General features: G+C 67.7%; 99 protein-coding genes (1 of these 99 cut by a window edge). 62 read left to right on the forward strand and 37 right to left on the reverse strand.

Annotated elements, in window-relative coordinates; genetic code table 11:
* Positions 1 to 137: 137 nt before the first annotated feature.
* Both SB751_RS17730 and SB751_RS17735 read right to left on the reverse strand, forming a co-directional pair.
* Entirely contained in the window at positions 138 to 1,544 is a 1,407-nt protein-coding gene (locus tag SB751_RS17730; protein WP_410748256.1) for a dihydrolipoyl dehydrogenase, read from the reverse strand.
* Positions 1,545 to 1,721: 177 nt separating this feature from the next.
* Positions 1,722 to 2,453 (reverse strand): glutathione peroxidase, encoded by a 732-nt coding sequence (locus SB751_RS17735; protein ID WP_144196537.1) that lies wholly within the window; start codon positions 2,451 to 2,453, stop codon positions 1,722 to 1,724.
* A gap of 370 nt (positions 2,454 to 2,823) precedes the next feature.
* On the opposite strand from SB751_RS17735, the gene SB751_RS17740 reads away from it, so the two are divergent.
* Positions 2,824 to 3,285: a hypothetical protein gene (locus SB751_RS17740; RefSeq protein ID WP_250025475.1), complete on the forward strand. Its 462-nt coding sequence runs from the start codon at positions 2,824 to 2,826 to the stop codon at positions 3,283 to 3,285.
* Positions 3,251 to 3,436, forward strand: coding sequence for a hypothetical protein (locus tag SB751_RS17745; protein WP_144196535.1), 186 nt, complete (start codon positions 3,251 to 3,253; stop codon positions 3,434 to 3,436). The genes SB751_RS17740 and SB751_RS17745 overlap by 35 nt, the downstream gene beginning before the upstream one ends.
* Before the next feature lie 25 nt (positions 3,437 to 3,461).
* Here SB751_RS17745 and SB751_RS17750 read toward each other — a convergent pair whose 3' ends face one another.
* Positions 3,462 to 4,121 (reverse strand): response regulator transcription factor, encoded by a 660-nt coding sequence (locus SB751_RS17750; protein ID WP_144196534.1) that lies wholly within the window; start codon positions 4,119 to 4,121, stop codon positions 3,462 to 3,464.
* A gap of 368 nt (positions 4,122 to 4,489) precedes the next feature.
* On the opposite strand from SB751_RS17750, the gene SB751_RS17755 reads away from it, so the two are divergent.
* The 10 genes from SB751_RS17755 (at position 4,490) to SB751_RS17800 (ending at position 19,745) form a co-directional block, all read left to right on the forward strand.
* Positions 4,490 to 5,176, forward strand: coding sequence for a hydrolase (locus SB751_RS17755; RefSeq protein ID WP_144196533.1), 687 nt, complete (start codon positions 4,490 to 4,492; stop codon positions 5,174 to 5,176).
* A 251-nt stretch (positions 5,177 to 5,427) separates the two neighbouring features.
* Positions 5,428 to 6,249, forward strand: coding sequence for an alpha/beta fold hydrolase (locus SB751_RS17760; RefSeq protein ID WP_144196789.1), 822 nt, complete (start codon positions 5,428 to 5,430; stop codon positions 6,247 to 6,249).
* A gap of 13 nt (positions 6,250 to 6,262) precedes the next feature.
* The gene (locus tag SB751_RS17765) at positions 6,263 to 8,200 is read left to right on the forward strand and encodes an amidohydrolase (RefSeq protein ID WP_410748257.1); all 1,938 of its coding nucleotides are present in this window, start codon (positions 6,263 to 6,265) and stop codon (positions 8,198 to 8,200) included.
* 36 nt (positions 8,201 to 8,236) lie between these two features.
* Complete coding sequence (locus SB751_RS17770) at positions 8,237 to 8,662, forward strand: DoxX family protein (RefSeq protein ID WP_410748258.1); 426 nt, start codon at positions 8,237 to 8,239, stop codon at positions 8,660 to 8,662.
* A 4-nt stretch (positions 8,663 to 8,666) separates the two neighbouring features.
* Positions 8,667 to 10,295 (forward strand): MFS transporter, encoded by a 1,629-nt coding sequence (locus SB751_RS17775; RefSeq protein WP_410748259.1) that lies wholly within the window; start codon positions 8,667 to 8,669, stop codon positions 10,293 to 10,295.
* A 25-nt stretch (positions 10,296 to 10,320) separates the two neighbouring features.
* Positions 10,321 to 10,608: a XapX domain-containing protein gene (locus SB751_RS17780; RefSeq protein ID WP_092294822.1), complete on the forward strand. Its 288-nt coding sequence runs from the start codon at positions 10,321 to 10,323 to the stop codon at positions 10,606 to 10,608.
* A gap of 4 nt (positions 10,609 to 10,612) precedes the next feature.
* Positions 10,613 to 11,737 (forward strand): porin, encoded by a 1,125-nt coding sequence (locus SB751_RS17785; protein WP_410748260.1) that lies wholly within the window; start codon positions 10,613 to 10,615, stop codon positions 11,735 to 11,737.
* Between the two features lie 183 nt (positions 11,738 to 11,920).
* Complete coding sequence (locus SB751_RS17790) at positions 11,921 to 12,310, forward strand: response regulator transcription factor (RefSeq protein ID WP_244844554.1); 390 nt, start codon at positions 11,921 to 11,923, stop codon at positions 12,308 to 12,310.
* A 78-nt stretch (positions 12,311 to 12,388) separates the two neighbouring features.
* Complete coding sequence (locus SB751_RS17795) at positions 12,389 to 17,956, forward strand: AAA family ATPase (RefSeq protein ID WP_410748261.1); 5,568 nt, start codon at positions 12,389 to 12,391, stop codon at positions 17,954 to 17,956.
* A gap of 271 nt (positions 17,957 to 18,227) precedes the next feature.
* Positions 18,228 to 19,745, forward strand: a complete 1,518-nt coding sequence (locus tag SB751_RS17800) for an MFS transporter (RefSeq protein WP_410748262.1) — start codon at positions 18,228 to 18,230, stop codon at positions 19,743 to 19,745.
* Here SB751_RS17800 and SB751_RS17805 read toward each other — a convergent pair.
* Complete coding sequence (locus SB751_RS17805) at positions 19,737 to 20,312, reverse strand: HlyD family secretion protein (RefSeq protein ID WP_313818361.1); 576 nt, start codon at positions 20,310 to 20,312, stop codon at positions 19,737 to 19,739. The two genes, SB751_RS17800 and SB751_RS17805, sit on opposite strands and share 9 nt — an antisense overlap.
* Positions 20,313 to 20,527: 215 nt before the next feature.
* Here SB751_RS17805 and SB751_RS17810 point away from each other — a divergent pair, with 215 nt between their 5' ends.
* A complete protein-coding gene (locus SB751_RS17810) occupies positions 20,528 to 21,673 on the forward strand; it encodes a hypothetical protein (RefSeq protein ID WP_410748263.1) in 1,146 nt (381 codons plus the stop codon).
* A 99-nt stretch (positions 21,674 to 21,772) separates the two neighbouring features.
* The gene (locus tag SB751_RS17815; protein WP_410748264.1) at positions 21,773 to 23,530 is read left to right on the forward strand and encodes a dipeptidase; all 1,758 of its coding nucleotides are present in this window, start codon (positions 21,773 to 21,775) and stop codon (positions 23,528 to 23,530) included.
* Between the two features lie 65 nt (positions 23,531 to 23,595).
* Here the strand turns inward: SB751_RS17815 and SB751_RS17820 are convergent, their stop codons facing one another.
* From SB751_RS17820 to SB751_RS17840, 5 genes are all read right to left on the reverse strand, one after another.
* A complete protein-coding gene (locus tag SB751_RS17820) occupies positions 23,596 to 24,075 on the reverse strand; it encodes a DUF1348 family protein (RefSeq protein WP_144196522.1) in 480 nt (159 codons plus the stop codon).
* A gap of 111 nt (positions 24,076 to 24,186) precedes the next feature.
* Positions 24,187 to 25,041, reverse strand: coding sequence for a class I SAM-dependent methyltransferase (locus tag SB751_RS17825; protein ID WP_144196521.1), 855 nt, complete (start codon positions 25,039 to 25,041; stop codon positions 24,187 to 24,189).
* Between the two features lie 42 nt (positions 25,042 to 25,083).
* On the reverse strand, positions 25,084 to 26,160 hold the full coding sequence (locus SB751_RS17830; protein WP_144196520.1) for an alpha/beta fold hydrolase: 1,077 nt from the start codon (positions 26,158 to 26,160) through the stop codon (positions 25,084 to 25,086).
* A gap of 195 nt (positions 26,161 to 26,355) precedes the next feature.
* Entirely contained in the window at positions 26,356 to 26,655 is a 300-nt protein-coding gene (locus tag SB751_RS17835; protein WP_144196519.1) for a hypothetical protein, read from the reverse strand.
* A 355-nt stretch (positions 26,656 to 27,010) separates the two neighbouring features.
* A complete protein-coding gene (locus SB751_RS17840) occupies positions 27,011 to 28,792 on the reverse strand; it encodes an FAD-dependent oxidoreductase (protein ID WP_144196518.1) in 1,782 nt (593 codons plus the stop codon).
* A 304-nt stretch (positions 28,793 to 29,096) separates the two neighbouring features.
* Between SB751_RS17840 and SB751_RS17845 the strand changes: the two genes are divergently transcribed.
* The 10 genes from SB751_RS17845 to SB751_RS17890 all read left to right on the forward strand — a co-directional run bounded on the left by SB751_RS17845 (position 29,097) and on the right by SB751_RS17890 (position 38,670).
* Entirely contained in the window at positions 29,097 to 30,638 is a 1,542-nt protein-coding gene (locus tag SB751_RS17845) for an acetyl-CoA hydrolase/transferase family protein (RefSeq protein ID WP_144196517.1), read from the forward strand.
* 146 nt (positions 30,639 to 30,784) lie between these two features.
* Complete coding sequence (locus SB751_RS17850; RefSeq protein ID WP_144196516.1) at positions 30,785 to 31,357, forward strand: diguanylate cyclase; 573 nt, start codon at positions 30,785 to 30,787, stop codon at positions 31,355 to 31,357.
* 165 nt (positions 31,358 to 31,522) lie between these two features.
* A complete protein-coding gene (locus SB751_RS17855; protein WP_144196515.1) occupies positions 31,523 to 32,800 on the forward strand; it encodes an Nramp family divalent metal transporter in 1,278 nt (425 codons plus the stop codon).
* 138 nt (positions 32,801 to 32,938) lie between these two features.
* Positions 32,939 to 33,406: a carboxymuconolactone decarboxylase family protein gene (locus SB751_RS17860; protein WP_149138057.1), complete on the forward strand. Its 468-nt coding sequence runs from the start codon at positions 32,939 to 32,941 to the stop codon at positions 33,404 to 33,406.
* Positions 33,407 to 33,733: 327 nt separating this feature from the next.
* A complete protein-coding gene (locus SB751_RS17865; RefSeq protein ID WP_144196514.1) occupies positions 33,734 to 34,699 on the forward strand; it encodes a patatin-like phospholipase family protein in 966 nt (321 codons plus the stop codon).
* Positions 34,692 to 35,519, forward strand: coding sequence for an AraC family transcriptional regulator (locus tag SB751_RS17870; RefSeq protein ID WP_211942872.1), 828 nt, complete (start codon positions 34,692 to 34,694; stop codon positions 35,517 to 35,519). Before SB751_RS17865 ends, SB751_RS17870 begins: the two co-directional genes overlap by 8 nt.
* 75 nt (positions 35,520 to 35,594) lie before the next feature.
* Positions 35,595 to 36,005: a cupin domain-containing protein gene (locus SB751_RS17875; RefSeq protein ID WP_211942873.1), complete on the forward strand. Its 411-nt coding sequence runs from the start codon at positions 35,595 to 35,597 to the stop codon at positions 36,003 to 36,005.
* Between the two features lie 208 nt (positions 36,006 to 36,213).
* Entirely contained in the window at positions 36,214 to 36,621 is a 408-nt protein-coding gene (locus SB751_RS17880; RefSeq protein WP_244844555.1) for a hypothetical protein, read from the forward strand.
* Between the two features lie 177 nt (positions 36,622 to 36,798).
* Positions 36,799 to 38,046 carry a BON domain-containing protein gene (locus SB751_RS17885; RefSeq protein ID WP_410748265.1) on the forward strand — a complete coding sequence of 416 codons (1,248 nt, stop codon included), beginning with the start codon at positions 36,799 to 36,801 and terminating at the stop codon, positions 38,044 to 38,046.
* A 27-nt stretch (positions 38,047 to 38,073) separates the two neighbouring features.
* The gene (locus tag SB751_RS17890; RefSeq protein ID WP_144196510.1) at positions 38,074 to 38,670 is read left to right on the forward strand and encodes a M23 family metallopeptidase; all 597 of its coding nucleotides are present in this window, start codon (positions 38,074 to 38,076) and stop codon (positions 38,668 to 38,670) included.
* Between the two features lie 10 nt (positions 38,671 to 38,680).
* Here SB751_RS17890 and SB751_RS17895 read toward each other — a convergent pair whose 3' ends face one another.
* Both SB751_RS17895 and SB751_RS17900 read right to left on the reverse strand, forming a co-directional pair.
* Positions 38,681 to 40,591, reverse strand: coding sequence for a methyl-accepting chemotaxis protein (locus SB751_RS17895; RefSeq protein WP_211942886.1), 1,911 nt, complete (start codon positions 40,589 to 40,591; stop codon positions 38,681 to 38,683).
* Between the two features lie 184 nt (positions 40,592 to 40,775).
* Positions 40,776 to 41,540, reverse strand: a complete 765-nt coding sequence (locus tag SB751_RS17900) for an SDR family NAD(P)-dependent oxidoreductase (protein ID WP_144196509.1) — start codon at positions 41,538 to 41,540, stop codon at positions 40,776 to 40,778.
* 150 nt (positions 41,541 to 41,690) lie between these two features.
* Between SB751_RS17900 and SB751_RS17905 the strand changes: the two genes are divergently transcribed.
* Positions 41,691 to 42,320, forward strand: coding sequence for a TetR/AcrR family transcriptional regulator (locus tag SB751_RS17905; protein ID WP_250025484.1), 630 nt, complete (start codon positions 41,691 to 41,693; stop codon positions 42,318 to 42,320).
* A 75-nt stretch (positions 42,321 to 42,395) separates the two neighbouring features.
* Positions 42,396 to 43,700 (forward strand): MFS transporter, encoded by a 1,305-nt coding sequence (locus SB751_RS17910; protein ID WP_144196507.1) that lies wholly within the window; start codon positions 42,396 to 42,398, stop codon positions 43,698 to 43,700.
* Here the strand turns inward: SB751_RS17910 and SB751_RS17915 are convergent.
* Positions 43,669 to 44,604 carry a LysR family transcriptional regulator gene (locus SB751_RS17915; protein WP_211942877.1) on the reverse strand — a complete coding sequence of 312 codons (936 nt, stop codon included), beginning with the start codon at positions 44,602 to 44,604 and terminating at the stop codon, positions 43,669 to 43,671. The two genes, SB751_RS17910 and SB751_RS17915, sit on opposite strands and share 32 nt — an antisense overlap.
* 133 nt (positions 44,605 to 44,737) lie before the next feature.
* On the opposite strand from SB751_RS17915, the gene SB751_RS17920 reads away from it, so the two are divergent.
* The 4 genes from SB751_RS17920 to SB751_RS17935 all read left to right on the forward strand — a co-directional run bounded on the left by SB751_RS17920 (position 44,738) and on the right by SB751_RS17935 (position 47,680).
* Entirely contained in the window at positions 44,738 to 45,160 is a 423-nt protein-coding gene (locus SB751_RS17920; RefSeq protein WP_144196505.1) for a VOC family protein, read from the forward strand.
* Between the two features lie 93 nt (positions 45,161 to 45,253).
* Entirely contained in the window at positions 45,254 to 45,949 is a 696-nt protein-coding gene (locus tag SB751_RS17925; protein ID WP_144196504.1) for a fumarylacetoacetate hydrolase family protein, read from the forward strand.
* Between the two features lie 415 nt (positions 45,950 to 46,364).
* Positions 46,365 to 46,838 carry a copper resistance protein CopQ gene (locus SB751_RS17930; RefSeq protein WP_211942878.1) on the forward strand — a complete coding sequence of 158 codons (474 nt, stop codon included), beginning with the start codon at positions 46,365 to 46,367 and terminating at the stop codon, positions 46,836 to 46,838.
* A gap of 239 nt (positions 46,839 to 47,077) precedes the next feature.
* Positions 47,078 to 47,680, forward strand: a complete 603-nt coding sequence (locus tag SB751_RS17935; RefSeq protein ID WP_144196502.1) for a TetR/AcrR family transcriptional regulator — start codon at positions 47,078 to 47,080, stop codon at positions 47,678 to 47,680.
* Between the two features lie 16 nt (positions 47,681 to 47,696).
* Here the strand turns inward: SB751_RS17935 and xth are convergent, their stop codons facing one another.
* Complete coding sequence (gene xth / locus SB751_RS17940; protein ID WP_250025487.1) at positions 47,697 to 48,599, reverse strand: exodeoxyribonuclease III; 903 nt, start codon at positions 48,597 to 48,599, stop codon at positions 47,697 to 47,699.
* 576 nt (positions 48,600 to 49,175) lie between these two features.
* On the opposite strand from xth, the gene SB751_RS17945 reads away from it, so the two are divergent.
* From SB751_RS17945 to SB751_RS17955, 3 genes are all read left to right on the forward strand, one after another.
* Positions 49,176 to 50,579 carry a lactonase family protein gene (locus SB751_RS17945; RefSeq protein WP_149138070.1) on the forward strand — a complete coding sequence of 468 codons (1,404 nt, stop codon included), beginning with the start codon at positions 49,176 to 49,178 and terminating at the stop codon, positions 50,577 to 50,579.
* A gap of 258 nt (positions 50,580 to 50,837) precedes the next feature.
* Positions 50,838 to 53,243, forward strand: a complete 2,406-nt coding sequence (locus SB751_RS17950; protein ID WP_313818327.1) for an ATP-dependent DNA helicase — start codon at positions 50,838 to 50,840, stop codon at positions 53,241 to 53,243.
* A 74-nt stretch (positions 53,244 to 53,317) separates the two neighbouring features.
* On the forward strand, positions 53,318 to 53,659 hold the full coding sequence (locus SB751_RS17955; RefSeq protein ID WP_144196498.1) for a thioredoxin family protein: 342 nt from the start codon (positions 53,318 to 53,320) through the stop codon (positions 53,657 to 53,659).
* Positions 53,660 to 53,668: 9 nt separating this feature from the next.
* Here the strand turns inward: SB751_RS17955 and SB751_RS17960 are convergent, their stop codons facing one another.
* On the reverse strand, positions 53,669 to 54,142 hold the full coding sequence (locus tag SB751_RS17960; protein ID WP_144196497.1) for an Lrp/AsnC family transcriptional regulator: 474 nt from the start codon (positions 54,140 to 54,142) through the stop codon (positions 53,669 to 53,671).
* Positions 54,143 to 54,336: 194 nt separating this feature from the next.
* Between SB751_RS17960 and hppD the strand changes: the two genes are divergently transcribed.
* From hppD to SB751_RS17980, 4 genes are all read left to right on the forward strand, one after another.
* On the forward strand, positions 54,337 to 55,410 hold the full coding sequence (gene hppD, locus SB751_RS17965; protein WP_144196496.1) for a 4-hydroxyphenylpyruvate dioxygenase: 1,074 nt from the start codon (positions 54,337 to 54,339) through the stop codon (positions 55,408 to 55,410).
* Between the two features lie 170 nt (positions 55,411 to 55,580).
* On the forward strand, positions 55,581 to 56,969 hold the full coding sequence (locus tag SB751_RS17970; protein ID WP_211942880.1) for an amino acid permease: 1,389 nt from the start codon (positions 55,581 to 55,583) through the stop codon (positions 56,967 to 56,969).
* Positions 56,970 to 57,004: 35 nt separating this feature from the next.
* Positions 57,005 to 58,201: an amino acid aminotransferase gene (locus SB751_RS17975; RefSeq protein ID WP_211942881.1), complete on the forward strand. Its 1,197-nt coding sequence runs from the start codon at positions 57,005 to 57,007 to the stop codon at positions 58,199 to 58,201.
* A 148-nt stretch (positions 58,202 to 58,349) separates the two neighbouring features.
* Positions 58,350 to 59,063: a glutathione S-transferase N-terminal domain-containing protein gene (locus tag SB751_RS17980; protein WP_144196493.1), complete on the forward strand. Its 714-nt coding sequence runs from the start codon at positions 58,350 to 58,352 to the stop codon at positions 59,061 to 59,063.
* A gap of 21 nt (positions 59,064 to 59,084) precedes the next feature.
* Here the strand turns inward: SB751_RS17980 and SB751_RS17985 are convergent, their stop codons facing one another.
* Positions 59,085 to 59,909, reverse strand: a complete 825-nt coding sequence (locus SB751_RS17985; RefSeq protein WP_144196492.1) for an IclR family transcriptional regulator — start codon at positions 59,907 to 59,909, stop codon at positions 59,085 to 59,087.
* A gap of 103 nt (positions 59,910 to 60,012) precedes the next feature.
* Between SB751_RS17985 and SB751_RS17990 the strand changes: the two genes are divergently transcribed.
* The 4 genes from SB751_RS17990 (at position 60,013) to SB751_RS18005 (ending at position 64,607) form a co-directional block, all read left to right on the forward strand.
* Positions 60,013 to 61,014, forward strand: coding sequence for a Bug family tripartite tricarboxylate transporter substrate binding protein (locus tag SB751_RS17990; RefSeq protein ID WP_410748266.1), 1,002 nt, complete (start codon positions 60,013 to 60,015; stop codon positions 61,012 to 61,014).
* Between the two features lie 10 nt (positions 61,015 to 61,024).
* Complete coding sequence (locus tag SB751_RS17995; protein WP_250025491.1) at positions 61,025 to 63,409, forward strand: cytochrome P450/oxidoreductase; 2,385 nt, start codon at positions 61,025 to 61,027, stop codon at positions 63,407 to 63,409.
* A 125-nt stretch (positions 63,410 to 63,534) separates the two neighbouring features.
* On the forward strand, positions 63,535 to 63,666 hold the full coding sequence (locus tag SB751_RS18000) for a hypothetical protein (protein WP_280527754.1): 132 nt from the start codon (positions 63,535 to 63,537) through the stop codon (positions 63,664 to 63,666).
* Between the two features lie 98 nt (positions 63,667 to 63,764).
* Positions 63,765 to 64,607 carry a class II glutamine amidotransferase gene (locus tag SB751_RS18005; RefSeq protein WP_144196489.1) on the forward strand — a complete coding sequence of 281 codons (843 nt, stop codon included), beginning with the start codon at positions 63,765 to 63,767 and terminating at the stop codon, positions 64,605 to 64,607.
* Positions 64,608 to 64,649: 42 nt separating this feature from the next.
* Here the strand turns inward: SB751_RS18005 and SB751_RS18010 are convergent, their stop codons facing one another.
* The 4 genes from SB751_RS18010 to imuA form a co-directional block, all read right to left on the reverse strand.
* Positions 64,650 to 65,075, reverse strand: coding sequence for a phasin family protein (locus SB751_RS18010; protein ID WP_144196488.1), 426 nt, complete (start codon positions 65,073 to 65,075; stop codon positions 64,650 to 64,652).
* 134 nt (positions 65,076 to 65,209) lie between these two features.
* Positions 65,210 to 68,692, reverse strand: coding sequence for an error-prone DNA polymerase (locus SB751_RS18015; RefSeq protein ID WP_144196487.1), 3,483 nt, complete (start codon positions 68,690 to 68,692; stop codon positions 65,210 to 65,212).
* A 28-nt stretch (positions 68,693 to 68,720) separates the two neighbouring features.
* A complete protein-coding gene (locus SB751_RS18020) occupies positions 68,721 to 70,322 on the reverse strand; it encodes a Y-family DNA polymerase (RefSeq protein ID WP_410748267.1) in 1,602 nt (533 codons plus the stop codon).
* Positions 70,249 to 71,157 (reverse strand): translesion DNA synthesis-associated protein ImuA, encoded by a 909-nt coding sequence (gene imuA, locus SB751_RS18025; RefSeq protein WP_144196485.1) that lies wholly within the window; start codon positions 71,155 to 71,157, stop codon positions 70,249 to 70,251. Before imuA ends, SB751_RS18020 begins: the two co-directional genes overlap by 74 nt.
* Before the next feature lie 259 nt (positions 71,158 to 71,416).
* Between imuA and SB751_RS18030 the strand changes: the two genes are divergently transcribed.
* Positions 71,417 to 71,740 (forward strand): hypothetical protein, encoded by a 324-nt coding sequence (locus SB751_RS18030; RefSeq protein WP_144196484.1) that lies wholly within the window; start codon positions 71,417 to 71,419, stop codon positions 71,738 to 71,740.
* A 9-nt stretch (positions 71,741 to 71,749) separates the two neighbouring features.
* Here the strand turns inward: SB751_RS18030 and SB751_RS18035 are convergent, their stop codons facing one another.
* The 7 genes from SB751_RS18035 to SB751_RS18065 all read right to left on the reverse strand — a co-directional run bounded on the left by SB751_RS18035 (position 71,750) and on the right by SB751_RS18065 (position 80,502).
* Positions 71,750 to 72,823, reverse strand: a complete 1,074-nt coding sequence (locus SB751_RS18035) for a hypothetical protein (protein ID WP_144196483.1) — start codon at positions 72,821 to 72,823, stop codon at positions 71,750 to 71,752.
* A gap of 114 nt (positions 72,824 to 72,937) precedes the next feature.
* Positions 72,938 to 73,435, reverse strand: coding sequence for a DUF1579 domain-containing protein (locus tag SB751_RS18040; RefSeq protein ID WP_410748268.1), 498 nt, complete (start codon positions 73,433 to 73,435; stop codon positions 72,938 to 72,940).
* A gap of 168 nt (positions 73,436 to 73,603) precedes the next feature.
* Entirely contained in the window at positions 73,604 to 74,005 is a 402-nt protein-coding gene (locus SB751_RS18045; RefSeq protein WP_144196481.1) for a DUF2880 domain-containing protein, read from the reverse strand.
* Positions 74,006 to 74,113: 108 nt separating this feature from the next.
* Positions 74,114 to 77,230: an efflux RND transporter permease subunit gene (locus tag SB751_RS18050; RefSeq protein ID WP_144196480.1), complete on the reverse strand. Its 3,117-nt coding sequence runs from the start codon at positions 77,228 to 77,230 to the stop codon at positions 74,114 to 74,116.
* Between the two features lie 6 nt (positions 77,231 to 77,236).
* Positions 77,237 to 78,409 (reverse strand): efflux RND transporter periplasmic adaptor subunit, encoded by a 1,173-nt coding sequence (locus SB751_RS18055; protein ID WP_144196479.1) that lies wholly within the window; start codon positions 78,407 to 78,409, stop codon positions 77,237 to 77,239.
* Positions 78,410 to 78,411: 2 nt separating this feature from the next.
* Complete coding sequence (locus SB751_RS18060; protein ID WP_250025496.1) at positions 78,412 to 79,842, reverse strand: TolC family protein; 1,431 nt, start codon at positions 79,840 to 79,842, stop codon at positions 78,412 to 78,414.
* Between the two features lie 249 nt (positions 79,843 to 80,091).
* Positions 80,092 to 80,502, reverse strand: a complete 411-nt coding sequence (locus SB751_RS18065; RefSeq protein ID WP_144196477.1) for an auxiliary protein of the heavy metal cation-transporting efflux system HmyCBA — start codon at positions 80,500 to 80,502, stop codon at positions 80,092 to 80,094.
* 262 nt (positions 80,503 to 80,764) lie between these two features.
* Between SB751_RS18065 and SB751_RS18070 the strand changes: the two genes are divergently transcribed.
* On the forward strand, positions 80,765 to 81,112 hold the full coding sequence (locus tag SB751_RS18070) for a hypothetical protein (RefSeq protein ID WP_410748269.1): 348 nt from the start codon (positions 80,765 to 80,767) through the stop codon (positions 81,110 to 81,112).
* A 17-nt stretch (positions 81,113 to 81,129) separates the two neighbouring features.
* Here SB751_RS18070 and SB751_RS18075 read toward each other — a convergent pair whose 3' ends face one another.
* Positions 81,130 to 81,645 (reverse strand): metal-dependent hydrolase, encoded by a 516-nt coding sequence (locus tag SB751_RS18075; protein WP_144196476.1) that lies wholly within the window; start codon positions 81,643 to 81,645, stop codon positions 81,130 to 81,132.
* A gap of 109 nt (positions 81,646 to 81,754) precedes the next feature.
* Positions 81,755 to 83,704, reverse strand: coding sequence for a propionate catabolism operon regulatory protein PrpR (prpR, locus tag SB751_RS18080; RefSeq protein WP_144196475.1), 1,950 nt, complete (start codon positions 83,702 to 83,704; stop codon positions 81,755 to 81,757).
* A 219-nt stretch (positions 83,705 to 83,923) separates the two neighbouring features.
* Here prpR and SB751_RS18085 point away from each other — a divergent pair, with 219 nt between their 5' ends.
* From SB751_RS18085 to SB751_RS18105, 5 genes are all read left to right on the forward strand, one after another.
* Positions 83,924 to 85,123, forward strand: a complete 1,200-nt coding sequence (locus SB751_RS18085; RefSeq protein ID WP_144196474.1) for a CaiB/BaiF CoA transferase family protein — start codon at positions 83,924 to 83,926, stop codon at positions 85,121 to 85,123.
* Positions 85,120 to 86,064, forward strand: coding sequence for a hydroxymethylglutaryl-CoA lyase (locus SB751_RS18090; protein ID WP_144196473.1), 945 nt, complete (start codon positions 85,120 to 85,122; stop codon positions 86,062 to 86,064). Before SB751_RS18085 ends, SB751_RS18090 begins: the two co-directional genes overlap by 4 nt.
* Before the next feature lie 62 nt (positions 86,065 to 86,126).
* Positions 86,127 to 87,092 carry a Bug family tripartite tricarboxylate transporter substrate binding protein gene (locus SB751_RS18095; RefSeq protein ID WP_250025497.1) on the forward strand — a complete coding sequence of 322 codons (966 nt, stop codon included), beginning with the start codon at positions 86,127 to 86,129 and terminating at the stop codon, positions 87,090 to 87,092.
* A gap of 9 nt (positions 87,093 to 87,101) precedes the next feature.
* A complete protein-coding gene (locus SB751_RS18100; protein WP_211943160.1) occupies positions 87,102 to 87,896 on the forward strand; it encodes an SDR family oxidoreductase in 795 nt (264 codons plus the stop codon).
* Positions 87,897 to 88,019: 123 nt separating this feature from the next.
* Positions 88,020 to 89,009 (forward strand): Bug family tripartite tricarboxylate transporter substrate binding protein, encoded by a 990-nt coding sequence (locus tag SB751_RS18105; RefSeq protein WP_144196470.1) that lies wholly within the window; start codon positions 88,020 to 88,022, stop codon positions 89,007 to 89,009.
* Positions 89,010 to 89,021: 12 nt separating this feature from the next.
* Here the strand turns inward: SB751_RS18105 and SB751_RS18110 are convergent, their stop codons facing one another.
* Both SB751_RS18110 and SB751_RS18115 read right to left on the reverse strand, forming a co-directional pair.
* Positions 89,022 to 89,585, reverse strand: coding sequence for a J domain-containing protein (locus SB751_RS18110; protein WP_144196783.1), 564 nt, complete (start codon positions 89,583 to 89,585; stop codon positions 89,022 to 89,024).
* A 55-nt stretch (positions 89,586 to 89,640) separates the two neighbouring features.
* Positions 89,641 to 90,960: an NAD(P)/FAD-dependent oxidoreductase gene (locus tag SB751_RS18115; protein WP_144196469.1), complete on the reverse strand. Its 1,320-nt coding sequence runs from the start codon at positions 90,958 to 90,960 to the stop codon at positions 89,641 to 89,643.
* 309 nt (positions 90,961 to 91,269) lie between these two features.
* Between SB751_RS18115 and SB751_RS18120 the strand changes: the two genes are divergently transcribed.
* Both SB751_RS18120 and SB751_RS18125 read left to right on the forward strand, forming a co-directional pair.
* Entirely contained in the window at positions 91,270 to 91,800 is a 531-nt protein-coding gene (locus SB751_RS18120; RefSeq protein WP_250025498.1) for a GNAT family N-acetyltransferase, read from the forward strand.
* Positions 91,801 to 91,843: 43 nt separating this feature from the next.
* Positions 91,844 to 92,269, forward strand: a complete 426-nt coding sequence (locus tag SB751_RS18125; RefSeq protein WP_250025499.1) for an acyl carrier protein — start codon at positions 91,844 to 91,846, stop codon at positions 92,267 to 92,269.
* Between the two features lie 81 nt (positions 92,270 to 92,350).
* Here the strand turns inward: SB751_RS18125 and SB751_RS18130 are convergent, their stop codons facing one another.
* Positions 92,351 to 94,216, reverse strand: a complete 1,866-nt coding sequence (locus SB751_RS18130; protein WP_144196468.1) for a PhoX family protein — start codon at positions 94,214 to 94,216, stop codon at positions 92,351 to 92,353.
* Positions 94,217 to 94,581: 365 nt separating this feature from the next.
* On the opposite strand from SB751_RS18130, the gene SB751_RS18135 reads away from it, so the two are divergent.
* The 4 genes from SB751_RS18135 to SB751_RS18150 all read left to right on the forward strand — a co-directional run bounded on the left by SB751_RS18135 (position 94,582) and on the right by SB751_RS18150 (position 99,639).
* Entirely contained in the window at positions 94,582 to 96,570 is a 1,989-nt protein-coding gene (locus tag SB751_RS18135) for a PhoX family protein (protein ID WP_144196467.1), read from the forward strand.
* A 539-nt stretch (positions 96,571 to 97,109) separates the two neighbouring features.
* Positions 97,110 to 98,537, forward strand: a complete 1,428-nt coding sequence (locus SB751_RS18140; protein WP_144196466.1) for an OFA family MFS transporter — start codon at positions 97,110 to 97,112, stop codon at positions 98,535 to 98,537.
* 21 nt (positions 98,538 to 98,558) lie between these two features.
* A complete protein-coding gene (locus SB751_RS18145) occupies positions 98,559 to 98,690 on the forward strand; it encodes an oxalate:formate antiporter (protein ID WP_144196465.1) in 132 nt (43 codons plus the stop codon).
* 154 nt (positions 98,691 to 98,844) lie between these two features.
* On the forward strand, positions 98,845 to 99,639 hold the full coding sequence (locus tag SB751_RS18150) for an SDR family NAD(P)-dependent oxidoreductase (RefSeq protein WP_144196464.1): 795 nt from the start codon (positions 98,845 to 98,847) through the stop codon (positions 99,637 to 99,639).
* A 13-nt stretch (positions 99,640 to 99,652) separates the two neighbouring features.
* Here SB751_RS18150 and SB751_RS18155 read toward each other — a convergent pair whose 3' ends face one another.
* On the reverse strand, positions 99,653 to 100,543 hold the full coding sequence (locus SB751_RS18155) for a LysR substrate-binding domain-containing protein (RefSeq protein ID WP_211943161.1): 891 nt from the start codon (positions 100,541 to 100,543) through the stop codon (positions 99,653 to 99,655).
* A gap of 154 nt (positions 100,544 to 100,697) precedes the next feature.
* On the opposite strand from SB751_RS18155, the gene SB751_RS18160 reads away from it, so the two are divergent.
* Genes SB751_RS18160 through SB751_RS18170 form a run of 3 tightly spaced genes read left to right on the forward strand, consistent with a single transcriptional unit; the run spans position 100,698 to position 102,208 of the window.
* A complete protein-coding gene (locus SB751_RS18160) occupies positions 100,698 to 101,252 on the forward strand; it encodes a carboxymuconolactone decarboxylase family protein (RefSeq protein WP_144196462.1) in 555 nt (184 codons plus the stop codon).
* A 16-nt stretch (positions 101,253 to 101,268) separates the two neighbouring features.
* The gene (locus SB751_RS18165) at positions 101,269 to 101,595 is read left to right on the forward strand and encodes a tripartite tricarboxylate transporter substrate-binding protein (protein WP_144196461.1); all 327 of its coding nucleotides are present in this window, start codon (positions 101,269 to 101,271) and stop codon (positions 101,593 to 101,595) included.
* A gap of 1 nt (position 101,596) precedes the next feature.
* Positions 101,597 to 102,208: a glutathione S-transferase family protein gene (locus tag SB751_RS18170; protein WP_244844701.1), complete on the forward strand. Its 612-nt coding sequence runs from the start codon at positions 101,597 to 101,599 to the stop codon at positions 102,206 to 102,208.
* A gap of 5 nt (positions 102,209 to 102,213) precedes the next feature.
* Here SB751_RS18170 and SB751_RS18175 read toward each other — a convergent pair whose 3' ends face one another.
* From SB751_RS18175 to SB751_RS18195, 5 genes are read right to left on the reverse strand one after another with little or no spacing between them, the layout of a single operon-like run.
* Positions 102,214 to 103,191 carry an acyl-CoA dehydrogenase family protein gene (locus tag SB751_RS18175; RefSeq protein WP_144196460.1) on the reverse strand — a complete coding sequence of 326 codons (978 nt, stop codon included), beginning with the start codon at positions 103,189 to 103,191 and terminating at the stop codon, positions 102,214 to 102,216.
* A 12-nt stretch (positions 103,192 to 103,203) separates the two neighbouring features.
* Positions 103,204 to 104,364 (reverse strand): acyl-CoA dehydrogenase family protein, encoded by a 1,161-nt coding sequence (locus SB751_RS18180; RefSeq protein ID WP_410748270.1) that lies wholly within the window; start codon positions 104,362 to 104,364, stop codon positions 103,204 to 103,206.
* A 15-nt stretch (positions 104,365 to 104,379) separates the two neighbouring features.
* Positions 104,380 to 105,381, reverse strand: coding sequence for a tripartite tricarboxylate transporter substrate binding protein (locus tag SB751_RS18185; RefSeq protein WP_144196458.1), 1,002 nt, complete (start codon positions 105,379 to 105,381; stop codon positions 104,380 to 104,382).
* A gap of 41 nt (positions 105,382 to 105,422) precedes the next feature.
* Complete coding sequence (locus tag SB751_RS18190) at positions 105,423 to 105,884, reverse strand: MaoC family dehydratase (RefSeq protein WP_144196457.1); 462 nt, start codon at positions 105,882 to 105,884, stop codon at positions 105,423 to 105,425.
* Between the two features lie 36 nt (positions 105,885 to 105,920).
* Positions 105,921 to 107,120, reverse strand: a complete 1,200-nt coding sequence (locus SB751_RS18195) for a CaiB/BaiF CoA transferase family protein (protein ID WP_144196456.1) — start codon at positions 107,118 to 107,120, stop codon at positions 105,921 to 105,923.
* A gap of 105 nt (positions 107,121 to 107,225) precedes the next feature.
* Here SB751_RS18195 and SB751_RS18200 point away from each other — a divergent pair, with 105 nt between their 5' ends.
* The 5 genes from SB751_RS18200 to SB751_RS18220 all read left to right on the forward strand — a co-directional run.
* Positions 107,226 to 108,122, forward strand: a complete 897-nt coding sequence (locus SB751_RS18200; RefSeq protein WP_149138116.1) for a LysR family transcriptional regulator — start codon at positions 107,226 to 107,228, stop codon at positions 108,120 to 108,122.
* 151 nt (positions 108,123 to 108,273) lie between these two features.
* Positions 108,274 to 111,579 carry a carboxyl transferase domain-containing protein gene (locus SB751_RS18205; protein WP_410748271.1) on the forward strand — a complete coding sequence of 1,102 codons (3,306 nt, stop codon included), beginning with the start codon at positions 108,274 to 108,276 and terminating at the stop codon, positions 111,577 to 111,579.
* Positions 111,580 to 111,634: 55 nt separating this feature from the next.
* Positions 111,635 to 113,356, forward strand: coding sequence for an AMP-binding protein (locus SB751_RS18210; protein WP_410748272.1), 1,722 nt, complete (start codon positions 111,635 to 111,637; stop codon positions 113,354 to 113,356).
* A gap of 32 nt (positions 113,357 to 113,388) precedes the next feature.
* Complete coding sequence (locus tag SB751_RS18215) at positions 113,389 to 114,381, forward strand: Bug family tripartite tricarboxylate transporter substrate binding protein (RefSeq protein WP_144196452.1); 993 nt, start codon at positions 113,389 to 113,391, stop codon at positions 114,379 to 114,381.
* A 61-nt stretch (positions 114,382 to 114,442) separates the two neighbouring features.
* Positions 114,443 to 115,033 carry the 5' portion of a LysR family transcriptional regulator gene (locus tag SB751_RS18220; protein ID WP_410748273.1) on the forward strand. It continues 309 nt past the right edge of the window, so the window shows 591 of its 900 coding nt (coding positions 1–591); it begins with the start codon at positions 114,443 to 114,445; its stop codon lies beyond the right edge, outside the window.

The following is a 115,033-nucleotide window of genomic DNA, read 5'->3' on the forward strand; positions in this document are numbered from 1 at the left end:
TGAACGCCTCGTTGTACTTCGCCATGAAAAACACCCCAAAGGTTGAACGGGTGTCCAACTTTTGGGGTGCAGTTCACAGCGTCACCGCTGCCGGCCCTCCCAACCAGACCCTGGTCAGTCCTGCTGCTACTTATTCATCACTTTTTTGTCGCATCTGCCAGCTTGGCTTCCGCGTCGCGCAGCGCGGTGCGCAGGCCCTCTTCCACCACCGGGTGGTAGAACGGCATGGCCAGCATCTGGGCGATGGTCAGGCCTTGCTGGCAGGACCACGCCAACAGGTGGGCGATGTTCTCTGCACGCGGGCCCATCCACTCGGCACCAAGGAAGCGGCCCGTGGCGATGTCCGCATAGACGTGCATCAGGCCCTTGTTCTTCAGCATCACGCGGCTGCGGCCCTGATCCTCGAAGCTGACCTCGCCCGTGACGAAGCTGCCCGGCTCCAGGCTGGCGTAGCTGTTGCCGACGATGGCCAGTTGCGGATCGGAGAACACCACGGCCAGCATGGCGCGGCGTGCCAGCGGGCGCACGTCGGGCCAGCGCGCGGCGTTGTCGCCGGCGGCCTTGCCTTCGTCGGCGGCCTCGTGCAGTAGCGGGAGCACGTTGTTGGCATCGCCGGCGATGAACACCGGCGCGGTGCCGCACTGGAGCGTGAGCGGGTCGAAGACCGGCACGCCGCGTGCGTCGAGCGCCAGCCCGGCGTTCTCGATCGCCAGGTTATCGACATTCGGGCGGCGTCCCGTGGCCGCCAGCACGTAGGCGAAGCGCTCGGTCACGCGCTGGCCGTCGGCGTCCTCGAACGTGATCACCGCTTCGTCGCCCTCACGGCGCATGTCGGTCACGCGGGCGTCGGGCTGCAACGAGAATTCCTGGTTGAACGCCTGCGCGGCATAGGCGCGGATCGCCGGATCGGTGAACGGGCCGACCGCGCCGCCCACGCCAAACACGCGCACCCGCACGCCCAGCCGGGACAGCGCCTGGCCCAGTTCGAGCCCGATCACGCCGGGGCCGAACACCGCCACGCTGGCGGGCAGGTCGTCCCAGGCGAACACATCGTCATTGACGATCAGCCGGTTGCCAAACACGTGGAATGACGGCGGCACGGCCGGACGCGAGCCCGTGGCAATCACCACGCGGCTGGCGCGCACCGTGGTGTGGTCGTCGATCTCCAGCACGGTGTTGTCGATGAAGCGCGCATGGCCGATCAGGCGATGCGCTGTCGGAATGCTCTCCGTGCCGCGCACCACGAAGCCGACGAAGCGGTCGCGCTCGCTACGGACGCGGGCCATGACCTCGCGGCCATCGACGCGCACCGGGCCATCCACATGCACGCCGAACGCGCCGGTGTGGCGCGCCTCGTGGGCGGCCTCGGCGGCGGCGATCAGCAGCTTCGACGGCATGCATCCCACGCGGGCGCAGGTGGTGCCGTAGGCCCCGCCCTCGATGATCACGGCGCGCTTGCCGGCCGCGATGGCGGCACGGTAGGCGGCGAGGCCAGCGGTGCCTGCGCCAATCACGGCTACGTCGGTCTGGATGGTCGTCTTCATGATGCGATTCCTGGTAATGAGCGGTTTGCTGGCTTTTTCTCAATCAGCGGACGGCATGACACCGGCGCCAGGCTGGGCGCCCGATGTCATCGGATCCGACGACTGTCCTGCTTCGGGAAATGTCCCCCTGGACACCGGCGGGAAACCGGGCCAGGGGAGGACGCGGGAGGGATGCGCTTAGCGCGACAGGTACTGCTCGAGCGCTTCAGCGCCGCCGATCAGATTGCCGTTGATGAACACCTGCGGGGCCGTCATGCTGCCGGACACTGCGCCCAGCACCTTGCCACGCACCTTGTTTTCCAGCGGCACGTCGATGTACTCGAAACCGTTGTCCGACAGCAGTTGCTTGGCCTTGGCACAGTGCGAGCAGCCGATCTTCGAGAACACCACGACCTGGTCGGGGCTCTTCGCGTTCGGGGCGATGTGGTTCAGCATCGTGTCGGCGTCCGAGACCTTGAACGGGTCGCCCGGCTCTTCCGGCTCGATAAACATCTTGGTCACCACGCCGTCCTTGACCAGCATCGAATAGCGCCAGCTGCGCTTGCCAAAGCCCAGGTCGGCCTTGTCCACCAGCATGCCCATGCCGTCGGTGAATTCACCGTTGCCGTCGGGAATCATGGTGATGTTCTGGGACTCCTGGTCCTTCGACCACTCGTTCATCACGAAGGTATCGTTCACGGACACGCACAGGATGGCGTCCACGCCCTGCTTGGCGAACACCGGCGCCAGTTCGTTGTAGCGCGGCAGGTGGGTGGACGAGCAGGTCGGCGTGAAAGCGCCGGGCAGCGAGAAGACCACGACGGTCTTGCCGTCGAACAGTTCGGCCGTGGTCACGTTCTTCCATTCATTGTTCTCACGCACACGGAAGGTGACTTGGGGAACGCGTTGGCCTTCGCGGGATTGCAGCATCGGTAAGACTCCTCTGGGTTGGGTTGGGCGCCACGTGTTGTAGCGATGGGGTGGATTCTGAAGATTGAGATGTGATTTGTACAATTCATCGTTCCTACCTGCCCGATTGAAACAATCTATTATCATTCGGCGTTATCCGATTGCTTTTTCCTATCAGACGGCGTTCTGACCGCTGGCGCCGCCCGTGAAATGTTGTAAAGAAGCGGCCCGCCGTGCAGCACGGCGGTTAGCATCCGGGCTTGAAAAAGGCGGGGTATGCCGCCTTTTGTGATGCAATTTTCGTTGCCCGATGTACGACTACATTTGCCCCGGACTGGTCACGCGCGTGTTTCCCCCGCAGCCGCCGCAAGGCGGCCGCGGCGACATTCACGTGACGGAAACGATACGCGTGGAGGATGGCCTGGAGGTCATCGGCATCGGCTTTGCCGACCTGCGCTATGTGATGTTCTTCGCGGAGGTGCCCGAGGACATGGCCGACCCCGCAGCGGGCGAGGTGACCCGGTTCGTCACGGTGGTGCGCGTGGAGGCCGACCACGGCACGATGTTCCTGCCGGACTTCTGGCGCCTGCCCTGCCCGCACATGGTCTGGCAGTTCTCGGAGGCCCTGCTGTGGGCGATGCGCCACCATGTGGACGCCCACCCGGCGGTGCAGCAGTACGTCTGCGTGTCGCAGACCCGCAAGATGGATTTCCTGTGCGAGCGTGTGATCCGACAGTTCGCGCGCGCCGGCGGCAACGCGCGCTTCCGCTGCGTAACGCGGCCCGAACCAGGCAGGACAGGGGAGAAGGAAGGAATCTATGGCTTTGCACGTCACGAACCATGTTCGGCCTGAGGCGCTCGCGCAGCAGAAGCGCCTGATGTCGGGCATCCTGGCCCGGGTGGCCCAGGCCGCGGCGGCGTCCACGTTCACGGTGACCCCGCGCCCGCTGTTCCGGGCGGCCTTGCGCATGCAGCCACATCCGGCCACGCACGGACCGGGCTAGCCGCCCCCCTTTCAGAGGTTGCCTTTCAGAGGCGCTGCCTGCAGATGCCGAGCTGCTGCGCCATCAGGACGAGATCGGCGAACGTACGCGCACGCATCTTGCGCATGGCCTGCCCGCGATGAATCTTGACCGTTACCTCGCTGATGCCGATCTCGCTCGCAATCTGCTTGTTGAGCAGCCCGGACACGGCCAGCGTCATGACCTCGGTCTCGCGCGGCGTCAGCGCCTCGTAGTTGGCGCGCAACGCCTCCACCTGCCGCATCCCCAGGCGCCGAATCCGGTCTTTGTCGAGCGCGGCGGACACCGCGTCGAGCAGGTCCTGGTCGCGGATCGGCTTGGCCAGGAAGTCCTCGGCGCCGGCCTTCATCGCCGCCACGGTCATCGCAATGTCGCCGTAGCCGGTCATGAAGATGATGGGGATGTTGACGCCCATCTGGGCCAGCCGGGTCTGGAGGTCGAGCCCGCTCGGCCCGCGCAGCCGCACATCGAGCACCAGGCAGCTCGGCACGTCCGGCATGGCGTAGTCGAGCAGTTCGGCGGCCGAGGCGAACAGCGCCACCCGCATGCCCACCGAGCGGAACAGGTTGCCCAGGCCGCTGCGCAGCATCGCGTCATCGTCGACGATCAGCACCAGTGCGTCGTCGTGCGTGCTGTCGTCAGCGGGCTCCAGGCTCTTCGATGTCACGTCTTCTCTCCCTGTCCGCGGGGGTGGTCCCGGGTGTCTGTTGCGGATTATATCGAGGGCAACCATACGCCCCGGCGGCCGCAGCGGACGCGGCACCGCGCATTTCAACATAGTCCGTGGGCACATGCCATTCATACCATCGGGTTAGTTGGCCAGACGCGGCGCAGCCGCCACCATGTCATCCGAAAACACGACTGGCCGCGCGAGGCGGGCGCCATGCCGCCCCGCGCCGACAGCTAGCCACCCGATCGTGCGAGCAACTAATACGATCGAACAGTAGCCGCCGGCGGGGCGGGCGCTTAGCCTCTCGACGGGCTGCTACCCAAGTATGCCCCCATCACCCGCCAATGTTTTCCTGGAGCACCATCATGTCCAATCCGAAGCTCGAAGTCCTGACCCCGCAAAACAGCCAGCTCATCATCATCGACCACCAGCCGCAGATGGCCTTCGGCGTCCAGTCGATGGACCGCCAGGCGCTGAAGAACAACGTCGTGGGCCTGGCCAAGGCCGCCAGGATCTTCAATGTGCCGACCACCATCACCACGGTGGAAAGCGAGTCGTTCTCGGGCTTCACGTACCCGGAGGTGCTGGACGTGTTCCCGAACCAGAAGACGCTGGAGCGCACGTCGATGAACTCCTGGGACGACCAGAAGGTACGCGACGCCCTGGCCGCCAACGGCCGCAAGAAGGTGGTCGTGGCCGGCCTCTGGACCGAAGTCTGCAACACCACCTTCGCGCTGTGCGCCATGCTGGAAGGCGACTACGAGATCTACATGGTCGCCGATGCCTCGGGCGGCACCTCGAAGGAAGCCCATGACTACGCCATGCAGCGCATGGTGCAGGCCGGCGTGGTGCCGGTGACCTGGCAGCAGGTGCTGCTGGAGTGGCAGCGCGACTGGGCCCACCGTGACACCTATGACGCGGTGATGAAGCTGGTCAAGGAGCACTCGGGCGCCTACGGCATGGGTGTGGACTACGCCTACACCATGGTCCACAAGGCCGCCCAGCGCACCGCCACGCCGCACGAGTCCGTGGCGCCGGTGGCCGCACGCTGATGTCTGCCGCCCCGCTGCCGCCTGCGGGAGCGGGGCGATCACCCGCCGCACTCTTCACATTCCTCGCCAGACCGAACATGCAACCTCAAGAACAAATCGAAGCGCTCAACTCCTCGCGTCGCAAGCTGCTCGTCTCGGGCGCCGGCACCGTCGGCGTGGCCGCCGTCGCCGCGCTGTCCGCCACCACCCAGGCCAATGCCGCCGGCAAGCCGCAGGCCGGCGCTACCCATCACCCCGCAGGAGGCAACACCATGAGCACCATCACCACCAAGGACGGCACGCAGATTTTCTACAAGGACTGGGGCTCGGGCCGCCCGGTCGTGTTCTCGCACGGCTGGCCGCTCAACGCGGACGCCTGGGACGCGCAGATGCTGTTCCTGGTGCAGAAGGGCTTCCGCGTGATTGCCCATGACCGTCGCGGCCATGGCCGCTCGGGCCAGCCGGCGCAGGGCAACAACATGGACACCTACGCCGACGACCTCGCCGCGCTGCTCGACGCACTCGACATCAAGGGCGCCACGCTGGTCGGCCACTCCACCGGTGGCGGCGAAGTCACGCACTATATCGGCCGCCACGGCACCAGGCGCGTCGCCAAGGCCGTGCTGATCGGCGCCGTGCCGCCTATCATGGTCAAGACCGCCAACAACCCCAACGGCCTGCCGATGGAAGTCTTCGATGGCATCCGCAAGGGCGTGACCGACAACCGCTCCCAGTTCTACAAGGACCTGGCCGTGCCGTTCTTCGGCTTCAACCGTCCGGGCGCCAAGGTTTCGCAAGGCACCATCGACGCCTTCTGGGCGCAGGGCATGGCCGGCGGCATCCTGGGCCAGTACGCGTGCATCAAGGAATTCTCGGAAGTCGACTACACCAACGACCTGAAGAAGATCGACGTGCCGACACTCGTCATGCACGGCGACGACGACCAGATCGTGCCGATCGACAACGCCGGCAAGCTGTCCGCCAAGATCGTGAAGAACGCCACGCTGAAGGTCTACCCCGGCGCGCCGCACGGCATGTGCGTGACCCACGCCGACCAGATCAACGCCGATCTGCTCGCCTTCCTGAACACCTGATCCGAGCCGCACCATGTCAGTTACCCGCCGGCATTTCATTGCCTCGGCTGCCGCACTCGGTGCGGCGGCTTCTTCGGAGCTCTTCGCCATGACATCCGCCACGCCAGACCTCATCCTGGTCAACGGCAAGTTCGCCACGCTTGACCGCGCCAACCCCCAGGCCGATGCCGTCGCCATCCAGAATGGCCGCTTCGTCGGCGTGGGCGCGCGCCAGGACATCATGAAACTGGCCGGCACGCAGACGAAGATCGTCGACCTGAACGGCCGGCGGGCCATTCCCGGGCTGATCGACAGCCACATGCACATCATCCGGGGCGGCCTGAACTACAACATGGAACTGCGCTGGGACGGCGTGCGCTCGCTGGCGGACGCCATGCGCATGCTCAAGGACCAGGTGGCCCGCACGCCGGCTCCGCAATGGGTGCGCGTGGTGGGCGGCTTCACCGAGCACCAGTTCGTCGAAAAGCGCCTGCCCACCATCGAGGAACTGAACGCCGCGGCGCCGGACACTCCGGTCTTCATCCTCCACCTGTACGACCGCGCCATCCTCAACGGCGCGGCGCTGCGCGCGGTGGGCTACAACAAGGACACGCCGAATCCTCCGGGCGGCGAGATCATCCGCGACAAGGCCGGCAATCCTACCGGCCTGCTGCTGGCCAAGCCCAACGCCACCATCCTCTACGCCACGCTGGCCAAGGGCCCGAAGCTGCCGCCCGAGTACCAGAAGAACTCCACGCGCCATTTCATGCGCGAAGTGAACCGGCTTGGCGTGACCGGCGTGATCGATGCTGGCGGCGGCTACCAGAACTACCCCGATGACTACAACATCATCGAGGACCTGCACAAGGAAGGCCAGCTCACCGTGCGGCTGGCTTACAACCTGTTCACGCAGAAGCCCAAGGAAGAACTGAGCGACTTCAAGACCTGGACCTCGACCGTCAAGCCGGGCCAGGGCGATGACCTCTACCGCCACAACGGCGCCGGCGAGATGCTGGTCTACACTGCGGCAGACTTCGAGGACTTCCGCGTGGAACGGCCCGACATGCCCCCGTCGATGGAAGGCGACCTCGAGCCCGTGATCCGCCTGCTGGCCGAGAAGCGCTGGCCGTGGCGCCTGCACGCCACCTACAACGAGACCATCACGCGCGCGCTGGATGTCTACGAGAAGGTGGCCAAGGACATCCCGTTCGATGGCCTGAACTGGTTCTTCGACCACGCCGAGACCATCACCGACCGCAATATCGACCGCATCGCGGCATTGGGCGGCGGTATCGCCGTGCAGCACCGCATGGCCTACCAGGGCGAGTACTTCGTCGAGCGCTACGGCGCCAAGGCTGCCGAGGCCACGCCGCCGATCAAGCGGATGCTGGAGCGTGGCGTCAAGGTGGGCGCCGGCACCGATGCCACGCGCGTGGCCTCCTACAACCCATGGGTGTCGCTGTACTGGCTGACCACGGGCAAGACCGTGGGCGGCATGGCGATGTACCCGCAAGCCAACCTGCTCGACCGCGAAACCGCGCTGCGCCTCTGGACCGAGGCCAACACGTGGTTCTCGTCGGAAGTCGGCAAGAAGGGCCAGATCAAGGTGGGCCAGCTGGCCGACCTGGCCGTGCTGTCGCAGGATTACTTCAGTGTGCCGGGCGACGACATCCAGGACATCACCTCGGTGATGACGATCCTGGGCGGCAAGGTGGTCTACGGCGACAACGAGTTCAACAAGCTGTCGCCCGAGATTCCGCCGGCCATGCCGGACTGGTCGCCGGCCCGCCACGGCAGCCAGTACCAGCCCCGCCCGCAGGCCAAGGCCCTCGCGCTGGCCACCGCCTGCGGCTGCGCCAGTTCCTGCGGTGTGCACGGCCACGCGCACGCCAAGGCGTGGACGTCGAGCGTGCCGACCGCTGACGAAAGCTCGTTCTGGGGCGCGCTGGGCTGCTCGTGCTGGGCGTTCTGATGCCCCTGTTCCTTGATTGCTGACCGGAGACCGGCCATGGCTGATACCACTTCCTCGATGAGATCGGCCACGGCCGGCTCGGGCGTCCTGCCGCGCTGGGTGCGCTGGGTCGCCCTACTGCTGCTTTGCGGCGCCTATATTCAGGGCGGCCTCGTCAAGCTGTTCGACTTTCCCGGCGCGGTGGCCGAGATGGAGCACTTCGGCCTCACGCCGGCCGTGCCGATGGCCGTCGCCACGATCGTGCTGGAGCTGGGCGCTGCCGCGCTGATCCTGCTCGGCCGCTGGCGCTGGCTTGGCGCGCTGGCGCTGGCCGTGTTCACGATCGCCGCCACCTTCATGGCCAACCGTTTCTGGAGCGCGCCGCCCGAGGCCCGTTTCATGCTCGCCAACGCCTTCTTCGAGCATCTGGGCCTGGCCGGGGCCTTCGTGCTCGTGGCGTGGGAAGACCTCCGCAAGCACTGATTCCATGGCCGATTCCCACTCCTCCCCTGCCGCCGCCAGCCCAGCGGGCGGCACCTTCGCCCCGCTCGCCCAGAGCACGTTCGCCGTGCTTTGGGCGGCCACCATTCTCGGCAACATCGGCAGCTTCATGCGCGACGTGGCCAGCGCCTGGCTGGCCACGGACCTGTCTTCATCCCCCGCTGCCATCGCCACGATCCAGGCCGCCGCCACGCTGCCGGTGTTCCTGCTGGCCATTCCGGCCGGCGTGCTGTCCGATATCCTTGACCGGCGCCGCTTCCTGATCGTCATCCAGTTCGGCATGGCGATGGTCAGCGGCACGCTGATGCTGCTCGCCTGGAACCAGGCGCTGACCATCGAGATCCTGATCGCCATGGCCTTTGCCGGCGGCATCGGCGCGGCCATGATGGGGCCAACATGGCAGTCCATCGTGCCGGAACTGGTGCCGATGCAGGAGCTGAAGCGCGCCGTGGCGCTCAACGCGCTCGGCGTGAACATCGCGCGTGCCATCGGCCCCGCCGCCGGCGGCCTGCTGCTGGCCGCGTTCGGCGCGGCCACCACCTACGGGCTGGACCTGCTCAGCTACCTGTTCGTGATTGCCGCGCTGATCTGGTGGAAGCGCCCCGAGCGCCCCTCCGACCCACTGCGCGAGCATTTCTTCGGCGCCTTCCGCGCCGGCCTGCGCTTCACGCGCGCCCACAGCCAGCTGCACGTGGTGCTGGCGCGCGCCGCCGTCCACTTCGCGTTCGGCAGCAGCATCTGGGCGCTGTTGCCGTTGGTCGCCAAGCAACTGCTGCACGGGGGCGCCAGCCTCTACGGCGTGCTGCTGGGCGGCGTGGGCCTGGGCGCCATCCTTGGCGCGCTGATCATGCCCCGGCTGCAACGCCGGCTCGATGCCGATGGGATGGTGCTGCTCTCCGCGCTCGTCACGGCGGGGGTCATGGCGGTGCTGTCCTTCGCACCGCCGGTCTGGATCGCCCTGCCGCTGCTGTTGCTGCTCGGCGCGGCGTGGATCTCGGCGCTGACCACGCTCGGCGGCGTGGCGCAGGCGATTCTGCCGAACTGGGTGCGTGGGCGTGCGCTGGCGGTCTACCAGATGGTGTTCAACGGGGCGATGGCAGGCGGCAGCCTGCTGTGGGGCTTCGTGGCGCAGGAGACCGGCACGCCGCGCGCGCTGCTGATTGCGGCAGCCGGGCTGGTCGTGGCCGCACTGCTGCTGCACCGCCTGCGCCTGCCGCAGGGCGAGGAAGACCTCGTCCCGGCACGGCACTGGCCCCAGCCGGAGATGGCGGGCGAGGTCGCTCATGACCGTGGCCCGGTCATGATCCTGATCGAATACTGCGTCACCGCCGCGGACCGTGATGCCTTCCTGCGCGCCGTGCACAAGCTCTCCGACGAGCGCCTGCGGGACGGCGCGTTCAACTGGGGCGTGATGGAAGACCCGGCCGACCCCGAGCTGCTGACCGAATGGTTCCTGGTCGAATCCTGGGCGGAACACCTGCGCCAGCACGAGCGCGTGGCCCACGCCGATGCCGACCTCCAGCGCGATGTCACGCGCTACCACACCGGCGCCACGCCGCCACGCGTGCGCCACCTGCTGGGCGTTGGCCTGCCCCCGGGCAAGCCGGCTGCCTGACCCTCCCATTCATATCGCGACCATCATGAAGCTCTATCTCGTCTCCCTGGGCGCCGGCATTCTCGTCGGCATCATCTATGCACTGATGCAGGTGCGCTCCCCGGCGCCGCCCGTGGTGGCGCTGATCGGCCTGCTGGGCATGCTGATTGGCGAGCAGGTCGTGCCGCCGATCAAGCGCATGCTGGCCGGCGAGCCGGTCACCGCTGCGTGGTTCCACAGCGAATGCGTGCCGAAGATTACCGGCGCGCCGCCCAGCACGCTGACCGCCGCCAACAAGGCCGAGGCCGCCAACCCCAACGAGAGCCAGCGCTGACCCCATGCCGTACCGACGTCTTGTATCGCCGCGCGTCGCCGCGCTGGGGTTGGGGTTGGGGTTGGGACTGTGCCTGGCCGGCGGACCGGCCGCCGCGCAGAGTACCGTGACCATCTACGGCCGCCTCAACACGGCCATCGAATATAGCCGCGCCAGCACGGCCACCGACGGCACCGCCCTGGGCAGCGTGGTACGGCAGACCAACTACCGCTCCGTGTTCGGCCTGCGCGGCGAGGAAGGTCTCGGCGGCAGCCTCAAGGCGCTGTGGCAGATCGAGAGCAACCTGTCACTCGATACCGGCCAGGGCCAGATCGCCAGCCGCAACTCGCGTATCGGCCTCCAGGGCGACTACGGCCTGTTGTTCATGGGGCACTGGCAAACGCCCTATACCGAGTCGACGGCGGCCTACGACCCGTACTATCCGACCACCGCCGGCTACATGGCGCTGATCGGCAACGGCTCCACGTCCTCGTCGGACAACGTGCAGGACACCAGTTCATTCGATCGGCGCCAGAAGAACATCGTGCAATACCGCTCGCCGCAGTTCGGCGGCGTGAGCGTGTGGCTGGGCTGGGGGCTGCCGGAGGAGAAGACCACCGTGGCGCGCAATCCGGCGCTGTACTCGGCGGCGGCGGTCTACGAGCGCGGCCCGCTGAACGCCACCCTGGCCTACGAGGTGCACCAGCACTACCAGGCCGCCGGCCGCAACGACGACGCCATCAAGGTCGGCCTGGCCTACCAGCTCTTCGCCGGCACGCGCGTCTCCGCCATCTACGAGCACCTGCACTACCGCACGGATACCGGCGACCTCCAGCGCAACGGCTACTACGCCTCGCTGGTGCAGCAGCTCGGCCCCGGCAGCGTGCGGATCGGCTTCGCCTATGCCGCCAATGGCACGGGCGCGTCCACGGACACCATCGGTTTCTTCCGCAGCGGCTCTGGCACGGGCGCCACGCAGGTGACGGTGGGCTACGACTATCCGCTCTCCAAGCGCACGGCGCTGTTCGCGTGGTACAGCCGCATCAACAACCACCCCAACGCCGTCTACGACTTCGCCATCAACGAGCTTGGCGTCAGCGCGGGGGCCGATCCGCAGACCTTTGCCCTGGGCATGCGCCACTACTTCTGACCCGCCGCAAGCCATACCCAGGTGTAACCCCGCCGGCGCCATGCGGCGCGGCCGCCGTGTGGGACGGGCGCTGACAATACCACCGTATGATATGGGGCGCGCCCGCCTGGCAGTATGCTGTGCGCAAGCGATGGGAGCCCGAAGTGGCCCCGTCATCGCTCCGGACTACTCAAGGAATCCCGTGTGACTGCCACCCCGGTGATCGCCATCGTCGATGACGACGCGTCGGTCCGACACGCCCTGGGACGGCTCGTGCGCTCGTTCGACCTCGCCGTGGTGCTATACGCCAGCGGCGAGGAACTCCTGCAATCGGCCACCCTCGATACGGTTTCCTGCCTGGTAACCGACATACAGATGCCCGTGATGAACGGATTCGCGCTGTGCGAAGCCCTGCGCGCACGCGGCCTGCACATGCCCGTGATCTTCATGACCGCGTTCGCGCAGCCCGGTCACGAAGCCCGCGCCATGGCCGCCGGCGCAGCATGTTTCCTGCGCAAGCCTTTCCTCGACACGGCTATCATTGCGTGCATCGAGCGCGCGCTGGCCCCCGCCCCGGCAGACCCAGGCACCTAGCGCGGCGCAACGCCCCCACCCCCGCCCCACTATCCGCACCGGCCCACCGGTGCGGCGGCCGGCAATAGACGCCTCACGATGACGCCCTACGACCCAAGCCCGGCCACCCTTGCATCGCTGGACGAATTCGCCCTCACGCCGCTCTGCCACAACGGCATCGTCGCGCTCTCACGCGGCCATCATGTCGAGGACGGCCGCACCCTGCTGGTGGCGCACGCGGCGTCGGTGCTGACCGAGGGCGAGGCGGCACGCCGGCTCCACAATGAATTCAGCCTCGCCGCCAAGCTGCGCCCGGCCTGGGCGATGATGCCGCGCGCCTGCGTGCAGCACCGGGGCGGCGTGGCATTGGTGTACGACGACACAGACGCGGTGCCGCTGGCGAGCCTGCCGCCCGCGCCCCTGCCGGTTACCCGGCTGCTCCCCCTGGCCGAAAGTGCCAGCCAGGCCCTGCGCGCCGCGCATGAGGCCGGGCTGATCCACAAGGCGATCATGCCGTCGGCCCTCTTCGCCGACGCGGAGGGCCGGTGCCGTCTCACGCGCTTCGGCCTGGCCACCGCACAACAGTGGGACATCGCCGACGCCCTGCCGCCGCACACCCTGGCCGGCGGCGAGGGCCTGGCCTATATGTCGCCCGAACACACCGGACGCACCCGCAACGGGCTGGACGCGCGCAGCGACCTGTATTCCCTTGGCGTCGTGCTGTACCGCCTGGCCACCGGCCAGCTGCCGTTCGCCGCGCGTGATCCGGCCGACCCCAACGAGTGGATCCACGCCCATGTGGCCAGCGAACCCCTGCCACCGCACCGGCTGGCCGCCGGCGTGCCGGAAGCGCTGTCGCTGCTGATCATGAAGCTGCTCGACAAGCGCCCCAGCCGGCGCTACCAGTCCGCGGCGGGGCTGGAGGCGGATATCCGGCGCTGCCGGGCCGCATGGAGCACGCTCGGCCGGATCGACGTCTTCGAACTGGGCCGCCGCGACCAGCCCGCCGAACTCGAGTTGCCGGAGCGGCTCCTTGCCCGCGACGCCGAGCTGCGCGAACTCGCCGAAGCCTACGCGCACGTGGCCCTCACGGGCCAGCACGCACTGGTGACCGTGCGCGGGCCGTCCGGCATCGGCAAATCTGCCCTGATGCGGGCCTTTGTCGACCCCCTGCGCCAGCAGCAGGTCTGCTGCGCCGTGGGCAAGGCCGACCAGTTCCGGAACGAGGCCCCCTACGCCGCCATCGCGGAGGCCTTCCACGGGCTGGTCATCGATATCCTCGGCCAGCCCGAAGAGCGCGTGCGCCACTGGCAGGCGCGCGTCAGCCACGGCCTGGGCCCGTATGCGCGCACCGCCGTGAGCATCGCGCCCGCGCTCGCGGCGCTGACCGGCCCGTTGCCCGCCCCGGCACGGGGAGACAGCGCCGATACCGCCGTGCATTTCGATCTGGCGATGCGCAACCTCGTCGGCACCTTCGGGCTGCCGGAGCGCCCGCTGGTATTGGTGATCGAGGACTTCCAGTGGCTCGACCCTTCTTCCCGGCAACTGCTTGCGCGCCTGCTGGACTGCACCACGCCGCTGCCGCTGCTGATCGTGGGCAGCACGCGCGGGTTGGACGATGCGCTGGACGATGCGTTGGACGATTCGCTGGCTCGCCCGGAAGGCAGACCCCAGGACCGCCACCTGGCGCTGCAACCGCTCGACGTGGAGGCCGTGGGCACGCTGCTGGCCGAAACGCTGCGCGCCCGCCGGCGCGACCTGCAGCCGCTGGCGGGGCTGGTCCACGCGAAGACGCTCGGCAACCCGTTCTTCGTCGGCCAGTTCATCAAGACCATGGTCGATGACCGGCTTGTCACCTACTCGCCCGACGACGGCAGCTGGCAGTACGATTTCCAGCACATCGCACGGCACGCCTACACGGACAACGTCGCCGACATGGTGCTCCAGCGCCTGGAGCGGCTGCCGCCGCGCACGCGCCAGCTGCTGGGCGGCATGGCGTGCCTGGGCCGGCAGTCGGAGGTGGCGCTGATCTGTGCCGCGTTCGAGGTGGAAGAGCGCGCGCTGCACGCCCTTTTGGCCCCGGCGCGCGCTGCGGACGCCATCGGCCTGCAGGAGCCCGGCTACGTGTTCTCGCACGACCGCGTGCAGGAGGCCGCGCACGCGCTGCTGACGCCCGAGGAGCGCGACCGCGTGCACCTGCGCGTGGGCCGGCTGCTGCGGGACGCCCCCGACACCACGGAAGGCGCCCTGCGCGACGACACCCTGTTCCGCGCCACCGAACTGCTGGCGCAGGTGGTGGAGCTGATCACCGACCCCGACGAAGCCGTCCAGTCTGCCCGCCTGTGCCTCGCCGCCGCCACGCGCGCGCGGCGCGCCATCGCCTATCCGGCCGCGCTGGACGCCGTCACCGCGGGCCTGGCCTTCGTGCGCACCGCGCGTGTGCACGGGCATGCCGGCGCCGGCGAGGTGGAATTCGCGTTGCTGCGCGAGCGCTGCGCGTGCCTGTTCCAGCAAGGCAGGCTGCCCGAGGCGCTGACCCTGGCCGAAACCCTGCTCGAGGCAAACGCGCCCCCGCGCCAACTTGCCGAGGTCTACCGGCTCAAGACGGAACTCCATACCCGGCGCTCGGAGAACGCGCTGGCGGTGGAAACGGCCATCCGCGGACTGCGCATGTTCGGCATTTCGCTGTCCGCGCACCCCTCGGCCGCGGATGCCGACGCCGCCTACCGCGCCATCGAGGCGCGGCTGGACGCCCACGGACTCAAGGCGCTGGCGCACCTTCCCCAGATGTCGGACCCCGATGTCATGGCGGCCATGGCGCTGCTGGCTGCGCTATCCGTGCCCGCCAGTTTCGTCGACGAGCACCTGGCCTTCCTGGAACTGTGCGAGATGATCTGGCTGACGCTCGCGCACGGCATCAGCGGCCCCTCCACCGCCGCGCTGGGCTGGCTCGGTGTGCTGGTCTGCCATCGCTACGCGGCCTACGAGGACGGCTTCCGCTACGGCGCGATGGCGCGGGAACTGGTCACGCGGCATGGCTACGCCGCCTATGAAGCCCGCACGCTGCTGCCGCTCGACCAGCTCAGCGTGTGGACGCAGCCGCTGGGCTACTCGACCGACTGCGCCCGGGCGGGCTTTGCGGCCGGCGTCGCCAACGGCGACATGACCACGGCCTGCTTCGTCTGCTGCCATCTGGTGGCCAACCGGCTCGCACGCGGCGACACGCTGGACGAGGTTTCCGCCGAAATCGCCAGCGGACTCGACTTCGTGCGGCAGACCGGCTTCCACGACGTGGAGGCCATCCTGCTGCTGCAACAGCGTTTTGTCGACGGGCTGCGCGAGACGGCATTCCCGCTCGACGCCGCCGCCCCCTCCACGCTCGACGGCCACGACCTCGCCCGCACGCCGGCGCGGGAGCGCATGTCCACCCTGGAATTCTGGTACTGGCTCTATCGCGCCACGCTGCAATATCTGGCTGGCAGGCACGCCGAAGCCGCCGCGAGCCTGGAGACGGCCGGCGCGCTCGCGTGGTCCGCGCCGGGCCATATCCATCAGGTGGACTTCCATCTCTATCGGGCGCTGACGCTGGCTGCCGGCACGCCGGACGCGACAGCACGCGCCACGCTGGAAGCGGACGCCCGCAGACTGCGCCGCTGGGCCGACGCCAATCCGCTCACCTTCACCGACAAGGCGCTGCTCGTGGAAGCGGAACTGGTGCGGCTCGACGGTGACGGGCTCGGCGCGATGAAGCGCTACGAGCAGGCCATTGCCCACGCCACCGCACACGGCTTCGCGCACATCGCCGCGCTGGCCCACGAACGCGCCGGCCACTACTGCATGGCGGCGGGCCTCACCACCGCCGCACGGGGTCACCTGCGGGCGGCGCATGACCGCTATCGGCAATGGGGCGCAACCGGCAAGGCCCGCCAGATGGCGGTCACCTACCCCGAGCTGTTCGACGCGGCGCGGGGCCCGGCCCACGTGCTCGCCAACGGCAAGCGTATCCGCGACGTGGAAAGCGTGATCCGCGCCTCGCGCGCGCTGACCGACGAGATTCGCCTCGACAAGCTGGTGGACACGCTGATGACCATCACGCTCGAATATGCCGCCGCGCAGCGGGGGCTGCTGATCCGCCTCCAGGGCAAGGCGCCGGTCATCGAGGCGCGCGCCCAGACCTCGCCCGCCGGTATCCGCGTGCAGTTGGCGCAGGCCGCCCCAACCGCCGATGACCTGCCGATGTCGATGTTCCACACCGTGATCCGCACCGGCCAGCCGGTCATGGTGGGCCATGCGGCCGGCGCCAACCCGTTCGGGCTCGATCCATATTTCGCGGCCCACGCGCGGTGCGCGGCAATCTGCATCCCGATGTCGCGCCACAACACGCTGATCGGCGTGCTGTATCTGGAGAACCGCCTGCTGGGCGACGGCTTCACGCCCGAGCAGACCGAGGTGCTCGAACTGATCGCCTCGCAGGCCGCCATTTCGCTGCGCACCGCACGGCTCTACGAAGACCTCCTGGCCGAGAATGACCGCCGGCAGCAGGTGGAACGCGCCCTCCGTGCGAGCCAGGCCTCGCTGACCATGGGCGAAAGCGTCAGCCATACGGGCAGCTGGCGCTGGGACCTGCGCCAGCAGGCCATCTCGTGCTCCGACGAGATGCGCCGCATCTTCGAGCTGGATATGGCGCGCGCGCACTTCGCGCTGGAGGATTTCGGCGCGCGGATGCATCCCGACGACCGCGCGAACGCGCTGCACACCATCAACCAGTCGGTAGCCAACCAGGCGCCGATCCACCTCGAGTACCGCATTGTGCGTAGCGACGGCGCGGTCCGTTATGTCGAAGGTATCGGCAAGCCGCTGGTGACGGACGGGGAGACGCTGGAGTACGTGGGCACCGTCACGGACGTGACCACGCGCCGCAGCGCCGACGACGCGCTGCGCAACGCCCAGGCCGACCTCGCGCGCGTGGCGCGCGCCACCACGGTGGGCCAGCTCACGGCCTCCATCGCCCACGAGATCAACCAGCCGTTGATGTCGATCGTCTCGAACGCGGGCGCCAGCCTGCGCTGGCTCGCGCGCAGCAAGCCCGAGATCGAGTACGCGCGCGAGGGCCTCGAGGCCATTGCCAGCGAGGGGCAGCGCGCCGGGGACATGATCCGCAGCCTGCAGGGGCTCACGCGCAACGCCGCGCCGGTGCTGGGCGAGGTGGACATGCACGAGGCCATCCGCCATATCCTCGCCATTTCGCGCAGCGAGATCGAGCGCCGGCAGGTGTCCGTGCAACTGGCGCTGCACGCCGATGCCTTCCGCGTCTTTGGCGACGGCGTGCAGTTGCAGCAGGTGCTGCTGAACCTTGTGGTCAACGCCGTGGAGGCGATGGGCGACGTCACCAACCGCACCCGCGTGCTGACCATGGGCACGCGCATCGCCGCGGAAGACATGCTGGAGATCAGCGTGGCGGACACCGGCGCGGGCCTCGGCGACGGCGACATCGACCATGTGTTCGAGCCGTTCTACACCACCAAGAAGAACGGCATGGGCATGGGGCTGGCGATCTGCCGCTCCATCGTCGAGGCACACCGGGGCCGGCTCCAGGCCACGGCGCGCGCGCCGCACGGCACCGCGTTTTCGTTCACGCTGCCGCTATGCTGGCCACTGGGCGGGTGAGCGCATACGCGCCCCGGGTGCCCTCCCCGAACGCAGCCCCGAACGCAGCCCCGATGCGCCAGACCCGATGCGCCAGACCCTATACGCAGGGATAGTTGTTTGCGACCGTGGCACGGGGGCGGCCATGCGCGGGGACGAGTGTGCCGGCGGCGGGACACGCCTAAGCTGGAGACCTGCCGGATGCCGGCCTGATCCCCGGAGCAATGCATGTCCCGAATCGCCCTTCCCTTCACGCTGCGCGCCAGGCCTCTGGCCACGCGCCTCGACCCGCATGCCGGCTGACGCGGCACCGCTGCAGGCGCTGCCCGAGCTGTCCCGGGCGCGCGTACAGTGGCTGGGCCTGGCGCTGGGCTGCGCAACGGGCGTGGACTTCGTCGCCACGTCGATGCTCGCCACCGGGACACTCCACATCCGCGCCGGCATCTACGCCACGCCCGATGACTTCCTCTGGTGCCTGACCGCCTATGCCGGCGCGGCCATCGTCGCCAACCTGCTGACCCGGCGCATTGCCGACGATCTCAGCTATCGCGGCTACACGCTGCTCGGCCTCGCCATCGCCTTCGTCGGCTGCCTGCTGGGCGCCGCGTCGTCCAATGTCGCGGAGCTGTCCGCAGCGCTGGCGGTGCAGGGGCTGGGCGCCGGCGGATTGTTCTCGGCATCCCGCGTGCTGATCCAGCTGATCGCCACGCCGGCGGAGCGCCCGCGCCTGCTGATCGGCTTCGTGATCGGCACGACCGGCCTGCCGGCGCTGGCGCCCTGGCTGACCGCCACGCTGATGCTCGACACCGGCTGGCGCATGATCTTCCTCGTGCAGGCGCTGCTGGCCGCGCTGACGGCCCTGTTCGTGTTCTGCGTCTACCCGCACCGCGCCCGCCCGCCACGCACGCCGGACCTCGACGACGTAGCCAGCATGGACTGGCTCACCGTCCTGCTGATTGGCGCCGGCGCGCTCGTGCTGGTGCATGGCCTGGCCTCGCTGCGGCTCTATGCCACCGGCGACTCGCTGCGCGTGGCCGCCGCACCGCTGGCCGGTCTGGCCATCGTCGTGTTCGCGTTCATCCGGCTGCGCCGCGCGCCGGACGCCTGGCTCAGTCCGCGCCGCCTGAACGGCCGCCGCTACTTCACCGGGCTGGCCTATTACTCGATCTTTGCCTGCCTGAGCGGACTCTGGACCTTTACGGTCTCCAACGTGATGCAGCTTGGCCTCGGCTTCACGTTCGAGACCACCGGCATGGTCCTGACCCTGTCGGCGCTCGGCGGTCTGGTGGCCGGCGTGGCGTTCGTGCTGTTGGGGGCGCGCCTGCCCGGCGCGCGGCGCTACCTCGCACTCGGCTACGGCATGACGGCGGCGGCGGCTTGGCTGCTGGCCACCCGCCTCACGGACGGGCTCCCGGTGTCGGCCATCCTGCCCGTGCTGCTGCTGCAAAGCGTGGCGTTGCCGTTCACGCTGATCCTCGTGGCCAAGCTCACCTTCATGGACACCCCGCTCGAGGACTTCCCGCACGCCTACCAGTTCAAGAACATCCTCCGGCAGGTGGCGCTGATGGCCGGCACCGGGCTGGCCGGCCAGTGGCTCCAGGCGGGCGAGGCCGTGGCGCGGACGCACCTCATCGCCCGCGTCACACCCTACGGGCTGGCCACCCCGCCCGATGCCGCCGCGCTGGCCACGCTGTCGCAACTGATCGACCAGCAGGCGGTGCTGGTGGCATCGGCCAACATGCTGGCGGTGGTCGTCGTCGTCTGCCTGGGCATCGCTGCCGTCGCCGTCTGGCAGCGCTGGCTACGCTAGCGGCCGCTGGCTCGGCTCCATCGGGTCCGGCGCGCCCCGCGCGCGCACGTCTACCGTCACGTGCATCGACAACCCCACACGCAGCGGATGGGCGGCGAGTTCGGCCCGGTTCAGCGCGATGTGCACCGGCAACCGCTGCGGCGGCTTGATCCACCGGCAGATGGCACTGTGGGCGGGCAGCGGCGAGAGCGCCGCACCGCTGCGTGCCGGGAACCCTGCCACCGTGCCGTGGTAGCGCACCCGCGCGCCATACGCGTCTGCGTACAGCGTCACCGGCTGGCCGGTGCGCAGCCGCGCAAGCTGGCTCTTCTTGAACCGCGCATCGACCCACACCGCGTCCGGCGGCGCGCGCCGCGGGTCGAGGGTGCCGATCGCCACAACGGCGCCGGCAGCGCGCGGCGCGACATCGGCAATCCTGGCGGCCACGTGGGCGTCATCGGTGGTCTCGAAATGGCGCCCTTCGATCCACCAGTGCCCGACAACGGCGGCAAGGCCCGCCATCGCGCAGGCGACGGCGCACGCGGCGGCAAGCGGCCGTCCCGATGATGAATGCGACCGGATACTCATGACAACTCCTTGAGGACGAGGGCAGGACATCCCTTGGAGCGAATTGTTGGCACGCCGATGCCGCGGGGATGGCGCGTCCGCCGGTTTTTTGCCGATTGGAACGCCGGGAGGGCGGGCGCCTATACCTTCGTGTCACGCGCGGCAAACCTGTGGCCGATTGGCGGCATCCGGGCCCGCCCCTACGATGCGAAGACACCTCCACTTCCCTGACGACCATGCATCCGACCTCCACCCCTCGCGCCGTGATCATTGGCGGCTCCCTCGGCGGCCTGTTCACGGCGCTCTGCCTGCGCGCCACCGGCTGGCACGTGGATGTGTTCGAACGCTCGCCCCAGGCGCTCGACAGCCGCGGCGGCGGCCTCGTCCTGCAGCCCGATGTGGCCGACGCGCTCGCCTTTGCCGGCGCGCCGTTGCCCGAGGACTTCGGCGTGCCGTCGGGCGGCCGCATCTTCGTCACGCGCAGTGGCGACGTGCGCCGCGTCTACATGCCGCAGACGCAGATCGCCTGGAACGGACTGTACGGTCACATGCGGCAGGCGCTCGGCCCCCGCGCCGTGCATGCGGGCGAGACCTTCCTGGCGCTGCGCCAGCATGGCGCGCGCGTGACCGCCTGCTTCGCCTCCGGCCGCACGGAAACCGCCGACCTGCTTGTGGCGGCGGACGGGCCGCTCTCCACCGTGCGCGCGCAACTGCTGCCCGGCGCCGCGCCGGCCTACGCCGGCTACGCGGCCTGGCGCGGCGTGCTGCCCGAGTCCGCCCTGCCAGACGCCACGCGCCAGCTCCTGCACAACACCTTCGCCTTCGAGGAAGGGCACGGCCACCAGTTGCTGACCTACCTGATCCCCGGCGAGAACGGCGAGACCGCGCCCGGCCAGCGCCGGCAGAACTGGGTCTGGTATCGACCATTGCCGGGCGGCCCGGCGCGCGACGCGGCGCTGCGGGATCGCGTGGGGCATCAGCACCTCCATTCGCTCCCGCCGGGCGTCATGCGCGACGGCGAGATCGATGGCCTGCGTCACGCCGCGCGGCGCGACCTCGCGCCGGACCTTGCCACGCTGGTCACCGGCACGCCCGACCCCTTCCTGCAGCTGATTCACGACTACGAGGCGCCGCGCATGGTGTTTGGCCGCGTGGTGCTGACCGGCGACGCAGCCTTCGTCGCGCGGCCCCACACCGGCGCCGGTGCCGGCAAGGCGGCCGGCAATGCGGTGGCGCTGGGCCGCGCGCTGCACGCCAATCGCGGTGGCATCGACGCCGCGCTGTCCCTGTGGGAGCGCACCCAGCTGCCCGCCGGCGCCCAACTGGTGCGCTGGGGCATGGCACTCGGCACCCGCATCATGGGCCGGCACGACGCCGCCTGAGCCCCTGGCGGGGCCGATGCGGGGCGATCCAGGCCATCTGTGACGATGGAGGCGCTGCTATCATGCGCATCCATCACAAGACCGCTACGAGAGACATCGATGAACCGCCTGCCTGCCGTGCCGACCTCCCCCCTGCGGGGCGCCTTGCTGGCCGCCCTGCTCGTCCCGCTGCTGGCCATTTCCGTCCCCGGCGCGGCGCTGGCCGAGACGCTGGCCAAACCCGCGCTGGACCGCCTGGTGGCCAGCCAGTCGGCCAAGCCGCCGGCCAGCTTCAACGCCTTCCTCGCCGCCGCCGTGAAGGCCGAGCCGAAGCTGGCGCCGGTCGTGCGGGCCTACCGGGCGAAGAAGCCGCTCAAGGGCGACGATCTCGTCAATATCGGCCGGCTGCTCGGCGTCTATAACCGGCTCCACAACCAGACCGCCGTGCTGGAGAGCATCACCGAGATGGTGGCGATCCGCACCGTGCGCGACGAAAAGGTGCCGCAGCACGAGAACCCGGCCATCATCGCGTTCGGCAAGGTGGTGGAGCGCATGGCGCGGGACTTCGGCCTGACCTACCGCAACGTGGATAACCGCGTGTTCGAGGTGACCCTGCCCGGCACTGGCGCGGACACCTTCGGCATCCTCACGCACGCCGACGTGGTGCCCGTGGTGGCCGACGAATGGGTGCTCGACGACGGCACGAAGCTCGACCCGTTCAAGGTGACCCGCGTGGGCGACTACCTGTACGGGCGCGGCACCATCGACGACAAGGGTTCCATCGCGGCGGCGCTGTACGCAATGAAGACCGTGCGCGAGAGCGGCGTGCCGCTGGCCCGCACGATCCGGCTGATGATCGAGACCACCGAGGAAACCGGCGGCGACGGCATGAAGTACTACCAGGCGCACACCACGCTGCCGGCGTACAACATCGTGCTGGACAGCAAGTACCCGGCGGTGGTGGCCGAGAAAGGGTCCGGCGCGCTGACGGTGCGCTTCGCGGACCAGCCGACGGACGGCAAGGCCCCCGCCATCGTGGCGATGGCCGGCGCGGCCTCCGCCAACGCGATTCCGCAGACCGCCACGGCGCGCATCACGGGCGGCGATCCGGCCGCCGTGACCGCCGCGCTGGAGAAGGCGCGCGAGCCGTTCATCGCCCAGCACGCCGCGCAAGGCAAGTTCTCGATCGACGTGACGCCGGGTGCCGGCGGCGTGGACGTCAAGGTGACCGGCTCGTCGGCCCATGGCTCCCGCCCCGAGGAAGGTGTGAACCCGGTGCCGCGCCTGGCGCTGTTCCTGCAGGGCGCCGGCGTGCCGTTCGCGGACAACCAGTACGCGCGCGCCATTCGCTACCTGGGCGACCTGTACGGCACCGGCTATCTGGGCGAGAAGATGGAAGTGGGCTATCGGGACGACTTCATGGGCCCGTTGACGATGTCGCCCGCGCTGATCCGCGAGCGCAACGGCAAGCTCGAAGTCACCGCCAACGTGCGCATGCCGCGCGGCGCCACGCCGGACGAACTGCGCGCCCGGGTGGCGACCAGGATCAACACCTGGGCCAGCGCCACGCAGACCGCGGTGGAGATCCAGCACGACCAGGGCAACTGGATGGCGCGTGACCCCAAAGGCGCATGGCTTTCCACGCTGCTGAATATCTATGGCGACACCACGGGGCTTGAGGCCAAGCCGGTGCCCACGGCCGGCAGCACCACGGCCAAGCTGATGCCGAACGCGATCAACTTCGGCCCGGCCATGCCCGGCAAGAAGTACACCGCGCACAACGCCAAGGAATACAAGGAAGTGGCCGACCTGAACCTCGACATGCAGATGTTCACCGAGATGCTGGTCCGCATCGGCAATCTGGACACCATGCAGTAAGGCCGGCGCCGGCATGCGCGGCGGGGGCTGCAAAGGCGCCCCCGCGCATGTCGGCTTTTACCTGCTTACAGCCCCAGGTCGCTCAGGCTGGGGTGGTCATCCGGGCGGCGGCCCAGCGGCCAGAAGAACTTGCGGTCCGCCTCGCGCATCGGGGCATCGTTGATGCAGGCGAAGCGCCGCTGCATCAGACCGTTCTCGTCGAATTCCCAGTTTTCGTTGCCATACGACCGGTACCAGTTACCCGAGTCGTCATGCCACTCGTACGCAAAGCGCACCGCAATGCGGTTGCCATCGTGCGCCCACAACTCCTTGATCAGCCGGTAATCGAGTTCCTTCTGCCACTTGCGCGACAGGAAGGCCTCGATCGCGGCACGTCCCGTGACGAACTCCGCCCGGTTGCGCCATTGGCTGTCGACGGTATAGGCCAGCGCCACGCGTGCAGGATCACGGCTGTTCCAGCCATCCTCGGCGCCGCGGACCTTCTGGGCGGCACTCTCACGGGTAAAAGGCGGAAACGGCGGACGGGATTCGGCTTGGGTCGACATCGAAGCTCCTTGAGGATGGGTTGGCTAGCGCCGGAATGAGACAGATCTGTCTACTATCGTGGAGTAGACAGATCTGTATGTCAAGGAGATTCTGGGGAAGTGGGCTATCCCCTACCGCTTCGTCGCCACCACCTCCAGGTACTCGCTCGGCACCACCATGGAATCCTTGCCGGCGCGGTTCAGGCTGTTCAGCAGCGTGGTCAGATCGGCTTCCAGTGCGCTGGCCTTGTCGGCCGGCAGCGAGGCGAACGCCTTGTGGACCGGGCCGTACCAGGTGCGGAAGACCTCGATGAAGTGCGCCGCCGAGCGATAGCGGAAGTTGAACTGGCGCGGCGTGACGTGGACATCCACCCCATGCGGCGCGAACAGCGCCTTCAGGTGCTCCTCCACGCCCCATTTCGACGGCGGCGACACGCCCGCCGGCGGCGGCACGTAGGCGCCCAGCGTCTTGAACATCTGGCCGACGAAGCCCTGCGGGGTCCAGTTCGCCAGCCCGATGCGGCCGCCGGGCCGGGTCACGCGCGCCATCTCGGCGGCGCACTTGGGTTGGTCCGGGGCGAACATCACGCCGAAGGTGGAGAGCACGGCGTCGAAGCTTGCATCGTCAAAGGGCAGCGCTTCGGCATCGGCCTGCTGGAAGGTCACGTCGAGCCGCTCGGCGCGGGCGCGCTCGGCGCCGCGCTCCAGCAGCGCGCCCACGTAGTCGGTGGAGGTCACGATGCAGCCACGGCGCGCCGCCGCCAGCGTGGCGTTGCCGTTGCCGGCGGCCACGTCGAGCACGCGCTCGTCGCAGCGCAGGTCGCAGGCTTCGGCCAGTTGCTCGCCCACGATCTGGAGCGTGGTGCCGATCACGGCATAGTCGCCGCTGGCCCAGGCCACCTGCTGGCGGCCCTTCAGGGCGGCAAGGTCGGGCGTAGTGGCCGGCGAATTGGCCGAAGACGCGGCAGCGTCGGGGGTAGTCGTCATGATGGGGGTCTCCTGATTGAATCGCCCGGCAGGTCCGCCGGCTTACGCGCGCGACCGGTCGAAACCGGCCTCGCGCGCGAGCACGATGGCCTGCGAGCGGTTTTCCACCTCGAGCTTCGAGAAGATGCTCGTGATGTGGTTGCGCACGGTTTTCTCGCACAGCCCAAGGTAGGCGGCGATCTGTGCGTTGTCGCGGCCCTGCGCGATCAGCACGACGATGTCGCGCTCGCGCCGGGTCAGGGTGTGGAACGCCGGGTCGTCCACCGGCACCGGCGCGGGCAGGAAGGCGCGTACTTCCTCCAGCCAGCGGTCCCACGCCGGCTCCGCCTCCAGCAGCAGGTGGTTGCCGCTCTCCAATGGCACGAAGCGCGCGTTCGGGATCATGCTGGCAATCAGCCGGCCTTCGTCGAACGGCACGCGCGCATCGCGCACGGCGTGGAGCACCAGCGTGGGGCAGGTCACCAGCGGCAGCAGTTCCACCACGTCGATGTCGTTGAAGATGCGCATGAAGCGCGCCGCGTTGCCGGGCGAGGTGGACACGCGCTCCAGCTCGTTGAACCAGCGGTGCTGCTCCGCCGTGCCGCCCGGGATGAACTGCGTGGTGAAGAACTGGCGGAAGGCCGGGTTCTCCTGCCCCCAGCCCAGTTCCGCCAGCCGCGCCATCAGCTCGGCTTCCTCGCGCATCTCGGCACCCAGGTTGCGCTTGAGGCGCCCCCTGGCGTAGCCACCGTGCAGCACGAGGTGGCTCACCCGCTCGGGATGCGCCACGGCGTACGCCACGGCGATCGACGCGCCCTGGGAAATGCCCAGCAACGGGAAATGATCGACGCCGGTGGCGTCCACGATGGTTTCGAGATCACGCAGCCACGCCTCGAAGGACAGGTCATCCACGTGGCGGTCAGAGAGGCCACAGCCACGTTCGTCGTAGCGCACGAGCGTGTGGTTCTCCGACAGCGCGCACAGCATGTGGCTCCAGACCGGACTCCCCACGTCGAATTCGAGGTGGCTCATCCAGTTGGCGGCCTTCACGAGCGGCGGTCCGCTGCCCGTGATGGCATACGCCAGTCGCACCCGGTCACGGCTGGTGCAAAGGCGTATCTGCTGCTTCAGCATCGGCATGGTGGGATCGCGCGCGGGACAGGGTACGGCCGGTGCGGAGCGCCGGGGCGATAGCTCACCACGTCCGCTTGGAACGGGCGATTGACTAATCTTAGTCAACGATCCCCAGCGTGCAGGCAAAACCACGGCCAGCTGGCCCCGCAAAGTGCGGAAAGCCAGACGTGGTGCATACCGTGCCCGGCGCATTTTCCGCGGTCAGGCGTTGCGCAGCAGACATCCGCCACCGGCAGCGCCCAGCCGCGCGCCGTCGGTGTACGGGTCACGCTGATCCATCCGGGCGCCATCGGTGTAGGGATCCGGCTTGCCGATGCGCAGGCCGTCCTGGTACGGATCGAACTTGCCGCCCTTGCAGGCGGACATGCTGGCCTGCGCCGAGGCTGCGGTGGAAATCGAAGGATTGGAACGATCGCTCCCCAGCCCGGCGTAAGCCAGGTTGCACAGGCCGATGGCCAGCGAGGAAGCGGTCAAGAGGGTCTTGGCAAGATTCGTGTACATCGCAAACTCCAACTACAACAGGAAGGCGATCACGGCTCAGGATGCAGGACCAGTGGGGGGATCGCCTGAGCCACACCGCTCCTTGTTCGAGGGGCCGATTGTGGGCAGCAGGGTCCGCGGGAACATGAGGCGGGTGTCCCGGTTTGAGGGATTCGTCAGGGTCTATGCGGGGGGATTCCGTGGGACAAGGGTCCCGGGATGCGGGTAATCACCGGGGCGGCCGGAGGCGCTGGCGCGCTTGCGCACGCGCTCAGGGAGAACAGCCGGGCGCCGTGGACCAGCAGGCCCAGGCCACCGCCGACGCGCACTACATCATGCGCATGACCCGTGGCACGCCGGATGCCCCGCGCGCCGCCTAGGCCACCGCCTGCACGGTCTGGCCGGCCTGCATGCCCGCCAGATAGCGATGGATCTGCGCCACGACCGCAGCGCCCTCGCCTACCGCGGCGGCCACGCGCTTGGTCGAGCCCGAGCGCACGTCCCCGATTGCGAACACGCCCGGCACGCTGGTCTCCAGCGTGTAGTCGGCGCGCTCGGTGCAGGACTGGTGGGCTTCATAGCCGGTCAGCACGAAACCCTTGGGGTCCGTGGTGACGTTGCAGGACCGCAGCCATTCCGTGTTCGGCGCGGCGCCGATAAACAGGAACACGTGGCGCATCGGCCGGGTGATGCAGTCCGGGCCACAGGAGCGCTCCTTGTAGCGCACCGTGGAAAGCCAGCCATCGCCCTCCATCGCCGTGATCTGCGCGTGCGTGTGCAGGAATACGTTCGGCAGGCCCTTCAGGCGGTCGATCAGGTAGCGCGACATGGTGGCCTCGAGCCCCTCGCCGCGCACCAGCATATGCACCTCCGCCGCGTGCGAGGCCAGGTACACCGCCGCCTGCCCCGCCGAGTTGCCGCCGCCCACCAGCATCGCGTGCTCGTCCTTGCAGAGCTTGGCCTCTACCGGCGACGCCCAGTAGTAGACGCCCCGGCCCTCGTACTGGTCCAGCGATTCGATCTCCGCGCGCCGGTACTGGGCGCCGCTGGCAATCACCACGGTGCGCGTGGGCACCATCCGGCCATCGGTCAGTTCGATCCGGATCGGGTGCTCGCCGCAATGGAGCGCGCTCACCTCGAGCGGAATGGCCACGTGGGCGCCGAACTTGAGCGCCTGGACGAAGGCGCGCCCGGCCAGCGCCTGGCCCGAGATGCCGGTGGGAAAGCCCAGGTAGTTCTCGATCCGCGCGCTCGCGCCGGCCTGCCCGCCCGGGGAGCGGCAGTCGATCACGGCCACGGACAGCCCTTCGGACGCGGCATAGACCGCCGTCGCCAGCCCGGCAGGGCCGGCGCCGACCACCACTACGTCATAGACATGGTCCGGCGTAAATTCAGGCACCAAACCGAGGCACGAGGCGAGCTGGCCCTCGTCCGGCGCGCGCAGTATGCCGCCGTCGGGGCAGATCACCATCGGGAAATCGCTCGCGGGCGCGTTGCTGACGTCGAGCAGCGCCATGGCGTCGGGGTCGGTATCGATATCGACCACCTTGTGCGGATAGCCATTGCGGCGCAGGAAGGCCTGCAGCGCCAGCAGCAGCGGCTGGGTGCCCTTGCCGACCAGCACCGGTCCGCCGCCGCGCTCGATCAGCCCTACCCGGCGCAGGATCAGCGCGCGCATGATGCGCTCGCCCAGATCCGCCTCGGCCACCAGCAGCGCGCGCAGCCGTTCGGGCGGCACCACCAGCGCGGTGGAGTCCTCCAGCGCCACCGCATCCACCAGCGCCGGCTTGCCGGAGAGCTGGCCCACCTCGGCCAGGAACTGGCCCGGGCCCTCATCGGTGATCGGAAAACGGTTGCCAAGCCCGTCGCGCTGGATGATCTGGAGCTTGCCGGTCAGGATCAGATGCATGCCCGGGGCGGGGTCGCCGATGCAGAACAGCGTCTCGCCGGCCTTGAACGACGCCACCGTGCCAAACCGCCGCACACGGTCGATCTCGGCCGGCGTCAGGGTCGGAAACATCTGGTGCTTGCGGGTCTCGAGCACCGAGAACGGCGCCTCCAGCCCTACCACCGGCTCATGCGCGGCCTGATTGGCGACCTGATCGGCAACCGGGTCCGGACTGGCTTCGGGCTGCGAAGCTCCCTGCGTCATCTCCATGCGACTCCCCTCTATTTCGGTCTAGGTAGGACAGGACTCGACTGCGTACTCGACTGAGATAGTAGCCGGCGTGGCCACGAAACACACATGAAGATTTTAGGAAGCGATGGCCACCGTTGCTTGCCGATTTGCCCGGCGCACGGCGCCTTGCACGGCGCCGTCATCCATGAAAAAACCGACTGGTTTCCAGCGATTTAAATCATGGTGAGAATATTCAGCGCTCGCTACACTGGCTCCGACAACGCCCCCCAAAGCCCCAAAAAGCCCCCACAGGCTTCAGAAAGCCCACAAGCAAGGAGACGAGATGTACCGTGATCGCATTCGCCTGGCCGCCCTGCAGGACCGGATCATGTCGGCCGACGCGGCCGCCGCGCTGATCCAGGACGGCATGACGGTCGGCATGAGCGGCTTCACCCGCGCCGGCGACTGCAAGGCCGTGCCCTTCGCCCTGGCGCGCCGCGCCGCCGCCGACCCGCTCCAGATCACCCTGATCACGGGTGCCTCGCTCGGCAACGATATCGACAAGATCCTGGCCGAAAGCAACGTGCTGGCGCGCCGCCTGCCGTTCCAGTCCGACGCCACCCTGCGCCGCAAGATCAACGACGGCGAGGTGATGTTCATCGACCAGCATCTGGGCGAGACCGTGGAGCAGCTGCGCAGCGGCCAGCTTGCGCCGGTGGACATTGCCGTGATCGAGGCCGCCGCCATCACCGAGACCGGCGGCATCGTGCCGACCACCTCGGTTGGCAATTCGGCGAGTTTCGCGATGATGGCCAAGCAGGTCATCGTCGAGATCAACACCAATATGCCGGCCGCGCTGGAAGGGCTGCACGACATCGCCTTCCCGGTGCAGCGCCCCTACCGCCAGCCGATTCCGCTGATTGCCGTCGAGCAGCGCATCGGCCTGCCCTATATCCCCGTCGATCCGTCGCGTATTGCGGCCATCGTGCTCACCGCGCGCGACGACAGCCCGTCCAACGCGCTGCCGCCAGACGGCGAGACGCGCCTGATCGCCGGCCATCTCAATGCACTGTTCGAGCGCGAGGTGCGCGCCGGGCGGCTCTCGCCCTCGCTCCAGCCTTTGCAGGCCGGCATCGGCACGATTGCCAATGCGGTGCTGCACGGGCTCGTAGATTCGCCATTTCACGACCTGACGATGTACTCGGAGGTCTTGCAGGACAGCACCATCTCGCTGATCGACGCCGGCAAGCTGCGCTTCGCCTCGGCGTCGTCGATGACGCTGTCCGGGCCGGTCTACCGCCGTGTGCTGGACGAGATCGAGCGCTACAAATCCCGCCTGGTGCTGCGGCCGCAGGAAATCAGCAACCATCCCGAAGTGCTGCGCCGGCTGGGGTTGATCACCATCAACACCGCGCTCGAGTGCGACATCTACGGCAACGTCAACTCGACCCACGTGGGCGGCACGCACATGATGAACGGCATCGGCGGCTCGGGGGACTTCGCGCGCAATGCCTACCTGTCGGTCTTCGTGACCAAGTCCGTGGCCAAGGACGGGCGGATTTCCAGCATCGTGCCGATGGTCTCCCACGTGGATAACAGCGAGCACGACGTGGACATCCTCGTCACCGAGCACGGCCTGGCCGACCTGCGCGGGCTGGCGCCACGCGAGCGGGCGCTCCAGGTGATCCGCAACTGCGCCGACCCGGCCTACCGCGACGGCCTGCTCGACTATTTCCGCCGGGCCCAGACGCGCGGCGGCCAGACCCCGCACCTGCTGGAAGAGGCGTTTGCGTGGCATATCAATTACCGCGAGCACGGTACGATGCTGCCGGCGCCCCGGGCGGCGGCCATCGCGCCAATCGAAGCCACGCCGCTGGCGGCCTGACGTTTCTGCACCACCGGGCGGTTTTTACATCCCGCCCGGCTGCCGGCTGCCTCCCACGGGCCTCCCACGGGCTCATTTCGGCATGGAACGGCACTTGCAGCGTGCTTCGGAAGGTGGCGTGAGTTCCCGCCACCGCTGGAGACGCCATGCAAGAACCGGTTCGCCTGATCCTGATGTACGGCCTGATCCCGCTCTGGATCCTCGCGGGGCTGGGCGACTGGTGGTTCCATCGGCGCCAGCGCATCGAGATCAACGCGGGCGTCCGGGAATCGGTCATGCACAGCCTGATGATGGTCCAGGTGGGCGTCCCGGTCCTGCTGGTGCTGTTCTTCGAGGTGAACGCGCTGCTGTTCGCCATCATGATCGCGGGCGTGGTGGTCCACGCGGTCACCGCCTGGTTCGACGTGCGCTACGCGGTGAGCCGGCGCACGGTGCCGCCGAACGAGCAGCACGTGCACAGCCTGCTGGAGATGCTGCCGGTCACGGCCGTGGCCATGCTGGCCGCGGCCCACTGGGACCAGTTCCTGGCGCTGTTCGGCGCCGCCGCAGAGCCCCCCAGCCTCACCCTGACCCCGAAGCGCGATCCCCTGCCGCCACCCTACCTCATGGGTCTGTTCGCCGCGCTCGGCCTGTTCGTCGTGCTGCCTTACGCAGAGGAACTGCTGCGCTGCCTGCGGGCCCAGGCGGCGCGCGCCAGGCCCGTGGCGCAGCACCGCTGACGCCCGGCCAACGCTGGCGCCCCGATGACCGTACCGGTCATGTGCCCTCAGCGCATCGATCGACGAATTCGGCTAAATTGGCTGCCTTGGTAGTTCGAGACATCCGAGCCACACACAACTTGAACGGGAGCGCCATGCGCGGTCATCACCTCGTAGGATGGGCACGTGTCGGCCGTCATCCCTAGCCCGCCCACCGCCAGGTGGCGCGAGTTCGTCCGCTTCCTTGGCCCCGCCTACCTCGTGGCCGTGGGCTATATGGACCCCGGCAACTGGGCCACCGACCTCGCGGGCGGGTCCGCCTACGGCTACTCCCTGCTCTGGGTCGTGGCGATGTCCAGCCTCATGGCGATGCTGCTCCAGGTGCTGGCCAGCCGGCTCGGGCTGGTCACCGGCATGGACCTGGCGCAGGCGTGCCGGCACGGCGCCTCGCGCTGGTCGGCCTGGTCGCAATGGATCCTGGCCGAACTGGCGATCTGCGCCACCGACCTGGCCGAAGTCATCGGCACGGCCATCGCCCTCAACCTGCTGTTCAACATCCCGCTGCTGGCCGGCGTGGCGCTGACCGTGCTGGATGTGCTGCTGGTGCTGGTCCTGCAACAGCGCGGCTTCCGGCGGCTGGAAGCCTTCGTCATCAGCATGATCACCATCGTGCTGCTGTGCTTCGTGGCGATGCTGATCATCGCCGAGCCGTCGTGGTCGGACGTGGGCTGGGGGCTGCTGCCCTCGCCGCGTTCGCTCACCGATGCCAACGCCGTGGTCATCGCCACGGGCATCATCGGCGCCACGGTGATGCCGCACAACCTCTACCTCCACTCGGCGGCGGTCAAGACGCGCGCCGTGGAGGACAGCCCGCCGGCGCTGCAACGGGCGCTGCGCTACACCGCCGTCGACACGCTGGTGGCCCTCGCCATCGCCTTCTTTATTAATAGTGCGATCCTGGTCACGGCGGCCGGCGTGTTCCACCGCAGCGGCCACGCGGAGGTGGCCGAGATCCAGCAGGCCTTCCACCTGCTCTCCCCGCTGACCGGCGCCGCCTGGGCCAGCGTGATCTTCGCCGTGGCGCTGCTGGCCTCGGGCCAGAGCTCGGCGGTGACCGCCACGCTGGCCGGCCAGGTGGTCATGGAGGGCTTTATCCGCACGCGGCTGGCGCCGTGGGCGCGCCGGCTGCTCACGCGCGGCGTGGCCATCGTGCCGGCGCTGATCGTGGCATGGCTGTACGCCGACAAAGGCGTGGCGCAGCTGCTGATCGCCAGCCAGGTGGTGCTGAGCCTGCAACTGCCGTTCGCGGCGATTCCGCTGGTGCGCCTCACCAGCAGCCGCGCCCGCATGGGCGCCTACGCCAACCCGCGCAGCGTGGTGATCCTGGCGTCGCTGACGGTGGGCATCATCATCGCCATGAACGCGGCCATGCTCTTCCTCACCTTCCGGGAATGGATGAACTGAGGGTTCAATCGGCTCAATCGGATTTTTCTGAAATTTTTTGGGAAAGCTGTCACAAGCCGGGCGCGCGGTACGTCTTACAGGGAAAGGCAGGCGCAAAGGGCGCACGCCAACTCCCTTGAACTACCGTGAGGAACCATCATGAGTGCATCGCGTATTAACTTCTTCCAGCTCGCCCCGGCCAACCTGAAGGCCATGATCGCGCTGTCGGGTTCGGTCAAGCAAAGCTCGCTGGGCCCGCGTCTGGTGGAAATCGTGCAGCTGCGCGTCTCGCAGATCAACCAGTGCGGCGTCTGCGTGGACATGCACTGGCGCGACCTGATCAAGCAGGGCCTGGACCCGCGCCACGTGAACGCCATCGCCGGCTGGCGTGAGGCGCCCGCCTCGTTCTTCAACGCCCGCGAGCGCGCCGCGCTGGGCTGGGCCGAGGCCGTCAACGCGCTGCCGCACCAGGACCTGACCGACGCCGCCTGGCCAGCCCTGCGCGAACAGTTCAGCGAGCAGGAAATCGCCGAGCTGTCCTATACCATCGCCGCAATCCGCGGCTGGAACGTGATGAACCTGAGCCTGCGCAACCAGATCCCGGAAACGCCGGCTCCCGGCTTCTGATCGGGACATTGCTTCGCTAGCGCGCCAGGTTGGACTGCCGCGGGGCGCCGACAGCGCGACATCGCTGTCGGCGCCTTTTTTGCGTGCGTGCTTCGCGTGCCGTTTTCGCATCGTGCGTCTTTCGCATCGTGCCTTTTTTGCGTCGTTTCCCCCCATCCCCTGCCCGCCCGCCCCTGAAGTCGCGCCAAATTCCTGGCGGTTAATTGCACAATTGGCCCCAACAGACCCTACATCCACAGACTCTTTCGCTCCCGCCCGGAAGTGGCCTATGCTGTCGCCACGAACAGATCGAGAATCCGGGGAGGATGGCTCCCCGCGGGCCCAGCTATGGAAAAAACAGCATTCGTCTTTGCCGGTGGAGGCAGCCTCGGTGCCATCGAGGTCGGCATGTTGCGGGAACTGGTGAAGTGGGGCATGGCGCCGGACATGGTGATCGGCGCATCGGCCGGCGCCATCAACGGCGCGTATTTCGCCTGCCATCCGCACGAGGAAGGCACGGCCAAGCTGGAGAGCCTCTGGCGCGGCATTCGCCGGGCCGAGGTGCTGCCCTGGTCCTGGCGCAGCATGCTCGGCATGCTGGGCGGACGGCGCGGGCATCTGGTGGAATCGTTCGGCCTCCAGAAGTTACTTTCACGCCACTTCGGCGAATCGCGGCTTGAACATGCCAGCCTGCCACTCTATGTCGTGGCCACCGACATGCATTCCGGCGACGAAGTGGTGCTGTCCTCGGGCAATATCGTCGATGCGGTGCTGGCCAGCGCGGCCATTCCGGGCGTGTTTCCGCCGGTGCACGTGGAAGGCCGGGCGCTGATCGATGGCGGCGTGGCCAACAACACGCCTGTCTCCACGGCCGTGCGGCTGGGTGCCACGCGCATCGTGGTGCTGCCGGCCGGCTTCGCCTGCGCCGAGCGCCGCCCGCCGCGTGGCGCCGTGGAGCATGCGCTCAATGCGCTGTCCCTGCTGGTGGCGCGGCAACTGGTGCATGACCTGGAACGCTGGGCCGACCACGCGCATATTGCCGTGGTGCCGCCGCTGTGCCCGCTCGATGTCTCGCCCTATGACTACACGCGCTGCGGCGAGCTGATCGACCGCGCCGCCGAGGCCACCGTGGCCTGGCTGCGTGCCGATGGCCTGAAGAGCCGCCGCGTGCCGGGCGCGCTGGAGCCGCACAGCCACGACGAGTCGTCGCCCAGCTGCAGCGCCGACCTTTCCCCGCCACCGGAGGCGGACCACATCCACACGCACGCGGCGCCGAGCCACACCCACGGCCATCCCGGCCACACGCATGGTTGATGGCGTGCTGCCGGGCCGGCGCGACTGGATGCGGCGCGATGCGTCCGCCCAGCGCATGGAGCGCATCGAGGCGTTCATCGGCGGCCACGGCTACGACATGCATCGCCATGACACCTATGCGATTGGCCGCACGCTGGCCGGCGTGCAGCGCTTTTCCTACCGGCGCGGCGTCTGCAACAGCCTGCCGGGCGGCACCATTGTCCTGCACCCCGACGAGCCGCACGACGGCCAGGCCGGCACCGAGGCCGGCTTCCAGTACCGGATGATCTACGTGGAGCCCGCGCACGTGCAGCGCGCGCTGGGCGGCCAGCCGCTGCCGTTTATCCCGGGCGGCCGATCGGACGACCCCCGGCTGTTCGCCGCCACCGAGACGCTGCTGCGCGCGATGGACCGCCCGATCGACCCGCTCGAGGAAGACGACGCCATCTACGACGTGGCCCACGCGCTGGCCGCTGTTGCGGGCGGACCCACGCCGGGGCGCCGGCAGGCGCTGGACTACCGCGCCGCCGAGATGGCCCGGACCTTTCTGATCGACAACGTGGCGCGCATCGTCACGCTGGACGAACTCGAAGCCGCCACCGGCCGTGACCGCTGGCGCCTGTCGCGCGATTTCCGTGCGCTGTTCGGCACCAGCCCGTACCGCTACCTGACCATGCGCCGGCTCGACATGGCCCGCCGGCTGATCGTGGCTGGCCAGACCCTGGCCGATGCCGCCGCGTGGGCCGGTTTCACCGATCAGGCCCACATGACGCGGCATTTCGCGCGCACCTTCGGCATCACGCCGGCGCGCTGGCTGCGCACGCTGGGGCGCACGCCGTAGCTGCACGATCGTACAAGACGGCCCGCCCGCCGGCGGCGCAGACTCGGGCCTTCATCCCATCCGAAGGAGCGCCCCATGTCCCCCACCCCCACCCCCACCCCCTCCCCCACTCCCACCCCCACTCCCTACCGCGCCATCAACTTCGCCGAGAAGCTCGCCCTGTTCTCGGACCACTGGCAGCCGCGCGTGATTGCCGAGATGAACGACTACCAGTTCAAGATCGTCCGCATCGAAGGGGACTTTGTCTGGCACAGCCACGCCGAGACTGACGAGACCTTCATCGTGCTGGACGGCCACCTGCGCATCGACTTCCGTGACGGCCACGTCGACCTGCGCGCCGGCGAGATGTACGTGGTGCCGCGCGGCATCGAGCACAAGCCGTTTGCCGATGGCGAGGTGCGCATGCTGCTGATCGAGCCGCGTGGCGTGCGCAATACGGGCGAGGCCGTGGGCGAGCGCACCGCGCAAAACGACGTCTGGATCTGATCGGCCGATGTTGGCATGGCGCCAACCGTTCCTCACCACGTGTTGGTCCGAAACCCCCTGTTTTCCGCGTGAAAGTGGTCCGGCCTGCCCGCCCGGGGCCGAAATGATGGTGGCATGTTCTCTGCGAAAAGGAAGGACGAGCGCGGCGCCGCGATGCTCGTTCTGAGTGCCCTTTCAGCCGGAGCGAAAGCTCCTTTGGAGAACCATCATGAAGATCCCGCCACAGTTGCGCCCCACGGACGCCGCGCCCCTCCACCAGCCCCGTCCTCTTTCGCCGCTTACGCCCCTCGCCGTGCTCTACCGCATGCGTGGCGGCATCCTGCTGCTCCGCGTGCTGGCGCTCTGCGCCCACACGGCGGTGTATGCGCAGCCCGCACTGGCCCCGGCGGTCACGCCTGAGCAGAAGTTCTCGCCCGGCTATCTCGAAGCGGTGTCCACCGGCTACGAGAACGGTCAGGCGCTGGGCGCCGTCGAGGGCATCGCCCCGGTGCGCCCGCCCCGTGCCGAGCGGACGGATCCCGCACCCGCCGCGCCGGCCACGCCCTCCGCACCGAGGATCCCCGCCGCCGTCCTGGCCCACCCGCCGGGCTCGCTGCGCCGTGTGACGGCCCATTAACCCGCGCACGATGCCCACCGAGCAGTCTTTACACGCGCCCGCGCAAGGCTTGCATGGGCGTCCCCCGCACCAACTCCCGCAAGGCCAGCCCTGACAAGGCCCGGCCGGCGCGGTACGAATCTTGCCCCTCTTCTGGATTGCCAGTGATGGCACACCCGCAACTTCAGGAGATCAGCAATGGGCGACCACTACACCGAGCGTTATCGCCGGGGGCAGACCTGGCGGGCCGTTGAAAATGTCCGCGACGACGACGCTTACGATCCATGGAGCGACGACACTGGACTGCGTGCGCGCGAGCAGGATTGGCAGCCCGAGTCCGCCAGCGATGAATGGGACGATGCGCGCCGACGCCAGCGCCTGATCCCGGGACAAACCAGCGACGGCAGCCCGCCCCGCAGCGGCTATGCCGGCGCCTACCGCGACAGCGGCCAATGGCAGGGCAGCAACCTGCGCTACGGGCTCAACGGCGGCTATGCCAGCAGCGACTCGCCCGAAGAAGACGCCCAGCGCCGCCAGCAGGCGTACCGCAGCCGCCGCCAGGCCAGCGAGTTTGGCGACTATGGGGACTATGGGGACTACGGCGGCCCGCAGGGCTACCGGGGTTATCAAGGCTATCAAGAGGCACGCGGCTACGGCGGCGAGCGCGGATGGGAACAGGATCAGGGTCAGGGTCGGGGTCAGGGTCGGGGTCAGGGTCGGGGTCAGGGTCGGGGTCAACGCCAGCAACAAGGTCATCAGGGCGAACGCGGCCAGCAGGGCTTTGGCAGCGCCGACCAGCAATGGCTGCGCCGCGCCCAGCAGCGTGAACCCTGGCAGGCCGGCGGGTCCGGGCATGACGCCTATTTCAACGACCTGCGCAGCGACACGCGCTACTGGACCGAGCCCCGCGACGAATGGGGCGAATCCCGTCCGTCCGGCGCCTACGCCGGCCGCCAGCCGCCCGCCCAGTCATACGGGCGCAATTACCTTGGCGCCAGCGGCTATGACGAGGAACTCGGCTACCGCCCGTCACGGCGCAGGGCGGACGACGACGATGACCGCGATCAAGGCGAGGAGCACGGCGCGCTCTACAATCTCGGCCACCGGATCGGCGAAGCCGTCAGCAACTTCTTCGGCCTCGACGACGATGACATCGACAAGCGCAACGTGCCGCGCGGCTACACCCGCACCGACGAGCGCATCCGCGACCAGATCTGCGAACGGCTGACCTTTACCAGCGGCGTGGATGTGGGCGAAGTCAGCGTCGACGTGGACAAGGGCAAGGTCACGCTATCCGGCACCGTCCACCAGCGCAGCCAGAAATATGCCATCGAGGACATCGCCGACAACACCTTCGGCGTTACCGAAGTCGAGAACAACATCCGCGTCGAGAAGCGCGAAGCGCGTGCCGGCGAAGGTACCAGTGCCGGCTCCAACGGCTGGTAATGCCATCGCCACCGGCCGGAGCCGCCCATGGTGACGCGCCCGGCCGACCCGCCCCGACCCCAGCCCCAACGCCAACCCGAACGCCAGCCCCGCTCCTACGCCGGCTGGCTGTGGCTGGCCGCGCTGCTGCTGGCGGGCGCACTGGGCTGGCCCTACGTCAAACCCTATATAGATAGTGCGCTCTACGCGGTGCGGCTGGCGTCGATGCCGGCGCCCACCGCGCTGGCGATGCCGGTGCAGGGTGTGGCCCAGCGCGGGCTGCGAGACACCTGGCACGGGGCGCGCTCCGGCGGGCGCAAGCACGAAGGCATCGACATCTTTGCCGCGCGCGGCACCCCGGTGCTGGCCGCCACGGAGGGCATCGTCTCGCGCGTGGGCACCAACAGCCTGGGCGGGAAGGTGGTCTGGGTGCTCGGGCCGGGTCGCCAGATGCATTACTACGCCCATCTGGACGACTATGCCGATGTGAGCATCGGCAACCGCGTGGCACCCGGCGCCGTGCTCGGCTACGTCGGCAATACCGGCAACGCGCGCGGCACGCCGCCGCACCTGCACTACGGCGTATACACCGGAGCCGGGGCGATCAACCCCTATCCGTTGCTGCGCGCGCCGACGTCCCCGTAATTTTCCTAGTTCAAGCCGCCAGCCGGAACACGCTGACGCTCTGCTCCATGCGCAGCGCCTGTTCCTGCAGCGCCTCGGCCGCTGCGGCGGCTTCCTCGACCAGCGCAGCGTTCTGCTGCGTGACCTGATCCATCTGCGTCACCGCCTGGTTCACCTGCGTGATGCCGCCGCTCTGCTCGTGGGAGGCGCGGCTGATCTCGTCCATCATCGTCGTCACGCGCTGCACGGCCGTGACGATGTTCTCCATGGTCGCGGCGGCCTCCCCGGCCAGCGCCGTGCCTGCCGTCACCCGGCTGGTCGACTGCGAGATCAGCGCGCGGATCTCCTTGGCCGAATGGCCGGCGCGCTGGGCCAGCGTGCGCACCTCGCTGGCCACCACCGCGAAGCCCCGGCCCAGTTCCCCCGCACGCGCCGCCTCGACAGCGGCGTTCAGCGCCAGGATATTGGTCTGGAAGGCAATACTGTCGATCACGGCGATGATCTCGACAATCCGCTTCGAATCGGCCTCGATCTCGCCCATGGTCTCGCGCACGCGCGACACCGATTCCCCGCCCGCCACCGCAATCGCCGACGCCTCCGCAGCCAGCGTGCTGGCCTCGTTGGCGTTGCCCGCGTTCTGCTGGACGATGGCGGTCAGCTCCTCCATGCTCGCCGCGGTCTGCTCCAGCGACGACGCCTGCTCCTCCGTGCGCTGAGACAAATCGGCATTGCCCTGCGCGATCTGCCCCGCCGCCACCAGCACGTTCTGCGCGCCGTCCTTGGTCTCGCCGATGATGCCGCGCCACGTTTCCACCATCGACATCAGGTGCCTTTTTACGCCGCTCAGCTCGTCCCGGCCGTGGGCGTCGATGCGCACGGTAAGGTCGCCGGCGTTGATGCGCGCCACCAGCGTCGCCACGTCCTGCACGTCACGGCGCATGCCCTGACTGAAACCGGCAAACAGGTAGAGCGCGCCGCCCACGGTGACCAGCGCGATGACGGCCAGCAGCACCAGTTGGCGCTGCTCGGCCGCCATGCGCTGGGCGAGCATCTCGCCCGTCAGCGCGGCGAACTCCTGGTTGAGGGCCGACACCGCCTCGATTGCCGCCGTACCTTCGGAAAAATACGACTTGGCATCGATCGTGATGCCGCTGGAGCCCAGCATGCTCACCTTGAGCGTGCGATAGAAGTTGTCCATCGCGGCCAGCCTGGCGGTGGCGGCTTCCATGCGGGCCTTGAAGGCCGGCGCACCGTGCTCGGCACGGGCGATGTCGCGCCGCACGGCTTCCAGTCCGTCCTGGATCTGCTCGGCCAGCGCGGCAAGGTCCGCCTGCTGGGCCGCATCGGAATAGCCGCCCTGCGCGATGATGCCCGCGCCCCGGCCACGCGCCAGCGCGCTCAGTTCGGCCAGCTTCGGCATCGGGCCGACCATCAGGTTGATCAGGTAATAGGAGCCGGCGTCCGGGTCGAGCGCCAGCGAGGAGCGATCGGCCACATCGCCAATGAACAGCCGCGTCTGCTTGACCAGCGCGGTGTGGCGCTCGAACAGCGGCGCGGCGGGGGTTTCCAGCCCGAGCTTGCGGATCTGCGCCCAGGCTTCGTCGAGCTTGGCCGCGTCCGGCTTCACGTCGAACGCCGTCACGCTTGCCGCCTCGGCGCGAAGTGCGCTGAGATGCCCATCGGCCTTGCCGTTGGCGGCGTCGAAGGTCGGCCGGAAGGTGGCATTGCCGAGCAGCAGCCCGTTGGCGGCGCCCCGGCGCACCTGCGTCTCGCGCATGAAGTCGAGCGCGCGGCCAACCAGCGTCAGGCCGCGCAATTCATCCTGCGTGGCGCGGATCGACTGCACCGACTGGTTCAGCACGGCAACCAGCGCGCCGCAGAGCGGAATCAGGAACAGGATGGTCAGCAGCACCAGCTTGCGCGTGATCGTCAGACGCGCCATCAGGTGCATTGCGGGGGTGAGGAAAGCGGCCACGGTGCTCCTTGTTATCGAGAACTGATTTCACGCTGTATCGGTCTCGATTCGAAGGAATGAAGCCACTTTCCCGGCTATTTTTCGCACTGCACAAACACGGTGCCGCCGCCGCACGCGCACGGTGCGCGAAGCACGGCGGCGGGGCGAAACATCAGGCGGTGGCGCCGCCGTCCAGCCCGATCACCTGACCCGTGATGTAGCGGCCCGCCGGCGAGGCGAGCAGCACGGCCAGGCCGGCGACGTCACTGGCTTCGGCGATGCGCCGCATCGGGATGGCGCCGCTCAGGGCCTTTTCGCGTTCGGGATCGCCCCACAGCGCGTCGCGCGAAAAATCGGTGCGCACCGGGCCCGGGTTGATGCTGTTCACGTTGATGTTGTGCGGCGCCAGCGTCAGCGCGAAGTTGCGCATCACGGCATCGATCGCGCCCTTGGAGACGCTGTACAGCGGCAGGAAGGCCGAGCCGCGGCGGCCGGCAATGCTTGACATGAAGACGATCGAGCCATCGCGGCGCTCGATCATCTGCGGCGCGAGTGCATTAACCAGCACAAAATTGCCGCGCACGTTGCCGGCCATCACGTCGTCGAATTCCTTCTCGCCCTGCTCCAGCATCGGGCCGACCACGCCGCTGGCGGCGGCGTTGAGCAGGAGGGCATCCACGCGGCCGAAGGTGGCGAGCACCTTGTCGGCGAAGGCGCGCACGCTGACGAGGTCGGCGATATCGCAGGCGATGCCGGTGGCATCGATGCCTTCGGCCTTCAATGTGGCCGCCACGCGCTCGGACACCGCGCTATCGCGGCCCGAGACCACCACGCGGGCGCCTTGCTGGCCCAGCGCGCGGGCCATCTCCAGCCCCATGCCTTTGGTGGAACCGGTAATCACCGCGACGCGGCCGGACAGGTCGAACAGTTTGGACATAGCAGGAATCTCCTTGGATCGATGGGACGACATGACAACAACCATGCCGGCCTTTTTAAATGATGACCAGCATCTATTGAATAAAGTATGGACGTCATCTAAACTGCGGTCAAGGCAAGTTTCAGTCAGGTTTCCAGAGGGAGGCGTCAAATGGCGCGCGCATCACGAGCAGTGGCCAGCCAACACAAGGCGGCCATCGAAGCCGCATCGGCAAAGCTGATCCGCGAACGGGGGCCGCATGCAGTCAGTGTGGCAGAAATCATGGCAAATGCCGGGCTGACCCACGGTGGCTTCTACGGCCATTTCGCGTCGAAGGACGACCTCGTGGCGGTGGCCTGCCGGCGCGCCTTCGAGGAAGGCGACCAGCGCTGGGACCGGCGCATCGCCGGCGCCGGCGGTGACCGCCGGACCGCGCGGCGCGCGCTGGTGGCGGCCTATCTCACCCCCGCGCACCGCGACCACGCCGCCGAAGGCTGCGCGGCCTCTGCGCTGGCGGCCGATGTGGCGCGCGAGGACGCCGACAAGCCGGTGCGCCCGGTGTACCGCGAAGGGCTCTCGGCGCTGATCGACAAATGGCTCTCGACCGCCCCAGCCGACCTGCCCGAAGCCGAAGCCCGCCAGCAGGCGCTGGTGGAGGTGTCGGCCATGGCGGGCGCGCTGATGCTGGCCCGCGCCACGGCCGGCGACCCGCTCTCCGAGGCGATTCTCGATGCCACGCGTGCGTGGTTGCTGGGCGAGGACGCTGCCGAGGCTGCGCCCGAACCTTCTCCCGCCGGCTGAGGCAGACGCGGACACCCACGGACACCCGCAGACACCCTTTCTCCACATCTCACTCACCACAACAACCAGACCCCCATGTTTGCGCAAGCCCTTTCCAGCCGGCTGGACCGGCGCGGCATCCACTATGCGTGGATCATTGCCGCCGTCACCTTCTGCGTGATGCTGACCACTTCCGCCGCGCTCGGCCTGCCCGGCGCGTTCCTGAAACCGCTGACGCAGGAGATGGGCTGGAACACCGATCAGATCTCGTCGATCCTCGCCTTCCGCTTCGCGCTGTTCGGCCTGATGGCGCCGTTCTCGGCCCTCCTGATGGAACGCTTTGGCGTGCGGAATGTGGTCTGTGCGGCGCTTGCGCTGATCGCGGGCGGCATGGCGCTGGCCACGGTGGCCACGGAGTTGTGGCAGTTGTTCGTCGCCTGGGGGCTGATGCTGGGCGTCGGCTCGGGCATGACCGCGCTGGTGCTGGCCGCCGTGGTGGCCAACCGCTGGTTCACCGCGCGGCGCGGGCTGGTGGTGGGCATCCTCACGGCGAGTTCGGCCACCGGCCAACTCGCCTTCCTGCCGGTTGCCGCATGGCTGATCGAGCACATGGGATGGCGCACGGCGGTGCTGCCCGTGCTCGTGGCCTGCGCCGCGCTGGCGGTATTTGTCTTCGCGCTGATGCGCAACCGGCCCGGCGACGTTGGCCTGCCCGCGTTCGGCGAACTGCCCGGCACCGCGCCGGCGCCGTCCGGCCCGCCCGCCCCGCTCACGCTGCGTGGCCCCTTCGTCGTGCTGCGCGACGCCGCGCGCACGCAAACCTTCTGGCTGCTGGCCGGCACGTTCTTTATCTGCGGACTGTCCACCAACGGCCTGATCCAGACCCACTTCATCGCCCTGTGCGCGGACTTCGGCATGTCGGCGGTGCCGGCCGCCTCCGCGCTGGCGATGATGGGCGCGTTCGACTTCGTTGGCACCATCCTGTCTGGCTGGCTTTCGGACCGGTACGACAGCCGCAAGCTGCTGTTCTGGTACTACGCGCTGCGCGGCCTCTCGCTGTTCTGGCTGCCGCATTCGGAATTCACGCTCTACGGCCTGTCCATCTTCGCGATGTTCTACGGCCTGGACTGGATTGCCACGGTGCCGCCGACGGTGAAGCTGGCCGCCACCACGTTTGGCCGCGAGCGCGCGGCGATGGTGTTCGGCTGGATCTTCGCCGCCCACCAGATCGGCGCGGCCACGGCGGCGTTCGGCGCGGGGCTCTCGCGCACGCTGCTGCTGACCTATTCGCCGGCGCTGTACGTGGCGGGCGCGGCCTGCCTGGTCGCCGCGCTGATGGCGCTGGCGGTGCGCCGCAAGGCGCCGGCCGCTACGCCGCCTCAGGCGGCAGCGCAGGCGTAACGCCAGACTCGCCAGCCTCGCCAGGCTCGCCAGCCCCGGTAGGCGGCGCGACGGCCACGAACGCCTCGATCAGCGCCGCCGCCGGGGCGCGCTTGAGCGCCGACTGACGCACCAGCACGCCGATCTCGCGGAACAGCGGCGGGCCGGGCATCGGCACTTCCTCGATGTTCGGCGTCTGCCGCAACGGCACCAGATCGGCAGGGATGATGGCGCAGCCGAGCCCCTCGCCCACCATCTGCAGGATCACGGCCGGCTCGTCCAGCTCCATGCCTTCGCGCACCCACAGCCGGTGCCGCTTGAGGTAGCGGTCCACCAGTTGCCCGCCCGTGGAATGCCGGTTGTAGCGGATGAACGGCACGGTGGCGAGCAGCGTCTTCAGGTCCGCCGGGGCGCCTGCCGGCGCAATCGCCACAAAGCGCTCGTGCAGCAGCGGCACCCATTTCAGTTCGGGCGGAATGCCCAGCCGGGGCTTCACCAGCACGGCGATGTCCAGCTCGCGCGCATCCACCTGGGTCAGCAACTGCGTGGACATGCCCGGCACGATGTTGACGTGGGTGTCCGGGTAGGCGATGCGAAAGCGCTGCATCGCCTTGGGCAGCAGCGTCGACTGCACCGTGGAGACCGCGCCCAGATCCAGCGGCGCCGTGTCCGGCCGCGCCTGGGCGCTGCCCTTCATCGACTCATAGAGCGCCACGAAGCGCGTGGCGTCTGGCAGCAGTTGCCGCCCCTCCTCGCTCAGTGTGACGGACTTGCCCGAGCGGTCGAACAGCGCGTAGCCGAGATCCTCCTCCAGCCGGCGGATCTGCGTGCTCACCGCCGACTGTGTCAGGCCGAGCCGCGCCCCGGCGGCGGAAAACGACGCCGTCTCGGCGGCCATCAGGAAGGTGCGGAAGTAGCGGATCACGGGCGTGGGCGCACAGGCAGGGGTATATCGAAATCTCTGATACTCAGACCAGAAATCATTCGTTTCATATTACGAGTTCTGCTGATTACAATCAACGACACGTCAAAACATCCCTGCCCACGAAAGGATTGCCATGAGCGCCATGCCCCTGTTCCACCTTGCCTTCCCGGTGCACGACCTTGCCGCCGCACGCCAGTTCTATGGCGACCTGCTGGGCTGCCCGGAAGGCCGCAGCTCCGACGCCTGGGTCGATTTCGACTTCTACGGCCATCAGGTGGTGGCGCATCTCTCGCCGGACGAATGTGGCCATCGCGCCACCAGCGCGGTCGATGGCGACGATGTACCGGTGCGCCACTTCGGCGCCATCCTGCCGATGGACAAGTGGGAAGCGCTGGCCGACAAGCTGCGCGCCGCCAAGACCAAGTTCGTGATCGAGCCGCACGTGCGCTTCAAGGGCCAGGTGGGCGAGCAGGCCACCATGTTCTTCCTGGACCCGTCGGGCAACGCGCTCGAGTTCAAGGCGTTCGGCGACCTGAGCCAGGTGTTCGCCAAGTAATCGCCAAGTAATCGCCAAGTAATCGCCAAGTAATCGCCAAGTAATCGCCAAGTCATCCCCATCAAACCCAGATCCATAAGAGCAGAGCGAGACATGACCGAATTCGTTATCCAGCCGGCCCCGCAGGCCAGCGTGGCCGTGGCCGGCAGCCAGGCCCGCTTCCCGATCCGTCGCGTGTTCTGCGTCGGCCGCAACTACGCCGCGCACGCCCGCGAGATGGGCAAGGACCCGGACCGCGAGCCGCCGTTCTTCTTCACCAAGCCGGCTGACGCCGTGGTGCCGGCCGAAGGCACCGTGTCCTATCCCCCGCTGACCGAGAACCTGCACCATGAGATCGAACTCGTGGTGGCCATCGGCAAGGGTGGCGCCAACGTCACCCCGGCGCAGGCGCTGGATCTGGTGTGGGGCTATGCGGTCGGCGTTGACCTCACGCGCCGCGACCTGCAGGACGTGGCCAAGAAGATGAGCCGCCCGTGGGACTGGTCGAAGGCGTTCGACGCTTCCGGCCCCTGCGGCCCGCTGCATCCGGTGTCCGCGGTCGGCCATCCGGCCAAGGGCGCGATCTGGCTCAAGGTCAACGGCGAGCCCCGCCAGCAAGGCGACCTCGACGAACTGATCTGGCCCGTGGCCGATGTGATCGCCTATATCTCGGAAAGCATGACGTTGGCCCCGGGTGACGTGATCTTCACCGGTACGCCCGCTGGCGTGGGCGCGCTGAACCCGGGCGACGTGGTCACGGGTGGCGTGGACGGCCTCGGCGAGATCGCTTTTACGGTCGGCAAGCGCTGATCCGAGGGCTCGCAAGATCGCCAGACGGCGTCGGTCCACATGGGGATCGACGCCGTTTTTCTTTATAAATCAGCGATATACCAGGTAGACATGTGTGACGCTGCGGGGGCCTGGCCATTCCGCAATCGAAATTTCTTTAAAAAGTCCTTGCTTATCTATCTAGTAGTAGATAATATTCTGCTCATGGACGGCGCTGCACCACCCGGCAAACAGAAACCAGCCCCGCGATGCAGTTCAAGTCCACGCAGTACATGTTGTGAATGAGTACCGGACGACGGTCTTTTTTTTAGCTCCGCCCCTCTACCTACCAGTAGATAGCAAAGCAGGAAAGCCTGTCACAACGCAGCAAGACATCGGCCCCGCGATCCACCTCTAACCGAGATCGCCCGGTTAACCAAAGACAAGGAGCACCACCATGAACGCCAAGACCATCCTCTCCGCCGCCGCCCTCGCCGCCGCTTTCGTGACTGGCGCCGCCCAGGCAGCCCCCGGCAACAGCACCGGCGAAGTCTACGGCTACAGCTATCGCGTCAACGACCAGCGCAGCCCCTTCACCGATGGCGCCCGTGCCAGCGGTGTGAACGAACCCCGCAACCCGTTTGTCGACGGTGCCCGCGTGAATGACCAACGCAGCCCGTTCACCGACGGCGCCCGCGTCGGCAAGACCGACCCGTACACCGACGGTGCCCGCACCGTTGCCGGCCTGGATACCAAGGGTGTCTCGGCCAGCCCGGCCCGCACGGTGGATGCCTTCACCGACGGCGCCCGTACCGGCAAGTTCGACCCGTACACGGACGGCGCCCGCATCGTGGCCGGCCTGGACCGCACCGGTGTCTCGAGCGAACCGTCGCGCACCATCGACGTGTACACCGACGGCGCGCTGGCCTGATCGCACGGTAGTGCAGCGCCACGCGCCCGGTAACGATACCGGGCGCACGGCCTTCCCCGAACAAGGAGTTTGATCATGAGTTTGCGTGACAGCGCCCTGATCCTGGGCGGATGGGTAGTGCTCTGCATTGCCAGCGGATCACTACTTTCTGTCGTCGCGCAGTCGCTGTCGATCTGATCTGATCTGATCTGATCGGCAGCGGCATGAACCGGAGGGTCTCCCACAAGGAGACAGTCGCCATGAAAACGCAACCCGTACGCGAGCAATTGCTGGAACACGCGTCAGTGCTGATTCGGCGCCGGGGCTACAACGGTTTCAGCTACCGCGATCTGGCGGAGCTGGTTGGCGTCAAGACGTCTAGCATCCATTACTACTTTCCGTCGAAGGACGACCTGGTGCTGGAGGTGGTGCGGTGCTACCGCGAAACCGCCACGGCACGGATCGGGGCCATCGACACGACATTGCCGCTGGCCGAGCAGGCCCGGCGCTATATTGAGCCGCTGCGTGGCGGCGCGGACAACGGGCAGGTGTGCCTGGTCGGCATGCTGTCCGCCGAGGTGATGATGCTGCCGCCGGCGATTGGCGCGCTGCTGCAGGATCACTTCCGCATGCACGAGGCGTGGATTGCCGAGCTGCTGCGCCGCGCCGAAGCCGAGCGCGGCCAGCCCTACCCGGTGCCGCCGCCGGCCTTCGCCAAGGTGCTGTATGGCGCGATCCAGAACGGCATGATCACGGCGCGCATGTCGGGGTCGAGTGACCGGCTGGATGCCGCGGCGGACATGCTGCTCGGCGCCGTGGCAGACCCGGTGACGGCCAAGGCTGAAGAGGCCGTGACGGTGTAACGTCCAACCTCCGGAATCAGGCGCGTGGCGCCCGTCGCTTTGCGGCGGGCGCCTTTGTCGTTTTAGCCGGGGTCGTTTTGGCCGGGGCCTTTTTAGCCGGGGTCTTCTTGGCTGCGGCCTTCTTCGCCGCGCCCTCCCCCAGATCCAGTTCGATCCACGCCGGCGCGTGGTCGCTCGCCCGCGCCTCCCCCCGCACCCATTTGTCCACGCCCGCATCGACCAGGCGCGGCGCCAGTTCGGCATTCAGCAGCAGATGGTCGATGCGCAACCCCGAATTGGTCTGCCAGTGCTGGCGGAAGTAGTCCCAGAACGTGTAGATGCGCGCGTCCGGGTAGCGCGTGCGCAGCGCGTCGGTCCAACCCTGCGCCAGCAACCGGCGATAGCATTCCCGGCTCTCCGGTTGCAGCAGGGCGTCCTTGAGCCATGAACGCGGGTTGTAGATGTCCTCGTCGGTCGGCACCACGTTGAAGTCGCCGGCCAGCACCACCGGGTGGCCGCTATCAACCAAACCCTGCGCGTGACGGATCAGGCGCTCGAACCATGCCAGCTTGTAGTCGAACTTAGGCCCCGGCTGCGGGTTGCCGTTCGGCAGATAGAGGCAGGCCACCAGCACGCCGTTGACGGCGGCTTCGAGGTACCGGCTCTGGGTGTCATCCTCGGCGCCCGGCAGGCCGCGGCGCGCCTCGATCGGGTCCGTGCCCCGGGCGAGGATGGCCACGCCGTTCCACGCCTTCTGCCCGTGCCAGATGGCGCCGTAGCCGGCGGCGCGAATCTCGTCGATCGGAAACGCCGTGTCGATGGTCTTCAGTTCCTGGAGGCAGGCCACGTCGGGCGCCTCGCGCGCCAGCCAATCCAGCAGCGCCGGCAGGCGGGTACGGATGCCATTGATATTGAAGGTGGCGATCTTGAATCTGGACATCGGCTCTCCCTGTGCGAGGCTGGCAACACCATCGGCAAGTTTCAGCAAGATTCGGCAAGTTTCGCTAGCGTCGCGTGCTTTCCTTTCATCCGGCTGTTCGAGGAGATCTGTGCTGCCGGCTACGAGGGTGGCTTGCCAGACGGATCCACGATGACGGAACCCGGCCCGTGGCCAACGCTGACGCGTGCGTATGCCTATGTGGTCAACCCTGGCAGCAACACTGTTTCCCAGGCCGGGTAACTGCCCGGCATTGTAACAACCGCATACGGGGCCATAGCCCCCCGTGTTGCCGTGCACGCGCGTAGAGATTCTTTTGGCTTCCGAGGTTGGTCGACTGGCTCATGTTATCGGCCTCGACCCGACCGGGGGGCTTCGAGTTACTCAATAAAATCGAATTCCATGCCGTTAACGGGAAACGACTTGGTGTCACGTATTTTGTATTGCAGATTAAGAAACGCGTACCACATTAAAATGATCCGGCAGTTGATCTACGCGAGGAGTCGTCCAGCCGCAATGAGAGTTTCGATGCGGACCGAACTCAAATGAGTTGAAGAATTTACTTAACGGAACAAGAAAATGACGTACGGTAGAAATCGGTTCTGGGTTGCAGCAAAAATAACGGTTGGCGGTTTCTTTATCGCCGCTGCCATTACTGCCTGTGGTGATGGCAGCAGCTCAAGCGTGCCTGACTCAAGCGTCCCTGACGCAAACATTCCTTCCAGTGGCACTACCACTTATCAGGTTGGCGGTACTGTTTCCGGCTTGGTCAGCGGCACCCAACTGCAATTGACCAATGGCCGAGACGCGCTAACTGTCACGGCCGAAGGAAGTTTTGCATTTCCTGCGAAGCTCGTGTCCGGCAGTGCCTACAGCGTGACTGTCGGGGCACAACCGATGGGACAGAACTGCACGGTGACCGGTGCTGCCGGCACCGTGTCGGCAGCCGATGTTGCGACAGTTAGCGTTGCATGCAAACGCATCGCTTATGCCTATGTGGTGAATCGAAACAGCAATGACGTTTCGCAGTATTCAATCGAAAATAATGGCTCCCTCGCGCCGATGGCTACGGCCAGCGTCGGCACGGGATTTTTCGGTTCGCAGGCGGTCCTGGTTGATCCGACGGGCAAGTATGCCTATATTGCGAACAGCCTCGACGATACCGTTTCGCAGTACACGATCGGAGCGGATGGTTCGCTCACGCCAATGGCCACGGCGTCTGTTGCTGCGGGGCTTTGGCCCGGGGCGGGGGCCGTGGATCCGACCGGCAAGTATGTCTATGTGGTGAATTCCAGCGGCAATGACGTTTCGCAGTACACGATCGGGGCGAATGGTTCCCTTACGCCGATGGCTATGTCGACTGTCGTAACGGGATCCTCTCCCTTTTCGATGACGATCGATCGGACGGGGAAGTATGCCTATGTGACGAACAACGGTGGCAGCAGTGTGTCGCAGTACACAATCGGAGCCGATGGTTCGCTCACGCCGATGGCTACACCGGTCGTCGCCACGGGCGCCAATCCAGAGTCAGTAATGGTAGATCCGACCGGCAAGTATGCCTATGTAGCGAACAACGGCAGCGCAAGCGTTTCGCAGTACACAATCGGAGCCGATGGCTCGCTCACGCCGATGGCTACACCCACCGTCGCTTCTGGATTCGGGCCGATTTCAGTGTTGATCGATCCGACCGGCAAGTATGTCTACGTGGCGAACAGCGGCGGTGACAATGTTTCCCAGTACACAATCGGGACGGACGGTTCGCTCACGGCAATGGCGACAGCGACCGTCGCATCCGGAACCGTGCCCATTTCGGTGTCGATCGATCCGACCGGCAAGTTCGTCTATGTGGTGAACAGCGGCGGCAACAGTGTTTCGCAGTACACGATCGGAGTGGATGGCTCGCTCGCTGCGATGGCTACAGGGACCGTCGCTGCCAACTTCGCGCCTTGGTCAATGGCGACAACTTATGCCGCCACGCACTGAATGTGTGCGCCATTGAAAATAGCCAGATATACCTGAAATACACCCCAAAGCTTCGACACCGATACAACCTTTGGGGTGCTTTCCCATGTGTCATGGCGGCGGCCAATGAGTATCTGCGGGTGCAACCCCGTCACATCCGAGCGCCCGCGCAGCCTTTGGGGGATGGCTCCGTTAGGCGTTGACAGCGTCGCGTGCTTTCCTTTCGCCGCAAAGACTGTATATTTATACAGTTATTTCGTCGCCCCCGCCTGCCGCGCCTTGTCCGCCACATCCACCCCGGAAATCCCCGAATCGCCTGCGCTACCACGCTACACGGTTGCCGTGCGGGCGCTGTGCGAGTTCACGGCCAAGGCGGGAGATCTCGACCTGCGCTTCACGCCCTCGCCCACCGCACAGGAAGGCGTAGCGGGCCACGGCGTGGTCACGAGCCGGCGCGGGCCGGGCTATGAAGCGGAGGTATCCCTCTCCGGCATGTTCGAAGGACTGCACGTGCGGGGCCGCGCCGATGGCTACGACCCCGCCGCCAACCGGCTCGAGGAAATCAAGACCGTGCGCGGCGAAGGGGTCGAGGTGCCCGCCAACCACCGGGCACTGCACTGGGCGCAGGCCAAGGTCTACGGCTGGCTGCTGTGCCAGGCGCGCGGGCTGGCCGGGATCGACATCGCCGTGGTCTATTTCGACATCCTGAGCCAGCGCGAACGCGTGGAGCAGGAGCGCCACGACGCCGCCGCCCTGCGCGCCTTCTTCGAGGCCAGTTGCCGGCGCTTCCTGCAATGGGCCGAGCGCGAGATCGCCCACCGTCAGGCGCGCGATGCCGGGCTGGTGGCGCTGACCTTCCCGCATGGCGATTTCCGGCCCGGCCAGCGCGTGCTGGCGGAGTCGGTCTACAAGGCCAACGTGGCGGCGCGCACGCTGCTGGCGCAGGCGCCCACGGGCATCGGCAAGTCGATCGGGACGGTGTTTCCGGCGCTGAAGTCGATGCCGGGGCAGCGCCTGGACAAGCTGTTCTTCCTCTCCGCACGCACCACAGGCCGCGCGGTGGCCTTGCAGGCCGCGGCACAGCTTCGGGGGGAAGGCGACCGGGGTTGCGACCCATTGCCCCTGCGCGTGCTGGAGCTGACCGCCCGCGACAAGGCGTGCGAACACCCCGAACTGGCCTGCCACGGCGAATCCTGCCCCCTCGCGCAAGGCTTTTACGACCGCCTGCCCGCCGCCCGGGAAGCCGCCGCCGCCGTGCCGCTGCTCGACCGGGACGCCATGCGCGGAATCGCCCGCCAGCACAACGTCTGCCCCTACTATCTTGCGCAGGAGATGATCCGCTGGAGCGATCTGGTAGTGGCCGACTACAACTACTACTTCGACCGCAGTGCCATGCTGTACGCGCTGACCGTGCTGAACGGCTGGCGCGCCAGCGTGCTGGTGGACGAGGCCCACAATCTGGTGGAGCGCGGCCGCGCCATGTACACGGCCATGCTCGACCCCGTGGCCTTCCGGGGCGTGCGGCTGGCCGCGCCCAAGGCGCTGTCGCGGCCGGTGAACCGCCTCCATCGGGCATGGCAGGCGCTGGCGCGAGCCAGCGATACGCCCTTCGAAACCCACACGACCGCCCCCGCCGCGCTGGTGGAGGCGCTGACCCAGCTCTGCGGCGCGATCCTTGAACACCTGAGCGCCCATCCCCGCCAGCAGGACGCCACGCTGGAGCGTTTCTACTTCGACGCCCTGCACTTCCTGCGCCTGACCGAACAACTGCCCGACCATGGCGGCCAGCACTCCCTGTTCGAGGTCACACGCGCGCCCGGCCTGCGCGGCGGCGTGCAGGCCCAGCTTTGCGTGCGCAACCTGTTGCCCGCGCCGTTCCTGCGCCCGCGCTTTGCCGGTGCGCACGCCACCACGCTGTTCTCGGCCACGCTCCAGCCGGCGGACTACTACACCGACATGCTCGGCCTGCCCGCCAGCGCCGTCTGGGTGGAGGTGCCCTCGCCCTTCCACGCGGACCAGCTCGACGTGCATATCGCCCGCCATATTTCCACGCGCTATACCCAGCGCCAGCGCTCGCTGCCGGCCATCGTGCAGTTGATGGCCGACCAGTACGCGCGGCGGCCCGGCAACTACCTCGCCTTCTTCAGCAGCCACGACTACCTGCGCCAGGCCGCCGATCTGCTGGCCGCGCAGCATCCGGGCCTCCCCACCTGGGCCCAGGCGCGCGGCATGGACGAGGCGGGGCAGGCCGCGTTCCTCGGCCAGTTCGCGCCGGGCGGGCGCGGCATCGGCTTTGCGGTGCTGGGCGGGGTGTTCTCGGAAGGGGTGGACCTGCCCGGCGACCGCCTGATCGGCGCCTTCGTGGCCACGCTGGGGCTGCCGCAGGTGAATGATGTGAACGAGCAGTTGCGCGAGCGCATGGCGGCCGCGTTTGGCGACGGCTACGCCTATGCCTATCTGTATCCGGGGCTGCGCAAGGTGGTGCAGGCCGCCGGGCGGGTCATCCGCACGCGCGAAGACCGGGGCGTGGTGTGGCTGATCGATGACCGCTTCGGGCGGCCCGAGGTGCAGGCGCTGCTGCCCGCGTGGTGGGAAATCGACACCCCGGCGCGTAAATCTGTCGCGCCGATGGCAAAAACCGGTGTCGGCACGCCGCACGCGCTGGCGCAGCCACTGGCAGAATGACGGCAGCGCTTCTGGCGCGGTTCTCGCTTGCCCTTACTTGCCCCGAAGGGGTAAGCCACGACGGAGACCCAAGAATGAGCATGACCAAGGCCTTTGCCGCCACCGAGCCCACCCGCGCGGAAATCGACGCGCTGCAGGGCGCCACGCTGCTGGAGTTCGGGGCACCGTGGTGCGGGTTCTGCATGCGCGCCCAGCCGCTGATCGAGACCGCGTTCGGCAAGCATCCGGCCATCCGGCATATCAAGGTGGAGGACGGCAGCGGCCGGCCGCTTGGCCGCTCGTTCCGCGTGAAGCTGTGGCCGACGCTGGTGTTCCTGCGCGATGGCCAGGAAGTGGCCCGGCTGGTGCGCCCCGACGACGCGCAGGCGATTGCCGAGGCGATGGCGCAGATCGACGGCGCGTCAGTGACGCACTAATCACACGAATCAAGCCTCCAGCGGCATCGCGCTGGTGCATTTGATCTCGTCCAGGCAGACGCTGGACTTGACCCCGCTCACGCCGGGAATGCGCATCAGCGTGTCCAGCAGGAAGTCCGAGAGCGACTTCAGATCCTTGGCCACCACCTTCAGCACGTAGTCGATATCGCCGGTGACGGAGAAGCACTCCTGGATCTGGGCGAGTTCCGCCACCAGCCCCTTGAACTTGGACAGGTCGCGGATATGGCCGCGCTCCATCGTCACATGGATAAAGGCGGTGACGCCGAAGCCCAGCGCGGTGCTGTCCAGCCGCGCCTCATAGCGCTTGATGATGCCGCTCTCCTCCAGGCGGCGGTGACGCCGCAGCGTCTGCGCCGGCGACAGGCTGATGGCCTCCGCCAGCTCCAGATTGCTGGCCCGTCCGTTCTCCTGCAGCACCCCCAGCAAGCGGCGATCCGTGCGGTCTAGCTCGGTATTCTGCATTTCCGTTTCCTCAAAGCGCGATTTTGCGAAATCTTATCTCACATTTCAGGGTTTCCCTGCGTCCCGAACGAAATCCTATTTACCGGCGCGGGTTATACACTCGATTCCAGTTCGGACGGCTTTGAAAGTCGCTGAAATCCGATTTCCAGCCCCCCGCTGGACTCCCTTGCCCCCACTTCCTTGTAGAGCACACCATGGCCGATCTCTTTGAAAACCCGATGCAGCTGATGGGCTTCGAGTTCGTCGAATTCGCCTCGCCGACGCCGAACGTTCTGGAACCCCTGTTCGAAAAGATGGGCTTCTCGCTGGTGGCCCGCCACCGCTCCAAGGATGTGCTGCTGTACCGCCAGGGCGACATCAATTTCATCATCAACAACGAGCCGCACAGCGAGGCCGCCTATTTCGCCGCCGAGCACGGCCCGAGCGCCTGCGGCATGGCCTTCCGCGTGAAGGACTCCCACAAGGCGTACAACCGCGCGCTGATGCTGGGCGCCCAGCCGATCGAGATCGCCACGGGCCCGATGGAGCTGCGCCTGCCCGCGATCAAGGGCATCGGCGGTGCGCCGCTGTACCTGATCGACCGCTTCGAGGACGGCAAGTCGATCTATGACATCGACTTCGAATTCCTGGACGGCGTGGACCGCCGCCCGGTGGGCCACGGCCTGCGCCTGATCGATCACCTGACGCACAACGTCTACCGTGGCCGCATGGCCTACTGGGCGAACTTCTACGAACGCCTGTTCAACTTCCGCGAAATCCGCTACTTCGACATCCAGGGCGAGTACACCGGCCTGACCTCGAAGGCGATGACGGCGCCGGACGGCAAGATCCGCATTCCGCTGAACGAGGAGTCGTCCAAGGGCAGCGGCCAGATCGAGGAATTCCTGATGGCGTTCAATGGCGAGGGCATCCAGCACATCGCCTTCCTGACGGACAACCTGATCGAGGTCATCGACAACCTGCAGCTGGCCGGCGTGGAGCTGATGACGGCGCCGAACGACTATTACTACGACGCGCTGGCCAACCGCCTGCCGGGCCACGGCCAGCCGGTGGACCAGCTCAAGGCGCGCGGCATCCTGCTGGACGGCACCACCGAGGGCGGCAAGCCCCGCCTGCTGCTCCAGATCTTCTCGAAGGCCGCGCTGGGCCCGGTGTTCTTCGAATACATCCAGCGTTCCGGCGACGAAGGCTTCGGCGAAGGCAACTTCAAGGCGCTGTTCGAATCGCTCGAGCGCGACCAGATCGAGCGCGGCACGCTCAAGGTCTGACCCTTCCCCCGTTTTTCCCCGCTTCACCTGGTCAGGCGTCCTCCCGGGACGCCTGACCCCTCCCTGCCGCCGGAGCTACCCGCGCCGGCGGTATTTTCATAGCGTCCGCCCCCAAAGAGACGTGATCGCCATTCCACGAGGATGGCCAGATAAGTAGAGGACACAACTCCATGCACGCCCCCCAACAGGACGGCACGCTTCAGCGTGGCCTGAAGAATCGTCACATCCAGCTGATTGCCCTTGGCGGCGCCATCGGCACCGGGCTCTTCCTGGGCATTGCCCAGACCATCAAGATGGCCGGCCCGGCCGTGCTGCTCGGCTACGCGCTGGCCGGCATCGTCGCGTTTTTCATCATGCGCCAGCTGGGCGAGATGGTGGTGGACGAGCCCGTCGCCGGCTCCTTCAGCTACTTCGCCAATAAATACTGCGGCCACTTCGCCGGCTTCATGTCCGGCTGGAACTACTGGGTGCTCTACATCCTGGTGAGCATGGCCGAACTGTCGGCCGTGGGCATCTACGTGCAGTACTGGTGGCCGGAACTGCCCACGTGGATCTCCGCGCTGGCGTTCTTCGTGCTGATCAACGTGATCAACCTGTCCAGCGTGAAGTCGTTCGGCGAGATGGAGTTCTGGTTCTCCATCATCAAGGTGGCGGCCATCATCGGCATGATCGGCTTTGGCGGCTACCTGCTGATGTCCGGCGGCGCGGGCCCGGAGGCCTCCGTGGCCAACCTGTGGCAGCACGGCGGTTTCTTCCCGAACGGCCTGGGCGGCCTGGTGATGGCGATGGCCGTGATCATGTTCTCGTTCGGCGGCCTGGAGCTGGTGGGCATTACCGCCGCCGAGGCAGACAACCCCGAGAAAAGCATTCCCAAGGCCACCAACCAGGTGATCTACCGCATCCTGATCTTCTACGTCGGCGCGCTGGCGGTGCTGCTGTCGCTGTATCCGTGGGAGAAGGTGGTCACTGGCGGCAGCCCGTTCGTGCTGATCTTCCACGCGCTGGATAGCGCGGCGGTGGCGCACGTGCTGAACCTGGTGGTGCTGACGGCGGCGCTGTCCGTCTACAACAGCGGCGTCTACTGCAACAGCCGCATGCTGCTGGGGCTGGCGCAGCAGGGCAACGCGCCCAAGGCGCTGATGAAGGTGAACCGCCGTGGCATTCCGCTGGCCGCGCTGGGCGTGTCCGCGCTGGCCACCGGCGCCTGCGTGCTGATCAACTACTTCATGCCGGGCGAAGCCTTCGAGCTGCTGATGGGCCTGGTGGTGTCGGCCCTGATCATCAACTGGGCCATGATCAGCCTGATTCACCTGAAGTTCCGCCGCGACAAGCGCCTGGCCGGCCAGACCACGCGCTTCCAGAGCCTGGGCTATCCGCTGACCAACTACCTGACCCTCGCGTTCCTGGCAGGCATCCTCTATGTGATGTATCTGACACCCGGCCTGCGACTCTCGGTGTATCTCATTCCGGTATGGCTTGGCGTACTTGGCGTAAGCTATCGCCTCCGGCAAAAGAACGCCGCCGCCGCGCTGCGCGCCCCGAGCGTGCAGGCGCAATGAGTCACCGCCCCCTGAAACACAGCCAGAGCCTTCCCATGTTCGAACATATCGAAGCCTTTCCGGGCGACCCGATCCTCTCGCTCAACGAGGACTTCCAGCAGGACCCGCGTACCAACAAGGTCAACCTGAGCATCGGCATCTATTTCGACGGCGAAGGCCGCCTGCCGGTGATGCAGGCCGTGGCCGAAGCCGAAGCCGCGCTGCTCGCGGACATGGGCCCGCGCCCCTACCTGCCGATGGCTGGCATTCCCGGCTACCGCCAGGCCGTGCAGGCGCTGGTGTTTGGCGAAGACTGCGCCGCCCGCGCCGAAGGCCGCATCGCCACGCTGCAGACGCTGGGCGGCTCCGGCGCGCTGCGCGTGGGTGCCGACTTCCTGAAGCGCTACTTCCCCACCGCGCAGATGTGGATCAGCGACCCGAGCTGGGAGAACCACCGCGTGGTCTTCGAGCGCGCCGGCTTCCAGGTGAATTCGTACCCGTACTACGACCCCGCCACGGGCGGCCTGCAGTTCGACGCCATGCTGGCGGCCATCGAAGCCATTCCGCAAGGTGGCATCGTGCTGCTGCACGCCTGCTGCCACAACCCGACCGGTGTGGACCTGAACCAGGACCAGTGGCGCCAGGTCTTCGCGGTGCTCAAGGCGCGCAAGCTGCTGCCCTTCGTGGACATGGCCTACCAGGGCTTTGGCGCGGGGCTCGACGACGACGCCTTCGCCGTGCGCGAACTGGCCCGCCAGAACGTGCCGGCACTGGTGGCCAACTCGTTCTCGAAGAACTTCTCGCTGTATGGCGAGCGCTGCGGCGGCCTGAGCGTGATCTGCCAGAGCGCCGACGAAGCCAGCCGCGTGCTGGGCCAGCTGACCGGCGCCGTGCGCGCCAACTACAGCAACCCGCCCACCCACGGCGCCCGCGTGGTGGCCCGCGTGCTGACCACGCCCGCCCTGCGCGCCAGCTGGGAGCAGGAGCTGGCGGCCATGTGCAAGCGCATCGCCCACATGCGCCAGGCCATCCACGACAAACTGCGCGACCATGTCAGCGGCGAAGCGCTCTCGCGCTACATCACCCAGCGCGGCATGTTCACGTACACCGGCCTCTCGGCCGATCAGGTCGAACGCCTGAAGGCCGAGCACGGCGTGTACATCCTCCGCTCGGGCCGCATGTGCGTGGCCGGGCTGAACGAGCGCAATGTGGGCGTGGTGGCGAGTGCGATTGGGGAAGTGTTGAAGGGGTGAGGCTTCCTCGCTTGTGATGCATATGTAACAGGACGGGCCGCTATCGCGGCCTGTTTTGTTTGTGGGGTGGGCGGGAGTCGCCCCGGCAGCATTCCGCCATCCGGTTTACCATCGCGGATCATCCCAAGATGCCAACAGGAGCCCGTGCATGGCCGCAGCAGATTTGTCCGCCTTCCCGATCACCCGCAAATGGCCGGCGCAGCACCCCGAGCGCCTGCAGTTGTATTCGCTGAATACCCCCAACGGCATCAAGGTTTCGCTGATGCTGGAGGAGCTGGGCCTGCCCTACGAGCCGCACCTGGTGCGCTTCGACAAGGATGACCAGATGACGCCCGAGTTCCTGTCGCTGAACCCGAACAACAAGATCCCGGCGATCCTGGATCCGAATGGGCCGGGCGGCAAGCCGCTGGCGCTGTTCGAGTCGGGGGCGATCCTGATTTATCTCGCCGAGAAGACCGGCAAGTTCATGTCCACGGACCCGGCGGCCCGCTACGAGACGATTCAGTGGGTCATGTTCCAGATGGGCGGCATCGGGCCGATGTTTGGCCAGATCGGCTTCTTCCACAAGTTCGCCGGCAAGGAGTACGAGGACAAGCGCCCGCGCGACCGCTACGTGGCGGAGTCGCGCCGGCTGCTGGGCGTGCTTAATGAGCGGCTCAAGGGCCGGCAGTGGATCATGGGCGATGACTACACGATTGCCGACATGACCACCTTCCCGTGGGTGCGCAATCTGGTGGGTTTCTATGAGGCCGGCAGCCTCGTCGGGTTCGACGACTTCACCGAAGTGCGCCGCGTGCTGGACGCCTTCCTGGCCCGCCCCGCCGTGCAGCGCGCGGTGAACATCCCCAAGCGTCCCGAGTAAGCCCCTCCGCGGGCGCAGGAATCAGGCGGTGAAGCCCAGCAGGGTGCTCACCGCCGCCGCTTCCTCGCGCACCGCACGGCCAATCGGCCCGTCGATCGATGGGTCGAAGCCGCCCGTGGCGCCCAGCGCGGTCAGCACCGCACAGACCCGCCCCGTGTAGTCCCGCACCGGCGCCGCCACGGCGCTGATCCCCTTCAGGTTGGTATCGCGCACGGCCGCGCAGCCGTCGGCCCGCACCGCCGCGCGCAGCGGGCCGAGCGGGTCCCGGGCGTCGAGCAGCGCGCGCTGCTCCGGCGTGGCCGCCTGCAGTTCCGCCTCCGCCAGCGCCTGCACGCGCTGGTCGTCGAGCAAACCCAGGAACACGCGGCCCGTGGCCGACCACAGCAGCGGCATCACCGATCCCACCCGCACGTTCACGGTCACGGGCAGGCCCGGTTCCTCGAAGCGGACGATGGTCGGCCCCTTGTTGCCCATCACGGCGATAAAGCAGGTGATCTCCAGCCGCTCGCGCAGCCGGATCAGCGACGCCTCGGCCAGCCGTATCGGGTCTGCCTGCCGCATTGCGGCCAGCCCGATCTGGAGCGCCTCCAGCCCCAGGTGGTACTGCTGCGTGCCGCTCTCCTGCGCCACCAGCCCCTCCTCGATCAGGCTCGCCAGATAGCGATGCACCTTGGCCGGGCTTTCGTCGATATGCGCCGCGATGGCCGTCAGGCTGGCGCGGCCGCCCAGGCGCGCCAGCCCCTTGAGCACGGCCATGCCGGTCTCGGCGGCCTGCACGCGCTGGCGGCGCTCGCGCGGGCGGGCTTCCTGCTCTGGACTACTGGGAATGTCGGGTATGGCTGGCATGGCGTTGGGTTAACCCCCAATTCAACGATTACGCATTGCGTATATGATTTACGCAAAACAAGGCCGAATACTATCCGGCCAAATACCAAGGAGACAAGCACCCATGCCCCGCCATCGCGCTGCCGGCCTCATCGCGGCATCCCTGCCCTTCGCCTTTTCCCTCGCCTTTTCCTTTGCCGCCCCGTCGGCCCATGCCGCCGACGCCTATCCGAGCAAGCCAATCCGCTGGATCGTGCCCTACCCGGCCGGCGGCGGCTCGGACTTCCTCGCCCGCACCATCGGGCAGGGGCTCTCCGCCAAGGTCGGCCAGCCCGTGGTGGTAGACAACAAGCCGGGCGGCAACACGGCGATTGGCGCGTCGGAGACGGCGCGCGCGGCGGCCGATGGCTACACGGTGCTCTCGGCGGACAACGGCACGCTGGTCTTCAACCCCGCGCTCTACAAGACGCTCTCGTACAACCCGGCCAAGGATCTCGCGCCGGTGACGCTGCTGGGCCGCTTTCCGATGATCCTGGTGGTTGGGCCGGGCACCACCGCCAAGAGCGCGCAGGAGTTCATCGCCCAGGTGAAGGCCGCGCCGGGCGGCGTGAACTACGGGTCTGCCGGGGCCGGCAGCCCGCACCACCTGGCCATGGAACTGCTCAAGGTGGAAGCCCAGTTGACCATGACCCATGCGCCGTATCGCGGTGCGGCGCCCGCGCTGTCCGACGTGGCGGCAGGCCAGATTCCCGCGATGATGGTCGACTACGCCGCCGGCGCCGGCTTCATCAAGGGCGGCAAGGTGCGCCCGCTGGCGGTGGCCAACGCCACGCGCCTGCCCCAGCTGCCGGACGTGCCAACCTTCGCCGAGCTCGGCTACCGGAACGTGGAAGCCGCGGCGCTGGTCGGCTTGGTGGTGCCGGCGGCCACGCCGCCCGAGGTGATCGCCACGCTGAACAAGCAGGTGGTGGCGGCCATCAAGGAGCCGGCCATCCACAAGAAGCTGGTCGATTTTGGCGTGGAGCCGGTAGGCAACACCCCCGCGCAATACAGCGACCTGCTGCGCAGCGAGATCGCGCGCTGGACCAAGCTGATCCACGACCTGAAGATCACGCTCGATAACTGAGGTTCGCTGTATGTCGTCATCCGCCACGCCTTCTTCCTCCTCGTCCTCCTCGTCCTCCTCCTCGTCCGCCGCCGCCCGTCCGGGCGGTTGTCCCATCGACCACACCGCGCTGCGGGCGCCCAACGGCTGCCCGGTAAGCGCCCACGCGGCCACGTTCGATCCGTTCGAGGACGGCTACCAGCAGGACCCGCCCGACTACGTGCGCTGGTCGCGCGAGCAGGAGCCGGTCTTCTACAGCCCGAAGCTGGGCTACTGGGTGGTCACGCGCTATGACGACATCAAGGCGATCTTCCGCGACAACCTGACCTTCAGCCCGTCCATCGCCCTGGAGAAAATCACGCCCACGGGCGACGAGGCCAACGCGGTGCTGGCCTCCTATGGCTATGCGATGAACCGTACGCTGGTCAACGAGGACGAGCCGGCCCACATGCCGCGCCGCCGCGCGCTGATGGAACCGTTCACGCCGGCCGAACTGGCGCACCATGAGCCGATGGTGCGCCAGCTGACGCGCGAATATGTCGATCGATTCATCGACAGCGGGCGCGCCGACCTGGTCGACCAGATGCTCTGGGAAGTGCCGCTGACCGTGGCGCTGCACTTCCTCGGCGTGCCCGAAGAGGACATGGACCGGCTGCGCCAGTATTCGATCGCCCATACGGTGAACACCTGGGGCCGCCCCAAACCCGAGGAGCAGGTGGCCGTGGCGCACGCGGTGGGCAATTTCTGGCAGCTGGCCGGCAAGATCCTCGACAAGATGCGCGAGAACCCGGACGCGCCCGGCTGGATGCAGTACGGCCTGCGCAAGCAGCGCGAGCTGCCCGAGGTGGTCACCGACTCCTATCTCCATTCGATGATGATGGCGGGCATCGTGGCGGCGCACGAGACCACGGCCAATGCGTCCGCCAACGCGATCAAGCTGCTGCTCCAGCATCCCGATGCCTGGCGCGAGATCTGCGCGGACCCGGCGCTGATCCCCAACGCGGTGGAGGAATGCCTGCGCCACAACGGCTCGGTGGCGGCGTGGCGGCGGCTGGTCACGCGGGATGCGCAGGTCGGCGGCATCGCCCTGCCGGCCGGCAGCAAGCTGCTGATCGTCACCTCGTCCGCCAATCATGACGAACGGCATTTCGCCGATGCGGACCTGTTCGACATCCGCCGGGACAATGCCAGTGACCAGCTGACCTTCGGCTACGGCTCGCACCAGTGCATGGGCAAGAACCTCGCGCGCATGGAGATGCAGGTCTTCCTGGAGGAACTGACGCGCCGGCTGCCCCATCTGCGGCTGGCCGAGCAGTCATTCACCTACGTGCCGAACACCTCGTTCCGGGGCCCGGAGCATCTCTGGGTCGAATGGGACCCGGCGCGCAATCCCGAGCGCGCCGATCCGTCGGTGCTGGTCTGGCGTGACGCCGTGCGGATTGGCGAGCCCACCGGACACGCCATCGCCCGCACCGTGGTGGTGGAGCGCATCGACCCGGTGGCGGACAACGTGGTGCGGCTGCGGCTGGTAGCGCCCGATGGCAAGGCGCTGCCGCGCTGGGCGCCGGGCGCCCACATCGACGTGGAATGCGGCCAGACCGGGATCTCGCGCCAGTATTCGCTATGCGGCGATCCGGCCGACGCAGGCGCCTTCGAGATCGCCGTGCTGCGCGAGGCTGACAGCCGGGGCGGCTCGGCCTGGGTGCATGACGTGCTGCGCGCCGGAGACCGGCTCCGCATCCGTGGCCCGCGCAACCATTTCCGGCTCGACGAAGGCTGCCGCAAGGCGATCTTCATCGCCGGCGGCATTGGCGTGACGCCGGTCAGCGCGATGGCGCGACGGGCGCGCGAATTGGGCATCGACTATACGTTTCACTACTGCGGCAGATCGCGCGCCAGTATGGCCCTGCGCGAGGAACTGGCCGCGCTGCATGGCCACCGGCTGCACGTCCATGCGGGCGACGAAGGCCAGCGCGCCGACTTCGCCGCGCTGCTCGGCACACCCGACCCGCAAACGCAGATCTACGCCTGCGGCCCGGCGCGCATGATCGCGGCGCTGGAAGACCACTGCACCGCGTGGCCGGAGGATGCGCTGCGCGTGGAGCACTTCGTCTCGGCGCTCGGCACGCTCGATCCGTCGCGGGAACAGGCGTTCACCGTCGAACTCAAGGATTCCGGCCTGACGGTGGAGGTGCCCGCCCACCAGACGCTGCTGACCGCGCTGCGCTGCGCCAACATCGACGTGCAGAGCGATTGCGAGGAAGGCCTGTGCGGCTCCTGCGAGGTGCGCGTCCTGGCGGGCCAGGTGGACCACCGCGACGTGGTGCTCACGCGCGGCGAACGCGAGGCGAACCACCGGATGATGGCCTGCTGCTCGCGGGCGGTGGCGGGCGGGAAGCTGGTGCTGGAGCTGTAAGGTCAAGGTCAAGGTCAAGGCTACAGATTTCGCCCCACCCTGCCGATATCTGGCGGTATGGCCGCAGAGCGGGCTTCCTGCGCTGCGGCCACGCCTACAGACCTCAAGCAGAACGGAGCGAGTGAGTGAACATTGACAGCATCATGTCGAAACAGGTTGCCACCGTGGTTTTCGACGACACGCTGAAGACGGTGAAGGACATTGCCTGGAAGCAGGACGCCGATGCAGCCACGGATGCCGCCCGGATTGCTGCATAGCAGCATGGCAACTGTCGATCAACCATCGGTCGCATCCGTCACAACACGCGTGTAGTTGCTATCCTGAAGTGGAGAGCCCCCACCCAGGAGATGCCCCCATGTGCCGCTGGCTGGCCTATTCCGGCCGTTCCGTCCCGCTCGAGGCTGTGCTGTTCCAGCCCGAGCACTCCCTGATCGACCAGAGCCTGAACTCCCGGCTGGGTCACACCACGACGAACGGCGACGGCTTCGGCGTGGGCTGGTACGGGCGGCACTCGGAACTGCCGTTCCGCTATCGCGGCCTGCACCCGGCATGGAGCGACACCAACCTGCGCGAGGCCGCCCGCGCGGTGCGGGCGCCGCTGTTCGTCGCCCATATCCGGGCGGCCACCGGCACGCCCACCCAGGAAACCAACTGTCACCCGTTCCGCTTCGGCCGCTGGCTGTTCGTCCACAACGGGCTGATCCGCGACTTTCCGCTGGTGCGGCGCGACCTGATGATGGCGGTGGCGCCGCATCTGTTCCGCTGGATCGAGGGCTCGACCGACTCCGAGGTGATGTTCTTCCTGGCGCTGACGTTCGGGCTGGAGCGCGACCCGCGCGGCGCGCTGGAGCAGATGGCCGGCCTGATCGAGGAAGTGGCGCATCGCCACGATGTGGAACATCCGCTGAACATGACCGTCTGCGTCACGGACGGCCAGCAGATCGTGGCCGTGCGCTATTCCAGCGAAGGCGCGTCGCGCTCGCTGTTCCACAGCACATCGTTCCGGCAGTTGCGGGCGCTCTATCCGGAAGACCCCCGCATCATCGCCGCCGGCGACGACGCCTTTCTCGTGCTATCCGAGCCCCTGATCGACGTGCAGGGCGTCTGGGAGGAAATCCCCGAGGCCACGATCCTGGTGGGCAAGGGTGGCGAGATCCAGCACCAGCGGTTTACGCCCCGGCTGCCGGCGCGGGCCTGATGGGGCGCCGCCGGCCGGACCCGGATCGTCGCCACCCATCGCCTACTTGCCGGGCATTTTCATCAGGCGCTTGGCCTCTTCGATGTTCTGCTCCGCGCGCTGGGTCATCACGGCCAGCGCTTCGGCTTGCGATTTCTGCGCCATTTCCGCCAGTTCGCGCATGTTGTTGAACGCCGCCTGCAGGCCTTGCTGCACGAATTCGCCCTGCCGGGCCATGGCCGCAGCGGGATCACCGCCTGCGGCCAGCTTCTGGGCCGCAGCCTGAATCTCCTGCATGCTCTGGCTCAGGATCTCGGCCTGCTTCTGGACCAGCGCCTGCATGCCTTCGTAGGCAATCTTGTTGGCCTCCGTAATGGCCTCGATATCCTTGCGCCGCGCTTCGATCACCGCCGTCATGTCGACGCCGGGCAGCTTGTACTGTTCGAGCAACTTGGTGAAATCGGTAAACGGATTGGGCGATGTTGCCATGACGCATCTCCTCGTTGGGGGTAGGGAAGGCCGAAAACCGCCCGCGCGGCATGCCGGATCGTGCCGGCCAATCGCCACGCGGTTGCCTAAGTGTAGGTGCTACGGGCGACGGATACGATGCTCGCCCCCCTCCCTCAATGAAAATCCCGGCTCTCCGCCATCAGCCTGCCCAGCAGCGGGCTCAGATCGACCAGTTCCTGCGCCACCAGGTGCCTGACCTCGCCCTGTCTTTGCCAGGTGCCGATCACCCCGAGCAGCCTGGCCCCCAGCACCTCCTTGCGCTGCCGCTCCACCAGGTCAGGCCAGATGATCACGTTGATCGGCCCGGTTTCGTCCTCGATGGAGGTGAAGATGGTGCCATTGGCCGTCGAGGGGCGCTGGCGCACCGTGACGATGCCGCACGCGCGCACGCGGCGGCCGTTGCCCAGCCGTGATAGCTGCTGCGCGGTGAGGAACTTGAGCGCCGTCAGGCGGCGGCGCAGCAGGGTCAGCGGGTGGCATTTCAGGGAGAGCCCCAGGCTGGCGTAGTCGGCGGCCACGTCTTCGCCGATCTTGGGCTCGGGCAGCAGCAGCTCGGCTTCGGCCGGGGGCGCCTCGTGCAGCAGGTCGCGGTGCACGGACTGCACCGCCGCGCCGCGCGCCAGCCAGCGCGCCTGGCGCCGGTGGCCGGCCAGCGACACCAGCGCGTCGGCAGCGGCCAGGACGTCGATGTCGTGCTTGTCCAGCCCCGCGCGCCGCGCCAGGTCTTCCACGCTGTCGAACGGCCGCTCGGCCCGCGCCGCCTCGATGCGCAGCGCGGCGTCCTCGCGCATGCCGCGCACGCGGCCCAGGCCCAGCCGCACGTCGCGGTAGCGCTGGCCGGGGCGCCGGGCCTCCAGCGCGCTCTCCCAGCCGCTCACGGTCACGTCCACGGGCTGCGTCACCACGCCATGCCGGCGCGCGTCCTGCACCAGCTGCGACGGCGAATAGAAGCCCATCGGGTGGCTGTTCAGCAGGCCGCACAGGAAGGCGTCCGGATGATGGCACTTGAGCCACGCGCTCACGTAGACCAGCTTCGCGAAGCTCGCCGCGTGGCTCTCCGGGAAGCCGTATTCGCCAAACCCCTCGATCTGCTTGCAGATGGCCAGCGCGAAGGATTCGGGATAGCCGCGCGAGGTCAGCGCGCGCACCAGCGCGTCCTGATGCTTCTTGAGGTCGCCGCGCCGCCGCCACGCCGCCATCGAGCGGCGCAGCTGGTCTGCCTGCCCCGGCGTGAAGCCGGCTGCGTCGATGGCCAGCTGCATCACCTGTTCCTGGAAGATCGGCACGCCCAGCGTGCGGCCCAGCACGCGGCGGATCACGTCGTTGAAGTAGGTCGGCAGCTTGCCGGTGCGGCGCAACGCCTCGCGCCGCTGGAGGTAGGGGTGCACCATGCCGCCCTGGATCGGCCCGGGCCGCACGATGGCCACCTCCACCACGAGGTCGTAGTACTGGCGCGGCTGCAGGCGCGGCAGCATCGACTGCTGCGCGCGCGACTCGATCTGGAACACGCCCACGGTATCCGCCTGGCAGATCATCTCGTAGGTCTCGTCGTCGGTCTCGGGCAGGTCTTCCATGCGGCACGGCAGCCCGGCCCGCTCGGGCTCGGGGTTCGGGATCATCGCCAGCGCGCGCCGGATGGCCGTGAGCATGCCGAGGGCGAGCACATCCACCTTGAGCAGCCCCAGCGATTCAAGGTCGTCCTTGTCCCACTGGATCACGCTGCGGTCGGCCATGGCCGCGTTCTCGATCGGCACCAGCCGCGACAGCTTGTGCCGCGCGATCACGAAGCCGCCCACGTGCTGCGACAGATGGCGCGGAAAGCCGCGCAGCTGCTCGGTCAGGCTCGCCCATTGCCGCACGGCCGGGGAGTCGGGGTCCAGGCCGTAGCGCGTGATGCGCTCCAGGAACGCCGTGCCGCCGTCCCACCACGCCTGGCCCTTGACCACCTGCTCCACCACGCTCGGGTCGATGCCGAGCGCGCGCCCCACATCCCGCAGCGCGCTGCGGGAGCGGTAGGTAATCAGCGATGCGGCCAGCGCGGCGCGATGCCGGCCGTACTTCTCGTAGATGTACTGGATCACTTCCTCGCGCCGCTGGTGCTCGAAATCGACGTCGATGTCGGGCGGCTCGTCGCGCTCGCGCGAGAGGAAGCGGCCGAACAGCAGGTTGGCCTGCTCCGGGCTCACCTCGGTGATATGCAGGCAGTAGCAGACCAGCGAGTTGGCGGCCGAGCCCCGGCCCTGGCACAGGATGCCGCGCTGGCGCGCGAAGCGCACGATGTCATGCACGGTCAGGAAGAACGGCTCGTAGTGCTTTTCCTCGATCAGTTCGAGTTCGCCCTCAAGCTGCGCCTCCCACTCGGGCTCCATGCCGTGCGGAAAGCGCTCCAGCCTGCCCCGCTCCACCTCCTTGCGCAGGTAGCTGATCGGCGTCTCGCCCTCGGGCACCAGTTCCTCGGGGTATTCGTAGCGCAGCGTGTCCAGCGAGAACCGGCACTGCTCGGCGATCTTCAGCGTCTGCGCCAGCGCCTCGCGCGGATAGAGCCGCGACACCACCTGCCGCATGCGCAGGTGCGCCTCGGCATTGGGCGCCAGCGCCATGCCGCAGGCGGGCAGCGGCTGGCCGAGCCGGATGGCGGTCAGCACATCGGCCAGCGGCTTGCGCGAGCGCACGTGCATGGTCACGGCGCCGGCCGCCACCAGCGGCACGCCAGTTTCCGCCGACACGGCCTGGAGCCGGGTGCGGTGCAGCGCCTCGGCATGGCCCTGCAGCAGTTCCAGTGCGATCCACACGCGCGCGCCGAAGGTCTCCCGGCACCACAGCGCCTGCGCGCGCAGCACATCGGGATCGGCGCAGTAGTCGGGCAGCAGGATGGCGAGGCAATCGGGCATGCCGCGCAGGTGCGCCTGATCCGGCTCGGGGCTGGCGAGGTCGGACGGATACAGCAGATAGCTGCCCTTCTCGGCCCGCGTGCGGCCCAGCGTGATGAACTCGCAGAGATTGCCGAAGCCCTCGCGGTTCTGCGCCAGCAGCAGCAGGCGCGGCGGCGGCATGGGCATGGCATAGGGCTCGGGGGGCTGCCCAGGGGAGGCGGTCAGCGTGAAGCGGCTGCCGAGGATCACGTTGAACGCATCGGCAGCGGCGGCGCGCGCCTCCAGCACGCGGTGGCGGTGCGCAGCGGCATCGGGGTCGTGGGGGTCATCGTCGAGGGGCGGCAGGGCGTCGGGGTCGTCCTCCTCCATGTCGTCCATCTCATCCATCCCGCCCATCCCGTCGGGGGTGAAGACATGGACCCCTTCGGCCTCGTCGAACTCGCCGTCCGCCTGCCCCGCCGCCAGCCGGCGGGCGCTGCGCGCCACGGCCTCCCACATCTCCTCGCGCAGCACCTTGATGGCGTGATGCGCGCGCGCCGTGCCCGCCACCGAGCACTCGTCGGTCAGCGCCAGCCCGCTGTAGCCGAGCTGGAACGCGCGCGCGATCAGTTCCTGCGGATGCGAGGCGCCAGTGAGGAACGTGAAGTTCGATACGCAGTGCAGCTCCGCGTAATCGGGCAGCGAGGGCAGCAGCGAGGAGAGGCCGGGAAGCGACGACAGCATAGGGAAAACGTCAAAAACTCAGGTGAACTCAGGCAAACAGCCCGTGCAGGAACCAGCGGTATTCGCCGCCCTCTTCCTGCCCGCTGCGGGTGGGATGGCCGGGGCGCTCGCGATAGACCCAGCAGCGCAGCCCGTCCGCCCGTTCGGCGATGAAATAGTCACGCGTGGCCAGCCCGCCGTCCCACCAGCCGGCTTCGATGCGCTCGGGGCGGGTGAGCATGACCAGCGGGCCTTCGTAGACCGGCCGGTGCCGCTGCACGCGCAGCGGCCGGGGCGCCTCCAGCAGCCACAGCGGCCGCTCGGGCGGCAGCGTGCCGGTGGCGGGCGGGCGGGGCGGCGGCTCGTCCACCGGGCCCCACTGGTTGGCGCATTCGGGGCGATGGTCGGCCAGCGGGCGCGGCTGCAGCACATTGTCGCGGCCCAGGCGGGCCATCAGCGTATCGAGCAGCCGGCCCAGTTCGGCCGGCGCCGCGCCGGGCTCCGGGAACAGCGAATCGCTCTGCGGCAGGCAGGTTTCCATCGCCTCCACGCGCAGCGCCAGGCCGCCCACGGGCGCGTGGAAGCGCACCTTGTCGAGCTTCTCGCGCAGCAGCTTCGACAGATGCACCGGGTCCCGGCTGGGCTGCGCCAGACCCAGCGGCACCAGCGTGCTGTCCATGTCCTCGCCCAGCCGGTAGCGCTCGTGTTCGAGCACCAGCACGCAGCGCGTGACGCCGGCCTGCTGCGCCGCCAGCCAGCCGGACAGCGCCAGCAGCAGCCGCTGCGCGCCGGCCAGCACCCCATCGGCCGCTTCGATGCGCCCCGGCAGCTCCATCCGCTGCGCGAAGGCGGGCGGCGCCTCGAACCATGCAAAGCCGGCCGGCACCTGATCGTAAGCCTGGTCAAGCCGCGCCAGCAGTGCCGTGCCGATGCGGCGCGACAACCCCGCGCGCGGCAGCCGCCGCACCTGCCCCAGCGTGCGGCAGCCCACGCCCTCGAGCCAGCCCGGATCGGCCAGCGTCTGCAGGCACTCCACGGGCAGGGCATCGAGCAGACGCGTCATGCGGGCAGGCTGGATGGCGCGGCGCGCGGGCCGCACAATGCCGCGCCGCGTACGGCGCAGCGGCTGCCGGGCAAGCCATGCCGCGCCCTGCGCCGTGGTGCCGCAGCCCAGTTGCGCGAACGTGCCGAGCTGCCTCACCCGCGCGCGGATGGCCCGGCACAGCGCCCGGTACCCGCCGAACAGGCGCAGGCTGGCGGTGACGTCGAGCATCACGGTGGCCGATTCGGCATCGGGGTCGATCGTCACGGCCGGCGTGAAGTGGAGCAGCGTCAGCGCCACGTCGGTCATCAACGCGGCTTCGGCCGGGAGATTGCGCTCCCGCTGCACGACCTCCGCCGACAGCGCCTGCACGCCGCCGCGCCGCATGCCGTACGCCACACCGAGGGCCACGGCCGGCCCGTTGGCCAGCACCACGCGCTCGTGCGCCATCACCGCCACGGGCAGCGCCTGTAGCGTGCCGGAGGCGGAGGCGGAGGCGGGGACGGGGACGGGGACGGAGGGCGCACCGGCGGCCTCAGGCCAGCTCGGTTGCAGCGCGTCCAGCGGCAGGCGCGGCAGATGCACCGCGATCCAGAACGTCGGCAGCATGATGAGGGGGCACCACGGCAGGCGCGGTGGGGGTGACTGGGGTGACGGGAGCGGTGGGAGCAGCGACGCGCGCGGGCACGTGCGCCATGCCGCCCAGCGACAGGACCAGCGGCGCGTCCCGCACGGGGCCGCGGCGCTTGTGGAAGGCAATCGACAGCATGTTGCCGGGCAACGGCGACAGCGCCAGCCGCAGCACCGCCGGCGACGATTCCTGGAGCACGCGCAGCGGCCGCAGCACCCAGACCACGGTATCGCCGGCCTGGGCCAGCACCTGGAGCCGGCGCAGCGCCTCGGGCCGCGCGGTGCCGAGCCACACCAGCACCGCGCCGAACGCCTGGCTGCGCAGCATCTGCTCGGCCGCCCAGAGCATGTCCGTGCGGCGCGAGGCCGGCGGCGTGGCGGCCGGCGGCCGCACCCAGTACAGCTGGCGCGCGGGCAGGCCGGCCAGCCCCGCCGCCAGCCCGGCGGCATTCGGCAGATAAGGCGGATTGACGAACGCCACGCGCCGCCCCGCCGCAGCCAGCGTGCGCAGCGCCGGCATCAGCAGGCGCAGTTCGCCCACGCCATCGTGGGCAAGCAGCAGCTCGGTGACCGCGCCCGCCGGCCAGCCCCCGCCGGGCAGCTCCTGCGCCAGCGCGTCATAGCCGCTCGGGCACACGGGCAGCCGGCCGGCATGGCCCAGTTGCCCGGCGCGCCAGAGGCCGGGGTAGCGATGCTCGAGTTCGGCCACCGAGGCCCGATGATCGGGCACGGGCACGGGCGCCGACTCGGGCGGAGAAGGAAGTAGGGACGCACCATCCTCCACGGCAGGCAGGATGTGCGGGGGCGCAGTCATGGTGATGAATCCGGCACACGCGGCGGGCGTGCGCCATCGGAAGATTGACGATTACTGTATGTTTATACAGTATCGGCGCCGGCGCAAGAGGGGTATGGCCGAAGTGGAACGCGCGCCGCCCCATTCGCCAAAAAGTGCTGCCAAAGGCCCCACATCTCCCACTACAGTGGGGCAACTGCCACGAAACGACGCAACGGATTGCAAACAAATGTCAATCCGGATTGTGCAGCGCGGTGCAGGTGCGGAAAAATGCGCCCCTATGAAACGGAATACGCGTCAATGTGTGCATCTGCTGATCGCCGGTTTGCAGCGCGAGGGTCCGCTGCGCCGCGACGCGCTGGCTGACGCCAGCGGCCTGTCCGCCGAGGAGACCACCCGGGCGTTGAAGGCCGCGCGGCAGATGAGCGTGATCGACCATGTGCCCTACGGCCCGGGCACCCTGCCCGCGGCAGTCTATTACCAGCTGACGGGACGCGAACTGCCGCCCGCGCGCAAGAGTACGCGCGTGCCGCCCGCGCCCGACAACCGCTTCCAGCCCCTGCTCGACGCCTGGTGGAACAGCGACGAGCTGGACCGCGTCTGAAGGCCAGCGCTACGCCCGGCGCGCCCCGCGCTCCAGCGCCGCGATGCGGGCCTCGAGATCGTCCTGCCGCCGGATCACCCGGAACAGCTGGCTGCCCGTGACGGCGTCCGTGCTCCGCGCACTCACCTCACCCTGACGCAACCCGCTTACCTGTGTGGACGGCAACGCGACCTTGCCTCTGCCCGTGTCGCTGAACGCCACGACCGTATTCTCCAGGCCGCCATCCGCGTTCACCAGCAGCCCCGCGTCCTTTAACTGGCCTACGGTCACGACCTCGTCATCGTGCCTGCCAGGCAGAACGTGGGCGATGTAGCGGCCCATCGCCACGTTGCCGACGGACACCGAATCCTCGCGGTCGCACACGGCATAGGCACCGATCGCCACGCCGCCGTCGAATTCCACCTTGGCGCCCGATCCGACGACCGTTGCCCAGCGATTCGTGACGCGCAGACTTTGCCCGATACCGACCGATGCGTCGCCAGTCACCTGCGCGCCGCCACCGAGCGCCACCCCCCAGGACCCTTCGGCACGCGCACCGTACCCCACAGCCACGCATTGCTCTCCGGCTGTGTAGGCCGCGCCCCCCACTGCGACGGACGCGCCGGAAAAATATGCAATGGCACCACCCCCGATGGCGACGTTGTCGGTAAACGTTGCACTGGCGCCGCCGCCAATCGCCACCGCACGCTCGCCAGAGGCGTTGGCGTCGCAGCCCAGCACCACCACCCCGTCGTTGGGCTCTCCTGTGCCGACATACGCCAGGGAGCCGATCACCACGCCCCGGCCTGAAGTGGGATAGGAGACGCCCTCGCCGATCGCGACACTGCCCGCGCCCCCGGCAATGGCGGACGGCCCGATCGCCACCGCCTCCTGACCGGTGGCCTGGCTATCGGGTCCGGTGCTGTTGGCACGGAAGTACTTGGCCCCTTTGTCCTTGTCTTCGAGCGTCAAGGCATCGACACGCTGCTTGAGCGCCAGGAATTGTTGGCGGGTGACGTACAGGTCTGGCTGGAAGGCCTTGCGCGCCTCCAGACTTGCCGGAATGTCTTCCTTGTCGGAGACCGCGGTTTGAGAGTTAGCCATTGATGGACTCCTGAAGTTGGCGTTGGCCACGAAAGGTCGTCACGGAGGCGCATGGCGCGTGACATGGCCATGCTTCCACGCCGCCCTTCAGGAGTACATGGATTGAGGAAATGCCTACTTTTCCCGGCGATAGCGCGCCTGCATGATCTGCATCCACTCGCCGTCATCGCCCTGCATGAATGAGGTCAGCGTGCGGTTGTCGTCGTCCTGGAAGGCGATCACGTCGCGGAATTTCGAGGTCTTGCCCGGTACCAGCTTGCCTTCCGGCGTGAAGGTGGGGCCATCGGCGCGCAGGGTCAGCGTGCGGCCATCGGCCTCGAGGTCGCCCTCGTAGATCCACATGTGGGTCATCATCGACCCGATGAAGGTGCCCACGAAGTGCTTGCGGGTGGGGTCATAGCCCAGCGTCATCACGGTGACGGCGTGCCCGCAGCCGGGCATCTCGCCTTCGGAGCGGCCCTGCACCCAGAGGTCGCCCACGGCTCTTACCTGCTCGGGAATCTTCCACTTCTGCGGCGGGGTGTCCGGCCCCATCACTGCCTCGCCTTCAGCCATCCATTTGCCCACCAGCTTCTGCAGCCAGCGGTGTTCGTTGGTCGTTTCAGTCTGCATTGCAACGGTCTCCTGTTGATCCCTGGATCTGTCGATGATGTCGCTGCGCTCGTTGTGTACAGCGTACACAATAGCTTAGGAGATGGGCCCGTGCGTGTAAAGGCCCTCCAATGAAAAAGCCGCCAGGATGACAGCATTGTCATCCTGGCGGCTCGCAAACCCTTGTATCTACTGGGGCAGCCGTATCTTCGGCACGATGAACTGGTTGCCGGGCGCGCGCATGACATCGCACTGGACATCGCCCTTGCGCGCCTCGCCGGCCTGGTTCACGAACTCGACGTTGCCGACCACGCTGTAGAAGTCCTCCGCCACGCGCCGCGTGGTGCCGCGCACCCAGCGGAAGCGCTCCGGGTTCGGCAGTTTGGCCTTGACGGCCTCCATGCAGGCCACCGGCGCCTCGGGCGCCTCGGGGCGTCCGCCGCGCTGGCCCAGTTCGATATTGACGGGCGCCTGCGCGGAAGGCCGATCAGCAGGATCGGCCGTCTCGGCAGCGAAGGCGAACGTCGGGAGCGTGGCGGCAGCCAGCGCCACCAGCAGGCGGCGCCCCTGCCGTGAAACCGGCAAAGTCATGGGATCTCTCCGAAAAACGAAAAACGGCCGACACGCGTAGCGTGCCGGCCGGCTGTCATTGTACTGCGACGGTACGGGTCAACGTCCGGGCCAACGTCCGGGCCAACGTCACACCGACATGTCGCGCGCCTCCGGCTTGCTGTCGTCGAACCAGCGGTACAGCACCGGCACCATCACCAGCGTCAGCAGCGTCGAGGTGATCAGCCCGCCAATCACCACCACCGCCAGCGGGCGCTGCACCTCGGAACCGGGCCCGCTCGAGAACAGGAACGGCACCAGGCCCAGCATGGCGATGGTCGCGGTCATCATCACCGGGCGGAAACGCTGCGTGGCGCCACGCACCACCGCGTTGCGCAGCGACATGCCCGACTCGCGCAGCGTGCGGATGTACGACACCAGCACCACCCCGTTCAGCACCGCCATGCCCCACAGCGCAATAAAGCCCACCGACGCCGGCACGGACAGGTACTCGCCCGTGACGAACAGCCCGATGATCCCGCCGATCGACGCGAACGGCAGCACCGTGATGATCAGCGTGGCAAAGCGCAGCGAGTTGAACAGCAGGAACAGCAGGAAGAAGATCGCGGCGATGGTGATCGGCACGATGATCTTCAGGTGGCCCATGGCGCGCTCCATGTTCTGGAACTGGCCGCCCCACTCGAAGTAGTAGCCCTCGGGCAGCTTGACCTTGCTTTCGGCCGCGCTCTGGAGTTCGGCCACGAAGCCGCCCAGGTCGCGGTCCTTCACGTTGATCATCACCACCACGCGGCGCTTGGCCATTTCGCGGCTGATCTGCGCGGGGCCGTCGCTGACCTCGATCTTGGCCACGGACTCCAGCGGCACCTGCACGCCGTCCGGCGCCGGCACCAGCAGCTGGCGAATGGCCTGCACGTTGTCACGGAAGTCCTCGGGCAGGCGCACCGCCGCCGCGAAGCGGCGCTCGCCCTCGAAGATGTCCGTGGCGCGCTTGCCGCCGATGGCAATCTCGATGATGTCGTGGATGTCCGACACGTTCAGCCCGTAGCGCGCAATCGCCTGCCGGTCGATCTCGATCGACAGGTATTGCTGGCCCGAGATCCGCTCGATGCGCACGTCCTGCGAGCCCTGGATGCCGCCCGCCACCCGCGCGATCTCGCCGGCCAGCTCGCGCAGCTTGTCGAGGTCGTCGCCGAAGATCTTCACCGCCACGTCGGAACGCACGCCGCTGACCATCTCGTCCACGCGGTCCGAGATCGGCTGCGCCATCACGATCTGCACGCCCGGAATGGCCTTGAGCTTCTCGCGGATGGCGTTGGCGATGTCGTCCTGGGTCCAGCCGTCCGGCCACTCGTCGCGCGGCTTCAGGCTGGCGATGGGGGTGGACTCGTTCTGGCCCTGCGGGTCGGCCGGGCTCTCGCCCCGGCCCACACCGGACACCACGGACTTCACCCCCGGCACCTCCAGCACCAGCTTGTTGGCCATCTTCTCGAGCTTGATCGACTCCTCGAGCGAGATGTTCGGCACGCGGTCGATGGCGGGCACGATGGAGCCCTCCTTCATCTCGGGGATGAACGAGGTACCCAGCAGCGGCACGATCAGGATCGTCGCAACGAACAGCCCCACCGCCGACAGCACGGTGGTCTTGCTGTTCTGCAGCGCCCAGTGCAGCAGGCGCAGGTAATTGCGCTTCATGAACGCGATGATCTTCGTGTCATGCTCGGCGCCGCCCTTGAGCAGGTAGGCGGACAGCACCGGCGACAGCGTCAGCGACAGGAACAGCGAGATCGCCAGCGCAATCGAGATGGTGAACGCCAGCGGCGCGAACATCTTGCCTTCCATGCCGGACAGCGTCATCAGCGGCAGGAACACCAGGATGATGATGCCCACCCCCACAATCACCGGCGTGGCCACCTCCTGCACCGCCTTGACGAGGATCTCGGTCCGGGTCAGCCCCGATTTCTCGGCGTGGCCCAGCCGCTCGAACGCGTTCTCCACCACCACCACGGACCCATCCACCATCAGGCCGATGGCGATGGCCAGCCCCCCCAGCGACATCAGGTTGGCCGACAGCCCCACCTTGTTCATCACGATGAAGGTCATCAGTGGCGTGAGCACCAGCGTGGCCAGCACGATCACCGACGAGCGCACGTCCCCAAGGAACAGGAACAGCACGATCACCACCAGCACCACGCCTTCCAGCAGCACCTTGGTCACGGTCCACAGCGCAGCGTCCACCAGTTCGCTTCGGTCGTAGTACGGCACGATCTGCAGCTTGCCGGGCAGCATGCCGCGGTCGTTGATCTCGGCCACGCGGGCCTTCACGCGGCTCACCACTTCCTTGGCGTTGCCGCCGCGCATCATCATCACGATGCCGCCCACGGCCTCGGTCTGGCCGTTCTTGACCAGCGCGCCCTGCCGCACCTCGTGGCCGATGGTCACCTGCGCCACGTCGCGCAGGTAGACCGGCGTGCCGTTGACCTCCTTCAGCACGATGCTGCCGATGTCGTCCACGCCCTTGGCCAGGCCCACGCCGCGAATCAGGTACTGCTCGGCATAGTGCGGCAGCACGCCACCGCCCGAGTTGGCGTTGTTGCGCGCCAGCGCCTGGTAGACCTGCTGGATGTTGACCCCGTAGTGGCGCATCCGCTCCGGGTTGACCAGTGCCTGGTACTGCCGCACGTAGCCGCCCTGCGAGTTGATTTCCGCCACGCCGGGAATCGAGCGCAGCAGCGGCCGCACCACCCAGTCCTGGGCGATACGGCGCTCGGACAGCTCCTCCTGCGTCAGTTCGCGGTTGCCATCGTCGGCGCGGTCCAGCGTGTACTGGTAGACCTCGCCCAGGCCCGTGGAAACGGGGCCGAGCACCGGCGTCACGTCCGCCGGCATGCGCCCGCCCACCTCGATCAGCCGCTCCATTACCAGCTGGCGCGCGAAGTAGACGTCGGTCTTCTCCGTGAACACCAGCGTGATCAGCGACAGGCCCGCCTTGTTCAGCGAGCGCATTTCCTCGAGGCCGGGCAGGCCGGTCATCGACATTTCGATGGGCACCGTGACAAAGCGCTCCACCTCCTCGGGCGAACGGCCGGTGGCTTCGGTAGCGATCTGCACCTGGACGTTGGTCACGTCCGGGAACGCATCGACCGAGAGCTTGCCGGCGGCGCGCAGGCCGAAGAAGAACAGCACCACGGCAATCACGCACACCACCAGCCGCTGCTTGATCGCGGCTTCAACTAGGGATGTCATCATGGCCGCTTACCCCTGTTCCAGGCGCTTGCGTTCATTGTCCAGATGGAACGCGCCCTCCACGACCACGCGGTCGCCCGGCTTGATGCCGCCCTGCACCACGCGCATGCCGTCGCTCTCGGCGCCGAGCTTGACCTTGGTGATGCGGTACTGGCCCGGGGAGGTTTCCACGTAGACCTGCTCGTCGTTGCCATCGCGCACCACGGCGGACTCCGGCACCACCAGCTGGTCCACCGGCTTGCCGGCAATCAGCATGCTGGCCAGCATGGCCGGCTTCAGGCGCCCTTCCTTGTTCTCGAGTTCCGTGCGGACCAGCACGGTGCGCGACTGCGGGTTCACGGTGCGGCCGACGTAGATCAGCTTGCCCGTGATGCGGCCGGCGCCGTTGGCCACCGACGGCACCTCGATATCCACGCTCTGGCCCTCGGCCACCTGGGCGGCCTGCTGCTCGGGCACTTCGGCCACGACCCACACGCGCGACAGGTCGGCCACGGTGTAGAGCGCGTCGGCGGGCTGCACCACCTGGCCCTGGGCCACGTTGCGCTCCACCACGGTGCCCTGGATGCTGGAGTAGACCGGCGAGTACGAGTCGATGCTGCCGTTCTTGGCCAGCGTGGCAATCGAGGCCACGGACATGCCGAGCACGCGCAGCTGATCACGATAGGCGCGCATTTCGGCGGCGGCAATCGCGTATTCGCTCTCGCGGCGTTGCAGTTCGGCACGGCCAATCACGTCGGCGGCAAACAGCTGGCGCGCGCGCTCGGCATTGCGCGCCTGCAGCGCGCTCTGCGCCTCGGCCTTCAGGAAAGCCATCTGGGCGGCGCCCAGCTCGCTGCTGTGCAGGCGGGCCAGCACCTGGCCGGCCTTGACCTCCTGGCCGAGGATGCCGTACAGGTCGGTCACCCGGCCAGTCACGCTGGCGCCGATGCGGGACACGCGCTGTTCGTCGAAATCGATGCGGCCGGACACGCGCAGCATCTCGCTGAACGGGGACGTGGCGACGGGCGCCACCTTCAGCGTTTTCTGGAGGTTCTCTTCGGGCTTGACGATGCCGGGCGGCAGCTTGGGCGCCTCGGCGGTCGGCTCGGGTTTATCGGAGCAGCCGGCCACGGCCATCAGCATGACCGCGGCGGCGGTCAGGGAAAGCAGGCCACGTGGACGATAGGGATGATGGGGGCGCATGATCAGTTCGGAGTCGGCGGATTCGGGGAGTCGGACATCGACGGCGCACCGGGGGCACCGGGTGCGACACCGGCGGCGGTGCCGGGGGCAGTCGACATAAGCTTTTCAATCTGGATGGCGGCAACCTGGAGTTCGTACTGCGCGGCGATCAGTTCGCTGCGGGCATTGCGCAGCACACGCTGCGCGTCCAGGTAGTCGAGAATGCCCCGCTCGCCGAAGCGGTAGGCGGCCTCGGCCACGCCCAGCGCGGACTCGGCCTCGCGCACGATGCCGGACTCCAGCGCCGTGACCTGCGCCTGGGTGATCTCGTACTGGCGGTAGGCGGTTTCCAGTTCCTGGTTCAGCTCGAACTCGCGCGCCTCCAGCGCGGTGCGGGCCTGGGTGGCCTGCGCCGCCGCCTCGCCCACCGGGCCGCTGCGGCGGTCCCACAGCGGAATCGTCATCACCAGGCCGATCTGCGACACGTTGTTGTCGGGCTGGCGGTCCGTGCTGGCGCGCACGGCCACTTCCGGCCAGCGCAGCGAGCGCTGGTAGTCCACGCCCAGCCGGGCGCGCTCCAGTTCCATGCGGCGCTGGGCCAGTTCGGCGTTGCCGGCCTGCATGGTGTCACGCAGCACGGGCAGCATCGGCACGTCCGGGGCGTTGCCCAGCGTGCCGGTCAGGCGGAAGTTCGGCGGCAGCGCGCCGCCCACCTGCTGGCGCAGCGCGGTCTTGGCCTGCTCGACGCGCAGCTCCGTGGTCTGGAGCGTCTTCTGGGCAGCCAGCAGTTCGGTTTCGGCCTTGATCAGCTCGTAGCGCGGCGCTTCGCCCACGTCCACGCGCACCTTGGCGCGGGAATGGATCTGGCGCATCAGGGCCAGGTCTTCCTGCGCGGCGGCCAGCTCGGTCTCGCGGCGCAGCACCTGGTAGTACGTGGTCTTCACGCGGGCGGAGAGGTCGCTGCGGAACGCCTGGCGCACGGCCTGCGACGCTTCCAGCCCGCGGCCGGCCATCTCCTGGCGCAGGCTGCGCTGCTGCGGATAGTCGAACTTCTGGACGAAGGCGTAGGACGGCGCGTTGCCGCTGGCGACACCGGCCTCCTTGCCGTGAAGTCGGCCATACATCACTTCTACCTGCGGGTTCGGATAGGCCCGCGCGGTGCTGATGGCGGCGGAGGCCGCATCGACATTGGCCTGCGCGGCCTCCACGCCCTTGTTGGTGGACTGGGCCAGCGAGAGCAAATAAGGCAGGTCGAAACTGTCGGCGGCGGCCATCGTGGCCGGTGAGGCGGCGCGCGGCAACGTCACAGGACCGGACGGCGCGGCAGGCTTGGTGGTAGCGGGCTGCGCCACCTTGGGTGCGGCGGCGGCGCCGGGCACAGGCTGCGCGGCCATTGCCGGCGCCGCTACCAGCGATAGCGACGCGACCCAGGTCAGCGTTTTATGGATAGTCATGTCGGAATCAATCGAGCGATACAACTGCCCGACGCCACCACGATGGCCAGGCGTGTCCTCGGCTGCGGCGGGCTGCGGGAGGACTGCAAGGCATCACGCCGTGACGGCTCGGGTCACGGACGCTTGGGGGCGCTCAGGGGCAATGGACGGGACGACGCACGGCTGGTTAAGAGTAGTCGCTCAACGCCATGGCGGCAGAGGCGACAGAGACGACAACGTCAGAGACAGCGCGCGAGGGGGCCCGGAAGATCAGGCGAGGAGATTGGGCGGCCGGAACAGGCCGTCCGGTTGGGACGCGGAGCGTCCCGGCAGGATGGGCGCCACGTCGTCGATCGACTGGGCCAGTTTCATGTCGGGGAGATCGAACAGCGCGCTGGATTCCTCGATTTCATCGAGCAGATCCAGCGGATCCAGCAGGTCGGCCGACCAGATATTGCAGTAGCCCGGCGGCGGCGCGTTGTCGAACAGCGTCTCGGTCTCCAGCGCGGCATCGCCGGGCAGGACGATCTGGGCGAGGTCGTCACCGGTGGCCAGCATCGCGTCGTAGTCCGGCATGGCCGCCTCCACCTTCGGCGTGGACGCGAGCGCACCCGCCGCTGCCGTAAAGGACAGCGCGGACAGGCACAGGGCAGTCAGCAGAAAGAGGATGAAGCGTCTCAAAACGGGGGCGCGATGAGGGTTGGGGCGTTAGGACGTTTGGGGCACAAACCGGGACGGCGCCGGGTTCTTGCAGAACCTGCACCAGCGCCGGGGTTGCTGCGGTACAGCATTGTAACCGAACGCAACAATTGACAGGTCAGGTGGGGTAGTAGTTCCCCTAGGAATGACGTCCCCCTGCGCGCGGCCATCCGCCGCGACGGTGCTACGATCGCCGCTTTGGAACCCGCAGCGCGCCCACGCCCGCACGCGTCGCTATCGTCACATGCATCGAATTTCCCGTAGATCCCTGATCCGGCTGACCATTTTCCTGAGCTTCGCCACTGCCACCCTGGCCGCCCATGCCGAAGGCATCGACCTGGACTGCGACCCCGCACTGGCCGCCACCGCCCTGCCCGCCCACCGCCTGATCTGCGACCACGCGCTGCTCTCCATGGGCTACCGCCGGATCTTCGCGGACCAGCAGCGGCTGCTGCGCGAGCAGAGGATTACTGACGCGGAGGTTGTGGCCTTCCGCAAGCAGCGCGATGCGTGCACGTCCCTGGAGTGCCTGGATACGGTGTTTTCGGGGTGGAAGCAGAAGGCCGGCGCGGTCAGGGGGCGCAAGCCGTGATGCTGGCCTTGACCGGCTCAGAAGTGCGTCCGCAGATGCCGGACGAGCGCGAGGTGATGGCCGCCCTGCAGCCAGAACTCATGGGATACCGCCAGGGCAATCAGCCATGAAGCCGCAACGACGAGAAGGTCGCACCGCCCGCTCTTCCACCAGTTCAGCGAATGGCGCCCCGCGATCCACGGTACGCCCAGCGGGTTCGGCCAGTCGGCCAGCAAGTGCATGACGCCACCGCAGGCGAAGCCGAATGCGGGTGCAGCCCAGGGATGGGTGCCCAGCGCGTGGTAGGCCCATAGCATCAGGCCAATCCACGCGATGCCCCAATGCGTCCAGGTGCGATGGGTAATCCACAGGCGCCGCGACCTCGACCACCATGCCACTTCCATCCAGTCTGGCGCGGTGCTGCCCAGCACCGCCGCCACAAACCCCACAATGCTGGCCCATCCCCACCCTTCGCCGCCGCCCTTCGCGATGACCACTGCAGCGATGACGGCCGCCGCCCATCCGGTGGCGTGGTGAGCTTTGCTTGAGGCCATGAGACTGCGCGTGTACGCCGGTGATCCATGAGGGGGCGCAATCTTGGCAGATGTGCGCGAGAAACACCAGCGCTGGATCGACCACGTCGTGGGGGGGCGGGGCGCGCCTCTATGAAACCTGTGCCGTGGCCGCCTTCTCCCAACGCCACAACGTCGCGCGGCTCACCCCCAGCCGCTGCGCCGCCTGCTGACGATTGCCGCCACACTCGGCCAGCACTTCCAGCACGCGCGCGCGGGGTGCGGTCGATGGCGGCGACGCAAGCTCCGGTTGTGGCGGCGCCATGATGCTGGCCGCCCCGAACAGTTCCGGGCAGTCGTGATGCAGTTCGTCGAACGCAATGCGCGCCAGATCCTCCCATTGCGAGAAGAACACCGCCATCCGCTCGCAGATATTCTCCAGCTCACGGATATTGCCCGGCCAGGCATGGGCCTGCAGCCTTGGCAGCAGGCGCGCGACCAGGGCCGGTGCGTCGAGGCGCGAGTCCAGCCGGTCCAGCGAGCGCCGCAGCAGGAACGTGGCGAGCAAGGCGATGTCCTCGCGGCGCTCGCGCAGCGGTGGCAACGCCAGTTGCAGCGTGTTGATGCGGTAGTAGAGATCCTGACGGAACTGCCTGGATGCGATCAACTGCGGCAGCGGCTGATGCGTCGCCGCGATAATCCGCACGTCGACCGGAATCGGTATGGCACCGCCCAGACGCAGGATCTCGCGCTCCTGCAGCACGCGCAGCAGCCGCGTCTGCAGCGAGACCGGCATGTCGCCAATCTCGTCAAGAAACAGCGTGCCGGTATGGGCCGATTCGAACAGCCCGCGCTTGCCCCCACGGCGCGATCCGGTGAAGGCGCCCTCGTCGTAGCCGAACAGCTCGCTTTCCAGCAGCGCCTCCGGAAAGGCCGCACAGTTGATGGCGACGAACGGCTTGGCGGCGCGCTTGCTCTCGTTATGAATCGCCTGTGCAAACTGCTCCTTGCCCACCCCACTCTCGCCGGATAGCAGCACCGTGAGATCCGTTCTGGCATAGCGCCGCGCCGTTGCGCAGGCGCGTTCGAAGGCCGGGCTGGCGCCGATCAGGTTGTCGAAGCGGTTGCGCGCATTGCGCGGATGCCGGCGCTGCTGGCTGCGCAGGCTGGCATCCGCATCCTGGATATTGCGCGCGTCATACAGCGTAATGGCCGCACCCACCGTATCGCCATGCTCGCGGATCGGGGTGCGATTGGCGATCCAGTCACGCTGCGCGAAGCGAAACACGCTGCCCCGCTCCTGCATGCCGCTGGCCAGCGTGGCTTGCAGCGACAGCGCCGGCTCGATGTCTTCCAGATGCTGGCCGATCATTCTCGCCTTGACGCGGCCCAGCAGCATTTCCATCGGCGGGTTGACGGCAATCACGCGATTGTCGCGGTCGACGGCCAGCACGGCCTCCTGCAGATTGTGCAGTACCCCGTTGAGCTGGTCATATCGGCCCGCTTCCAGGCGGGCCACACGCGCCAGTTCGATGGCGTCCTCAATCCCCTGGCGCACCGCATTGATCGAATAGGCCAGGCGCCCCTGGATGCCGTACTGCTCCGCCAGTTCCATGACGATGCTGGAACCCACCACCACCTCATAGCCATCACGCACGAGCCGCTCGAAGCACTGCCGCGCCTCGTCCGGGGTGCGGTACGCGTACTGCGCCACCTCGATATTGAGCAGCTCGCGGACGGCATCCAGCTCGGGAATGCATTCGCCGTACATCACCACGCCTACCCGGTTCGAGATATGCCGCGCCTGCAGGAGCGCCACCAGGATGTCGAAGCCACTGAGCTTGATGGTGGCCACGGGTGCATCGAGCGCGTTGCGCAGGATCGTGGCGTTTGCCCCTGCGCTGACGAAGACGTCGGCCGACCCATCGCGCAGGCGATCGTGCGCGGCGTCCAGTGCGGCCTCGAACGAGCCATTGACCACCTCGATCGTCGCGCGGTCGGCGAACTCGTCCAGCACCGTCATGGCGAAGCGGCTCAGGTGCTTGTAGCTGATAAAGCAGAGACGCGGCAGGCTGCCGCGTTCGGGGGAGGTGCTGCGCATGGGTCTCCTCGTCGGCCGCCTCCAGGCGCTGCGGCGCCTCTCGTGTACGTTGCACGCGTGTTTCACGGCGGTTTCATTAAATGTCTCATGAGTGTTTCATGAAACGTGCGCCACGTCACCCCTCCCTCCTCATTCCATTAAAAATCAGTCATTTAGCAACTCCCCCATGCATTGGCATACCGATTGCACTGAACAATCAATACGAACACGGAGGAAGCAATGCAGGCGCTCGGACACATCACCGTACTTGACCTGACCCATATGCTCTCGGGCCCGTACGGCACCATGCTGCTGGCCGACCTGGGCGCACGCACGATCAAGGTGGAGCCCCCTGGCACCGGGGAAGGCACGCGCAAACTGCTTGCGGAGAGCGAGGACTACGCCCGCGACGGCATGGGGGCGTACTTCCTCACGCTGAACCGCAACAAGGAAAGCGTGTGCGTGGACCTGAAATCCGAGGCCGGCCGGGCGGTATTTCTGGATCTCGTGCGCCATGCCGACGTGGTCTTCGACAATTTCAGCGCCGGCGTGACGGAGCGCCTGGGTATCGATTACGCATCGCTCTCCAAGGTCAATCCGCGCATCATCACCTGCTCCGTCACCGGCTTCGGCCAGACCGGGCCAGACCGGCAGCAGCCCGCGTTCGACCAGGTGGTGCAGGCCATGGGTGGCGGCATGTCCATCACCGGCATGTCGGATGGCCCGCCGGTACGCAGCGGCATTCCCGTGGGTGACCTGGGCGGCGGTGTGTTCGGCGCCATCGGCGTGCTGGCGGCGCTGGCGGCGCGCGAACAGACCGGGGTGGGCCAGCACGTGGACATCTCCATGCTGGACGCCCAGATCTCGCTGCTGAACTACATGGCGACGATGCACCTGATGTCCGGCCTGGTGCCCGAACGCATCGGTAACAGCCATTTCGTGCACGTGCCGTACAACACCTATCCGACCCGCGACGGCCACATCATCATTGCCTGCATCGGCGACGCGTTCTTCGAACGCTTCCTCAGCGTGATCGACCATCCCGCACTGCGCGCACCCGAGTACCTGAAGCAGCCGGGCCGCTATGCCGACAAGGCGCGGATCGACGCCATCATCGCCAACGAACTGCGCGCCGAGTCGTCGGCCTACTGGCTGGCCCGTTTGCGGCAGGCTCGCATTCCGTGCGGCCCCGTCAACGATTTCGCGCACGCCTTGCGCGAGCCGCAGGTGGAGGCACGCGACATGATTGTCGAGGTGCCACTGAAGACCGGCGAGACCGTGCGGATGCCCGGCAATCCGGTGAAGCTTTCCGGGGTGACCACGCCGGCCTATACCTGTCCGCCCGCGCTGGGCGAGCACACGGCCACGGTGCTGCGTGACACGCTGGGCTATGACGACGCACAGATTGCGCGGCTGCGCGAAGCCGGGGCCGTAGCATGAGCGACGCACAACGCCATGCCACGCCGGACATCGTCATCACGGACGTTGCACCGCGCGACGGGCTGCAGAACCAGGCCGTCGCCATTTCCACCGATGCCAAGGTAGAACTGATCCGCCTGCTGGCGCGTGCCGGCGTACGCAGCGTCGAGGCCACCAGCTTCGTCTCGCCGAAGGCCGTGCCGCAGATGGCCGACGCGGCGGACGTGGTCCAGCGCGCTGCGGCACAGTGCCCGGACCTGCGGCTCTCCACGCTGGTGCCGAATCTCAAGGGGCTGGAACGGGCGCACAGCGCCGGGGCCACCGAGATCGCGGTGGTGCTCTCCGCCACCGAGACGATGAACCAGCGCAACATCAATATGGGGCTGGACGCCGCCACCGATGTCAGCGAACAGACGCTGGTGCGGGCGCGCGAACTCGGCCTGCGCACGCGTGCCTATGTGGCGGTTGCGTTCGATTGCCCGTTCGAAGGGCCGGTCGACCTCGATACGGTGTTGCGTCTGGCCTGCCGCATGCGGGACGCCGGCGCGGAAGAAATCGTGATCGCCGACACCATCGGCGCTGCAGCGCCCGCCGCCGTCAAATCGCGCATGGCTGCGCTGGCACAAGCACTCGACCCCGGCACGCTGGCCGTGCATCTGCATGACACGCGCGGCCTGGGCGTCGCCAATGCATGGGCCGCGCTGGAAGCCGGCGTGCGCCGCTTCGACGCCAGCGTGGGCGGCATTGGCGGCTGTCCGTTTGCCCCGGGCGCCGCAGGCAACCTGGCCACCGAAGACCTGGTGCTGATGGCCGAGCAATGCGGCCTGCGTACCGGGATTTCGCTCGATGGACTGCTCGACGCGGTGACATTCGCCGAATCGCTGCTGGATCGCCCCCTTGGCGGCCGCTCCATTGCATGGCTGCGGCGCCAGCAGAACCCTCGCGGCAAAAGCTGCACGTAAGGCCGGCACGGATGCCGCCGAGCATCTGGCCACACAAGACCCATAAAGGAAGGAGACACCTGATGAAGAACATTCGCTGGATTCGAGGCGTGCTGGGCGCCATGGCCTGCGCCGCCGCGCTGGCTTCTGGCCACGCGGCTGCGAAGTGGCCGGAAAAGACCGTCACGCTGGTGGTGCCCTATGCGCCCGGTGGCGGCACCGATATCGTCAGCCGCCTGGTCGCGCAGAAGCTGTCCGAGCGTTGGGGGCAGTCGGTAGTGGTGGACAACCGGCCCGGCGCCAACGGCGTGATCGGCTCCAGCCACGTTCACAAGTCCGCCCCGGACGGCTACACGCTGCTGATGGTGGTGGGCTCGCACGCGATCAATCCTGTGCTGATGAAAAGCCTGCCTTACGACACGGTGCGTGGCTTCTCCCCGATCACGCGCCTCGCCATCTCGCCGATGGTGCTGGTGGTATCGAAGTCCAACCCTGCGAAATCCCTGACCGACCTCGTCAGTGCCGCCCGTAGCCAGCCGCTTGGCATCGGCTACTCAGAAGGCCAGACGCGACTGACCGGCGAACTGCTGCGCCAGGCGGGCAATCTCAAGACCATTCCGGTGTCGTACAAGGGCGGCGCACAGATCATGGTCGATGTCATCGGCGGCCATGTCGGCGCCGGATTCACCAGCGTGCTGACGGCATTGCCCCACGTGCAAAGCGGCAATCTGCGCGTGATTGGCGTGGCGGCGGATCAGCGCATGTCGCTCTTCCCCGATGCGATGACGTTCAAGGAAGCCGGACTCGATGGCGTGGAATCGCTGAACTGGTATGGCCTGTTCGGGCCGGCGGGCATGTCGCCGGCCATCGTGGAGCAGATCCATCACGACCTGCAGCAGGTCACGCAGGACCCGGCGCTCGCCAAGCAGATGAAAGACCAGGGGGCTACCATCGTCCTGACCCCACCGACGGAGTTTCGCGCCTTCCTCGACAAGGAAACGCGGAAATGGGCCGACGTGGCCAAACGCGGTGGCATCCAGCCCGAATAGGAAATCCCCATGGATCTTGAACTGACTGACAAGCGCGTGCTGATCACCGGCGGCAGCCGCGGCATTGGCCTCGCCTGCGCCCGCGCGTTCCTGCGTGAAGGTGCCAAGGTGGCGATCATCGGACGTAGCGAGGCCAATCTCGCCGCCGCGCGGACCGCACTGGTGGCCGATGCGCCGGGCGCCGATCCGTTCACGGTTGCGGCTGACCTGAGCGACGCGGCGCAGGCCGCGCACGCCGTTGACGCCGCAGCCACCGCATTGGGCGGCATCGACATCCTGGTCACGTCCGCCGGTGGCGCGCGCCGCACCCCGCCTGCGGAGCTGACGCCCCAGTCGTGGCGCGAGGCGATGGACGCGAAATACTTCAGCTACATGCACGTCATCGACCCGGTCATCAAGCGCATGGCCCAGGCTGGGCACGGCGCCATCGTCAACGTCGTCGGCATGGGCGGCAAGGTAGCGAGCCCGACCCATTTGCCCGGCGGCGCCGCCAATGCCGCCCTGATGCTGGCAACGGCGGGGCTGGCCAGCGCGTACGGCCGGTTCGGGGTGCGGGTGAACGCCCTCAACCCATCAGCCACGCGCACCGAGCGGCTTCAACAGGGCCTGGAAGCCGAAGCGAAACTGGCTGGCACAACCGTCGAGGAGGCCCTCGGCAAAGCCAACGAACGCACCGGGCTCGGGCGGCTTGCCGCGCCCGAAGAGATCGCCGATGCCGTGCTGTTTTTCGCGTCGGCACGCGCGTCCTACATTTCGGGGGCGATCCTGTCGATCGACGGCGCCACCACGCCCATCGTCGTCTGATGTCGCCCGATGTCGTCTGATGTCGTCTGATTGCACCGAAGCCGTACCCGTCGTTCCGCAGTACCAGATTGCAGATAACAGGCGAATAACGCCGAACTCACTGTTGCAGCAGGAGGAGACCCTATGCACCGCCGTACCCTCGTCAAGGCGCTATGCGCCGTTGCCGTCACCGTCGCCACGCCGGCCATATCCGGCACCAGCGCCTTCGCGCAAGACTACCCGTCGCGCCCGATCCGGCTGATCGTGCCGTTCGCGCCGGGCGGCGTTTCGGATACCAGCGCCCGTGTGATTGCGGACAGGCTGGGCCAGCGCCTTGGCCAGCAGATCGTGGTCGACAACAAGCCCGGTGCCTCGGGAAATATCGGCAGCGCGATGGTGGCCCAGTCGGCGCCCGATGGCTACACGCTGCTGCTCGGGTTCGACGGCACCATCGTCATCAATCCGCATGTCTTTCCCAAGGTGCCATTCGACCCGGTCAAGGACTTCGTGCCCGTCGGAAAGATTGGCGATGCGGCGCTGATCCTGATTACCCACCCGTCCGTCCCGGCGAAGAACCTGAAGGAACTCGTCGCGTATTCGCAGACCCGGCCCGAAGGGTTGTCATATGGCAGCGCCGGCACCGGCAGCACGCCGCACCTGGCCGGGGAGCTGCTCAAGGCCCGCACCGGCCTGAAGATGACGCACATCCCCTACAAGGGCGGCGGCCAGGCGATGGGGGATCTGGTGGGCGGCACGCTGCCGGTGCTGTACACGGCCGTGGCCGGCGCGCAGCAATACGTGAAAACCGGCAAGGCCACGGCGATTGCAGTTTCCGGCGCGAGCCGCGTATCGACGCTGCCGGATGTGCCGACGCTGGAGGAATCAGGCGCCCCAGGTCTGGTCAGCGACTCGTGGGTGGGATTGCTGGCCCCCGCCAAGACGCCAAAGGAGATCGTCGACCGGCTGTCGAAGGAGTTGAATGTCGTGGTCAACCAGCCCGAGACGCGCGAACGGCTCGCCACGCTGGGCATCGATCCGGTCGGCAATTCATCGGAGGCGTTTGGCAAGCAGATCCAGGCGGACCTGAAGAAGTACGGCGAGGTCGTCAAGACCGCCAACATCAAGGTCGAGTGAGACGCGGCGCGGCTAGCGGAACCGGAACATCCCTTGCCAGAACGTCTCGAACGCACTGACGGGTTTTTCCGCTTCCGCTGGGGCGGCCCCGGGTGACGGGGCGACCCCGGCTTTGTCCACCGCCCTGCGCGACTCATGCAGCGCCCAGACGCTGTCGGCAATGCGTCCGGCAAGGTCCGCCTCACAATCCCGGCCCAGCAGCACACCGAACAGGACATCGCGGGTGTGCCCATCGTCGGCAAAGCGCATGGCGATGGCGACCATCTTCTCGTAGTGCTCCTGCGCCGCACGCCTGGCCGCTTCCTGTGCCTCGCGCGCCTCGGCTTCCTCGGCCGCTTGCTCGGCTTCCCAGCGGCGCATTTCGCGTTCGAAGACGTCGTCGTAGACCTGCCGCTGCTCGGCATCGGACAGGATCGAATAGGCATCGCGAATCTGCTGGAAGGCCGCATGCGCCTCGGCTTCGCGACCGGGGTTGCGGTCCGGATGCCACTTCATCGCCGCGCGGCGATAGGCGAGCTTGATCTCGTCGAGGGTGGCATCGGACTGTACGCCAAGCGTCGCGTAGAGCGTATTCATGGGGAGCGGGGCAGGGCGAAAAACGGAGGTGTCCATCCTAGCATGCCGCACTGCATCAAATCTCGCCGCCGGCCCCCGCCAGTTCCTTGCGCATCCGCATGGCAGCCCCGATTCGCTTGAATGGGTCGGGCGGAATCCAGTTGGGCTGGCTGTTGGCGAGGATGAAGTCGAGCGCGGGACTTTGCATGCCGGCCATGAACTCCGCCATGTAATGGCCCAGGTAAGTGCCTTTGGCCACACCCACACCGTTGCAGCCCACCACGCTGTAGACGCCCTCCGCTTCCTGCCGGAAGATCGAATGATGATTTCGCGTCACGCTGATCATGCCACCCCAGGTGTGTGCGAATGGCTTGGTCGCCAGTGCCGGGAAACGTGCCTCAAATGACAGCCGGTGCTGGTGCATGGCCTGGCGCAGGTCGGCGTCAGACGCAAGCAGCGCGGGACGGTAGTGGAATGTGTTGCGCACGAAGAGCCGCTGATCCGGGGTGTAGCGGACGGTAGTGCCGGCAGGATGCGCGGACGTGGTGCCCCAGGGCGCCACATCATCGAACAGGCCCATCTCATCGGGCGTCAGCGGCTCGCTCAGGCTGGCGTAGGTGAAGACGGTGGCCAGGCGGTTACGCACCTTGCCGAAGGTCTCGCTGAAGCTGCCCACCGTCAGCACAAGCTTGTCCGCCCGCACGGTGCCACCGGCGAATTCCAGCACATGCGGAGGGCCGTCATGGCATGCCGTCACCGGACTGCCTGTAAACAGCGTGACCGATTCAGGAAGGCTTGCCGCCAGGCCGCGCACCAGCGATGCCGGATTCACCAGCACGTTGCCGGGTGTGTAGACGGCGGCCTGATAGTACGCCGTGCCCAGCCGCCGCGACAGCGCGGCGCCTTCTACCAACTCGTAGTCAAAGCCGGCCCGCTTCAGGCCTTGCGCGAAGCGTTCCAGCGCGTCCATGTGCCGCGCTTCATGGGCGGCCATGTACTTGCCGGCGTCCTGCCATGCGCAATCGATGCCATGGCGATCCTTGAGGCTGCGCAGCCGCTCGATGGCGAACAGGTTCAGCGTGTGGAGCTTGCGGTTCGATTCGACGTCCGCCTCGCCCCCATCCACGTTGTGCGGCACATCGATGATGAAGCCAGCGTTCCGGCCCGATGCACCCTGCCCCACTTCCAGCGCATCCACCAGCGCAATGCGCGCTTGCGGATGCAGTTCGGCCAGGCGCCGTGCCAGCGCCACGCCGGTAAAGCCGGCGCCCACCACGGCGTAATGGAAATGATGATGTCCGCGCAGCCGCTGGCCGATGGCCGCGTGACGGGAAGGCGATGTTTCGAACCAGCCGAGCTGGCCGTCGATGGCGGGAAGTTTGCGAATCTGGGGCATGGCGTCGATCTGCGCGTGAGGCGCGAACGGCATTGTAAGGCGTTGGCGCGGCAAGGGGCCCAGACCCTGAGTTGGCGGCGCTGCGGAGATGCCGCGCTCACAGCCCGCTTGCAAGTGGTGCAGTACCAATACGACAACATCCTAGGGAAGATGCCGGCCAATTGGATGTCTATTTGATATGCTTCTCGGGCCGATTTAGTTGTCATAGCAAACGTACGCTGGATAGAAAAACCGTGACACTGAATAGTTACGTTGTGTATTTGGGCGCCAGCCAATGCCCAGTCTATATTCTTCGAAACGCTTCCAACAATGAACAACCACATAACCGTACGACAGCTCCATAGTGGCGACGCATTAGAATGTATCGGCGTACTGGCCGATATACTCATTGACTGCGTGGAGGGCGGCGCCTCAGTCAGTTTCATGATGCCGATCTCACGACAGACAGCAGAGGACTTCTGGATAAAGGTCGCGGGAAGCGTAAACCAGAACGAGCGAGTTCTGCTAGTCGCCGAGAATGCCTCCGGTCAAATCGTTGGGACCGTACAGTTGGTCATCGCATTACCAGAAAACCAGCCACATCGCGCCGACGTTGCGAAAATGCTGGTGCATCGAAGCGCCAGGCGCGCAGGCGTTGCCAGACGGTTGCTGGAGGAAATTGATGAGGTGGCTCGCGCTAACGGAAAATCCGTACTTGTACTTGATACCGTTACGGACGGAGATGCTTCCCGGCTCTACCAGCGAGCCGGTTGGCAACGCGTCGGGGATGTACCCAACTATGCGCTGATGCCCGATGGCACATTATGCGGAACGACGTTCTATCACAAACAACTAGCGTAGGTCGGGCGTTTAGCGTGTCTTCTTAAAACAGCGCTGGAGCGCCATGACAATTGCACAAGGCATTCTTGCAGGCATCGCTGTAGCGGTTATTCTGGCCTGGACAGTTCGGCGTGAATCTCGAGCGAAGGAGCGAAAGATCAGCGAGGCATTCGCCGGCCGCGAGTCCCTCCCCTCGGAGGCGTTATACGACCGCTACTTTCTCGGTCTTGGCATCAAACCCGAGGTAGTCCTCGGCATTCGAAAGATCCTTGAGGAGCAGCTTGGCGCGGATATGTCTCGCCTTCGCGCAGAGGATGATTTCTCACAGAACCTCAGCTTCTTCTGGGACTTTGACTCGATGGCCAGCATCGAAATCGTCCTTGCCCTCGAAGCCCATTTTCAAATCAGGATCGCTGACACCGAGGCGGAAAAGACGCGCACCGTATCCGAACTAGTGCAGCTGGTCTCCGCCAAAGTCGAGGGAAGATAAAAAAACGCCACGATCCCTGCGGACCGCGGCGTGTCAATTGCCGATCAGGCGGCACCCACTATGCCGCCCTTCGCGCCTGCATCAGGCGCCGATCGGCTTGCCTTGGTTGTGCCGGATGACGACCGTGGATGAGCGTGCCGGGAGGCTGGCGCTCGGCCATTTGTCGTTCGGATGCTGGATGTTCACGAAGAACGTCGTCAGATCCGGCGTGTATGCGAGACCGGTGATTTCGCAGCCGTGCGGGCCGACCAGGAAGCGCTTCACCTCGCGCGTGACCTGGTCCACGTAGTGCATCGAATTGGCACCGAAGATGTCGGTGGTGCTGGTGCCCGTGCCCGCATCGGTCTGCACCCACAGGCGGCCCTTCGGGTCCACGCGGATGCCGTCCGGGCTCGAGAACGTGTCGCCCACCATGTTGCCCTTCAGGTTCGCCGCCGCGATGGACGGGTCGCCGGCCAGCAGCAGGATTTCCCACGTGAACTTGACCGCCAGCGGCGAATCGCCGGTTTCCTTCCAGCGGACGATATGGCCGTGGGAGTTGGTCACGCGCGGGTTGGCCGCGTCCGTCACCTGACGGCCGCCGTTGTTGGTCAGCGTGCAGTAGACGGTCTTGTCCAGGCCCACCGTGATCCACTCCGGGCGGTCCATCAGCGTGCCACCGGCCACGCGGGCGGCGGCCTTGGTGTTGATCAGCACGTCGGCCTGGGTGTTGAAGTCGATGGCTACCGGCGCCGGCGGCACGACCGACTGCGTGAAGTTGCCCGGGTCCGAGGCGCCCGCCACGAGGCCGTTCTTGCCCTGGGTCAGTTCGACCCAGTCGCCCGATCCGTCGGCGTTGAACTTGGCCACGTACAGCGTGCCGTTGTCGAGCAGGCTGGCGTTGTTCAGGCGGTTGGTCGCGTCGAAGGCGGCGCTGGGGATGAACTTGTAGATGCAGCCCGGCGTGCCATCGTCGCCCATGTAGAACGCCACGCGATTGCTCGAATCGGTCATGAACGCGGTGTTCTCATGGTCGAAGCGGCCCATGGCGGTGCGCTTGACCGGCATGCCCGAGATCTGCTGGAGGGGGTCGATCTCCACCACCCAGCCGTAGCCTTCGTCGGCTTGCGTCGGGTCCAGGTAGTTGTCGGTGGTTTCCTCGCAGGTCAGGTAGGTGCCCCACGGCGTATGGCCGCTGGAGCAGTTGTTCAGCGTGCCAACCACGGTGCCGCCCACCACGCTGGCGGCAGGGCCCGAGACGCGATACAGCGAGTTGCCGGTGTAGCGCTTGTTGTACGTCGAGTTTTTCTTGACCTGCCAGGCATTGGCGACGAATTCGACCTCGATCACCGACACGCCAACCGACGACAGCGCCAGCCGCTTCTGCTCGGGCGTGGCGGTGCCGGCGTTGTAGGAGCCCGAGAACAGGATGGCGCTGTCCATGGCCTCGTGGTTCATCACGAGCAGGCCGCCCTTCTGCGGGTCCGTGCCCGGGATCTCGAAGTAGTGCATGCCGTCGTGGTTGCCGCCGGCCTGGCGTTCGGTTTCCGCCGACGACTGGAACGCGCCCGTGTAGCCCACCGAGCCCGCTTCCACCGGGTCGCCCGCCGAGAACAGCACGGTATACGAATAGTTGGTCGGCAGCGTCACGGTGTCAGCGGTCACCTTGTCGGCCACCGGCGTGAAATTGATGCTGTAGTCCAGCGGCTGCACCGGGGTCGGCGTGGGGGCCGCGCCGGGTCCCGGGGCCGGTGCCGGCGCCGGAGCGGGATCATCATCGCCACCACAGGCCGCCAGCAGGCTGCCGCCGCCGAAGGCCGACAGCAGCGACAGGCCCAGACCGCCACGCAGTACCTTGCGGCGCTCGGGGTTGGCGGCGACGATTTCCTCCAGCGTCTGGCCCGGAACGGTGACCGAGCCCTGGGCTTCACGGCGCGGCGCGCGGAACTTATCGGTGATGTACGACATGAGTAGAGACCTCCAGTTGTATGGGAAACCACCGGGCTTCTGATGTCCCGGAGGCGACTTGCCGGCCCAGATACTAGCGATCACAAATGACGGTTTCGTTACATCATGTCTGCACAGCAATGCATTCCCGGCAAATGAGGTTGAGAGACATTTCAGCGGCGATGATCGCAGCCCTTTTTTGCATTTTTGCGACGCTCCGCCAGCGCCCGGCGGTAGTCCAAGTGATGGTTATTGCGCTTTCAACACCTTGTCACAGTCCGTTCATAGGATGGCGTCCGGCCTGAACGATTAGAGGTCGTTCCCACTGCGGCGACATGGCGAGCCTTGCCATCCGGTTGCCGACCCACACAAAAAAGGACGAGAAAATGTTGGACAAACTCAATGCATCGCGCCGCAAGGCCCTGAAACTCCTCGCCGGCGCGCCGATGCTGCCGCTGGGCCTGGGTTCCGTTTCCCTGCTGGCCGGTTGTGGCGGCGACAGCGACGCTGCCACGCCGGGCACGCCCGCCACGCCGGGCGCCACCCCCGCGACGTTCGCCTCCGCCGAATTCACGGGCATGGCCGCGCCGACGCTGGCCGACCCGGCCGCGATGTCCACCACCACGGTGGGCTCGTCGCTCAAGGTGACCATGAGCGACGGCACCAGCCAGACCTACAAGCTGGCCTACCAGCCGTTCTTCATCACCGGCGACGAAGTGTCCGACGGCAACGGCGGCAAGATCCTGGCCGGCGGCTACGTCGACATCAACAACCAGCCGATCATCGACCGCTCGGTGGCCGGCAAGGAACGCCAGTTCTTCTCCGACTCGCCGGATGGCACGTCGCTGCTGAAGATCGACGGCGCCAAGGTGGCCGGCGTCACCGGCAACACCGTGTTCGCCGTGGTCCAGTTCGAATACAACACGGCCGACCAGGCCGGCGTCTCCACCTACGGCTGCCTGCCGTCGCCGATCGCCGTCCTCACGCTCGACCAGAACCCGACCACCGGCAAACTGACGCTGGTCAAGTACCACAACGTCGATACCTCCAGCGCCAACGGCCTGTGGATCACCTGCGGCGCGAGCCTGTCGCCGTGGAACACCCACCTCTCCAGCGAAGAGTACGAGCCGGATCCGTGGACCGCGGACGCCGCCCTGCTCACGCAGTACACCGCCTATGCCACCAACCTGTACGGCAACGCGAGCATTCCGCTGAACCACTATCTGTACGGCCATCTGCCGGAAGTCACGGTGAACGCGGACGGCACGGGCTCGATCAAGAAGCACTACTGCCTGGGCCGCATCTCGCACGAACTCGTGCAGGTAATGCCGGACAACCGCACCGTGCTGATGGGCGATGACGCCACCAACAGCGCCATGTTCATGTTCATCGCCGACAAGGAGAAGGACCTGTCCGCCGGCACGCTGTACGTGGCGAAGGTGGGTTCGGGCTTCTCGGTCGATCCGGCTGCCGCCGGCGCCGCGCTGACCTGGATCAAGCTCGGCCACGCCACCAGCGCCGAAGTGGAAGCGATGGCCAAGTCCCACCGTCCGCAGGACATCATGGACGTGAAGTGGGCAGACCCGGTGGACACCAGCTACACCAAGATTTTCGCGAACGGCATTGCCCAGTGGGTCAAGGTCGTACCGGGCAAGGAGCGCGTGGCCGCGTTCCTGGAAACCCACCGCTACGCCTACCTGGCCGGCGGCAGCATGGGCTTCACCAAGATGGAAGGCACCACTGTCAACATCAAGGACAAGATCGCCTACTCCGCCCTGCAAAACGTTCAGGACTCGATGGTGCTGAACAACGCCAAGGGCTGGAACGCCGCCAGCAACATCAGCTTGCCGGCCGCGCTGAAGGCTGGCGTGGTGATGCAGCACAACCTGACCGGTGGCCAGACCGACACCAGCGGCGCTGCCATCCGCAGCGAATGGGTGCCGGTGCACACCAAGGCGCTGATCGCCGGCAAGGACATCGCCGCTGACGCGCTGGGCAACACGGCAGATCCGGAAACGATTGGCAACCCGGACAACCTGAAGTTCTCGGAAAAGCTGCGCACGCTGTTCATCGGCGAAGACAGCGGCCAGCACGCCAACAACTTCCTGTGGGCGTACAACATCGATACGAAGAAGCTGAGCCGCCTGATGTCGGTACCGGCTGGCGGCGAATCGACGGGCCTGCACGCCGTGGACGAACTCAACGGCTGGACCTACATCATGAGCAACTTCCAGCACGCGGGCGAATTCATCGGCACCATGCCCGCCGGCGTGAAGACCACGCTCGATCCGCTGGTGCGCGCCAACTACAAGGACAAGTTCGGCTCCGCCGTCGGTTACCTGACCGCGGATGCCACCAGCGTCAAGCTGGGTTGATGTCCTGAAGTACCCGGGCCATCCGCACTGCCGGGTGGCCCGGTCATGTGGCAAAAATCCCACGCCCCACGGGCACCACCCAGTCTCATTCCCGATCAACGCCCGCAATTCACGCGGAACGGGAATATGTCATCTTTAGCCTATTGAAGTCCTGAATAAGGGCGGATAAGGTTCGGCGAATAATATTTTCCACGGTGATATATGTTATTCGCGACATATATTGCACGCCCCAATCTGGAAATCCAAATGAGTCTTTTCGAAACGGGACGCAGCACGTCTTTGTTTGCCCTCGATGCCGGACCGCCCAGGTCCGTTGCACACGCACGTCCAGTGTGCGCCGCCCCCGTTTCCACCGCGTAGTAACTAGTCGGACCGCCCCGGGGCCACAAACCCTCTCAAAGCCCGGGGGCACCGACATAGCTGGGGGTAATTCGTCCAGGGCGTGACGGGGTCAACCGCGCTGCCGCCAGAGCAGCCGGGCGCGCCAGGCCAGTGGGGACGAACTACCCGGTATTCCCATGTCCCGGAGAATGTTCAAAATGAGCAGCGTGATCAACGATGGTGGCAGCCCGTCCTACGGGCGAGCGCCGTTCTTTTCCAAGGAAGCGACCTACGCCAAACCGGGATTTTCCCGTTGGATGGTCCCGCCCGCCGCGTTGGCGGTGCACCTCTGCATTGGCCAGGCCTATGCTTTCTCGGTATTCAATGCCCCCCTGTCCAGGGTAATCGGTATTACCGAATCCGCACCTGACGACTGGAAACTGACCACGCTGGGTTGGATTTTCTCGCTGGCCATTTTCTTCCTCGGCATTTCAGCCGCCTTCGCCGGCAAATGGCTGGAACGCGTGGGCCCGCGCAAGACCATGTTCACGGCGGCCTGCTGCTTTGGCGGCGGTTTCCTGATCTCCGCGCTCGGGGTCTATACGCACCAGATCGTGCTGCTCTACCTCGGCTATGGCGTGCTCGGCGGGATTGGGCTGGGCCTCGGCTATGTCTCGCCGGTCTCCACGCTGATCCGCTGGTTCCCGGACCGCCGTGGCATGGCCACCGGCATGGCCATCATGGGCTTCGGCGGCGGCGCGATGATCGCCGCGCCGCTGTCCGTGGCGCTGATGAACACCTTCAAGAGCGCCACCTCGGTCGGCGTGACCCAGACCTTCCTGGTCATGGGCGTGGGCTACTTCATCTCGATGACCATCGGCTCGCTGGCGATCCGCGTCCCGCCGCCCGGCTGGAAGCCCGCCGGCTGGACCCCGCCGGTCACCACCAACAAGATGATCACGCGTAACCACGTGCACATCGACCAGGCTCTGAAGACGCCCCAGTTCTACCTGCTGTGGGTGGTGCTGTTCCTGAACGTGACCGCCGGCATCGGCGTGCTCGGCCAGGCCTCGCTGATGATCCAGGAAAGCTTCAAGGGCTCGGTCACGCCGGCCGCCGCCGCGGGCTTCGTGGGGCTGCTGTCGCTGTTCAACATGGGCGGCCGCTTCTTCTGGGCCTCGTCGTCGGACTGGATCGGCCGCAAGAACACCTACTTCGTGTTCTTCGCGCTGGGCGCCGTGCTGTACTGGCTGGTGCCGCAACTGGGTGGCGCCGGCAGCATCGCGCTGTTCGTGCTGGCCTACTGCGTGATCATGTCGATGTACGGCGGCGGCTTTGCCACCATCCCGGCCTACCTGGCCGACATGTTCGGCACGGCCTACGTGGGCGGTATCCATGGCCGTCTGCTGACCGCCTGGGCCGCCGCCGGCATTGCCGGCCCGGTGCTGGTGAACTACATCCGCGAATACCAGGTGGCGCACGGCGTAACCGGTGGCGCGGCGTACACCATGACGCTGCACATCATGGCTGGCCTGCTGGTCATCGGCTTCCTGGCCAACCTGCTGGTCTCGCGCGTCAGCGACAAGCACCACATGAGCGACGCCGAAGTAGCCGGCATGGCCGGTGTGGCGGGCGGCGCGCACTAAGCACCTAGAACGGAGTCATCCATGGAAAACCAATCTCTTGACGCGCAACCGACCAACACCGGTCTGCTGGCGGTGTTCTGGCTCTATGTGCTGGTGCCGCTGGTCTGGGGGGTGTCCAACACCATTACCCAGGCGCTGAAGCTGTTCCAGTAACACCGGACAGCCAATGAGGCAGTGACGCAGTGAGGCAGTGACGAAAGGGCCGCGGCAACCGCGGCCCTTTTCATTTCCTCCTACACTTGTCGGGTTGCCCCGCGCGGGGCCCCTTCCCCCCTCGCCCCTTCCCACCCAGTTGAATGGAGTCGCCATGAAGATCGATCTATCGGGCAAGACCGCCCTCGTCACGGGTTCCACGGCCGGCATCGGCTTTGCCACGGCCAAGGGGCTTGCCGAGGCCGGCGCACGCGTTATCGTCAACGGCCGCAGCAGCGCCAGCGTGGAGCAGGCGCTGGCCAAGCTGAAAGCCGCCGTGCCAGACGCCCAGGCGGTAGGCTTTGCCGGCGACCTGGTCGATGCGGCGGTGTGCGACAAGCTGGTCGGCACCCATCCCGACATCGACATCCTCGTGAACAACCTTGGCATCTTCCAGCCGCAGGACTTCTTCGACATCCCCGACAGCGAGTGGACGCGCTTCTTCGAGGTCAACGTGCTGACCGGCGTACGGCTCTCGCGCGCCTACGCCAAGGGCATGGCCGCCCGGAAATGGGGCCGGATCGTGTTCATCGCGTCGGAATCCGGCATCAATATCCCGGTGGAAATGATCCACTACGGGGTCACCAAGACCGCCCAGCTGGCCGTCTCGCGCGGGCTGGCCAAGCAGTTGGCGGGGACCGGCGTGACGGTCAATGCGGTGCTGCCGGGACCGACGCTGTCCGAAGGGGTGGAGGCAATGCTCAAGGACGAGATTGCCAAGAGCGGCAAGAGCGCCGAGGAAGTGGCGGCTGACTTCGTCAAGGCGCACCGCAGTTCGTCGCTGATCCAGCGCGCGGCCACGGTGGAGGAAGTGGCCAATATGGTCGTCTATGCGTGCTCGAAGCAGGCATCGGCCACCACCGGCGCGGCGCTGCGGGTGGATGGCGGCGTGGTCGATACGATCATCTGAACAGCCAGCCGGCTCAGCCGCCCGCGCCCAGCAACGCCACCGCACGCGCCAGCACCGGCGACGGGTTCTCCGGATGCCAGATTGCCGAGTACTGCGCGTGCGCCGGCGCCCCGGTGAGCGGCTTGAGCACCACACCGGGCACCGCCGCCGTGCCCAGCGTGCGCGGCACCAGTGCCACGCCCCGGCCCAGCGCCACCAGGCTGATGACGGACAGCAGGTGCTTGGCGTAGTGGCGGAAGTTCGGGCTGAAGCCGCCGGCCAGGCAGGTGGCCGCCGTCAGGTCGAAATACCCCGGCGCGCTCTCCCGCGGAATCACGATGAACGGCTCGTCGGCCAGCGCCGCCACATCGATCTTCGCGCGGCCCGCCAGCCGGTGCGTGGCAGGCAGCGCCGCCGCCAGCGGCACGCTGGCCACAAGGTGCGCCGCCATCTCGCCCACCCCCATCGGCACCTGCGCGAAGCCCAGGTCGATGCGGTCCTTGCGCAGCGCCTCCACCTGCTCTGACGAGCCCATTTCCTCCCAAACCGTCTCCACACCCGCCAGCTCCCGATGCAGCCGGGCGAACAGCGTCTCGATGCCGATATAGACCACCGCTGCCACGAAGCCAATCCGCAGCGTGCCAGTCTCGCCCTGCTGTGCGCGCCGCACCACCTGCAAGGCCACCTCGGCCTGGTTCAGGATGCGCCGCGCCTCCTGCACCAGCGCCGCGCCGGCCGGCGTCAGCCGCACACTGCGCTTGTTGCGGTCGAACAGCATGACGCCGAGTTGTTCCTCGAGCTGCTGGATGTGCTTGGTCAGCGGCGGCTGCGAGATGCGCAGCCGCTCCGCCGCGCGGCCGAAATGCAACTCCTCCGCCAGCGCCATGAACATGCGCAGGTCCCGAATCTCCATCGTCGCTTTCATGCTTCCGCCCCCTTGCGTGCGCCGCCAGACGGCAGCGCCAGTCATTCTATTTTGGAATCAGTCTCTTCCCAAAAATATATTGGACGCATCCAAACGCCATTCGCACAATGGCCGGATTCCAAGACAACAACCCTAAGATTCCGGAGACAGGCGCATGCCACGCATCCCCACCCCGGCGCTGGACGCCATGACCCCTGCCCAGCGCGCCGTGCACGACACCATTGCCGGCGGCCCGCGCGGCGGCGTGCGCGGGCCGCTGGCGGTCTGGCTGCAACGCCCCCAGCTGGCCGCCACCGCCCAGGCGCTGGGTCAGTACTGCCGCTACGACTCCTCCCTGCCACCGCGCCTGTCCGAGCTGGCCATCCTCTGCATGGCCCGCGCCTGGCGCGCCGAGTACGAGTGGTACGCCCACAAGCCGCTGGCGCTGAAGGCCGGCGTGCAGCCCGAGGTGGTCGAGGCCATCCGCACCGGCCGCACCCCGGCCTTCGCCAACGAGGACGAGGCCGTGGTCCACGCCGTGATGCAGAGCCTCGACCAGACCCGCCGCATTCCCGACACGCTCTACAAGCACGCCATCGACGTGCTCGGCCAGGACGGCGTGGTGGACCTCGTCGGCCTCGCCGGCTACTACACGCTGATCTCGATGACCATCAACGCGTTCGAGGTGGTGCCGCCGGCAGGCACGCCCAACGAACTCGATCCGCTCTGAACAGGAAATCCGCAACATGTCATCCAATTCGCCCAAGAGGCTCGAAGGAAAAGTTGTCATCGTGACCGGCGCGGGCTGCGTCGGCCCGGGCTGGGGCAACGGCCGCGCCGTTGCCAGCAACTGGTACGGGATGATGGGGCCGGCCGGCACGCCGCCTGACGTGGTGAAGCGCGTGAACGAGGCCCTGCGCCGCACGCTCGACCACCCCGGCGTGCGCACCAACCTCGAACAACTGGGCCTGGTCCCCGCCCCGGGCAGCGCCGCCGAGTTCACCACGCTGATCCGCAACGACACCGCCAAGTGGGGCCGCGTGGTCAAGGAACACAACATCCACGGAGAATGACATGGGCACGATGACGCTGTACTGGTCGCCCCGCTCGCCGTTCGTGCGGCGCGTGATGGTGACCGCGCACGAACTGGGCATCGCCGACCGCATCCGCTGCACGGACGCGGTGGTGGCCATGACTGGCTGCAACGCGGACGTGATGCGCATGAACCCGCTCAACAAGATCCCGACGCTGGTGCTTGAAGACGGCAGCGTGCTGTCGGAATCGACACTGATCTGCGAGTACCTTGCCGCTGGCTCCGCGCTGGTGCCGGGCGAGCGCGCCGCCCGCCTGCGCGCGCTGCGCTGGCACGGGATGGGCCATGGCCTGACCGATCTGCTGGTGCTGTGGCGCAACGAGCGGCTGCGGCCGGCGGCGCAGCAGTCGGCGCCCATCCTCGACGCCTGGGCCGCCAAGCTGGCGGCCACGCTGTCGGTACTCGATGCCGAAGCGGCCACCTTGCGCGCCTCAGCCGTGTCGCTCGGGCATGTCGCCATCGGCTGCGCGCTGGGCTATCTGGACTTCCGCTTTAAGGAACTCGACTGGCGCGCGCAGGCGCCGGCGCTGGCGCAGTGGTTCGCGACGTTCGACCAGCGCCTGTCGATGCGGGAGACCATGCCGTCGGCGTAGCGACGTCAGGCCGCGTCGGTACTCCAAGACCGGATCAGATCGACCGTGCCGGCATCCGCCGCGCAGGCCGCCTCGCCAATCTCCCGGCCCCAGTAGCGCTCCGAGCCATCGGCCAGCCGCCACGCGTGCAGGCGCCGCGTGAACAGTTGCAGGTCGTATTCCCCGGTGACGCCCATTGCGCCGTGTACGGCATGGGCGCTGCCAGTGACCGGAGTCACCGCCTCGCAGGCATTGAGCTTGCCCACCGCCGCGCGCATGCGGTCCGGCCAGGCGTCGTCGGACGCGCACGCGATCTGCGCCGCCACGCGCGCCGCCGCCACCTGCTCGGCCATCACACTGACTTGATGCTGGATCGCCTGAAACTTGCCGATGGGCCGGCCAAACTGCGCGCGGTCGTTGGCGTACTGCAAGGTCATGTCGAACACGCGGGCCATCGCACCGGCCATCTGGGCGGCGTGCAGGCAGGCGCCCAGCGTACGCAGCAGCCCCGGCGCCAGCGGAAAGGCGGCGGACGGGGACCGGCCGATGGAGACCGTCAGGTCGCCGTGCACGCCGGTATCTGCCAGATCCGCGGCTGCGCGGGCAACCAGCGCCCCCTGGCCGCCGTCCTGCACGAGGAACCACGCGGCGGCGGCTCCGCACGGCGCATGGGTGCGCGGCGCGGCGTCGAACGTCGCCAGCGCAATCGGGCCCTCCGGTATGTCGATGCCGGCCTGATGCAGCACCGCCCGCGCGAACATCGTCTGGGCCAGCGGCAGCGGCATTGCGTGCCAGCCCATCGCAAATAGCAGCGGGGCGACCTCCGCCAGCGAAAGCCCCGCGCCACCGGCATCCTCGGGCAGCAGGCAGTCCGCAAAGCCGCTGTCGCGCAGCACGCTCCACAGCGGCGCCGCACCCTGCCCGGCTTCCACGGCGCGCACATGCGCCGGCGTGCAGTGGTCGCGCAGCAGGGCTGTCAGCGCGTCGGAATAGGCGTTATCCATCTCGAAACTCCTTCAGCGCAGGCCAAGGCCGCGCGCAATCATGCCGCGCAGGATCTCGCGGGTACCGCCCCGCAGCGAATAGGTCGGCGAAATCTGGCTGACGTAAGCCGCCGTGCGATACAGCGCCGTGTCGGCGGCCAGCTCCGGTTCATCCCCGAGCGCCGCTTCCGCCAGCGCGCCCACGGACTGCTCCAGTTCGGTGCCGAGATCCTTGACCAGCGCGGCCTCCACCAGCGGGCTTTCCCCGGCGGCGAGCCGCGCCGTTACCGCCAGCGACATCGCGCGCAGCGTGGCCAGCCTGCCGACCAGCCGGCCAACGGTGACCGTGTCGCGCCGAATCGACGGCAGGCGGCGCAGCGCGGCAATCCATGCGTCGAGCAGCACCACGCTCGAATAAAGCCGCTCCGGGCCGCTGCGCTCGAACGCCAGTTCCGCGTTGACCTGCTCCCAGCCCGCGCCCTCCTGCCCCACCAGCGCATCGGGCGGCAGGGTCACATCGTCGAAGCTCACCTCCGAGAAATGCGCGTCACCAGCCAGGTCGTGGATCGGCCGGATCGTCACGCCCGGCGCGGCAAGGTCCACGATGACCTGCGACAGGCCCTTCTGGCGGTCACCCGCCTCGCCGGAGGTGCGCACCAGCGCCAGCATGTACTGGCAGCGGTCGGCGTTGGTCGTCCAGATCTTGCGGCCATTCAGCCGCCAGCCGCCTTCGGGCAGCGGTACGGCGCGCGTGCTGACGCTGGCCAGGTCGGAGCCGGCGTTCGGCTCGCTCATGCCGATGCAGAAGAACGCCTCGCCCCGGCAGATGCGCGGCAGGTAGAAGTCGCGCTGGGCGTCGTTACCGTAGCGCAGGATCAGCGGCCCGCTCTGCCGGTCCGCGATCCAGTGCGCGGAGACCGGCGCGCCGCAGGCCAGCAACTCCTCCACGAGCACGAAGCGCGAGAAGGCGTCGAGCCCGGCGCCGCCGTGGGCCGCGGGCAGCGTGATGCCCACCCAGCCGCGCCGCGCCAGCGCGCGGCTGAAGCTGGCGTCGAAGCCCATCCACGAGCGCGCGCGCACATCGGGCGGCAGCGCCGGCAGATGTTCGGCGAGGAAGGCCTTGACCTCGGCACGGAAGGCCGCCGCCTGTGGCGGCAGCGCCGTGAGCTGGAAGGTTGCAAACAGCGCACTCACATCGACACTCCTGTTTCAATCCAGCGTGACGCCGGAATCCTTGACCACCTTGCGCCAGCGTTCCAGCTCCTGGGCCACGTACTTGCCGTAGGCCTCCGGGCTGGTCCCGCGCGGCTCGGCGCCCTGCGCAGCCAGGCTGGCGCGTACCTCGGGCGCGGCCAGCGCCTTCAGCGTGGCGGCATTGAGCTTCCTGACGATCTCGGGCGGCGTCTTGGCCGGCACCATCATCCCCTGCCAGGCGCCTACCTCGAAGCCGGGCATCACGGTCTCGGCCACGGTCGGCACGTCAGGCAATTGGGAACTGCGCGTGAGGCTGGTCACCGCCAGCGCCTTCATGCGCTTGTCGCGGATGAACGGCAGCGACGAGTTGATGGTGTCCGTCATGAACTGCACCTGCCCGCCGGCGAGGTCGGTCAGGGCCGGCGCGCTGCCCTTGTAGGGTGCATGTACAGCGTCCAGCCCGTTGGCCTGCAGGAACAGGAAGGCGGCCAGATGCGTGACGTTGCCATTGCCGGCCGACCCGTAGGTCATCTTGCCGGGGTTGGCCTTGAGCCAGCTGACGAACTCGGCCACGGTGTTCGCGGGCACCTTCGCGTTCACCTCCAGCACCAGCGGCACCATGGCGGTCATCGCCACCGGCGCGAAGTCACGCTTCACGTCGTAAGGCAGCTTCTTGTACAGCGCGGGGCTCAGCGCGATGGACGAGGTGTTGTACAGCACCGTGTAGCCGTCGGCAGGCGCCTTGGCCACCATCTCGCCGCCGATATTGCCGTTGGCGCCGGGGCGGTTGTCCACCACCACCTGCTGGCCGAGGTCTTCCGACATCTTCTTGGCAATCACGCGCGAGACGAGGTCGGTCGGCCCCCCCGGCGGGAACGGCACCACGAGCTTGATCGGATGATCGGGAAATTCCGCTGCGTGCGCCGGCATGGCGGCCGGCGCGCAGACCAGCGCGGCTACGGCGCAGAGGCGTCGCAGCGTACGGTGATGCCTGGCATTTTTGCTCTGAACTGGCATGTTGTCTCCTCCTGTAAATGCGTGGGGCCGCCGCCAGCGGGCTACCTGCCTGCCAGCAGGCGGCGCGCGGTGTAGGTCATCACCAGCTCGTTGCGCTGGTTGAAGACCTCGATGCTCGAATCCACCACCGCGCGGCCGCTCTTCGACGTCGGGCGGATGCCGGTCACGGTCACAGTGGCGCGGATCGTGTCGCCCACCACCACCGGGCCGTGGATCTTCTGCGTCAGCTCCAGCATCGCCAGCCCGGTACCCTGGATCATGGTCTGCAGGATGAAGCCTTCGATCAGCGCGTAGGTCAGCGCGGCCGGGACCGGGCGGCCCTGAATCGCACCGCCCTCGTAGCCGGCCTCGATGAAGATGGCCTCCAGCATGCCGGTGGTGGAGATGAAGTTGACCAGATCGGTCTCCGTCACCGTGCGGCGGAAGGTCTCGAAAACCTGCCCGACCTCGATGTCCTGCCAGTAGTAGCCCTGCCCGAGGCGTTGGGGCTGCGCTTGGGTCATGTTCGTCTCCTTGTGGATCTTGTCTGGAATGGGGTGTCAGCGCGGCTTGGCCGCGAACGCCGCGCCATCGCGCGTCAGGGCGTCGATGTCCTTGGCGTCCAGCCCCGCGTCACCGAGCACGGCGCGCGTGTGTTCGCCGAGCCGGGGCGGCAGCGCCGCACGGGCGCGTTCACCGTCGAAGCGCACCGGCGCGCCCGGAAAGCGCAGCGTGCCCATCGACGGATCGCTGACCTGCTCGAAGAAGCCGGTGGCCTGCAAATGCGGGTCGTCGATCAGTTCGTCGAGGTCGTTCACGCGCGCCACGGGAATCTGCAGGCCCTCGCAGATCTCGAGCCAGTCGTCCGTGGAGCGCTCCCGCACCAGTTCGCCGGTGATTTCGTAGAGCGTTTCGATATGGCGCGTGCGCGCCGCGATGTCAGTGAAGCGCGCGTCGGCGGCCAGGTCGTCACGCCCCGCGCTGCGGAAGAAGTCACGCCAGTGCGCGTCGGTGTACGGCATCATGCAGACGTAGCCGTCGGCGGTCTGGTAGGGCCGGCGCAGCGGCGCCAGCACGCGCGGATAGCCGGCGGTGCCGCGCGGCGGCTCGAAATGCTGGCCGTAGAGATGCTCGACCATATTGAAGGCCACCATCGACTCGAACATCGGCACTTCCACCATCGACCCCTTGCCACCCTGCCGCGCGCGCCCGGTAAGCGCCGCCGAGATCGACAGCGCCGCCACCAGCCCGCTGGTCTTGTCCGCCGCAATGGTCGGGAAGTAGCGCACCGTGCCGGTCTGCGCGGCCATCAGCGCGGCATTGCCGGACAGGCCCTGGATGATGTCGTCGTACGCGGGGCGCCCGCCATAGGGGCCCTCCTCCGCAAAGCCCAGCAGGCTCACGTAGACCAGTTGCGGATGCCGCGCCATCACGCTGGCGGGGTCCAGGTCGAGCTTGGCCAGCTTCTGCGGCCGCATGCTGTGCATGAACACGTCAGCCGTGGCCAGCAGCCGGTGCAGCGCGGCCTGCGCGGCCGGCAGCTTCAGGTTCAGCACCACGCTCTTCTTGCTGCGGTTTACGCCCAGGAAGATGGCCGACATGCCGTCTTCGGTGGCGGGGCCGGTGCGACGCGTGGAATCCCCCTCGGGCGGCTCCACCTTGATGACCTCGGCGCCCAGGTCGGCCAGCCACTGGCTGGCGTACGGGCCCATCACGACCGTGGACAGGTCTACCACGCGAATGCCAGACAGCGGCAGCATGGGCGTCTCCTTATATCTTTTGGCTTTGAGCGACGAGGTTACCGCCGGCGGTACCTTTCCGTCTAATATTAGTTTTTTAGGAACCGATATCGATTGGATATCACCATGGACCTGCGTCAACTCCAGCAATTCGTCGTGCTCGCCGAGACCGGCAACTTCCACCGGGCGGCCGAGCGCCTGCATATGGCGCAGCCGCCGCTATCGATCTCCATCCGCAAGCTGGAGGCGGATCTGGGCACGCCGCTGTTCGTGCGCACCACGCGCGGGGTGCGCCTCACCCAGGCCGGGGAGGCGGCGCTGGCCGACGCCCGGCGTGCGCTGTTTCACGCCGAACAGGCCCGCGCGGCTGCGCTCTCCGCCGCACATGGCGAGCGTGGCGCGCTGCGCGTGGGCTTTATCGGCTCGGCCACCTACGCGCTGCTGCCCCGGCTGATTCCGGCTTTCCGCGCGGCGCATCCCGGCATCGAGCTGATCCTGCATGAGTCGACGTCGGCCTCGATCCTGGACCGGCTCGAACGTGGCCAGGTGGATGCTGGCCTCGTACGCTTCCCGATCCTGAGCGCCGGACCGTTCACGCTGACGCCGCTGGAGGAAGACACCTTCGTGGCCGCCGTGCCGGCCGACAGCCGCTTCGCCGCGCAGGAGTCCATCGCGCTCAAGGCACTGGCCGACGAGCCCTTCATCATGCATCCCAGCGCCGAGGTGCCCAACCAGCAGGCCGTGGCGATGCTGCTGTGCCAGCAGGCCGGCTTTGTGCCGCGCGTGACGCAGGAGGCGGTGCAGGTGCAGACCATGGTCAGTCTGGTGGAAAGCGGACTTGGCGTGGCGCTGGTGCCCGGCGTGACGGCGCGCTACACCAATCGGCGCGTGCGCTTCCTGCGGCTGTCGAGCCCCCGGCCCACCGCGCGCATCGGCATTGCGCTGGCCACGCGCGAGGGTGCCGATGACCGCCACGTGCAGCACTTCACCACCGTGGCGCGCGGCATGATGCAGGACGGCTGAGGCCGTTCCGCAGCGCAGCACCGGTCATACAGGCCGTGCATGGCCGTAATGAAACTTGCGCCATGGGTGTCCGGTTCACGTTGTGGACCGTGGCCGCCGCCCCTTACAGTCTGGCTTGCATCCCACGTCGTCAACCTCGGGAATCCAGCCAGTGAAGAAGCTTCTGATTGCAAATCGCGGCGAGATTGCGCTGCGTGTCCAGCGGGCGGCCCAGGATCTTGGCATCGCCACGGTGGCCGTCCACGCCGCCGACGACACCCAGTGCCGCCACCGCATGCTGGCCGACGAATCGGTGGCGCTGCCCGGTTGCGGCCCGGCGGCCTATCTCGATATCGACGCGATGCTCGACGCCGCGCGCGCCAGCGGCGCCGATGCGATCCACCCCGGCTACGGCTTCCTGAGCGAGCGCGCCGACTTTGCGCAGGCATGTGCGGATGCGGGCATCCTCTTCGTCGGCCCTACGCCCGAGCAGCTCGGGCTGTTCGGCGACAAGGGACGCGCGCTGGCGCTGGCGGCGCAGTGCGACGTGCCGGTCATGCCGGCCACGCCGGGCGGGGCCACCCTCGACGCCATCACCGCGTTCTTCCACGCCCAGCACGGCAACGGGATCGTGCTGAAGGCCGTGGGCGGCGGTGGTGGGCGCGGCATGCGCATCGTGCGGGAGGCGCAGGGGCTCGCGGAAGCCTACGCGCGCTGCCGTTCCGAGGCGCGCAGCGCCTTCGGCGTGGACCAGATCTACGCGGAACGGCTGGTGGAACGCGCGCGCCACATGGAAGTACAGATCGTTGGCGATGGGCGCGACGTGGTGGCGCTGGGCGAGCGCGACTGCACGCTGCAGCGGCGCTTCCAGAAGCTGGTCGAGATCGCGCCGAGCCCGGTACTCACGGCGGGCCTGCGCGAGCGTATCCTCCATGCCGCCACGGTGATGGCGCGCGAGGTGGGCTACCGCAGCCTTGGGACGTTCGAGTTCCTCGTGGAGACCACGGAGGCCGGCGAGCCGCGCGGCTTCGTCTTTATCGAAGCCAACCCGCGTCTCCAGGTGGAGCACACGATCACCGAGCAGGTGACCGGCGTGGATCTGGTGGCGACGCAGCTTGCCCTTGCCCAGGGGCGCTCGCTGCGCGAGGCGGGGCTCGACCCGCAGGCGCCGCCGGCACCGCGCGGCTTTGCCATCCAGCTGCGGATCAATGCCGAGGCCACCGACGCCCAGGGTTTCGCGCGGCCCGCGCAGGGCCGGCTCGAGCGCTTCGATCCGCCCAGCGGCCCGGACGTGCGCGTGGATACCCACGGCTATACCGGCTATGCCCCGCCGCCCGGCTATGACTCGCTGCTGGCCAAGCTCATCGTCACCGCCGCCGCGCCGCGCTTCGACGACGCGGTACGGCGTCTGCGCCGCGCGCTGGCCGAGTTCCGCATCGACGGCGTGCCGACCAATATCAACTTGTTGCGGGCGCTGGTCGCGCGCGAGGACTTCGCCACGCAGCACGTGCATACGCGCCATTTCGAGGCGATCCTGCCGGAACTGCTGGAGCACGCGAAACGCATCGCTGCCACGGCTGCCACCCGCGATGCCACGAGCGGCCAGCCTGCCGGCGTACCGGCCAGTGCGCTGGCTGCGGGCAGTGAAGCAGCGCCCGGCGAAGGCCTCATCGCCATCCGCGCGCCGATGAACGGCCGCGTGGTCGAGATGCGCGTCAATGAGGACGCCATCGTGCAGCCGGGCCAGACCGTGGCCATCCTCGACGCCATGAAGATGGAGCACACCATCGTCGCCGAAGCCGCCGGCCGCGTGATCGACGTGCGCCTTGGGGCCGGCGCGCAGACCACCGAGAACCAGATCCTGCTGGTGCTGGAGCCGATGGAAACCACCGGTGCGGCGCAGCACCGCACCGCAGGCGCCGATCCGCGCGCCGTACGACCAGACCTGCAGCGCGTGTTCGATCGCGACGCCTTCCTCGCCGACACCGCCCGCCCGGACGCCGTGGCCAAGCGCCATGCCCGTGCCCAGCGCACCGCGCGCGAGAACGTGGCGGACCTGTGCGATGCCGACAGCTTCGTCGAGTACGGCGCCTACGCGGTGGCGGCGCAGGCCAGCCGGCGCAGCGCCGAGGACCTGATCGCCAACACCCCTGCCGATGGCCTGATCACCGGCACGGGGCGCGTCAACGGCGCCCGCTTCGCACCCGAGGCAGCCCGCTGCGCGGTGCTGGCCTATGACGCCACCGTGCTGGCCGGCACGCAGGGCAAGCGCAACCACATCAAGACCGACCGCATCCTGCAAGTCGCCGCCGACCAGAAGCTGCCCACGGTGATCTTTGCCGAAGGCGGCGGCGGCCGGCCCGGCGATGTCGATTTCCCGACCGTGGCCGGCCTCTACCAGCCCTCGTTCGCGGCATTCGCCAGCCTGAGCGGCGAAGTGCCGGTGATCGGCATCGCGGCGGGCCGCTGCTTTGCCGGCAATGCCGCGCTGCTCGGCTGCTGCGACGTGATCGTCGCCACACGCGACGCCAACATCGGCATGGCCGGCCCGGCGATGATCGAGGGCGGCGGGCTGGGCGTGTACCGCCCCGAGGACATCGGCCCCGCTGCCGTGCAGTTCCAGAACGGCGTGGTGGACCTGCTCGTTGACGACGAGGCCGCTGCCGTGCAGGCCGCCAAGCACTATCTGGCGATGTTCCAGGGCCGCACGCAGGACTGGCAGGCGCCCGACCCGCTGCTGCTGCGCGGCGTAGTGCCCGAGAACCGCCTGCGCGTGTACGACACGCGGGCGGCCATGCAGGGCATTGCCGACGTGGACAGCCTGCTGGAACTACGCGCCGGCTACGGCACCGGCGTGCATACGGCGCTCGCGCGCATCGAGGGGCGCCCGGTCGGCATCGTCGCCAACAACCCGCGCCACCTCGGCGGCGCCATCGACGTGGACGCCGCCGACAAGGCCGCGCGATTCATGCAACTGTGCGACACCCACGGCCTGCCCATCGTCTCGCTGATCGACACACCGGGCTTCATGGTCGGCCCCGAGATCGAGGCGCGCGCGCAGGTGCGGCACGTGTCCCGCCTGTTCGTGCTGGGCGCCAAGCTGCGCGTGCCGTTCATGGCCGTGGTGCTGCGCAAGGGCTACGGACTCGGCGCGATGGCGATGGCAGCCGGCGGCTTCCGCGCGCCGGCCTTCACGATCTCCTGGCCCACCGGCGAGTTTGGCGGCATGGGGCTCGAGGGCGCCGTGCGGCTCGGCTTCCGCAAGGAACTCGAAGCGCTGCCCGAAGGCCCCGAGCGCGACGCGCTCTACCAACAGCTGGTGGCGCAGATGTATGAGCGCGGCCACGCGATCAACGCCGCCGCCGGGCTGGAGATCGACGCCGTGATCGATCCCGCCGAGACACGCCGCTGGCTGCTGGCGGGACTGGAGCCCGCCCCGCGCGACACCCCGCCGCGCCGCTACGTAGACGCCTGGTAACCCCCGGGGAAGCCCCCTTCCCCTGCGCTTGTTCGTCCAACGCCCCGGAGACACGATGGAAGAGACCGCCTTCTTTGCCGACCTGGACGCCCGCCACGCCCGCATCTGGCCGGCGGGCCTGCCCACCGCGCCGCACTACCCGCACGGCGAGATCGGCCTGGGTGACACCCTGCGCGCCTGGGCGCGCGTGCAGCCAGACCGCCCGGCGCTGGTCTACTACGGCACCACGCTCACCTATGCCGAACTCGACGACCTCAGCGAACGCTGCGCGGAGTTGCTGCGCGGCCACGGCGCGGGACCGGGCGAGCGCGTGGCCGTGCTGCTCGGCAACTGCCCGCAGTTCCATATCGTGTTCTACGCGATCCTCAAGATCGGCGCGGTGTACGTGCCGGTCAACCCGCTGTTCAAGGAACACGAGCTGGCCTACGAACTGAACGATGCCGGCGCCACCACCGTCATCGCCCTCGATTCGCTGGTGCCGATGCTGATGGCCGTGAAGGCGCAGACGCCCGTGGCCACGGTGTTCCGCACCTCGCCGGGCGAGTTCCTGCCGGCCGAGCCCACGCTGCCGGTGCCGGCCGGACTGGGCGCGCCGCCCGTCGAGCACGCCGGCACCATCGACCTGATGACCGCCGTGCGCCTGTGCACGGGCAACGTGCGCGACGCGCAGGTGGACCTGGACGCCCTGGCGGCGCTCAACTACACCGGCGGCACCACCGGCATGCCGAAAGGCTGCATGCACACGCAGCGGGACATGCTGTACACCGCCGCCGCCTCGCTGGCGGTGGCCAGCGGGCAGGCGGGCCGCGACCCGGCCCAGCCCTCACCGGACGTGATGCTGAATTTCCTGCCGATGTTCTGGATCGCCGGTGAGAACCTCGGCCTGATCTACCCGATCTTCAGCGGCGCCACGCTGGTGCTGCTGGCGCGCTGGGACCCCGCGGCGGTGATGGCCGCCGTGGAGCGCTACCGCGTGAACCGGACCTTCATGGTGGTGGACAGCATCGTCGAACTGCTCCAGCACCCGGACCTCCCCCGGCACGACCTGCGCACGCTGCAACACACGCGCGTGGCGTCGTTCATCCGCAAGCTCACGCCAGACCTGCGCCGCCAGTGGCTGGCGCTGACCGGCGGCATCCTGGCCGAAGGCGCCTGGGGCATGACCGAGACCCACACCAGCGACACCTTCACCACCGGCATGCAGACCGACGACATGGACCTGCACGGCCGCCCGATCTTCGTGGGCCTGCCCGTGCCCGGCACCCGCATCAAGATCTGCGATTTCGAGACCGGCGCAGTGCTGCCGGTGGGCGGGGAAGGCGAGATCGTGGTCAGCACGCCCTCGCTGTTCAAGGGCTACTGGGGCCGCCCGGAGGCCAACGCCGAGGTGTTCCGCAACGGGTGGTTCCATACCGGCGATATCGGCGCCTATGACGAGGCCGGCTATCTCCACTTCCTCGGCCGTCGCAAGGAGATGATCAAGGTGCGCGGCATGAGCGTGTTTCCGTCCGAACTGGAAGTACTGCTGGGCCGGCATCCGGCTGTGCTCGGCTCGGCCGTGGTGCCGCGCCCCGATCCGGAGCGCGGGCAGGTGCCAGTGGCATTCATCCGGCTGCGCCCCGAGCATGCCGCCGTCTCCGGCGACGACCTCCTTACCTGGTGCCGGGAGCATATGGCGAGCTACAAGGTGCCGGAGATCCGCGTGGTGGCGGAGCTGCCGATGACGGCCACCGGCAAGGTCCGCAAGGTGGAACTGCAGGCGCAGCTCGAACAGTAGGCCCGGAACAACAAGATCAAGAGGAGACACCCATGAACACGCCGCGACGCACCCTGCTCAAACTGTCCGCCGCCACGCTCGGCGGCCTGGCCCTCGGCCGCCCCGCCTGGGCGCAGCAGCCCGCCTCCACGGCGCCCAGCGGCCCGATCCGGATCGTGCTGCCCTACCCGCCCGGCGGCTCCACGGACGCCATCACGCGCTTTATCGCGGACAAGCTCGGCGCCTCGCTGAAGACCAGCGTGATCGTGGACAACCGCCCCGGCGCAGCCGGCATGATCGGCGCGGCAGCCGTGGCCTCGGCGGCGCCGGACGGGCGCACGCTGCTGTTCACCAACACCGCGCTGATCCAGAGCCCCCTGATCCAGCCGCAGCCGCTCTACAACCCGATGACCGATTTCGAGCCGCTGACGCTGGTGGCCGATGCCGCGCAGGTCTTCGTCGCCAGCGATGCCACGCCGGCCAAAACGCTGGCGGAGTACGTCGAGTACGCGCGCCAGAACCCCGGCTCGGCCTACGGCAGCCTCGGCGTGGGCTCCACCGGCCATCTGTACGGCGAACTGCTCAAACGCAAGGCCAACCTCAACATCGTGCACGCGGCGTACAAGGGCGACACCGCCGCCATCGCGGATCTGCTCGCCAAGCAGTTGCCCGCCGGCTTCGTCTCCACGGTGATGGCCAAGACCTATGGCGACGCCGGCCGGATCAAGGTGCTCGCCACGCTGGGACCGGCGCGCGTGCCGTCCATGCCGAACGTGCCGACCTTTACCGAAGCCGGCTTCACGGGCTTCGAGTCGATCGGCTGGATCGGCATGCTGGCCCCGGCCAAAACGCCCGCCCCGCTGGTGCAGCGGCTGTCCGCCGAGATCGCGACCATCGTCAAGTCCCCGGCCGGCGCCAGGATGCTGGCGGATAGCGGCATGCTGCCGCGCGGCACCACGGCGCCGGAGTTTGGCGCCCTGCTCAAGCGCGACCAGCAGGTGTGGCAGGCGCTGGTCAGCCAGTCGGGGATCAAGGTGGCTTCGTAAGGCCACGCTGTAAGCCCGCGTCTCCCGATATACTCCCCGGATCGTTTCGGGGAGAGCACGCGTGGATCGATTGCAGGCCATGAAGACCTTTGTCACCGTGGTGGAAAGCGGAGGCTTCACCGCGGCCGCGCGCAAGCTCGATATTTCGCTGTCGGTGGTCAGCCGCATCGTCACCGACCTCGAAGCCCACCTGGGCGTGCGGCTGCTCACGCGCACCACGCGGCTGGTGCGTCCCACGGACACCGGCGCCGCCTACTACGAGAACTGCCGGCGCATCCTGGCCGAGATCGACGAGGCCGAACTGGCCACCACGGGCGCACACCTGGCGCCGCGCGGGCAGTTGTCGATCACGGCGTCGGTGCTGTTCGGGCGCCGTTTCGTCACGCCGATCGTGGTCGAGTACCTGCGGCGCTACCCGGAGGTGGACGTCAACTGCCTGTTTATCGACCGCATCGTCAATTTCGTGGACGAGGGCATCGACGTCGGCATCCGCATTGGCGACCTGCCCGCCTCCTCGCTCCAGGCGGTGGCGGTCGGCCATGTGCGGCGCGTGGTCTGTGCGTCGCCCGCCTACCTGGCGCGGCAAGGCGTGCCGGCAAAGCCGGCGGACCTGGCGGCGCACACCGTGATCCAGACCACCGGCATCTCCACC

Origin of the sequence: Cupriavidus sp. SIMBA_020 (assembly GCF_046535395.1) — a bacterium.
Classification (GTDB): domain Bacteria; phylum Pseudomonadota; class Gammaproteobacteria; order Burkholderiales; family Burkholderiaceae; genus Cupriavidus; species Cupriavidus campinensis.

Excerpts from the sequence above, each read along its gene's own strand:
- SB751_RS17730 (WP_410748256.1), bottom strand. The coding sequence starts at position 1,544 with ATGAAGACGACCATCCAGACCGACGTAGCCGTGATTGGCGCAGGCACC.
- SB751_RS17735 (WP_144196537.1), bottom strand. The coding sequence starts at position 2,453 with ATGCTGCAATCCCGCGAAGGCCAACGCGTTCCCCAAGTCACCTTCCGT.
- SB751_RS17745 (WP_144196535.1), top strand. The coding sequence starts at position 3,251 with ATGGCTTTGCACGTCACGAACCATGTTCGGCCTGAGGCGCTCGCGCAG.
- SB751_RS17755 (WP_144196533.1), top strand. The coding sequence starts at position 4,490 with ATGTCCAATCCGAAGCTCGAAGTCCTGACCCCGCAAAACAGCCAGCTC.
- SB751_RS17760 (WP_144196789.1), top strand. The coding sequence starts at position 5,428 with ATGAGCACCATCACCACCAAGGACGGCACGCAGATTTTCTACAAGGAC.
- SB751_RS17765 (WP_410748257.1), top strand. The coding sequence starts at position 6,263 with ATGTCAGTTACCCGCCGGCATTTCATTGCCTCGGCTGCCGCACTCGGT.
- SB751_RS17770 (WP_410748258.1), top strand. The coding sequence starts at position 8,237 with ATGGCTGATACCACTTCCTCGATGAGATCGGCCACGGCCGGCTCGGGC.
- SB751_RS17775 (WP_410748259.1), top strand. The coding sequence starts at position 8,667 with ATGGCCGATTCCCACTCCTCCCCTGCCGCCGCCAGCCCAGCGGGCGGC.
- SB751_RS17780 (WP_092294822.1), top strand. The coding sequence starts at position 10,321 with ATGAAGCTCTATCTCGTCTCCCTGGGCGCCGGCATTCTCGTCGGCATC.
- SB751_RS17785 (WP_410748260.1), top strand. The coding sequence starts at position 10,613 with ATGCCGTACCGACGTCTTGTATCGCCGCGCGTCGCCGCGCTGGGGTTG.
- SB751_RS17795 (WP_410748261.1), top strand. The coding sequence starts at position 12,389 with ATGACGCCCTACGACCCAAGCCCGGCCACCCTTGCATCGCTGGACGAA.
- SB751_RS17800 (WP_410748262.1), top strand. The coding sequence starts at position 18,228 with ATGCCGGCTGACGCGGCACCGCTGCAGGCGCTGCCCGAGCTGTCCCGG.
- SB751_RS17805 (WP_313818361.1), bottom strand. The coding sequence starts at position 20,312 with ATGAGTATCCGGTCGCATTCATCATCGGGACGGCCGCTTGCCGCCGCG.
- SB751_RS17810 (WP_410748263.1), top strand. The coding sequence starts at position 20,528 with ATGCATCCGACCTCCACCCCTCGCGCCGTGATCATTGGCGGCTCCCTC.
- SB751_RS17815 (WP_410748264.1), top strand. The coding sequence starts at position 21,773 with ATGAACCGCCTGCCTGCCGTGCCGACCTCCCCCCTGCGGGGCGCCTTG.
- SB751_RS17820 (WP_144196522.1), bottom strand. The coding sequence starts at position 24,075 with ATGTCGACCCAAGCCGAATCCCGTCCGCCGTTTCCGCCTTTTACCCGT.
- SB751_RS17825 (WP_144196521.1), bottom strand. The coding sequence starts at position 25,041 with ATGACGACTACCCCCGACGCTGCCGCGTCTTCGGCCAATTCGCCGGCC.
- SB751_RS17830 (WP_144196520.1), bottom strand. The coding sequence starts at position 26,160 with ATGCCGATGCTGAAGCAGCAGATACGCCTTTGCACCAGCCGTGACCGG.
- SB751_RS17835 (WP_144196519.1), bottom strand. The coding sequence starts at position 26,655 with ATGTACACGAATCTTGCCAAGACCCTCTTGACCGCTTCCTCGCTGGCC.
- SB751_RS17840 (WP_144196518.1), bottom strand. The coding sequence starts at position 28,792 with ATGGAGATGACGCAGGGAGCTTCGCAGCCCGAAGCCAGTCCGGACCCG.
- SB751_RS17845 (WP_144196517.1), top strand. The coding sequence starts at position 29,097 with ATGTACCGTGATCGCATTCGCCTGGCCGCCCTGCAGGACCGGATCATG.
- SB751_RS17850 (WP_144196516.1), top strand. The coding sequence starts at position 30,785 with ATGCAAGAACCGGTTCGCCTGATCCTGATGTACGGCCTGATCCCGCTC.
- SB751_RS17860 (WP_149138057.1), top strand. The coding sequence starts at position 32,939 with ATGAGTGCATCGCGTATTAACTTCTTCCAGCTCGCCCCGGCCAACCTG.
- SB751_RS17865 (WP_144196514.1), top strand. The coding sequence starts at position 33,734 with ATGGAAAAAACAGCATTCGTCTTTGCCGGTGGAGGCAGCCTCGGTGCC.
- SB751_RS17870 (WP_211942872.1), top strand. The coding sequence starts at position 34,692 with ATGGTTGATGGCGTGCTGCCGGGCCGGCGCGACTGGATGCGGCGCGAT.
- SB751_RS17875 (WP_211942873.1), top strand. The coding sequence starts at position 35,595 with ATGTCCCCCACCCCCACCCCCACCCCCTCCCCCACTCCCACCCCCACT.
- SB751_RS17880 (WP_244844555.1), top strand. The coding sequence starts at position 36,214 with ATGAAGATCCCGCCACAGTTGCGCCCCACGGACGCCGCGCCCCTCCAC.
- SB751_RS17885 (WP_410748265.1), top strand. The coding sequence starts at position 36,799 with ATGGGCGACCACTACACCGAGCGTTATCGCCGGGGGCAGACCTGGCGG.
- SB751_RS17890 (WP_144196510.1), top strand. The coding sequence starts at position 38,074 with ATGGTGACGCGCCCGGCCGACCCGCCCCGACCCCAGCCCCAACGCCAA.
- SB751_RS17895 (WP_211942886.1), bottom strand. The coding sequence starts at position 40,591 with ATGGCGCGTCTGACGATCACGCGCAAGCTGGTGCTGCTGACCATCCTG.
- SB751_RS17900 (WP_144196509.1), bottom strand. The coding sequence starts at position 41,540 with ATGTCCAAACTGTTCGACCTGTCCGGCCGCGTCGCGGTGATTACCGGT.
- SB751_RS17905 (WP_250025484.1), top strand. The coding sequence starts at position 41,691 with ATGGCGCGCGCATCACGAGCAGTGGCCAGCCAACACAAGGCGGCCATC.
- SB751_RS17910 (WP_144196507.1), top strand. The coding sequence starts at position 42,396 with ATGTTTGCGCAAGCCCTTTCCAGCCGGCTGGACCGGCGCGGCATCCAC.
- SB751_RS17920 (WP_144196505.1), top strand. The coding sequence starts at position 44,738 with ATGAGCGCCATGCCCCTGTTCCACCTTGCCTTCCCGGTGCACGACCTT.
- SB751_RS17925 (WP_144196504.1), top strand. The coding sequence starts at position 45,254 with ATGACCGAATTCGTTATCCAGCCGGCCCCGCAGGCCAGCGTGGCCGTG.
- SB751_RS17930 (WP_211942878.1), top strand. The coding sequence starts at position 46,365 with ATGAACGCCAAGACCATCCTCTCCGCCGCCGCCCTCGCCGCCGCTTTC.
- SB751_RS17935 (WP_144196502.1), top strand. The coding sequence starts at position 47,078 with ATGAAAACGCAACCCGTACGCGAGCAATTGCTGGAACACGCGTCAGTG.
- xth (WP_250025487.1), bottom strand. The coding sequence starts at position 48,599 with ATGTCCAGATTCAAGATCGCCACCTTCAATATCAATGGCATCCGTACC.
- SB751_RS17945 (WP_149138070.1), top strand. The coding sequence starts at position 49,176 with ATGACGTACGGTAGAAATCGGTTCTGGGTTGCAGCAAAAATAACGGTT.
- SB751_RS17955 (WP_144196498.1), top strand. The coding sequence starts at position 53,318 with ATGAGCATGACCAAGGCCTTTGCCGCCACCGAGCCCACCCGCGCGGAA.
- SB751_RS17960 (WP_144196497.1), bottom strand. The coding sequence starts at position 54,142 with ATGCAGAATACCGAGCTAGACCGCACGGATCGCCGCTTGCTGGGGGTG.
- hppD (WP_144196496.1), top strand. The coding sequence starts at position 54,337 with ATGGCCGATCTCTTTGAAAACCCGATGCAGCTGATGGGCTTCGAGTTC.
- SB751_RS17970 (WP_211942880.1), top strand. The coding sequence starts at position 55,581 with ATGCACGCCCCCCAACAGGACGGCACGCTTCAGCGTGGCCTGAAGAAT.
- SB751_RS17975 (WP_211942881.1), top strand. The coding sequence starts at position 57,005 with ATGTTCGAACATATCGAAGCCTTTCCGGGCGACCCGATCCTCTCGCTC.
- SB751_RS17980 (WP_144196493.1), top strand. The coding sequence starts at position 58,350 with ATGGCCGCAGCAGATTTGTCCGCCTTCCCGATCACCCGCAAATGGCCG.
- SB751_RS17985 (WP_144196492.1), bottom strand. The coding sequence starts at position 59,909 with ATGCCAGCCATACCCGACATTCCCAGTAGTCCAGAGCAGGAAGCCCGC.
- SB751_RS17990 (WP_410748266.1), top strand. The coding sequence starts at position 60,013 with ATGCCCCGCCATCGCGCTGCCGGCCTCATCGCGGCATCCCTGCCCTTC.
- SB751_RS17995 (WP_250025491.1), top strand. The coding sequence starts at position 61,025 with ATGTCGTCATCCGCCACGCCTTCTTCCTCCTCGTCCTCCTCGTCCTCC.
- SB751_RS18005 (WP_144196489.1), top strand. The coding sequence starts at position 63,765 with ATGTGCCGCTGGCTGGCCTATTCCGGCCGTTCCGTCCCGCTCGAGGCT.
- SB751_RS18010 (WP_144196488.1), bottom strand. The coding sequence starts at position 65,075 with ATGGCAACATCGCCCAATCCGTTTACCGATTTCACCAAGTTGCTCGAA.
- SB751_RS18015 (WP_144196487.1), bottom strand. The coding sequence starts at position 68,692 with ATGCTGTCGTCGCTTCCCGGCCTCTCCTCGCTGCTGCCCTCGCTGCCC.
- SB751_RS18020 (WP_410748267.1), bottom strand. The coding sequence starts at position 70,322 with ATGCTGCCGACGTTCTGGATCGCGGTGCATCTGCCGCGCCTGCCGCTG.
- imuA (WP_144196485.1), bottom strand. The coding sequence starts at position 71,157 with ATGACTGCGCCCCCGCACATCCTGCCTGCCGTGGAGGATGGTGCGTCC.
- SB751_RS18030 (WP_144196484.1), top strand. The coding sequence starts at position 71,417 with ATGAAACGGAATACGCGTCAATGTGTGCATCTGCTGATCGCCGGTTTG.
- SB751_RS18035 (WP_144196483.1), bottom strand. The coding sequence starts at position 72,823 with ATGGCTAACTCTCAAACCGCGGTCTCCGACAAGGAAGACATTCCGGCA.
- SB751_RS18040 (WP_410748268.1), bottom strand. The coding sequence starts at position 73,435 with ATGCAGACTGAAACGACCAACGAACACCGCTGGCTGCAGAAGCTGGTG.
- SB751_RS18045 (WP_144196481.1), bottom strand. The coding sequence starts at position 74,005 with ATGACTTTGCCGGTTTCACGGCAGGGGCGCCGCCTGCTGGTGGCGCTG.
- SB751_RS18050 (WP_144196480.1), bottom strand. The coding sequence starts at position 77,230 with ATGATGACATCCCTAGTTGAAGCCGCGATCAAGCAGCGGCTGGTGGTG.
- SB751_RS18055 (WP_144196479.1), bottom strand. The coding sequence starts at position 78,409 with ATGCGCCCCCATCATCCCTATCGTCCACGTGGCCTGCTTTCCCTGACC.
- SB751_RS18060 (WP_250025496.1), bottom strand. The coding sequence starts at position 79,842 with ATGACTATCCATAAAACGCTGACCTGGGTCGCGTCGCTATCGCTGGTA.
- SB751_RS18070 (WP_410748269.1), top strand. The coding sequence starts at position 80,765 with ATGCATCGAATTTCCCGTAGATCCCTGATCCGGCTGACCATTTTCCTG.
- SB751_RS18075 (WP_144196476.1), bottom strand. The coding sequence starts at position 81,645 with ATGGCCTCAAGCAAAGCTCACCACGCCACCGGATGGGCGGCGGCCGTC.
- prpR (WP_144196475.1), bottom strand. The coding sequence starts at position 83,704 with ATGCGCAGCACCTCCCCCGAACGCGGCAGCCTGCCGCGTCTCTGCTTT.
- SB751_RS18085 (WP_144196474.1), top strand. The coding sequence starts at position 83,924 with ATGCAGGCGCTCGGACACATCACCGTACTTGACCTGACCCATATGCTC.
- SB751_RS18090 (WP_144196473.1), top strand. The coding sequence starts at position 85,120 with ATGAGCGACGCACAACGCCATGCCACGCCGGACATCGTCATCACGGAC.
- SB751_RS18095 (WP_250025497.1), top strand. The coding sequence starts at position 86,127 with ATGAAGAACATTCGCTGGATTCGAGGCGTGCTGGGCGCCATGGCCTGC.
- SB751_RS18100 (WP_211943160.1), top strand. The coding sequence starts at position 87,102 with ATGGATCTTGAACTGACTGACAAGCGCGTGCTGATCACCGGCGGCAGC.
- SB751_RS18105 (WP_144196470.1), top strand. The coding sequence starts at position 88,020 with ATGCACCGCCGTACCCTCGTCAAGGCGCTATGCGCCGTTGCCGTCACC.
- SB751_RS18110 (WP_144196783.1), bottom strand. The coding sequence starts at position 89,585 with ATGAATACGCTCTACGCGACGCTTGGCGTACAGTCCGATGCCACCCTC.
- SB751_RS18115 (WP_144196469.1), bottom strand. The coding sequence starts at position 90,960 with ATGCCCCAGATTCGCAAACTTCCCGCCATCGACGGCCAGCTCGGCTGG.
- SB751_RS18120 (WP_250025498.1), top strand. The coding sequence starts at position 91,270 with ATGAACAACCACATAACCGTACGACAGCTCCATAGTGGCGACGCATTA.
- SB751_RS18125 (WP_250025499.1), top strand. The coding sequence starts at position 91,844 with ATGACAATTGCACAAGGCATTCTTGCAGGCATCGCTGTAGCGGTTATT.
- SB751_RS18130 (WP_144196468.1), bottom strand. The coding sequence starts at position 94,216 with ATGTCGTACATCACCGATAAGTTCCGCGCGCCGCGCCGTGAAGCCCAG.
- SB751_RS18135 (WP_144196467.1), top strand. The coding sequence starts at position 94,582 with ATGTTGGACAAACTCAATGCATCGCGCCGCAAGGCCCTGAAACTCCTC.
- SB751_RS18140 (WP_144196466.1), top strand. The coding sequence starts at position 97,110 with ATGAGCAGCGTGATCAACGATGGTGGCAGCCCGTCCTACGGGCGAGCG.
- SB751_RS18145 (WP_144196465.1), top strand. The coding sequence starts at position 98,559 with ATGGAAAACCAATCTCTTGACGCGCAACCGACCAACACCGGTCTGCTG.
- SB751_RS18150 (WP_144196464.1), top strand. The coding sequence starts at position 98,845 with ATGAAGATCGATCTATCGGGCAAGACCGCCCTCGTCACGGGTTCCACG.
- SB751_RS18155 (WP_211943161.1), bottom strand. The coding sequence starts at position 100,543 with ATGAAAGCGACGATGGAGATTCGGGACCTGCGCATGTTCATGGCGCTG.
- SB751_RS18160 (WP_144196462.1), top strand. The coding sequence starts at position 100,698 with ATGCCACGCATCCCCACCCCGGCGCTGGACGCCATGACCCCTGCCCAG.
- SB751_RS18165 (WP_144196461.1), top strand. The coding sequence starts at position 101,269 with ATGTCATCCAATTCGCCCAAGAGGCTCGAAGGAAAAGTTGTCATCGTG.
- SB751_RS18170 (WP_244844701.1), top strand. The coding sequence starts at position 101,597 with ATGGGCACGATGACGCTGTACTGGTCGCCCCGCTCGCCGTTCGTGCGG.
- SB751_RS18175 (WP_144196460.1), bottom strand. The coding sequence starts at position 103,191 with ATGGATAACGCCTATTCCGACGCGCTGACAGCCCTGCTGCGCGACCAC.
- SB751_RS18185 (WP_144196458.1), bottom strand. The coding sequence starts at position 105,381 with ATGCCAGTTCAGAGCAAAAATGCCAGGCATCACCGTACGCTGCGACGC.
- SB751_RS18190 (WP_144196457.1), bottom strand. The coding sequence starts at position 105,884 with ATGACCCAAGCGCAGCCCCAACGCCTCGGGCAGGGCTACTACTGGCAG.
- SB751_RS18195 (WP_144196456.1), bottom strand. The coding sequence starts at position 107,120 with ATGCTGCCGCTGTCTGGCATTCGCGTGGTAGACCTGTCCACGGTCGTG.
- SB751_RS18200 (WP_149138116.1), top strand. The coding sequence starts at position 107,226 with ATGGACCTGCGTCAACTCCAGCAATTCGTCGTGCTCGCCGAGACCGGC.
- SB751_RS18210 (WP_410748272.1), top strand. The coding sequence starts at position 111,635 with ATGGAAGAGACCGCCTTCTTTGCCGACCTGGACGCCCGCCACGCCCGC.
- SB751_RS18215 (WP_144196452.1), top strand. The coding sequence starts at position 113,389 with ATGAACACGCCGCGACGCACCCTGCTCAAACTGTCCGCCGCCACGCTC.